A 115,343-nucleotide genomic window follows, 5' to 3' on the forward strand; every position below is an offset into this window, starting at 1 on the left:
TTTGTTTGCTGGTTTTCCCAGGGCAAAACAGCCTCCTTTTTGGAGGTCATCATACAAAATATAAGCGCCCTGCAAAGTGTAAAGGATGTCTCCGAACACCTGTAAAGGATGTCCCCGGTCTGGACATCGAAGGGGGTTTGGGGGATGACCTGAAAGGTTCCTTCTTGAAAATTAATTTTTTCGATTTAATGATCCTAACACTTAAAAAATTTGCTTATCTGGCACCGTTGGTTGCGGTGCTCTTTGTTGGGATCTCCTGTAGCAATTCCAAACCTGAACAGGTTCCACAGGAGGTAATGAAACAGATCTATGAAAAGGTAAAAACGCCTCATAAATATGGTTTGGTTCTTGTGCCGGAACATCGGGATCAGAAAGTGGACTGCCGCAGTGTGTTCCGGAGCGGTGACCACTGGTATATGACCTACATCGTGTATGAAGGACGCGGCTACGAAACTTGGTTGGCGGAAAGCGAGGATCTTGTGAACTGGACAAAGAAGGGGCGAATGTTATCATTTTCGGACAGCACGCGGTGGGACGCCAACCAGAATTCCGGCGATGTGGTGCTCCGGGATCATACCTGGGGTGGGAGCTACCGGCTACAGCAATACCAAGACAAGTACTGGATGTCTTACTATGGTGGAACAAGCATAGGTTATGAGGCTGGCAAGCTGTCGATCAGTATCGCTTATACTGAAAAGGATCCCTCAATCGCCCACGAGTGGATCCGTCTCGGCCAGCCAGTACTAGCCCCTGATGATGATAATGCCAGCTGGTGGGACAACGCCAAGATGTACAAAAGCACTGTCCTCTGGGATAAAAGTCAAACTACCGGGCACCCTTTTGTGATGTACTACAACGCACTGGGCGACAGCCTCAATCCCGACCGGGGCGCGGAACGGATCGGGATGGCGGTTTCGGATGACATGCGTAACTGGCAACGCTATGGAGAGGACCCGGTGCTCAATCACCATGATGGCATCACGGGCAACCCTGCGATCCAGAAGATGGGCGACATATGGGTGATGTTCTATTTTGGAGCGTTTTACGGTGGCCGCGATGATGCATGGAACAGCTTTGCCGCCTCCTATGATTTGGTCAATTGGACCGACTGGACCGGCCTTGAGCTGATTGAGCCTTCAGAATCATACGATGCCCGCTTTGCCCACAAACCGATTGTCATCAATCATGAAGGGACGGTGTATCACTTTTACTGTGCCGTCAATAAAGATGATCAACGGGGCATTGCACTGGCAACCTCTACGGATCTCGGGAAAAGTGATCTTCAATTCCCAAAGCAATAGAATTTTTAACTATCTCTGATTCGACAAATATGAATCTTCATTACAGCTATTTGATATTGGTTGCATTTATAGTCTCGGTTTTTAGTGGATGTGCCGCCGAGTCCAAACCAGAGAAGGTCTCCGAAGAGGTAATGAAGCAGGTGTATGAAGAGATTAAAACTCCGCATAAATACGGGCTCGTCCTGACCCCGCAAGACTCCTCCAAGAAGCTGGATTGTCCCACCATTTTTCACAAGGACGGGCAGTGGTATATGACATATATCATTTTTGACGGTCGCGGTTACAAAACCTGGCTGGCGGAAAGTGACGACCTGCTCAACTGGGAGACCAAGGGGCAGCTCATGTCGTTTTCGGATACCACGGACTGGGATCTGAACCAGAAGGCAGGATATCTTTCTTTGGTAAACTACGAGTGGGGCGGTAGTTACGAACTCCAGCAGTACGACGACAAATACTGGATGTCCTATTTTGGCGGCAACACCCGGGGTTATGAGGCCGGGCTGCTGCAGTTGGGCATGGCATACACTGAGAAAAATCCGACTACGGCGCACGAGTGGCAGCGACTTGAAGAGCCTATTTTATCTCCAAATGATGAAAATGTGAGCTGGTGGGACAACAGCACGATGTACAAGAGCTCTGTCATCCGGGACCGGCAGCAGCTTACGGGGTATCCTTTTGTGATGTTTTACAACGCCCGGGGCGACAGCCTCAATCCCGGCCGCGGTGCGGAACGAATCGGCATGGCGGTTTCTGATGACATGCGCAACTGGCAGCGTTATGGAGAAGACCCGGTGCTCAACCATCATGACGGGATCACCGGCGACGCCTACATCCAGAAGATCGATGACCTGTATGTGATGTTCTATTTCGGGGCGTTCTATGGTGGACGAAATGATGCCTGGAATAGCTTTGCCGCTTCTTACGATCTAAAAAACTGGACCGACTGGACCGGTCCCAACCTGATTGAACCCTCCGAGCCTTTTGATACCCGCTTTGCTCACAAATCGTGCGTGATTAAACATGATGGTGTAGTTTATCACTTTTACTGTGCCGTCAACAAGGATGATGACCGGGGAATTGCCGTTGCAACGTCAGAAGATTTGGGCAGCAGTGAGCTTACTTTTAATTGAATTTGTAGGAGCCTTTGCAAAATGCCTCTCAGTCATCCTGAACTTGATTCAGGATCTAGTAAGGACACAAACGTTGATAATGAACCGATATAGAATCATATACCTTTACGAGATCCTGCATCGGGGTGCAGGATGACTGAGAGATTCTATTTAGATTACCGCTTCATAAATATAACTGCTAAACACGTTACTTATGAATATCTGCTACTTGTATACCAGAAAACTCTTCTTTTTTATTAGTCTGTTCTTGTTTCCTACCGCTCTATCTGCCCAGACTCCCGTCCTAAAAGTCGACCTGGATCAGTTTGGTCGACCGGAAAGTGAAGTCAATAAGTTGGGGTATCAGTATTGGCCGATCAATGAAGCATCGGAGCACAGCAGAACTTTTGACGGGGTGAAGATAACGTTCAAGCATACCGGTAATGCGGGCACTGGTCTTGCTTCCAACTGGTACAAAGTTGGTATCCAGGATCCCAACTACGCGCAGTTGGTTAACGATGGGGTTACCGTTCAGGAAGGAAATGATGGAGGCAAGATTAAAATGACAATAAGCGGCCTCCCGCCGGGAGAACATACCCTGCTTACCTTCCACAACAACATACACAATCCCGAAACCAACACATTCAGCCCGATCGATATTTATGTGGATGGCGAGCTGCAGGTGGATAACCTTGAGCCAAGCACTCGTTCGCTTGAGGATATTAAAGGAACAACAGCCTATCTGCATGTAACTGCTGAGAAGGGACAGGATAACACGATCGTTTTTGCTCCCGATCCGGCATCAACGGCCTCAGTAAAAAATGTTATTGTAAACGGTTTTGAGCTAAACACGCCCAATCAGAAGCGACAATCGCGCTTGCCGGTGCCTACAAATGGTAATGAACATGTGCAGGCAGATGAGGGAGCCTTTACGCTAAACTGGTCACCGGCCGTAGACGCTGATTCCCACGATGTCTACTTCGGAACCGATTCCAGCGCCGTTGCCTCTGCAGGTCGCAGTTCTTTAATGTATAAAGGAAATTTGCAGGATACGACTTTCCAAGTTGATAACCTCTACAGCATGCTTACCTATTACTGGCGTGTGGATGAAGTATCCGGGGGAACCAGGACCAAAGGCGATATTTGGAGCTTCCGGACAGCGCAGCTTGCTTTTCCCGGGGCCCAGGGCTACGGTCGCTTTGCACGTGGAGGTCGCGGCGGCAAGGTTGTGAAAGTGACAAACCTGAATGACAACGGTCCCGGAAGCCTGCGGGAGGCCGTCAACAAGGATATTGGTCCGCGTACCATTGTATTCGATGTTTCCGGCATGATTAAACTCGATTCCACACTTAACGTTGATAAACCCTACATCACCGTGGCAGGACAAACGGCTCCCGGTAAAGGAATTGCCGTCAGGAATGCCACTTTTGGAGTAACGGGTAATGATGTGATTGTTCGGTTCATGAGGGTGCGACTCGGGGCTGACAACGTTGCCTACGGTGGCATGGGACTCACCGGTAATAATCACAGTATCATCGACCACAGCTCGATTAGCTGGACGATGGACGAGGCATTTAGTTCCCGGGGAGCTAAAAATATTACTCTACAGCGAACCCTTATTTCAGAAGCTCTAAATGTAGCCGGGCATGACAAATATCCCCCGGGAACAGCCCACGGTTATGCGGCAAGTATTGGGGGGAGCATTGGAAGTTTTCATCACAACCTTTTAGTCCATAACTATGGGCGCAACTGGAGCATGGCCGGCGGGGTCAATGGAAATGGCCGGTATATCGGCAAGCTGGACATCCGCAACAACGTAGTGTATAACTGGGGGACGAGAACTACCGACGGCGGTGCCCACGAAGTAAACTTTGTAAACAATTATTACAAGCCTGGTCCGGGCACGACGGTATTTCATGCCCTCAAAGCTGATCATGAAAATTATGGCGGCGGCAAACAGCAGTATTATATGAAGGGGAACGTCATGCCGGGCCAATTCGGTGTGAATAACCAGGAAAAGGGGCAAAAGGTAGCCGGGAAGGAGGTCGGGTACGAAACGTTTGTGGATCATCGATTTTTCAAGCCTCATGTAAACACACAGTCGGCAAGAGATGCTTATAAAAAAGTCCTTTCTGATGTAGGGGCGAATCAACCGCAGCTTGATCAGCAAGACAAGCGCATGATCCGGGAAACGCTGAACGGCACTTACTCGGCAAAGGGCAGTGTAAGCGGTAAAAAAGGATTCCCGGACCACGAAAAAGATGTAGGTGGCTATGAGACTTATCCCGAGGTGTACCGAGAGAAGCACTGGGACAGCGACGACGATGGACTGCCCAACTGGTGGGAGATCATCAAAGGATTGAACCCTAATTCAGCCCCCGGGGATTTTTCCGATCCCAACGCTGATGAAGATCGGGACGGGTTCACAAACCTTGACTGGTACCTTGCCTGGATGGCTGAGCCACACTATAGCTCGAAGCATGGGGAGCCAATTGAGATCGATCTGGAAAGCCTGTCGAGGGGATATACCGAAGATCCGGAGTTTACTATTTCCGAAGTAGAAAACGGTCGAGTAGAAGTGAACAATGGAAAAGCACTGTTCACGCCTGAAGAAAGAGGGTTGGGCTCATTTAGCTTTACGGTAACCGATGAAGCTGGGAGTTCGATGACCCGAAAAGTAAATATCGTGAGCAATTATAATGTGGAGTTTTAGGTGCTTGGTAAATTGTACTCTGATTTATTCAGAAAATGGACCTCTCAGTCATCCTGAGCTTGACTCAGGATCTCGCAAAGATACTAGTCGTTGATATATTTCCTCATCTAGATCAACGATTTGATCCTTACGAGATCCCGCATCGAGGTGCGGGATGACTGAGGGGGGTAACCACTGAGGAAAATAATCTTAACGTTGACGAAATTACAGATGAAAAGAAATACCATTGGTAAAGCAATATTTATCCTCCTGATCATGGGATTGCTGGGATGGAGCAGCAAGGGAACTGCCCAAGACCTGAGCTTCAAATCGAATATCGACCAGGCAATCACAAAACCTTCGGATTCGGCCAAGCCCTGGGCTATTTGGTACTGGATACATGGGGCCTTTTCCAAGAAAGGCATTACCGCTGACTTGGAGGCAATGAAAGAGGCAGGGATCGGAGGGGCCTACCTGATGCCGGTCCTGGACCCGACCGACCCGCCGCTTTATAAGCCGGTTACCGAGACGCTTAGCCCGGAATGGTGGGACATGGTTGAGCATGCAATGAATGAAGCTGACCGCCTTGGGCTGGAGTTGGGATTTCATGTTAGTGATGGGTTTGCCACGGCAGGCGGTCCCTGGACTACCCCCGAGCAGTCGATGCAGAAAGTGGTGTGGAGCAAGACGCATATCCAGGGAGGACAAACGTTTAGCGAAGAACTTCCCCAGCCAGAAACCAATGAAGGATACTACCGCGATATTAAAGTCTATGCCTACCCGAGTTTACCGGGAGCCGCGGAGAACAGTTTTGCACGACAACCAACCGTAACCACGAGCCTCGAGGACCCGGAAACCGACCCGCAGGTCCTGGCGGAAGAGGGCAGCGATGAGGGCTTTGAATGCGACGACCCGTGCTGGATTCAGTTTGAATTTGATGAGCCCTTTACGGCGCGCTCCCTCACCATGCATACGGGGGGCGACAACTACCAGTCCAACCGCTTGCGAATACAAGTGAGTGACGACGGCAAGAATTTTCGATCGATAGGCCAGCTGCAGCCACCGCGACTCGGCTGGCAGGACTGGGACGAGCCGATTACCCACGCCCTGGAGGAGGTGACGGCGCGATACTACCGGTTCATCAATGATCCGAAAGGGACGGAGCCCGGGGCCGAAGACCTGGACGATGCAAAATGGAGTCCGGGTCTGGAGTTAAACGGTATTGAGCTCTCGGGCCTGCCACGCATCAACCAGTTTGAAGGGAAGAACGGATCGATGTGGCAGATCGGCGAACGTACCACGGAAAAGCAGCTGCCCCAATCACATGCGGTTCCGATGGATCGAATGGTAGATATTACTGAACATCTGCGGAATGACGGTACCCTCAACTGGGAGGCGCCGGAGGGCAACTGGACGATCCTGCGGATGGGGCATACTTCTACCGGGCACACCAACTCCACGGGTGGTTCAGGCGAAGGGCTTGAGGTCGACAAATTCCGGGAAGAAACGGTAAAAATGCAGTACGAAAACTGGTACGGTGAAGCGATAAAGCAGGCGGGACCTGAGCTGGCCAACCGGGTACTGAAGCTTTTCCACATGGACAGCTGGGAAGCCGGCAGCCAGAACTGGTCACCGGTATTCCGGCAGGAGTTCATGGAACGCCGTGGCTACGATCCTCTGTCATACCTGCCCGCCATGGCCGGCGTGCCGGTGGAAAGTGCGGAGGTTTCCGAGCGCTTCCTGCATGATGTGCGCCAGACCATCGCCGAGCTGATCAACGACGTATTCTTTAAAACAGTTTCCGACCTGGCACACAGCGACGGCAAACTGTTCAGCGCCGAAAACGTGTCGCCGACCATGACCAGCGACGGGATGCTGCATTTCAAGAATGTAGATCTGCCGATGGGGGAATTTTGGCTGCGCAGTCCCACACATGATAAGCCCAATGATATGCTTGATGCCATCTCAGCCGGTCATATTTATGGTAAACCCACTATCGTGGCCGAGGCCTTCACAGAAGTACGGATGGAGTTTGATGAACACCCCGGCATGCTCAAAGCGTTGGGCGACCGCAATTATGCGCTTGGCATCAACCGTTTTGCCTACCATGTGTTTGCACACAACCCGTGGCTCGATCGGGAGCCGGGGATGACCCTGCACGGGATCGGGTTGTTATTCCAGCCCAGCCAGACTTGGTGGGACCCCGGGAAAGCATGGATCGATTATGCCCACCGAGCCCAATCACTGCTGCAGCAAGGGAAGCCGGTGGTTGATATAGCGGTGTTTACCGGCGAAGAAACGCCACGGCGGTCCGTGCTGCCCGATCGGCTGGTCCCCACACTGCCCGGAATTTTCGGGGAAAAGGTTGTTCAACAGGAGCAGAAACGACTGGCCAACGAAGGGCAGCCGATGCAGGAGATACCAATCGGAGTCGACAACTCGGCAAACATGGCCGAGCCGCAGGAGTGGACCGACCCGCTGCGAGGCTACAGCTACGATTCCATTAACCGGGATGCGCTGCTCAACCTGGCGACGGTTCAAGATGGGCAAGTAGTATTGCCCGGTGGTGCCAGCTACAAACTGCTGGTATTGCCCGGCTCACGAAGGATGAATCCCCATGCCGAGCTTATGACCCCGGAAGTTGCCCAGAAGTTACTCGACCTTGTCAGGGCAGGGGCTACGCTCTTGGTGGAAGAACGGCCTGAAAAATCGCCGAGCCTTGCAGGGTATCCCGAAAGTGATACTAAAGTCCAGGATATTATTGACGAACTTTGGAGCGGAGCCCCAGCGAATCCAACGCCAATGACAACCTGGGAAGTGGGCAAGGGCACGGTCATTAAAGGGCCTTATCAAGATGAAACGTTTGACCAGCTCGGAATAGCACGAGACGTCGAGATAACCGATTCTTCCGGCCGCTACCTGGATGACTTTGCCTGGACCCACAGGAGTGGGGAGGATTTTGATCTCTATTTTATTTCTAATCAGCGCAATGAGTCCCGGAAATTCACTCTTTCCCTTCGCGCCAACGGGCTGGTACCTGAGCTCTATGATGCGGTTACCGGTGAGGTTAAATCAGCAGGGGAGTGGAAGATAGATAATGAGCGCACCCACCTGCCGCTGAAGCTGGCTCCCCATGGATCGGTATTTGTTATCCTTCGCAAAGGGACAAATCAAGTCAGCAGTGCAGGTAACAACTGGCTTACTCTCAGAACAGTTAAGCAGGTCGAAGGGGCTTGGAAGGTTGACTTTAATGCCGATAGGGGCGGTCCCGAACAGCCGGTGGAGTTTCGCAATCTGACCGACTGGGTAAACAGCCAGGATTCCACTATTCGCAACTATTCCGGGACGGCGACCTATCACAACAGTTTTGATTGGCTGCCGGCTGATGACACCGGGAAGCGGGTCTGGCTTGACCTGGGCAAGGTGGCAAACCTGGCGGAGGTCAATGTCAATGGCGAAAATTGCGGAGTAACCTGGACCGAACCCTACCGGGTAGAAATTACGGATGCCCTGAAACCGGGCCACAATGAACTGACTATTGAGGTGACTAATACCTGGAAAAACCGAATCATGGCCGACCATGATCTTCCGGCAGAGCAACGGGTATCGTACCTCACCGATCCGGTTCCCTACCTGTTGGAGGGAGAGCCGCTTGAAGAGTCTGGCCTGCTGGGACCGGTGAGGATACAAGTGGAATAAAAGGAGATTCTTAAAGAGTCACCGCTAAAGAAGGAATTAGCTCGAAGACAGCAACTTATGCTTTGATCCAATTATGTCGTTCATTTTTTGAGCGATCAAAAAACGAATCACCGGCGGGGATTTACTCGCCTTGCGGCACTCCGCTACGGCTAAAAGAAATCTAGATGTTCACGGCTTGTGACATTTCGGGATGAATAGATTTTCCACATTCAAAGCTATTAAGGAAATATTAAGCAAGATTTCTTTCTAAACGCCTATGCTTCGCTTGCACGGGACGGCTCATAAATATTATTAAAAGCAGATAACCTAATCCGAAGGGGGCTTGGGGGATGACCAGCACCTGCTATCAGCCCCGAGGAGTTAAATGCTTCTTGATCTTTTGATTCGTTTTGGAGCGTCTCCGACTACCGGCGGATCAAGCCCAAATGAACACCTTTGCTTTAAGCACCGAGCCGTTATCTACCACTCGGATATTCCTCCTAGCAATTTTATTTGAACTTTTCTTTTTCCCGGGCGTCGTTATGTGTAGGAGAACAAAAATACCATACATAATAAGCCAGTGGATAATCCATCGGAACCAGGAAATAGTGATATAAGGCGATTTCTGCTTGTGGTGCGATGCCAGGCAGGCGATCAAAAAGCCTTTGAACAATTATACGAGCTCTTCGGGGATAAAACACTGCGCTATTTGAAAGGTTTATTGGAGGGCGAGACCGCCCGTGATATTCAGCAGGAGGTCTGGCTTACCGTGTATCGGCAGATATCGGAGCTTATGAACCCACGGGGCTTCCGGACCTGGCTTTACCGGATTACCCACCGTCAGGCGATCGACCAGCTAAGAACGAGTAGGAGACGATTGACACTAAAGGAAAATATAGCCGCCAAAAAGGACGAACGGACTTCAACCTTTGATATCGATGAGCTTTTTAAGGCAGAAGACGAAGAAGACCTAAAATCAACATTAGATCAACTGCCTGCTCCCCACCGGGAAGTAATCGTGCTGAAATACTGGGAAGGAATGAGCTACGAAGAGATCGGGCTTATTATCGGTTGCCCGGTCGGTACAGTACGCTCCCGGCTCTATTATGCCAAACAAAAAATTGAGGAGATCCTCCATCATGAAACATAATGTTAAATCCCAAAAACGAAGAACTATGAATACTGAAGAACAAACAACCCGAAATGATCTGTGGACAAAAATAGAGCAGGAAAAAAGCATGGATACATGGATTCGCCGGATATGCTTTGGTGCGTGGACTACCACCTTCCTTATTTATCTCTGCTACGCTGTGTTGATTATAATACAGGTATCTGGGATCAGTGAAGATGCCTTAGGGAGGGGTACATTTGGATTATTCGCCCCGGAAATAATCGAACTCATCAGTATAACCATCGCTTTCAGTTCCATCGGAAGCATTGCGTTTGGAGTTGCTGTAATCAGCACGATCGCACTATTCCTGCGGATGCGGAGTTCGAGCCTCCGGGATATACGGATGCGACTTGAAACGCTCGAAGAGATGATTGTGTCTGGGCGTGGTATCGAAAAGGAATAACGAAGGTGTGATATTACTTTTACAACGCGTTTAGTGGTCAAAAAAGTAACTTTTGTGTCATCCTGAACCATTGTGCTGAACTTGATTCAGTATCTCTTTCAGGATCTCGTAGAGCCTCTATCTTTGATATCGGCTCTCAACAGATCAGCGTTTTGTGCCACCATGAGATCCCGGATCCCGATCCGGGATCTCATGGTGGGTATTTCTTGGTTTTTTTGCCATCTGGTCTAACCGCTAAATACGTTTTACCTATAAGTTATATGGCTTAGTAATCATCCTCAGTAATAATCATTTTGTCGCAATTGACCCGCGATAATGTCGTATCTCGACTGCGCGAGTGACCTATCTAGTCAGTATACTACGGGTGTCAGCTTTCTTTATGAAGCAAGGATAACATGAATTGCATTGGCGTTATGCCAATGTTAGCGGCAAGCTTAATAAAACAAACCAGAGATGAAACCTGAGGATAAAATAATATGAGGAAAATAATCGTCCTATCAATGATTACACTGGATGGAGTAATGCAAGCGCCCGGTGGACCTGAGGAAGACAGATCAGGCGGTTTCAAATATGGCGGTTGGGTTGCACCTTATTTTGACGAAGTTTATGGTAAGGTCATGGAAACACAGATGGAACCTGCAGATATTCTTTTGGGCAGAAAAACATTTGAGATTTTTGCCTCCTACTGGCCTGAACATGCAGACATGTGGCCGGGTATCAATGACGTCACAAAATACGTCATGTCCAAGACCATGAAAAAGTCAGACTGGGAAAACTCAGTTTTCCTTAAAAGCCTGGCAGATATCGAAGAGCTCAAAAAATCAAAAGGTTCTGACATTCAAGTTCACGGCAGTGGTGAGCTCATTCAGCTGCTAATTGAGAATGATTTAGTGGACGAACTCTGGCTCAAAATTCACCCGTTGACTCTTGGTAAAGGGAAAAGGTTGTTTGACAACGGCACGATTCCCGCAGCATTTACCCTAATAGACAGTACTGTTACACCAAGCGGAGTTATTATTGCCAATTACAAGCGAGCTGGACAGGTCAAGACAGGTACTGTTGGAGCTTAAGGAGGCTGTCGGACTTAGCTTAATCTACTGCGAAACATCCGAATTTGGCTGATTCTCGTTACAATTCCCTAAGCCCGAAAGTCTCTAAGGAGAAATAAAATGAGAAAAAATAATTGTTTCATCAGGGGATTGGAGTGAAGAACCAGCCGTTAACATTTCAACAAGCACTATGGACAACATAGACAGGAAAGATTACCAAAATGTAGCAAGTTCATAATGTAGTCTCGGGCTTTGCACCAATTTATTTGTTTAACATATAATATGTTTCAAAAAAAAGGCCATGCAAATTTGCATGGCCTTAGCTGCCGAATTCAATATTTCAAACACCACATCTTACGTACGGGACAGCTTTTTGATTTGAGTACCGGAGTGGTCAAAGAATAAGGTCTGCTTCATATTATCCTTTTGAAGTTTTACCTCATATTCCGTTTTTAAGGCATCGAAGTCATGGACTACGATTTTATTATCTGTCATTGTCCACCCTATATAATTCTCGGTAGTCAGGAACTCCCGAATGGCACGGGGAATTACCCTATTTTTCGTAATATACCAGCCATTAATCAGGTTTCCATCTTCTCCATAAGTGGCAGAAAGTTTCATCCCCTTACCATCGCTTCTGAGGCTATAGTTGGCATTTGAGGAACCGACGGGTAATCCATTATATGTGATGTTTGAATATTTTTTTAAGCCCTTAATATTCAAAAAATAAGGATAGTCGCTTTCACTGATTCCTGTCAACACAGAGGTGGGTTCACCCTGCACGACAGCTGTAGCTTCGGAGCAATTGCAATCTTGGGCATTAAGCGAAGGTACGACCAAAAACAAGATACCAATGCTTAATACAATCACGTTGAGAATATTTGTAGTTTTCATCTTTTTCTTCTGAGTAGTTAAACTCATTTTGTATTAATTGGTGTTCTTGATAAGAAGGGTCTCAGACAGTAGAGGTGTATGATACTTGCTGGGGGAGGGTTAGCTTAATATCAATTATATAGATTACCACTATTTCGAATCATATCCTACAAATATTATTTAATTTAAGTGGGATTGATGCACTTATCAGTGTATAGGGAGAACTGTACTGGTTATGGCTTTATATTAATGAGTAGATAATAATGAACCTGATTGTCATAGATGAAATAATTGTTGAAGAAAATGAAATTTCCGCTGGGAGAAACGTATAAAGAAGCTGTTTCTGAAGTTCCTAAATCATAATAGAATGGCCGCATAAAGCGCTTCAAGGGGACACGCCTCGCCAAGGGCTGCCGGTTTTTGTTTTCCGGGTGCCAACTAGTAAACTGGAAATTAAATTAACGTTAATTGGTACGCCCGTTATCCCAGAACCGTTAGGTCCACCATTTAACTTTTCAGTCTTTAGCAGCTCAATGAAAGATTTTCTTCTTTTCGGCGTTGCTTTATTACTTTGAAATCTAATTGATTACTAAGAATCAGAGGTTCGGTCCCTCCGGCCTTGGAAAAGCTGACCGCCCGGAAGGAAACGAAGGGAAGCGTAAAGAAAAAATCTGTGATTTTTTTAGCGGAACGCAGTGCCCTTCAGGTCAGGTTTTACTCAGCCGGTGATTTTTTTGGTTCGTTTTTTTATCACTAAAAAAATGAACACTTGTCTATGAAGACCAATTTATACTAGAGTAATTGATTGAATCCAAAATTTTTACTGCTATGAGTTCTCAAAAAAAAGAATTGAAAAGCTTACTTCACGAAAGCATCGAAAACATCGATGATGAATCTTTTCTCCAAACAGTAAAACATATTCTAGACCATAAATATCAGCCTGAAAAAAATATTGACCTCTCGTCTTATCAAGAAAAACGAATAGATCAAGCCAAAAAGAGTATTGACCAGGGAGACTATTTAACAAATGAGCAAGCTGACCAAATGGTAGGTAAATGGCTAAACGAATAATTTGGGCCCTCAGGCAGTAGCAGATCGTATTCAAATTTTGGATTATTGGTATAAAAGGCTTGGTACCAAGGAGTACTCCCAAAAGCTTGATGAAATGTTCAAAGAATCAGTGGAATTGCTCTCACAGTTTCCATTTTTGGATCGCCAAGTAAAAAATCGAGAAGTACGGGTTTTTGTAAAAGATCACTATCAGATTTTCTATCTCAACAATGAAGACACTGTCAGAATTTTGCATGTTTGGGATAGCCGAAGAAATCCGGAAGAGCTAAATCTTTAAAAATAAGTGTCAGCGTGCTAACCTCACATTAATCGGTCAAGCCTCTACTATGCTTGCCCACCCCTCTATCTCATCCATTTTAGGCTCCCCAACCCCACCTCCCACCCCCAATTCCAATCTCCTGATAAGGAAAATTCAAATTTCATTACTATGTAAATCAAAATTACATAGTAATGAGAATTCAATTTACATATATATGTGAATCCAATTCACATAGTAAGGAAAATTGCATTTACATAGTTATATGAAGGGGAATTACATAGTTGGGAAAATTTGAAATCACTTAGTTGAGAGGTTCAAATTTAGCCAGAAAACACATTTTCCAATTGAATCAATATAAAAACCCCCTCCACCTTTCGGCAGAGAGGGCATGGCATATAATAAGCGATGGTTGCCCATCGCATTAGGCCTGAGGCCTAGGAACCTGGAACCGTCAGCTCCTCGGGAAGCGCACCTTTTCGTACCTCCGTGGTATTCATAATTTTGCTCCTTACTTCCAGGCGATAGGTGCCGGGTGAAAGGTCGGGAAGCATGAAAATAAGCTCGGAGGGCTTGTTCTGCAGCATTTTTTGGTCTACCCTCCGTTCGCTGCCGTCGCTGGTATTGATAAAGAAGACGCCTTGATTTTCGTCCTCCTCATCGAACTTCAGCAGGGCGCCGCTAATGCGGGCACCACCGGCCGGGGTAATGATATCATCCCGCGTGTCGCTTCTATTATCATAGAAGTGGCGCAGCACGGGCACCCGGTCCTTGGGCGCAATCTTCTGGGTGGGGATGTCGCCGGCGGTATCGCGCAGCCGCAGCCCGGGCGAAACGTTGATATTCACCTGGTGCCGGTCGGGATCGAAGCGATCCTCCTCCCCGTCAAACACCCCGCTGATGGATGGGCTGATATTGACTAGTGGCGTGACCACAGAGTTGCCCTGCTCTACTAAATTGACAATTCCCTGGATAACCTCCTCAAAGCCAGCCAACGCCTCGGCTTTGGTGATGGTGGAGCCCTCGCGCGTCATATGCTCAAAGATATCCTCCAGTGAATAGCTTTCCGGACTCTGGCTGACCGCCATATAGTCCTCATTATCGTCAGTAATATGATTTGGTCTTAAATAAAATTGTAAAGCCATCGTAATAAGTATGGTTTATTGAATATTAGCCGGTCACTGCGGCCTCTCTATGGGCATACCGCGTGCCGCTACCGGAGTGAATAGTTATATATAATCGGTACCCCATCTACTTGATGAGAACCACGTTTTGTGGGCTCTCTACTATATAGACCGACGAGAAGGCGATTCCTTACAAAAAAAATTAAATTTTTTTATTTCGGGGGGTAAAGCCGGGGGTAATATGCCCGCTGGGCGGCCGGGTTTTCCGGCGAAGGCTGTTGTAATGGCGTGGGGTGGGATGTTAGCTCAAAAAACTACAAACATGCTTGTTATCCTATAGTGTTGTTCATTTTTTGTACGGCCAAAAAACGAACCAAAAAAGCCGCCAAAGAATCCCAGATGTTGTTCTCTCATGCCAGTAAATAGCCTACTGCTTTGGATCACTTATGATCTTTTCGAACAGCCATTGCAGGGATTCTCTGGACTCGGGGCAGGAGGCTCATTTCTTATCAAAACTCTATTAAACAGGTTCTTTGTGGCAAGAGAAGAAAAACCGAAGCATTTCTGCCTGACGAAGGGGCGGACAGAAGCCTCAAACAAAGACTTGGCAATTCCGCCCTATATCTGTGGAGCGATGGGTAAGCGTGACGACCGGAGCTGTTAAGAAAGAAACCTTGGCAGGTTGGTTTTCAGAGTTGGCGAATGTTCCAAATATTCTGGTTACTTAATGACTCTAAATTAAAATATCTAGGTTTCTTATAGGCGCAGGGAGACCCGCTTTGAGCGGAACAGATGTCAGGCGGCCGCTTTTTTCGTCGGTTTTTGGCGGCTCAAAAATCGACAACTAATGGAAGATTGGCTCCTAATTAACAGACGGGAGCCTTTCTCTTATTGTGTTGTTCATTTTTTTAGTGATAAAAAAATGAACGAAAAAAGTCGCTGGCTGAGTAAATTATCCTTGCGTTCACTCCACCTCCGCTAAAATCATTGAAACTCGATCCGCCGGAATACGCGGATCTCAAACAACAATGATTTCTTCACGCTCCGGCTCTGCTCTCTTTTCCAGCGAAATTTACGTTAGGCCGGATGTTGGTGCTATGAATTGTTCATGTTGAATTAGAATCCACCGAAAATAAGGAGTCCCCCTTTGGGCATCGGAATTGTGAGAAGCTGAGTGTGATATCCGAAGGGGGCTTCGGGGATGACCAGCATAGTTGTCGTTTCCTACTTTTACGTCGGGTTTTACAGCAATAGATAGATGGAAAACCGGGAGCATTTCTCTCTAACAAAGAGCTGAAAAAGTAAAGCCTTTTAACCAACCTTTAATCTCCGGCTTTATGATCTTTGACTTTAAGACCTTCCGACCTTCGACTTTTTGACCTCCAACTTACCACTCAACGGTTCAACAATTCAACATCTCGGAAACAAGGGAAACCCATCACTTTACCTCATCCTGGGCCTTCTAAAAGATGCGGAAAAAAGTGAAACAAAATTGTTGCATTATTCCCGATTAATTTTTTATTTAAAATTAACTTTTAAATATGAATATGGGACAAACTAAATTAAAGGGGATAATTATGAGGGAAAAGTACAATCTCTACCATCTCTATAATCGATTAGGAAGGAAGTGCAGGACTGCATTTCTGTTTAGCATTGTGTGGCTGTTGCCACTAGCCATCATACCTGCCACGGCCCAGGCCCAGGCAGATGAAACCATTACAGGAGTGGTGGTTGACGGTTCAAGTGGTGAAACTCTGCCCGGGGTTAACATCCTGGTAAAGGGGACCACCATCGGTACAAGTTCAGGAGCCAATGGGAATTATGAGTTATCTGTTCCCTCACTGAATGACACGTTGGTGGCTTCATTTGTAGGTTTCCAAACGCAGGAAATTCCCATCAACGGGCGAACCACTATTGATATTCGACTTCAGCCACAGGCGATCAGCGGTGAAGAGCTGGTTGTAATTGGCTACGGATCTGTTCAGCGGCGAGAACTGACCGGTTCAGTGAGTTCGGTGACGCCGGATGATTTTAACGAAGGTGCTGTGACCGATCCCATGCGCTTGCTGCAGGGTAAGGTTTCAGGATTGTCGGTGACCACCACTAACGGTGGAGATCCTACAGCAGGATTTGAAGTACGGCTTCGGGGATCTTCGAGCCTGAGTGCTAGCCAGGAGCCATTGGTTGTTATCGATGGAATTCCGGGCGGTGATCTGAACGCAATTAATCCCAACAATATCGAGTCTATTGATATTCTGAAAGACGGTTCCGCTGCTGCTATTTATGGAACGCGCGGCACCAACGGTGTGATTCTGGTTACTACCAAAAAGGGTACGCCGGGAGAAACACAAGTAGAATATTCAGCAAAATTTTCCACTCAGCGGGTTAGCCGCGAAATTGACGTGTTGAGTGCCGATCAATACCGATCCATGAAGGAGCAGTTATCCTCAACGCGCCCGGATGTGGCGCAGAGCATGACCGACTACGGTGCGTCCACCGACTGGTTTGATGAAGTGACGCGAAAGCCTTTCAGTCAGATCCATAGTTTGGCGCTTAGCGGGGGTATGGAGAATACAACTTATCGTGCCTCTCTTTACTATGCCAACCAAGAAGGAATAATGTTGAACTCTGCTCAGGAGCAGTACCGTGCCAATTTGAATTTGCAGCAATCTGCACTCGATGACCGGCTGCAGATGGATTTGAGATTGGGCATTGCCGATGCAAATTCTAATCCTGTAAACTATGATGCGATTCGCCAGGTCATTAAAAGAAATCCTACCGAGCCGGTGTATAATGAGAATGGCGAGTTTATGGAGTTCATTGGTGCCTGGCAGTATGAAAACCCCGTTGGAATGCTGGTTGAGCGGGAGAATGAGGATGGCAATACGAACTTCAGCGGTGACCTTTCTGCCACGCTTGATCTAACAGATAATATTGCCGTGAAGGCCGTTGCGGGACTTGAGTCAAATAAATGGCTCAATGGGTACTATGAGCCCAGCTATTCCTATCCGCAGGAAAGTGCAGGTACCAACGGTAGTGCTGAGCGGGCAGCAGGACGAAGCAATACCAGGACTTTTGAGTCTACCATTGAATGGCAGGAAAGTGTAGGAGCTCACTCCTTTAATCTGCTCGGTGGATATTCCTACCAGCAATTTACGGATGAAGGCTTTGATGCCGAGAATACCAACTTTATTACGGACGGGTTCTCCTACAACAATCTCGGTTCCGGTACCTACCTGCAAGAAGGGCGAGCCGGCATGGGATCATTTAAAGAGGAAAGTCAATTGGTCGGTTACTTCGGTCGCGGTAATTACAATTTCAATCAAAAATATTTCTTAACTGCCAGCGTACGGTATGAAGGTTCCTCCAAGTTCGGTAGCGAGAACAAATGGGGTGTTTTCCCGGCTGTTTCCGCTGCATGGGATATCTCAAATGAAAATCTCGGAGGCCTGTTCGACAATTTTGACCTATTTAAGTTAAGGGCTGGATTTGGAGTGACGGGGAACCAGGGCATCAGCCCCTACATTCCGCTACTCCGTTTTGAGCAGTCCGGGTTTTACTTCTATGAAGGACAGTTTGTGCCCGGGTACCAGCCGGCAAGCAACCCGAATCCCAACTTGAGATGGGAGACCAAAGAGGAGCTGAACGTTGGACTCGACTGGTCGCTATTGAGCGGTCGTTTGGGCGGTACTGTTGAGTACTATCAGCGTGATACTGAAGACCTTCTGCACTCTTATGATGTACCAACACCGCCGAATCTCTACACAACCACTTTTGCCAACGTAGGTTCGATGCGTAACTCAGGGGTAGAGTTCTCCCTGAATACGGTGCCGATTCAAAACAGTGACTGGAACTGGAGTGTCGACTTCAATGTAGAGTACCGTAAAAACGAGCTGCTCACCCTTTCAAATGATCAGTATCAGCTGGAATACCGAAATGTCGGTGGTATCGGTTCTCCGGGAATTGAAGCATGGAGCCACCGATACGAGCCCGGCCGGTCTATCGGAAGTATTCACGGCTATAAGTACGAGGGCCTGACGGAGGATGGAGAATGGATTTTTGCAGACCTGAATGACGACGGGGCGTACACGCCGGATGATCGTACATACATCGGTAACGGTGTTCCCGATTTCTATACCGGTCTCACAAGCAGCGTCCAGTACAAGAACTGGGACTTCTCTGTGATGATGCGCGGAATGTTTGGCCACCAGATTATCAATCACAAGCGTATCTGGTACGACAACCCCAAATTCCTGCCGAATAATATCCTGGAAAGTGCCATGGATTCTGAACTTTGGGATGACCCCAAATTCAACAGTTCACAGGTAGAAGATGGTGATTTTGTCAAGGTAGACAATATTACGCTCGGCTACACGCTGCCTATCGAAAATATAGCCAGCATCAAAAACGGCCGCCTGTTTTTCACCGTAGACAACGCTTTCCTGATTACAGGTTATTCGGGAATCGATCCTGAGGTTTCCATTGGTGGATTGACACCTGGATTGGATAGCAGACAGGATTACCCAAGTACCCGAACATTCACGTTAGGATTCAATTTGTCATTCTAAACATTGCAGTAAGATGAAGAAATTACCTTTATATATAACTATAGTTAGTTTGATCGCACTCGTATCGTGCAATGATCTGTCACAAAATGTGCACAGCACGATAACCGAGGACAACTTTTTCCAGTCTGAGCGGCAAGTACTGTCAGCCGCGGGTCCAGCCTATTCGGATCTCAGGACCTACACCCAGGTAGCTGGAATCTGGGGCGTCAATGAGTTCACCAGTGATGAACTGGTACTCCCGACACGGGGACGCCACTGGTACAACGACGGTATGTATCAGCGTTATCAACGGCACCAATGGCATTCCGAAGAGGGTAATACCAATATCGCCTGGAATGACATTTTCAGCGGCATCAACACCTGTAACCGGCTGCTTGCCCAGTTCGAGCAGCTTGAAGAGAAAAGCGAGGCTGTAGAAATTATACTCAGCGAGCTGAGGGGCCTTCGAGCTTTCTGGTACTTTACGGCGCTGGACATGTTCGGCAACGTACCGCTGGTAACCAGCTTTGAAGACGCCGAAGCGGCTCCTTCCAACAGTACCCAGGAAGAAGTGTTCAATTTTGTGGAGCAGGAATTGCTTGCTGCGATCCCCAACCTCCGCACGGAAATGAGCACCAGCACCTACGGGCGTTTCCACCGGTGGGCTGCATACGCTACCCTGGCTAAGTTATACATGAACGCCGAAGTGTATACCGGCACAAGCCGGTGGCAGGATGCCGTTAACGCGATTGATGAAATCATCAACTCGGGTCAGTTTTCTCTTGCCAGCGATTATTTTTCAAATTTCGCAGTAGAAAACCAGGGATCAGAAGAAAATATCTTCGTCATTCCCTATGACAACACGTACACTACTGAGTGGGGTGCCATGCTGCAGTTCCACTTCTGGGGCATCCACTTTAACGGTCACAATGCATTCAACATGCAGAACGGCGGTTGGGACGGATATGCCGGTGTACCGTCATTTGTAAATTCATTTGATGAGGCTGATGTCCGCAAGGATATGTGGCTGACGGGTGTACAAACCACACCAAGTGGTGATACGCTCTACAATAACCAGGAGCTTCCTTCTGATTCTGCACTGGTGTATACGGTTAATATTAGTTCCCTGGAAAATGCACATGAAAATGAAGGGGCCCGCCTGATGAAATATGACTACACTGATGCCCAGGGCTGGACGCTCTCCAATGACTTTGCTGTCTTCCGCTACGGTGATATGCTGCAACTCAAAGCAGAAGCACTGATGAGGTTAAATGGCGGAAATGCCACCCAGGAGGCGGTTGACTTGGTAAATCAAGTTAGAGCCAGGGCATTTGATAATCCTTCCCAGCATGAGTACACAACAGGCTCGCTGACCATGGAAGAGATGCTCGCAGAACGCGGCCGTGAAATTGCTGGTGAGGGTTGGCGACGTCACGACCAGCTGCGGTTTAGCGATTTTACAAACGGAACGTGGGAATGGAAAAGTGAAAGTCCCGACTACCGGAAGATATTTCCCATTCCGCAACAGCAGTTGAACGCGAATCCCAACTTGAGTCAAAACCCCGGTTATTAATAGTACCCGGATGGCTTCTCCCTGGTTAATTACCATTAAGGGGAGGAGCCATTTTTTTATTCGCCTTCCACACTTCTATAATCTTTTAAAACAGATTCTTTGGCCTGTAATGGGAAGAGGTTTGTATTCATATGCAACTTCAAATGCGTAAAATGAGATTTTATAACTTTTTTTTATTGAGTCTATTCCTGGCAGTTTCACTTTCTTCCTGTAGCCAGGATACCGAATCCACCAACGTGAATTGGAAGGATTTGGAAAATGAAACCCCTGAGTGGTTTAAAGACGCCAAGTTTGGCATCTACTTTCACTGGGGTGTGTATACCGTTCCGGCCTATCACAGTGAGTGGTATTCGAGAAGCATGTATTTTCCCGGCAGCAAGGCCAATGAACACCATTTGGGACATTACGGTCCGCTTGATGAGTTCGGGTATAAAGATTTTGTGCCGATGTTTAAAGCAGAGAGGTTTGATCCGGATGCCTGGGCTGAGCTGTTCGTAAAAGCGGGGGCACGGTTTGCCGGTCCAGTGGCAGAGCATGCCGATGGATTTTCGATGTGGGATAGCGAAGTAAACTCATGGAATGCCAAAGACCGGGGACCGGAAATCGATGTGGTGGATGCGATGGAAAAAGCGATTCGCCAGCACGATCTAAAATTCATCACCACGTTTCATCATCAATGGCACTGGGGATGGTATCCTACCCACAAGGATCCGGACTCAGTTGATGCTGCAGACCCGGCCTATTCCGAGCTTTATGGTCCGGAGGTCTCGGAGGCAGCCTGGCGGCATGAAGATGATGCTGCCCGTCCTGATGAAGCGTTTTCCCGGCTTTGGGCTGACAAGGTGCATGAGGTCATTGAGGGCTACGATCCCGATATGATCTACTTCGATACGCGCATGGGCCATATTGATGAACCTTTCCGCGAAGAAATTGTTCGACATTTTAGGGAGAACAACAGCGAGCGCGGCATGAAGGGGCAAGGAGTGATCTTGCATAAATTTGATGACCTGCCGGCAGAAGTGAGCGTGCGTAATCATGAGAAATCACGCATGAACAGGTTGGGAGAGCAGGTTTGGCAGACCGAGGAGCCGATCACCACGTTCAGCTGGTGCTATACCCAGGATATGGAGTTGCGGCCCGCCCGCGATATTTTGCACAGCCTGGTGGATATCGTCAGCAAAAATGGGGTGTATCTTCTGAATATATCTCCAAAGTCGGATGGGACGATACCACAAGACCAGCAGGATATTTTGCTTTCGATAGGTCAGTGGCTGGATCGCTATGGAGAAGCCGTTTACGGCACACGTCCCTGGTATCGCTATGGGGAAGGACCCCGTTACGATGCAGAAACGAGTGAAGAAGAATCGGATGAAGAATATCACGAACTGAGCTATACGGCTGAAGATGTGCGATATACTACCAAAGGAAATACTATTTACGCCATCCTTCTGGGCCAACCGGGTGAAAAGGAACTTCAGCTGCAGGCATTTTCGCAGAATTCACAACCTGTAAAGGTGACAAATGTACATCTGATCGGTTCAGATGAAACTCTTGCCTGGAGTGATTCAGAGGATGGATTGAACGTGACGCTGCCGGCAGAAGTACCGGCAAACATGGCAACCGTACTGAAGATAGAAACTGGAGACGGTTGATCTTCAGGCGACTTATTGCAATCAATCCTGGACTTGGTTAATCCCAATTTTGTCCAGGATTTGATCTGCAGTGTCCTGGGCCGACTGTCTAATTTTATCGAATGAGATTGTCTCATCAATCTGGGTGGTCAGGATGGAAACAGCCAGCGAGGCAAACACCTTGGTGCTGCCGTCCCCGATGGGTACCACAACATCAGTCACGCCCTGGGCGACATCGCTGGGTTTGGAGTAATATCCCTGGCTGCGAATATTGTTCAGTGAATCAATGAACTCCTGTTGTTCTTTGGAAGAGTATTCTTGAAAGTCCGGTATCCTGGATAGCTGATTATTACGGTCTTGTTCATTCATGAAGGCCAACAAGGTTCGTCCGGATGCCGTCAGAAGCAGTGGAAACAGGCTTCCTTCTTCAACAGACAAAGAGATGGGGCCGGGACTTTTTGACTGATAAATCACCATCAGCTGGTCATGGTAAATAACGCCGAGATGGCATGATTGATTGGTGATCTCAGAGAGTCTCTGCATCGGGTATTCCGCTACTTTTCGTATTTCATCCACCGGTGAGTGGCGATGCGAGAGATTGTAGAGCTTAAGCGACAAACGATATTTACCGGATACTTCATCGCGTATGAGGTACCCTCGTTCTTCGAGGCAGACCAGCATGCGGTAAATTTCATTTGTGCTGCGATTGATTCCCTCGGCTATCTCAGTCTGGGAAAGGGAAGTAGCTTTTTGGGATAAGTGTTCAAGAATATCCAGGCCCTTTTCAAGGGCAGGCGCCTGGTAGCTGTTACTGCTTTTGGCCATGTGTTCAAAGTTTAAGTCAAAGTAAGTAATTATTTGAAACGTACTGAGTGGTTAAAAATATGAGGTTATATGGAATCCTGTTCCTTTTTAAGCAAGGTTAATCAGAATTACCCTCATGATACGATCACTCAATGAAATTAAAAGGTTTAAGCAAATAAAGTCTTAAAAATTAAAATTTAAAAATTGAACGATAATTTTTGACGCATTGAACAAGAAGTAGCTATCAGTTTTTTATTTTTAAATATTGAATTTATATTTAAATAAATTTAAGAATCTCTATTGGTTATGACCAGCAAAAAACTTAAGGGAATAACGTGGAATCATAGCAGGGGACTCGTGCCCATGGTGGCGACAGCGCAGCGCTACAGTGAGCTCCATCCCGATATTGAGATTGAATGGCGGGCTCGTTCACTCCAGGAGTTTGCAGATAAGCCGCTGGATGAGCTTGTGGATGATTATGATTTGCTTATTATTGATCATCCGTGGGTTGGTCATGTGGCGGCGACAGGGATTTTGGCTCCACTGGAAGACCACTTGTCAGAGGAGTTTTTAGAGAATCAGGCAGCCAACAGTGTAGGGGCCAGCTATCCGAGCTATGCCTATGGGGTTTGCCAGTGGGCGCTGCCAGTAGATACGGCGTGCCCGGTTGCTTCCAGCCGCCCCGACCTGTTGAAGGAAGCAGGGCTGGAGCTTCCACAAACATTCGAGGATGTTCTTGACCTGGCCCAAAAGGGATATGTTGCATTTCCCGCTATACCCATAGATTCGTTGATGAACTTTTATATGGCGTGCACGGCCTTTGGCGAAGATCCATTTCAAACGAAAGAAAGAGTGGTCAGCCGGCAGGTCGGGAAAAAGGCGTTGCAACTGCTGAGAGAGCTGGCTTCACATATCGATCCAGCCTGTTTTGATCGAAACCCAATTAAAACCTATGAGGCGATGACACAGGGTGATGATATCGCCTATTGTCCATTTGCCTATGGTTATATCAATTATGCGCGTCGGAACTATGCAAGGAAAAAGCTTCAGTTCCATGATCTGGTTTCGATAAATGGAGACGGGCAGCTGGTTTCCACCCTTGGGGGGACCGGCCTTGCGATATCGGCAGGCAGTGATTATATCAAAGAGGCCTGTGATTATGCCGCATTCGTGGCCTCCCCCCAGTGCCAACAGTCCATTTATGTAGAAAGTGGGGGGCAGCCGGCCCATAAGTCAGCCTGGAAAAGCGATTACGCCAATAGCCTGTGCGGAAATTTTATGGCAGATACACTTCCGGCCCTGGAGCGTGCTTTTTTACGTCCACGCTATGACGGCTACCTGTATTTCCAGGATCATGCCGGTGATCCTGTACGTGATTTTCTCATGAACGGCGGAAGCGAGGAAAAGATATTGGAAAAGTTGAATCAGTTATATAAAGAAAGTTTAGTTTGAAACCATTAGAAGGATTACTTGTACTCGAATTTTGTCAATATTTGGCCGGACCCTCTGCCGGGCTGAGACTGGCAGATCTGGGAGCTCGTGTCATAAAGATAGAGCGTCCGGGAGAAGGTGAGGGAGGGCGAAGCCTGTCCATTAAAAACCTGTTCGCCGGTGATGAAAGTGTCTTGTTCCATACGATCAACCGGGACAAAGAATCATACACGGCAGATTTGCGGGATGCGGAAGATCTCGAAAAGGTGAAAAAACTTGTGGCACGAGCTGATGTTCTTACTCACAACTTCAGGCCGGGGAAAATTGAGAAATTCGGACTCGGGTATGAGTCTGTAAAACAGATCAATCCAGGAATAATTTATGGTGTTGTGACCGGATATGGAAGTCGAGGTCCCTGGGCAACAAAACCGGGGCAGGACCTGCTGGTCCAGGCGATGTCGGGATTGACCTACCTTTCAGGCGACAGGGATGACCCGCCCGTCCCGTTTGGGATGTCTGTTGCTGATATTCTCAGTGGAGCCCACCTGGTGCAGGGTATATTGGCAGGATTGATAAAACGGGGCAAGACCAACGAGGGCAGTTTGGTTGAAGTGAGTCTCATGGAGTCGGCCCTCGACCTGCAATTTGAGGTGCTTACCACCTATCTGAATGATGGCCACAAGAAACCCAAACGCGCCAGGGAAGGGAATGCCCACGCTTACCTGCGTGCCCCCTACGGGATATACGAGACAAGCGATGGGTATATTGCCATAGCCATGGAGCACCTGCACGAACTGGGCCAAAAGATCGGTTGTGAACCGGTATTGAAATATGAAGAAAAGGAATGGTTTAGCAAGCGGGATGAAATTATGGAGCATCTGCGCCGGTCTTTTAAAGAAGAAAGCACGAGTCACTGGTTAGGCCTGCTGGAGCCGGCGGACATCTGGTGTGCCGATGTGTATAATTATCCTGAGTTTCTTAATTCAGAAGCATACAAAACCTTGCGGATGGACCAGGGCCTGCAACTTGGCAATGGTGATGCGATCAAGAGTACGCGCTGCCCGATACGAATTGACGGGGAGCGAATTTATGGTTCCAGGGCAGCACCTTCCGTGGGTGAACACAATGAGTCCATCGCCAGCGAGTTTTCGCTATGATAGGGGAATGTTTAGATTTTTTTGTAAATGTGTATGATTACGTTAACAAGCTTAAACAAATTCATCACCCGGGCAGAAAGTAACCAGAATTAGAAAGTAGTGTGTGAAAGAGAATGAACAAGCCGTTAGAGGACATTTTAGTCATCGATTTCAGCCAATTTTTATCAGGCCCCTCGGCCAGTCTGCGAATGGCGGATCTTGGTGCACGCGTTATCAAAATTGAACGACCGGGAACGGGAGATATATGCCGAGATCTGTACATCTCCAATGTCATTATGAATGGAGAATCATCGGTTTTTCATGCGATTAATCGTAACAAAGAGAGTTATGTGGCTGATCTTAAGGATGAGGCTGACCGCAGTGAAGTATGGCAACTTATTGAGCGGGCTGATGTCGTGATGCATAACTTTCGGCCCGGTGTGATGGAACGGCTGGGATTTGACTACGAATCTGTAAAAAAGGTTAAACCTGATATCGTTTACGGAGAAATTTCCGGCTATGGTCCGGAAGGTCCCTGGAAAAGTAAACCGGGGCAGGACCTGTTGGTGCAATCGCTTACCGGCCTGACCTGGCTAAGCGGAAGCAGTGATAAAGGTCCCGTGCCGATGGGGCTTGCCATTGTGGATATATTGACGGGCACCCATCTTGCTCAGGGCATCATGGCGTGTCTGGTCCGGAAGGGCATTAACGGGGATGGTGGACTCGTCCAGGTAAGTATGCTGGAGTCTGCCGTCGATTTCCAGTTTGAAACGATTACAACCTATTTCAATGATGGAGGTCACCCGGCAGAGCGTTCCAAGAATAATAATGCTCATGCTTACATCGGGGCCCCTTATGGCATCTATCAAACAAAAAGCGGATACATGGCCCTGGCGATGGGATCAATACCTCACCTTGGGAAGCTGCTGGATTGTCCTGAACTTTTGAACTACCAGGAAGAGTCCGACTGGTATGACAAAAGGGATGAGATCAAAGGAATTTTGGCGAATCACCTGGCCAAAGGCACAACCCGGAAATGGCTGGATATCCTTGAGCCCGCCGACATCTGGTGTGCCGAGGTTCTTTCCTGGGATGATTTAATGGACAAGGAAGGGTTCCATCTGTTGAATATGATACAGGAGGTGACCATGGATGACGGGTACTCCTATAAAACAACCCGGTGTCCCATTTCATTTGATGGTGAGCCAATTTTTTCCGATAAAGGATCTCCCCAGCTTGGAGAAGATACGGAGGAGATCTCGAATGAATTTATTCGAGAGCATATTCAAAACAGATAGGGAAAACTCAATTTCCAACTATGACCATGCAGAACGATACGCTAAGAGTAGCAGTGCGCACGTTTGAGCCATTTGAAACTGCTCTGCAGAAGATATGGGAGGCCTATTGTCAAAAGACAGGCTGCAAGCTCAAGCTCGAAGCCGTTCCCATGGAGCTGGCCGACCTGCACTCCAAAACGCTGGGCGAAGGGGGCCTCAAAAAGGGGGAATGGGATATTGCGTACCTCAACACTGACTGGCTGGCCGAGGCGCATGCCACCGGATCTGTTCTTGATCTGAATAGTCATATCGAGGAAAATCCGCCACAGGATTATCCTGAAGGATGGTCAGACTCCCTGCTCGGGTTACAAGCATTTGGAGATGAAGTTGTCGGTCTCCCGTTTCACGACGGGCCGGAATGCCTGGTATATCGCAAAGATCTGTTTGAAGATGAGGATGAGCGGCAACAGTTTTATGATCAATACGGGTGGGAACTTAAACCACCCGAAACCTGGGAGGAGTACCTGACAATCGCCCGTTTTTTTCAGCGGCCGGAAGAAGATCTTTACGGAACGGTATTCGCAGCCTATCCCGACGGACACAACACGGTATTTGACTTCAGCCTGCAACTCTGGACGCGCGGCGGTGAGATCGTAGATTCCGAAGGAAATATCAACATTAATACAGCGGAGGCTCGCAAAGGTCTTGAGTTTTATCGTTCCATGCTTCAGGATGACACCGCCGTCCATCCAAATTGCCCCGAGTTCGATTCAGTAAAGGCGGGTCTGGCGTTCGCCCGCGGGAATGTTGCCATGATGGTTAATTGGTTCGGTTTTGCAGCGCTCTGTGAAGTACATGAAGAGTCCACTACCAAAGGAAAGGTGGATGTTACTACCATTCCCCGAGGACCATCGGGTGAGGAGGTTTCTCTGAATGTATACTGGGTGTATGCCATTGGTGCGAGGAGTTCACACAAAGAGATTGCCTACGATTTTATCAGGTTTGCTGTCAATGCACAAAATGACAAGTTCTTGACCCTGGAGGGCGGGATCGGCTGCCGGCGGTCTACCTGGCGCGATGAAGAGGTGAATCGAACGGTGCCGTACTATCATCGGCTGGAAGAACTTCACCGGAGCGCCCGCGAGTTGCCCCGTCGTAACGACTGGTCGGAGATCGCCGGTGTCATTGACCAGGTGGTGCTTGATGTAATGAACACCGATCAACCGGTGGCTCAAATTCTTGAGAACGGACAACGGGAAATAGAACAAATCGCATTAGCGTAATGGATATCAACTACAAACAGCAGCTTCCTGAAAAACCATTGCCGATCTGCATCATCGGGGCCGGTGGGATCGTCAAGGATGCCCATCTGCCGGCCTACCAAAAAGCGGGATTTGAAGTCTGGAGCCTGACGGATATCGAAGTTGAAAAGGCGGAGAAGCTGGCCCGGGAGTACGATGTCGAGAACGTGTACGATTCGGTGGCTGAGACGGTAGCACAGGCTCCGGATAACGCCGTTTATGACTTGGCCCTGGTTCCTGATTATTTTCTGGAAGTATTAAAGCAGCTGCCTGACAATACCCCGGTATTGTTGCAAAAACCAATGGGAAGCAGTTTTGACGAAGCCAGGCATATCTATTCAATCTGCCAGGAGAAAAAGCTGAATGCCGCCCTGAACTTTCAGTTGCGTTATGCCCCGTTCGTGAATGCCGCACGCTCCCTGGTTGAACAAGATGCTATCGGTGAACTGTATGATATGGAGATCCGCCTGACCTGTCACACGCCGTGGCCGATGTTTCCCAGCGTCATGAATAAGGAACGACTCGAGATTTTATACCACAGCATCCATTACCTGGACTTGGTGCGCTCATTCCTGGGAGATCCCCAGAGTGTGATGGCAAAGACGCTGCGGCACCCGGAGAAATCAACCTCCTCCTCACGAACTACCATTTTGTTTGACTATGGTGATACCCTGCATGCGGTTATCAATACCAATCACGACCATGAATTTGGTCCCAAACATGAAGAAAGTTTTATCAAATGGGAGGGAACCAAGGGAGCCATAAAAGCCAAGATGGGCCTGCTGTTGAACTACCCCGAAGGCGTCCCCGACAAATTTGAATACTGCCTGTTGGATGAAGATGGGGAGCACGAGTGGAAAACCAAAGAGTTGGAAGGAAGCTGGTTCCCAGATGCGTTTATCGGAACGATGTCTAGCTTGATGCGGTACCACACCGGTGAGACGAAAGAACTTCCTACGCGCGTTGCAGATAGCCTGAAAACAATGGCAGTGCTCGAAGGGGCTTATACCAGCAGCAGAAGGGGTGGGATATCGTTGAATGAATTTAACTTGGCCGGTGAAGAGTCGTGAAAGTGAAACTCATTGTGAATATTAAATTTGAATGATGTAGGAGATTTTTATGAAGGTAGAATCACAATTTTTTGAAGATTATGAGTTGGATTATACCCGGAAAACACTCGGGCGAACGATTACCGAAACTGATATTGTAATGCATGCGGGACAGACTGGTGATTTTTTTCCTCACCATATGGATGCCGAATGGTGCAAGGAACAGTCGTTTGAACGGCGTATTGCACACGGGACTCTCATTTTTAGCGTAGCTATTGGGCAGACAGCCTCAGAAATAAACCCTGAAGCGATCTCGAAAGGATACGATCGGCTGCGGTTTATTAATCCCGTCTTTATCGGGGATACTATCCACACCACAGTGACCATATCTGAAAAGGAAGATCACAAAAACCCGGGGTACGGCCAGGTAACAGAGCATGTGGAGGTCTTTAACCAGGATGATAAGATTGTGTTGGCCTGCGACCATCTGCTGGTTGTAAAACGAAAAGAATCGAAATAATAAATAACAAAGGTAATCATGATACTTGGTCCAATTTTCGGGACAGGACTGCATGCGATCGGCGGCATGGCCGCTTCAACCTGCTATACCCCTTTTGAAAAAACAAAACAGTGGTCGTGGGTTTCATTCTGGCTGGTGCAGGCTGTTTTTGCCTGGCTGCTGGTACCCTTGATTCTTGGCATATTGACGGTGCCTGATTTTTTTACCATCCTTCAAAACTCTTCCCCAAATGTGGTGCTGGGAGCGTTCCTGCTCGGCGGCCTCTATGGATTTGGCGGCATGTCGTTCGGGATGGCGATAACGCATATCGGTTATTCCCTGACCTACACCATTTCGATAGGTATTTCAGCCGTGCTTGGCACCATAATTCCACTTATGATCAATGGTAAACTGGTCGAATATTTCTCAAAGCCGGGTGCGGACATTGTTCTTGGGGGGATGCTTCTCTCCATTATCGGCGTTATCGTTTGCGGCTGGGCGGGATTCCGTAAAGACAAGGAGCTGGGCGGAACCACAAATTTTAATATGGCCACCGGACTTATCCTGACGATTATTGCAGGAGTACTGTCTGCCGTGTTCAATATCTCCCTCGAGTTTGGTCAACCTATCGCCGATATGGCGGCAGACAAAGGGGCTGGTGTTTTTGAAGGAAATGCAAAGCTGATTGTTTCCACTGCGGGATGCTTTGTGGTAAATGTCGTCTGGTTTACCGTCTTGGGCTTCAAGCGTAATACTTTTAAAGAGATGATGCCAAATAACGGCCTGGGGAATGGCGATCTGGTCAAAAATTATACCCTCTCCGGCTTGGCCGGAACCTTGTGGTGCATGCAGTTTTTCTTTTATGGATTAGGCCATGTAAATATGGGGGATTTCCAGTTTATAAGCTGGGTGCTCCACATGTCAATGCTCATCTTTTTTAGTTTCCTGGTCGGGGTTTTCATGAAAGAGTGGAAAGAGGTATCCAAAAGTACATTCAGGCTTTTGATTATCGCTCTTGCCGTCCTCTGCATTTCGTTTGTAATCATTACCTACGGGAGTACCAACGGGGTAGCATAAGTCAATTTAACTCGCAAAGGAAGATGTTTTTTAAAAAGAATACATCCCTTTTGGTTTAGATATTGATCAATTTTAGGTGGCTCCTGGCTGCTGAAAAGTTCTCAGATATTCTCGTAACATTTTAGCATATTCATGCGTGTATTAATTCTTTTGCAATTAATCTATGGCGCTACCGCATGTCGCTGCTTAAACAAAACGAAAGCTATTCCGTTCGGGATTTTCTCTTTATTGCCGTTGGTTTGCTGAGCTTGTTCGGGTTTTTCATGAGCTATGGCTCCCAAGACCCGCGAGGGATGATAGATTCATCCATGGACCAGTCTTTAGCAATGATGAAGGGGGCGGAAGTAGTGAATTCCCTGGGATTCAATACGGGCAACTACCATTCGAAGGTAAATTTCGGGACAAATAACCGATTGCTGGACAGCCTTCAGTTCAGCCTGGGGCGAAAGAATGCTATAGAACTGTTTCGGGAAGACTCCACCATTAATATTTATCCCTACCACTGGGAAGTGCATTTTCGAAAGAAAATCCCCGGTGATGAAGAAGGAGAAATTGTTTTCGGAGATAATCCCGAAAACAGGGAGACAGGGCCTAATGAATTTATTCTTCGTTTTTCATCCTCGGGCAAGTGGATTGAACTGTTAAACGGAAGTGACTTTATTCCTGAACGGAAGGTCAATCGAGAGGCCCTGCAAAACGTTTTTACTTCTGACAGCCTTCGGGCGATATTTGAAACACTTCCCGATACCAGCTGGTATGAAAGTCTCCATTTTGATTTGGAGCAGGACTATAACGATACAACAACCCAGGCAATGGAAACAGCCGCTGGGAGTGGGCAATCGTTTGACCGCTCACAGCTGCTTCGGTTGTGTGAATACTACCTGCAACGTTCAGGATGGGATGTAGAAAATTTTTCTGTAGCTAACATCCGTATCGAAACACTGGAGTCAACTGCGGTTGCCCGGATCCAGTATAAGTCCACGGAAAAGATACATGGACAGGAAGTAAATCTTGAGGCCTCTGTGACACCTGCTGGAGCACTGCTGGGATTGAGTGCCAGCTACAATCCTCGACTTGTCAACGGTCAGAGAGGTCCCCAGATTCCGGAATTAATTACGATTGCCAGCATTTTCCTGTTTGGTATTGGGACCATCATCATATTCTATTTTCGGATTCGCGCTCGGGTGGTCGATACAAAATCGGCCCTGGTGCTCAGCATTATTGCCGGTTTTATTGTGCCGGTAATTATTTTCCTGAACCAGGTCCATGAGTTCAATATTTTTGAGGAGGGTGCAAACTGGGTCGATTTTGTTGGTATTGCCCTGAGCATGGGCATCACCGGAGCAGTAGCCTCGGTTGGTTTTTTCATTGTATCGGCAGTCGGGGATTCGGTGACCCGTCAAAATTGGCCAAAAAAGCTGGATTGTTATGATTACCTGCGACAAGGGATGTTTTTCAATAAACCGGTGGGTGAGGCACTTCTTCGTTCAGTGATACTCACGTTTTTGCTGGCAGGTATTTGGTCAGCATTGCTCTGGGTATTCCCCGATCTGTATATCCACATGGACGAACCCATTTTGAGCCACGAGGTGATATGGCCACCCGTTTACCTTATTTTTGACAATACTTGGTTTAGCTTGATTCTCATCTTCAGCATATTTCTTGTGGTTGGTTCACAGACCTATGCCCAAACATCCAACCAGTGGATCGCCGCAATTTTTATGATTTTGGCGGTAGCAATAATTGAACCGATCCCTTTTTCCACGGGACCAACTGCGGAACAGTTTCTGCTTTTAAGTATTCTTGGGGCCGTGATGGTGGGCATTTACCTGTATTGGGACTTCTTGACGCTGCTGTTAATACATTTCTTGTTCAACTGTTTATTGGTGGTCTCCAGTGGGTGGGTGATTGCAGGTTCGCCGGATCTATACCTCTTTATCTTTTACCTGTCATTCCTGGTGATAATAATAGTGGCGGGTACTCTATTTGTAACACGAGGAAAAGAAGAACAGGCGTTACCCGATTATGTGCCCGAATATGTAGAAGAGCTGGCCCAGGAACAGCGCATCAAACAGGAGCTCCAGATTGCGCGGGATGTACAGCAGTCATTTCTGCCGGTAAGTACACCGGCGATCAATAACCTCGATCTGGCGGCCATCTGTAAACCGGCCTATGAAACCGGTGGGGATTATTATGACTTTATTCAGCTTAATGATCACCGAATTGGTGTGGCGATCGGTGATGTGAGCGGAAAGGGAATACAAGCCGCATTTTACATGACATTTACCAAGGGCATCCTGCACACCCTTTGCAGAGAGACTGAGTCCCCGGCCCAGGTACTGAAGAAGGCCAACAAACTGTTTTATGAGAATGCCCGGCGCGGCACGTTTATCTCACTGATTTATGGCATTGTGGATACACGGGAGAAGACATTCCGTTTTGCCCGGGCTGGTCATAACCCCATACTTCATTTTTCCTCTAAAAACGGTACCTTAGAACAGCTACAGCCCGACGGCCTGGGACTTGGATTGACGATCTCTGAGTCGTTTGATAACAACATTCAGGAAAAGACACTGGATCTCTCTGCCGGTGATCTATTGGTGCTCTACACTGACGGCGTTATCGAATCGTTAAATACTGCACGCCAGTTCTATGGAACCAAACGCCTCGAAACATTGCTGAATAGCAGCGTGAAGAAAAATGCCAACGATATACTTTCCGATCTGGTGAACGATGTGACCACATTTTCCGGGCAGGCGAAGCAGCATGACGACATGACAGTGATGGTAATAAAGCTTAACAATGAAAGTTAAAATAGATAAATTGGGCAATGAATTGCGTTATATTCAAAATGATATGAAACAGGTAGCTATACTTTTATCTTTCTTTTTGTTTTTATTTGGATCTGGCTTCGATCATTCAGATGGAATTCAGGAAAAAGCGGGTATAACATGGTATTCGTTAAAAGAAGCACAACAACTGGCCAATACTTCTGACAAGAAGGTGTTCATTTATATGGAGGCCAGTTGGTGTGGATACTGCAAAAAAATGGAAAATGAGGTGTTCCCCGTCAAAGAGGTGCAGGATGCGATGCAGGAATACTTTTATCCTGTGCGCATGGATATTGAGTCCGACAAAGAGATTACCTTCAACGGGACACAGATGACCAAAAAGGAATTTGCAAGCTCTATCCGCGTGACTGGTACACCGACCCATCTTTTCCTGGATGGGAAAGGTGAAATATTGGGGAAACAACCAGGGTTTATACCTGCTGATGTTTTTAAATCCCTACTTTCCTACGTTGGCAGCGACGCGTTTGGCCAAATAAAATTCGAGCAGTATCTGAATGAATCTAAAAAGTAATCTTGAAAATGCGTTTTCACTTAACTTTGTATAACCAGGATTGGAAATTAAAATTAAGCTTTGCACATGGTTCTGAGTCAAGCTGTTGAAGACTATCTGAAAACAATTTATATCCTCGAATCTGAGGGATCCGGTGCCACCACATCCAGTATTGCAGAATCCCTTGATGTCTCTTCCGCTTCTGCTACAAATATGGTAAAGCGTTTATCCAAAATGGGACTTGTTGACTATCAATCGTACAAGGGCGCCACACTGACCAACTCAGGCCGAAAAATTGCGCTTGAAATTATTCGTCACCACCGTCTGCTGGAGCTCTACCTTCTTGAAGTGATGGGGTATTCCTGGGATGAGGTGCATGATGAAGCGGAGAAACTGGAACACCATATCTCCGAACAGTTTGAAGATAAAATTGCGGAGCTACTTGATAACCCCACGCATGATCCCCACGGCGATCCCATCCCCACCAAAGAAGGAGTCATGCCCGAACTTGATGCCGAGCCGCTTGGACATGCGAAGGCCGATAAGATATATATTGTCAGCCGCGTTAAAGACCAGGATCCTGAGGTACTGCGCTACCTGGAGAAAATTGGGATGCTGCCGGGTGTTAAAGTGGAAGTCAAGGATAAAGCCCCGTTCAACGGACCGATCACGATTCTGCTTGAAGACACCGAGCAGGCGATTGGATACGAGATAGCCAATAAGATTTTTGTCGCCGAAATGCCGGGATAAGGACTCTTGGAATTATTTTTTGTCACATACTCAGCTTAGTTAGTATGCTTAATAATCTCGTGTTGTCCATTTTTGTAATGAGTAATACGTAATGCGTAAAATACAGAATATGGAAAATCCGCTGGGGATTTGGAATAACTGGTAGTTCAGCCTCCTAAAATAACGTCAATTCGAGATACAAAACTGTCATTGTGAGGAATTCAGCGAAATCCAGCGGCAATTTCCCATGCGTAAACAAAAAACGGATGAGGAGATCGCCGGCCGACCGCATCGTTTAGCCAAACACGTACACCAAAGCCTCATCGCGATATCCATATGTTCAACTCAGGTTAAGCCGGACCTCCTCACGAGGGGTTTTCAATAAGTCCTGGTGAAAATCTTCTTTTTATAGATTCTCGTGCTTACCAAGACGACTATCTCATATGTAGTGAGACCATCGTCTTATACTTACCGAGACCATCGTCTCGTAGACCTTGAGACTACTATCTTAGTGCCTGTGAGACGACCGTCTCAATTAATTGAGCATATCCTCTGAAATGCAAAAATATTTAGCATCAGTTCGAGACAGAACCTGTCATTGCGAAGAGGGATTAAGTGATCATCGGGATCCCGAAACCTTTCGGAGGCGATCTCCCGGCGGGTGAACAGAAAATGGACGGGGAGATCCCCACGTCGACCTCAAGATGAAAGTCCAATACTATCAAAGACGCCTCCTCGCGATGACAGCTATAATTTTTGTGATCCTTATATCGAACTCACGTTAAAATAAATCTATAACCCAGCCTCTGATAGAAACTCCTCAAAAGACTGACGCTGGTAAGCTTCGCTGGCAATATAGCTCAGGATGGGACGGAGTTGTGAAGCCTCTCTGAATCCCGAGAGATGCAACAGATATTCTCCATTTGAATTTAATAAAACCAATCCTGGAACTTCCTGTACGTTGAGATGCTGAGCCACTCGCAGCGCCGTTAGTTGTTGATTTTTATAAGAAAGAAGAGTTTCATTGTCGTCGCGGTTGAGCCTTGTAAATACGAATTGTCTCTCGAAATTGGACTGTATTTTAGGATAAACTTCTTTCTCCATTTTTTTGCACCAACCGCACCAGGGAGCCCAGACGTCCACCAAGATGGGACGACCTGTAGAATCTGCAATTGACAGGGCTTCTTCAAAGGAGGCCCATTGAATTTCCTGGCTGTGCACGGGGGTAGGTTTGATTGCAAAAAGCAGGAGTACTACTGCCAGAACGGGTCCATATTTTATGATTGTTGAATTTTTCATAATCAACCTCGTGAGTTACCTGAGATTTAATCGGGTTCCAAGAGATACGGTACGACCAACAATGGGGCCCCAGGTGTAAATGGTATCGAACTGCGGACCAAACGGGGCGGAGGCATCGACCAGTGGACTTCCCTGCGTGTAGTCAAAGATGTTTTCTACCGATAAGTAAGCCTCGAAGCCTACCCCGTTTGCACTGTTTACGTTTGTAAACTCTTTGGTAAGTTTAAGATCATGCGTCGTGTAGGTGGGAGACCAGCGGTCGCGCCCAAACTGTGTCACATAGTTTTCCGGCATCCGTTTGGGACCAACGAGATTCCCAGTGTACCCAATAGATAGATCCAGGAATCGCAGCAGGTAACTGGCGCCCCATGACCCGATATAGTCGGGTGCGTATGTCAGGGACTGCCGTTGCCCATTTTCTTCTGTAAATACATCCATCAGCGTGAAGCTGGCATTGTAGCTTAGCGGGATGGCGGTCAGGCTGTGATCCAGGTCAATCGAAACCCCACGAGTAACGGAGAATCCATCCAGGTTTTCGTAGACAATCAGGTTTGGATCCTGGTCATAGTCGGGAATGATTTTATTGGTAAAGTGGGTATAGAACCCATCGAGGTTTACAGTCAGGGGATTTGTGCCTAATGGAAATACATGCTCAATGCTGGCAGTCAGACTACGCGATTGTTCCGGGTCAAGATCCTCTGCAAAAACCACCTCACGGGATCCTGTTAGCGCTGCATGGTCTTCTGTGAAAACGTTGACGACCCGAAATCCCGTTCCCCCGCTGGCCCGAAATGTGGTTCTTGCAGAAGGACTAAACTTTGCCGAGAGGCGGGGTGCTGTGACAAACCCGTGTTCGCTGTGATGGTCCACCCGAAGACCTGCCAGGAGCGTGATATCACCAATCGATGCCTCACTCTGTGCAAATAAACCGGGTATGAATCGATGGTTTGTGCCGTCGGAAGTCGCTGGTGTGTTGTCGTCATACGTTTGGTAGCGAACAGTTGATCCAAGCAAAAGTTGAATAGATTCAGTGACAGGCTGGTCCCACGTTGCCTGACCATAAACGATGTTCTGCTGCGCGTCGTAGTGATCCGTTCCGTAATAGCTGTCCTGGTTGTGGAATGTCAGGGCTCCACTAAAACGGAGCCGCTGATCGAATCCAAGGGGCCGGTATTCAGTTAAAAGCTCAGCTCGTTTAGTATAAATTGATTCCCCGTAAATTTGATCTGAGCCCCGCATTTTATCGGAAAATGCCTTAACTCCCCCGGTACGGTTCTCATCATACAGTTTAGCTGCTACGTTCAACATCTGCTCGCCATTCGGTCCGGCCAGGGTTCCCTTGCCGAATAAAGCTATGCGTGATCGTTTGGCTACATCGTTGAAATTGTCATCATTGCGATCAAAATAGTTCTCCATTCTAAGCAGGTCACCACTGACAAAGCCTTGGAAGCGCCCAATTTTGGGAGTGGCCGCAAGGTTAATACTTCCCTCCTCTGTGCTCTTGCCAAAAATTTCGGCTGAGAAGCCCGGAGTGTTTTTTGGATTTTTTGTGATGATATTCACAACACCACCCAGCGCCTCAGTACCGTAGAGTGTGGATTGCGGACCTTTGATGACCTCAACCTGGTCGATGATGGAGGGGCTGATGCCGTTGAGACCGTACACTGAAGCCAGGGCTCCCATGATCGGCATTCCGTCGATCAGCACAGCCGTGTTGGGCCCCTCCACCCCGTTAATGCGGATGGCGTTTGTCCCGCAGACCCCACAGTTCAATTGCGTAGATAGACCGCCGATATTACTGATCAGGTCCATGATGTTGGAGCTGGTCTTACCCTTTTGCAGGCCTTGAGCATTAACAACGGCAACTTTTACCGGTGATTCCTTTACATAAGTTTCTCGCATTGTGCCCGTAACGACCACCTGGTCCAATTCCAGGGTGGAGGACTCCATGTCAATATTCAACTCTATTGTTTCCCCCTCTCCGACTGTGACCTTTTTTCTAACAGCGGCATATCCAATGGCAGATACGCGCAACTGGTGTGTACCCGTCGGCACGCGTTTAATGGTGAAGTACCCGTTTTTATCGGTAGAGTTTCCGATCTGTAATTCCTGGATTCCAATATTAGCTCCGACCACCGGTTCGTCGCCACTGGTAACTCTTCCGTTAATCTCTCCAGTTTGTGCCTGAACGAGTGTTAGAGGCGCGATCGACAATAATAAAAGTAGAATGTAAAATCTCATTGATAACTTGGTAAAAATTATTTTTTAGCTGCAACTAAAATATCAGGCAAAATTTAATTTTAGTCAAGGCTAAAAATAGATTTTCAATTGGAAGGGGAGTGTTGCTGGATAAGGTGATGTTGGAATATGAGGGAACTTAAGTTTGCAGTCTTCGTAAGGGATTTGTACGATATGAGCTACTTTTAAAAGGAATATCTACCAGAATTATTGATTCGATGATTGAACAACTGATACAGAAAATCGAGGATCGCGAATACACTGTTGGGATTATAGGCCTTGGTTACGTAGGCTTACCATTGCTATGGACCTTTCATAAAGAAGAGATGCCTGTTATCGGATTCGATATCGATGAAATGAAAACGGAAGCCATTACGTCCGGTACTCCCTACATAAAGCACTTGGGCACCGAGATGATGCAGGTTCTTTCTGAAAGCGATCACTGTGATGCTACAACTGATTTCAGTCGGCTGGCTGAAACTGATGCCGTTTTGATATGTGTGCCGACTCCACTCGATGAAAAGCGGAATCCCGATATGGAGTATGTTGAAAAGACCTGCACAACGATCGGAGAACAACTCAGGGAAGGGCAACTGGTCGTACTGGAATCCACAACGTACCCTGGAACTACAGAAGATCTGATTATTCCCATTCTGGAATCCCAATCTGGTTTAACAGCGGGTAAGGATTTTTACCTTGCATTTAGCCCGGAACGGGAAGATCCGGGAAATGCCAATTTTAATACGTCCCAGATTCCCAAAGTTGTTGGGGGACATACGCCCGAAGGACTCCAACTTGCAAAAGCGTTGTATGATGTTGCCATTGTAGAGACAGTTCCGGTATCGGATACGAAAACGGCTGAAGCAGTAAAAATTACGGAGAATGTTTTCCGTGCCGTTAACATAGCACTGGTGAATGAGCTGAAGCTAATTTATCACAAGATGGGCATCGATGTGCACGAAGTGCTGGATGCCGCTGACACCAAACCGTTTGGTTTTATGAAGTTTGTGCCGGGACCGGGACTCGGGGGACACTGCATCCCCATTGACCCTTTTTACCTGACGTGGAAAGCGAGGGAATATGACCAGAACACGCGTTTTATTGAACTGGCAGGTGAGATCAATACTGCCATGCCCCGATATGTCATAGACCAAACAATCAAGGCTCTGAATGCGCATAAGAAGCCGGTCAATGGGAGCAAGATTTTAGTCATTGGTCTGGCATACAAGCCGGATGTGGATGACATGAGGGAATCCCCCACCTTCCCAATTATGGATTTACTCAAAGAGTATGGAGCCGAGATTTCATATTATGATTCGCATATCCCGGTCATTCCGCCCTCGCGTGATCACAAGGAGTGGACGGGCACAGAATCGATCATATGGAGCAAGGAGGCTCTGAAAGAATTCGATGCCGTTATTATCTCAACCAACCATTCAGATATTAATTATAAAGAGTTGGCCGAATGCTGTGACTGCATTATCGATACGCGCAACAGCATGAAAGATTATGCTACAACTCCCGGACAGGTTTGGCAGGCGTAAGGAGTTTTGAGTTATTAATCACTGATGTCCGGAAAAAAACTTTTGGAGTTGCCCTACTTCTCATTCCTGCTGTTCATTTTTTCAGCGATGAAATCCGCCGGTAGTCGGACTAAAGAACTAAACGAAAAAAATCGCCGGCTCGGGTAAACTTGACCTGAAGGACTCGTCGTTCCGCTAAAAAAATCGCAGATTTTTTCTTCACGCTCTCCTCCGCTCCCTTCCGGGCGGTTAACTTTACCAAGGCCGGATGCCGGAGGCTGGGCTTATTATATAAAACTGTTATTACAAGGGTTCATATTGAATTTCTCTTCTAAAAACTGCAGTAATGAACGTAAATGCCATTTTTGCCTAAAAGATTAATTTCGCCGGACACTAATGGTTATTAATTGTGAATTTTGAATTTATGGCATCTCGTTCCGTACCTCCGGTGCGGAACGGTCTGTCCGTGATCTCGGGTCAAGAGTTAGCTGAATCCAACGTCCCGTCCCGTTTACCCAGGGTTCATTGATCGGACGGGATCGCCATGTATGTTCTCCCTTCTTATTGCCTGGATGGTGTTAACTCTGAATTTATCTCGCAGATTTGTCAGGAGAAATCGCAACCAGAGTCCAATAATACTGATTGTAAGCAGGATAAAAGCCCCGATATAGATCCAGATCGAAGCCGGAGTATTTGGAAATGTGGGGGTAGCGTTTGCTACTGCAGGGTGCTCATACGTTACGTTTGCCAGGTTTTTTCTGCTGACTGTGGCTTCATAGATCGTGCCGTCAAAACTTTGGGTTACCAGGGTAAATGTTTCCGGCAGGTTTGCAAGGGAATCAGTGGCAAAGTGCCTTGCCGACAGCGAACTGTTCCTGGCTAATGGGATCGATGCAGAATCAACTTTCCCTTCCGTTCCGGAAGTGAGGTACGCCTTTTTAAAATTGGGCAGACCGTTTGTCAGTACTTCTGCAGTGATAATGGATCTTCCATTGCGGTCGCTGGATGTTTGCAGTTTGAACTCCCAGGGACCAGTTTCAATGGTGTCAATGGATGCGGTAGCCGGTAGCCGGTTGGGAGCGTAGTACCGGACATCATCTACAGTCACAAATGTTACATGCAGGAGGTACAAGAGTGTGATGGCCGTTGATATTATAGCTCCGCGCATCAGGGGAATATTGCCAAGAGTTCTGGCAAATGGCTTTTCTTTATAAGTGGAGCTGTCGGTCCCATTCGTTTTGTTGTTTAAACGTTGTATCCGTCGATCTGTTTTGGCTGAATTTCGAATATACCAAAGGTAAGTGCCGGAAAGGATGGCGAATGAAAGAGCTAAACCGAAGATAAACCATAGAATTTTAGTGGGAATTCCTCCAAAGTATCCGAAGTGTATCGGGTCTGCGATATCGGTGATAAATTCAGCAGTGTTTAAATCGGAAGATTGCTGAACATGAACGACTTCCCCGGTAAAAGGATGGAGGTACACTTTGTTAGCGCGATCGCGCGTAAAGGGGTTTCCCGCCTGGCCATCGATGTAGACGTATTCCCCCGGGGCCGTAGGGACTCGAAGAGATTGAATATCGAGCCCGGGGAATGCTTTTTTAGCATTATGAATGTAAGTGCTGACAGGCAGTAGTTCTGGCGTTGGGCCAAATGTTGCCTGTTCTGTTTCTGTTATGGGAGTCGGTGAATCGGGAAGCAATACCTCACCGTTATCCGTGCCTTGAATCAAAAGTTCAGCAAAATAAAATACGCCGGTCAGGGCGATTAAAAGTGCAAAAATGAGTGACCATATTCCCAATAATTTATGGGTATCCGACCAGAGCGCTTTCAGCCCATTTTTTAACCTCAGTTTAAAGAGATTCTTCAGCCATCCCTTGTAAAATAGGAAGCCAGTAACTGAAGAAAACAACAGGAAAAAGGAGGAGAGCGTGACAATGAAAATGCCCCTGTTTCCATCAAAAAAGCGCCTGTGAAAGCTCCGGAAAAACCGCTGTGTGTTGAAGAAACTTGTATCCCCCTGGATTTGCCCGGTATACGGATTCAGGTAGACTTTGCGAATCTGACCATTTGGGATGCTTACATAGGCGACAGAAGTAAACCGTTTTCCCGAGCTGGCATAGGTTTCCTTGTAGATACCCAGGTTATTGCCATCCGGGAAGGCGTCTTGAACGGATTTGTACATTTGTTCCCACTGAATTGGTTTGTCCTGGGGGGCAACCCGCATATCCGGATTTATAAGCCAGTCCACTTCACTAGAAAAAACCGCGAAAGTCCCCGAAAAACAGATTATGAAAAGTAGAAGCCCGAGGTTTAGTCCCAGCCAACCATGGATTTTATAAAGGAGTTTATTGGAGATTAGATTCATAAATCGCAAAGCTGCATGTTTTTTAAAAAGCGTACTGCGTCTATGGGAAGACACAGTACGCTGATACCGGCAGTTAGAAAGAATAGGAGATATTGGCAAGGAAGTGGCGCGGTTCACCCGGGTAAAGTCGGCCATAGTTATAGCCCCCTTCCCAATAGGTTTCGTCAAACAGGTTATTAATATTCAGAGATAACTTAAATCGGTCGATACGATAATAGGCCGCGGCATCGAAAACCGTATATCCCGGCAACTGAAGAGATTCCTCAAATGTATTTCGCTCAGTGACGAAGTTGGCTCCCAACGAAAATCCGACGCCGTTGAATGCCCCTTCAGCTATCATATATTTTGTCCAGATACCGCCCTGGTGACGCGGTGCATTTTCCTTGATATTGCCGATCATCTGTGGGTCATCACTCTCGGTTATTTTAGCCACATTGTATGCATAGTTAGCATTGACACTGAAGTTACGGGTGATGCTCCCACTCATATCGATCTCAATCCCCTGGGACTGCTCCTGGCCTCGCTGTTCAAGGAGATTCGGGTTGGCCTGGTCATTTGCATTCACCAAGATGTTATTTTGGGTGATGTGATAGAGAGCCAGGTTTGCCAGCAGTCGATTATTGAAAAGTTCAGCTTTGAAACCGCCCTCGACCATCCGGCTGGTCAGCGGATCAAATGGTCCTCCATACAACTCCGGATCCTGGATTATTGAGGCGTCCTGCGGCTGAAAACCCTCGGTATAGGTTCCATACGCATTTATTTGGTCTGTAATACTAAACACGGCACCCACTCGCGGCAACAGCGTATTTTGGTCAATATGCTCGAACGTACCGTCATCATTGTTGAGGCGATTGGTATAAAACTCCTGTCGCAGACCCAGCAACATCTGGAGCCGCTCGCCAATTTTCATCTGGTCCTGGATGTAGATGCCATAGGTATACGTCCGGACCGGGTTCGTCAACCAGGGTTGTGAAAACCAGTTGGCACTGTAGGTTTCAGGATTGCGTTCAATGGTGTACGTCGGATTTTCGAGATCAAAGTTTCCAACGCCCCCGCCCTGCAGGGTATCGCCATCGGTGATAAAGAACTCATCTCCTCGGGCGCCGATCTGGGTGCGGTTGTCATCAACCTGGATATAGTCAAAGCCAAGCAGCGCTTTATGTTGCACAATTCCGGTTTTGAGCTTGCCGACAAAGTAGGAGGTCAGGTTGTTGGTGAACTGTTCTTGCTGCCGGCGGATATATGCCAGTTGCAGAATCGTGGGATCATCGGGCAGGAAGGCGTTACTGGTACGATGTTCTTCTAAATTCTCGTAATACTTGAACTTGAGATACGACATGTTGAACGAAAGATTCTCAGAAAACGAGTGGCTGAGCGATGCCGTAACGTAAAAGTCGGTCAGGTTTTGATAGTCTGTTGGCTGACTTAGAGAAAATTCAACCGGTGTAGAAGTCAGGTTGTCAGACTGATTGAAAATAGGTTGTCCCCGATCCAGTCTCGTTTTGTTATAGCTGTACACCAGGTCAACATTGACCCGGGTGTTGCTATTTGGGATAAAAGACACAGATGGAGCCACCAGGTAGGATTCATTAAACTGCAGCGTGCGAAAAGATTCAGCATCCTCATACCCGATATTCATACGGTAGAGCAGGGAGCGTTCATCATTCATCGGGCCGGTAAAATCGGCTGTAGCACGGTACGTGTTAAAGCTGCCAGTCGTAAAACTAAGGCTTTGCTTGCTAATCTCCAGCGGTTTCTTGGTAACCATGTTCACCGTCCCACCGGGATTGGTGTTGGCAAAAAGTGCTGATGCGGGTCCTTTTATTACTTCAATGCGTTCCAGGTGCGGCGTAAGCGGTTGGTTCCAGAACCCGAATCCCACACGCAGCCCGTTCAACAGCCGGTCATTTCCACTGCCACTTCGGAATCCACGCAGGACAAGATCATTATATCCTGAAAATTGATTCATCCCGCTTATATTTTTCGCCGTTTCGGCCAGCCGGTATACTTGTTGATCATCGAGAAGTTCTTTGGTTACGACTGAGATCGCTTGGGGAATATTCTTTGAAAGGGTGGCCGTTTTGGTGGCTGCAAAAGAGTAGTCATTTTTATAGGATTGTTCACTTCGGCCGGTAATTTCCACCTCCGCCAATTCAAGGAATGTCGATTCCAGGGCAATATCTACAGTTGTCGTTTGGCTTTTCTGAACATTCACCTCAACCTGTTGGCCGGTATATCCAACAGCGGATATTAAAAGGGTGTAATTGCCGGGAGATACACTTTCTATTGAAAAAAAGCCTTCGGTATCGGTAGAGCTTCCTTTTCGGGTATCCTGGATCCCAACATTTACACCGGCCAGGGGTTCACCTGTTTTCTTATCAAGAATAGTTCCTTCTAAAGATCCGGTTTGCTGTGCAAAACCAGTAGTGGCGGATATGAGTAGTAAGAGGAGTATGGAGCTCCAAAGTTGTATTAGACGGTTCATGGGAAAGTTAATTATGCTTATTTAGATTAAGTTTAAATAGCGGGCAGAATCTATTTAGCAGCGCTCCAAATAGCAAAAAAGTTTGGGGGGAAGGTTTTTACTGAGAAGGTGAGCTCAGCAACTTTTAAATTCCAGAAAATATGGAATGACCGCCTGATCCGTGTAAAGCCGGATTTAGCATAAAATTATCAGAAAGGGTATCCTTAAATAACTTCGATAGCATGACTAGCAGAGGATGTTCTCATGCTCTCAAGACGGTCAGTTCTCCTGCTCGGAATACAAAATTTGGTTGACCTCAAGCATGACCACCGCCTCTTGTAGCGCTTCCCTGACCATCTCGAACTCATCCTTTTGAAAGCAGAGCTGAATCTCCTGTCGACAGGTTTTCATCACCATGCGCGTGGTGCCGTCGGGAAAAGAAACGGCGCGACGGTCAAAGTTTAACTGCTGGAAGGACTCAGTAAACTGCTGGAATCCCGTAATATTGAAGTTGAGCAGCAGGTTTTTGTACATAAATCCGATATGGTTGCAGGATTTAAAACGTACAATGCGGAGATTGTCTTTACGTATTAATATGGTCGATTTTTTTGATTTCATAATTTACTGCCCAGTGTGACTTGAAATTCAATTTTAATGTATCTGTGTTTGGCGATGGAAGATCGGATGTTAAATGTTCAAACCTTCAACCTGTAACATTTAACCTTCAACTACTTCAGATTCCCTGGTCTCGTAGTCGGGCTCGGCAATTTTGGGCTCCGGAATTGATTGCTTGCTCTTTCGCTCTCGTTCTCTTTTCTCCCGTGCCCACTGTCGTTTCTTGCGATCCCACCATATGATAAAGCCCGTAACCGGGAGACTGCCACAAATTAGACTGGCAATAAAAGCAATAATTTTGCCCGGGATGCCACCGATGGCTCCAACGTGGATGTCGTAGTTCATAGCCAAGAGCTTTTCACCAGCGTTCTTTGATTCGTAATCTTCTGCCGCAATGAATTCACCGGTGTATTGATCGTAAGCCTCGTGAAAATGCTCGTAGTACGTTTGGCCGTCCGGATAAACGGTGGTTGTAATCGTTGCCTGGCTATCAGCGGGTGCTATAAAGCTGATGCGGTTGGCCTCGGGATTTTGGTTCCAGGCTTTGCGGTAAGCAACCTGCATAGGTGATTCGACGCCATCCTCCGGTGCCGCGGCTGATACATACTCCTTATGCTCGTCAGGTGGTAATTTGAATTCACCGGTGCCCAGGAAGTACATCGCTTTCTTGGCCGAGGGGAAATACCAGTAGAGCCCGGTAAACGCGATAATGAGTGTGAGTGTGAGAAAGTAGAAGCCCAACACGTTGTGCAGATCATAATTGACACGTCGCCAGGTGCCACCCCATTTGATCTTAAAACTACGCTGCCGACCGGCTTTATTCCACTTTTTAGGCCACCACAGCACCATCCCAGTGATAAGAAGCACAATGAAAATAAGCGTACTCCACACAATAATTGGCTGACCGATGGGCGTGGCCAGCAGCAAGCTCCAGTGGATGCCTTTAACAATCTGGAAAAAATCTGTTTTCTCGTTTTGTATGCCCTCAACTTCACCAGTGTACGGATTAATATAAGCCGTGCGGTAATCATCCATCGAACCGAAATAGGTCCATGCAAACTCATCGTTGGCTTCATAATTCATGGCCGACCAGTTGCGGCTTGGATCTTTATAGGAAGTGATCCCGTATGGCATCCGCTCAATGCCCAGCGCCTCGGCCGCTTTCTGTTCTAGTTCGGCTACCGGGAGCATTTGTCCATGTTGTGGTATTTTGTCGACGTGATAGAGGTCACTGCGGACCCATTCCGAGATCTCTTGATGAAAAACAAAAAGGCAACCAGTGATACTTAAGATGAGCACCACAAGCCCGGTGATAAGACCGAGCCAGCGGTGGGTGACGAGCATTACTTTTTTAAAAGAGGGCATAGGAGATCAGAATTTATAGGTAAAGCTGGCGGTTATATTGCGTGGTTGTTGGGGATTAATAGTCGACCAGCCTTTGTAATACACTTCATCCGTCAGGTTATTAATCTTTAGGTCCAGGCGGTAGTTTTCGGTGTTATAAAACACGGAACCGTTGAGCACGGTGTATGAGGGAAGGGTAAACTGTCCTGTTGCTTCCCGGTTCAGAATCAGGTTTTCACTGGCATAGTTGCCACCAAATCCGAATCCAAGACCATTAAGGGAGCCATCCGAAACGCGGTAACTGATCCATCCATTCAAGAGGTCCTTTGGACCTGCCTCTTCTGGACGCCTTCCAAGATAGTTTTCGTTGTCGGTTTTGGTAACTTCACTTTCATTATGGCTATAACCGGCAATAATATTCAGGCCGGGCACCGGTGAAGCTGTAATACTGGCTTCAAAACCACGACTGTAGTTTTCACCATCTTGCAAGTACTCTTCGGGAGCCACTTGTCGCACGACGTCGGAAACTGTGATGTTGTAGTAACTTACTGTGGCTGAAACGCGGTCGTCCAGCAGGTTGGCTTTGATCCCGGTTTCCCACTGATTGGCATGTTCAGGGGTAAACGAAAAGGTCTGATTCCCTGCGGTAACAGGAGCAACGTTCTGGAACCCGTTCATATAATTAGCAAACACTGAGAGTCTACCCGGTACTGGTTTCACAACAACACCAAACTTGGGAGAATAGGCGGTCTGGGTATAGTCGTCATCGTCTGTGGAAACGGTGCCCTCATTGTTGAAATGATCTATACGGAGACTAGCCATTACTGAGAGCTGTGGCAGGATATCTACAACATCAGAAATATATGCGCTGTAGGCCTGTTGCTTGGTTTCACTCAGGTTGACCGAGGCAGTTGCAAGGGCAGTGTCGGCGGCTTCCTTGGAGATTCCAGAAGGCTGAGTTCCCAGATTAACGGTTCCAAGCCCCACATAACCACTGCTGTTGTTAATGACGTTTTGCTGGAAGAAATCAAGCCCGACAACCATCTTGTTTTTCACGCTTCCAATTGAAAAATCCCCGATGAAGTTCTGCTGAATGTCGGTGCCCAGCGTAGTGGAATTCTGCTTGTTGAGATAGCGGGCAAACGTGCGGTTGGTGCCATCACCGGCAAAGTCCCAGAGATAGGTATAGTAGCCATCCGTTTTAGCGCTGCTGCTTGAGACGGCCGTCTGGGAAGTCCACTCGTCAGAGAGCTGGTACCTCATCTGTCCCTGGAAGTTGAAGGTTGGGTTGCTAATCGTCAGGTTGTTGCTCGTAAAGGAGTGCTCAGGATTATAATCAAGCTCCTTAATATTGGTGGAAATAAGTGGTGCGCTACGGTTCAGGAACAACATCGTGGGATTCGTACTCTCGGAATTGTAGTACTCGGTGTTAATCAGGAAGGAAAGGTCCTCGTTAACCTGGTATGAAAGTGAGGGCGCAATAAACATCGATTTGCCGAAGCCGGCATCCTGGAAGCTGTTTTCGGTATGGAAAGCGGTATTTACACGCAGTGCAATTTCTTCATCACTGCTAATCGGTGTATTCACATCGGCGGTAATGCGGTTAAGACCAAAGCTCCCATTTTTGTAGGACACTTCGCCCCCGAAATTGTTGTACGGCTTTTTAGTCACCACATTAATAAGTCCCCCATAAGAGATTAAACTGCTTCCATAGAGCGTTCCAGAGGGGCCTTTCATGATCTCTACTCGGTCAATATTGGCGGGATCAGGAGTGCCATTGGTAAGGGAAGGAAGACCGTTCGTAAGTTGGGGCTGTGTTGCGAATCCCCGGAGCGAATAATAACCGGCTCCATCCCCGCCACGGCCGGTAGATTCCCAAAGCTTGAATACCCCAGGTGTATTATGGAAAACATCCTCAAAATTCGTGACGACCTGGTCTTCCAGCAATTCAGAGGTGACGGTGTTGTACACCTGTGGATTGTTGATGTTTTCAAGCGGAAGCTTGGCCACATGTTCGGTTATTTGGGTATTGAATTTGTTAACTTCTCGGGCATTAACCACAACTTCCTGCAGTTCCTGGTTGGAATCGGAGAGCGTTACATTAATGTTGAGCTGACTGCCGGCCTGAATAGTTATTGATCTCTTTTCTTTTTCATATCCAATTCCGGAAACAACAAATGTGTAATCACCCGATGGGATATGGTTTATTTCATAATAGCCCTCAACATTACTCGCGGCTCCATAATTGGTGCCTTCCAGGCTAATGTTAATATTGGGAAGAGGTTTATTTTCAACGTCTGTCACTTTCCCTTCTATGCTGCCACTGGATTGTGCATGAGCAGAAAAGGTAAACAGTAGTAAGAAAGTGGAGACTAGGAAAGATAATTGCAGGGAGTTTGGTTGGTAGGATTGTAGCATTAGTATTATTAATTAAAATTCAGGGATTGTGATGCTATGAAATTTCACTGTTCCTGAGCCACTTAGAGATTTCGAGTAATACGCTATACGTTTTACTGAAACCACAGACTCATATCTATTTAGATCACCTCTAAATAATAGGCCGTAATTTTATTTAGATTTGGTTTAAATAACAAGAATTTCTTTTGGCTTTTTGTCGAGTAAAGACATTGGAGAAAAAAGGCGGCCTGACAATTGGAAGGGCGGGGATTATAGAAATAATGAGCCGCAAAGCTTGACTAGGAAAAGGTAATAACAAAGGAGAAGTAAGTCCGCGCTAGTATATCACTCACCAAAGTATGACTCCAGCGCGGACAATTATTCTCGTTTATTCAATGGGAAACCACAATTAATTTCTACTCACAACTTGGGCAGATTTTGTTGAGCATTGGGTCAGTAGGACAAGCCTCGTCATCGCCGCTTATCACTTTGTCTACCACCTCGTCGCCGTACTTTTCCCGGGCCTTGGCTTCCAGTTCGGCCTGGTTTTCTTCGCTGGTTTCCGCTTGCGCTGTGTCGGTTTTGGGAGATGAGGTAGATGCACCGCCGAAGCCTTTCCTCGAGCCCCGTTTGTTAACTTCCGAAGTATATTTCTCTCCCTTAATCACCTTGTCGATAAAGCAGTAGTAAGTCGATTTAAGCTTTTTCTTCCAGGCGTAGAGATAGATCTCCTCCATATCGTCGCGTAGCCGTTCGTCGATGTAGAGCGATTTCGACACCGCCTGGTCAATCGATTCCTGGAAAGCCGCCGCGATATCGATCTGGCGCTTGGGAGCGATCTCGTAGGCCGTTTTGTAGAGATCCTTGTCGATCACGCCCTCCAACTCATTGATGTACTGCACCGAGCCGTTGTTTGCCTTGATCGTCTCCGCCATCTCATCGCTCCAGTAGCCCTTCTCCTCCAGGTCCTCAATCAGCTGCCGGTTGATCACGATATGCTTGCCAGAAAGCGTATCCCGCGAATACAGGTTGCTAAAGTAGCTGTCGATCGAGGAGGTCGTGCCGCTGATAATAGAGATCGAAGCTGTTGGGGCGATCGCCATCAGCACAGCATTGCGGCGCGGTTTGTAATCGTAGGCATTGCCCTCTTCTTCCATCTCCTGGTAATGATCGAAGGCGCCGCGCTCTTCCGCCAGTTGTTGAGAGGTCTCGTACGTCACTTCCCTCATAAATGAACCCAGCTTCCGCGCTTTAATGACCGCCTCTTCCGAGTCATAGGCGATGCCGAGATCCACCAGCGCTTCCGCAAAACCCATCACGCCGATGCCCAGGGGACGCAGGTCCATGGTGTTTTTACGGGCGGCGTCGGAGGGATAGAAGTTTTTGTCCAAAATGTTGTCGAGCCCGCGCACCATCACCTGCAGCGTATCCTCAAGCTTGTCCCAGTCGAAATCGTCCTGCTCTTCATTCAGGTGCTTGGAGAGGTTGACAGATGCCAGCGTGCAGACGGCTGTGGAGTCGGGCCGGTTCGGGATGGAGATCTCCGTACACAGGTTGGAGCTGTTGATCACGCTGTACTCTGGACACGGGTTGTGGCGGTTGTGTTCGTCTTTGAAGATTAGCCACGGGTGACCGGTCTTGGCAAGCTTGAAGAGGTATTTCTTGTAGAAATTGCGGCTCTCCAGCCTTTTGTACTGGTTGAGTTTGCCCGCCTCGGCCTGTTCAATTCGCGCTTCATATTTTTCTTTGAACTCATCACCGATCGCGTCCACCAGTTCGGGACATTCACCCGGGTCAAAGAGGTAGATCGGTTCATCCTGCTCGATGCGGCGCATCATCTCGTCCGGCATCCAGAGCTTGGTGTTGAGCGAAGGCGTTCGGAAGTAGGCGTTGCCCGTAGTCTCGCGAAGATCCAGGAATCCGTCGATATCCAGGTGCCACGGCTGCATCGAGATCACCTGTGAGCTGCGTCGCCGACCACCCTGCTGAATGGAGTTCACCAGCGTATCAAAGATTTTAATGAAGGGAATCACGCCCGACGATTGTGCATTTAGTGACTTGATCGGCGATCCCGTAGCACGAATGCGACTGACATCGGTACCCACGCCGCCGGCATATTTTGCGAGAAAGGCTGTTTCGCGGGCCTTGTCCATGATCGAATCCAGTGAATCGTCGATTACACTCACATAGCAGGAGGAGTACTGCGAAACCGGCGTGCCCGAATTGAAGAGTGTGGGCGTGGAGTGCAGATATTCGAGCTTGGAAAGCTTGTTGTACACTTTGACGACCTCTTCGTTGGAGTTACCAATGCCCATCGCAACGCGCATAAAAAACCATTGTGGCTTTTCGATGGTGTTCTGATCGCGATTCTTCATCAGGTAGCGGTCTTTGAGTGTAGAGAGGCCAAAGTAATCCAAGAGACCATCGCGCTCGTAATTGAGTGCATCTTTAAAGAGGTCCAGGTCGAACTCTTTGAGCCGCTCATCCAGCAGGTTTTCATCAAAGGCGTGATCCAGGTAATCGCCAAAATCACCCAGCCGTCGGTCTATTCTTTTATTAATGATTTTGAGTAACTGCCTAGTCGCCAATGTATCATAGATCGGATGTTTGGGGATGAGCTGCTCAATCGCCTTCAGCACCAGCTGGTCGAGCTCTTCGGTAGAGACCCGTTCCGGCACCTTCAGGTCCAGCTCCTTCATGATGCGGAAGACGAGCTCATAATCATCTTCCACCTCCAGGCCATTTATAATTTCGAAAATCGCATTAATGATTTTCTGCGTCTGAAAGTTCTGTTCTGTTCCGTCGCGTTTTATGACTGTTCTTTTCATGATAACTCCTTATTGTATTTTGTTCGTTGGGACGTAGCATGCTACGTCCTTACTTTATGGCTCCGTGTCTTAATAATTCGTGTATTCTGTAGATGAGACCTCGAAGAAGTTGATCAGTTTTTTCACGTCCTCTTTCTGCAGGAATCGCAGCGGGTTTTCGGTAACGTGGAACTCCTGCTGGAAGCCCAGCTCCTGTAGGCGCCGGTCGGTTATATACTTCAGGTAGCGTTCCAGCTCGCCATAGGAGATGCCGAGGATCGTGCGGTCACCGAACTTGTGCTTGACGTACTCGATCTCCAGCTGGGTGCCTTCCAGGATCACATCCCGGATGCCCTGCACATATTCCTGGTCCTCTACGATCTCGGGCGTTTCGTCCAGCATGATCAGGATCGCCTCGATGCCGTTTTGCAGGTGAATCGACTCGTCGATCAGCACCAGCTCCACGCCGGACACCACGTTCTTCATCTTGGCCATATCCTTCAGCGCAAAGAAGTGGGCAAAGGAGGAGTAGAAGAAAATGCCCTCCAGGATGATGTTGTTGAGCAGGATCGCTCGCAGTACCTGTTTTTGTCCCTCTACCGAATTGGGATCAATATTCCCGTAATCGATCTTGTCGATCTCGTCCACGATCAGCGACTGCTTTTTGCGGAGGATGGGATCGGAAAACGCCACGTCGTACATTTTCTCGCGATCCATGCCAAATGACTGCAGCACGATTTCGAAGAAATCACTGTGGATGTTCTCCATAAACAGCTGCGTACTGAAGCTCATCTTGGCGTGGGGATCCGTAAGCAGCGGGAAGAACGAGTTGACCAGCACGTTCTGTACCAGCAACTCCGACGAGCAGAAATACCCGACGGCGGTGTCGAAGAGATCTTTTTCATCCTCCGTCAGCGAGTGGTAGTCGAGGGCATCCTGCTGGATATTCAATTCCTCAGGAAACCAGACCGCCTTTTTCTGTTTTTCATAGAGTTCGCGAAAAATGGGATAGGAGGGGTCTTCCGTAAGTTTGATGTTATCACGTACCGAGGTACGTCCGATTAGTTTATTATTCATAAGCTTTTGGTTTCAAAAATTGGGATTCATATTCGTAATTAATATCGATTAGGCTTTAGTTGGGACGTAGCATGCTACGTCCGTACATTCTATGCTGGCATGCCAGCCCTGTGCCGATCTGTTTATGGTATCCTGGCTACGTCCGTACTGATTTCGTTTTCTTTCTCATCTGCCGTGCGGCTTCTACCATATTCTGCAGTGAGGGCAGCGTCTCCTCCCAGCCGCGGGTCTTCAGTCCGCAGTCCGGGTTGACCCAGATCTGTTGTGGATCGAGGACATTGGCGGCTTTCTGGAGCAGCGTTACCATTTCCTTGGTGTCAGGCACTCGTGGAGAGTGGATGTCATAGACGCCCGGCCCGATCTCGTTGGGATATTCGAACTCCACAAATGCATCGAGCAGCTCCATTTGCGAGCGGGATGTTTCCATGGAGATTACATCTGCATCCAGGCGGGCGATATGCTCGATGACATCGTTGAACTCCGAATAGCACATGTGGGTGTGGATCTGGGTCTTATCCTCAACCACCGTCGAGGCGATACGAAAAGCATCCACAGCCCATTCCAGATAGGTATCCCAATCCGCACGGCGCAGCGGCAGCCCTTCCCGGAAAGCGGGCTCATCGATCTGGATCGCCTTGATACCGGCTTCCTCCAGGTCTGCCACTTCATCGCGCAGTGCCAGGGCAATCTGCTTAGCGGTTTGCGACCGGGGCTGATCATCCCGCACAAACGACCATTGCAGGATGGTTACAGGACCCGTAAGCATACCCTTGACCGGCTTGTCGGTCTGTGCCTGTGCGAAGCTGGACCACCGCACGGTGATGGGATCGGGACGGTGCACATCACCGTAGATGATCGGGGGCTTTACGCCGCGGGTACCGTAGCTCTGCACCCAGCCGTTGCGGGTGAAGGCAAAGCCGGCAAAGTGCTCTCCGAAATATTCCACCATGTCGTTGCGCTCAAATTCTCCATGCACCAGCATGTCCAGGCCAATCTCTTCCTGCTTTTTGATGAGCTTTTGTGTCGCTTCTTTGAGATTGGCTTCATATTCTGTTTTGGAAAGCTTTCCTTTGCGAAAATCTGCCCGCCATTGGCGCACTTCTTTTGTCTGCGGGAAGGAGCCGATCGTCGTGGTAGGAAAAAGATCGGGCAGATCGATATTTTCCTGCTGGGCTCGCTTCCGTTTTGCATAAGGACTGTTACGGTTCAGGGCCGAATCATCAAGCTGTACCATCCGGTTTTGTACAGCTTCGTTGTTCACGAGCTTGGAGCGGCCTTTGTCAGCAATATCTGCCTGGTGATCTTTCAGTTTTGCCACTTCGTTATCCGAGAGGCTATTAGTCGCAAGCTTTTTTAGCAGATCCAGCTCCTCCAGTTTCTGGTTGGCAAAGGCCATCCAGCGTTTGACCTCATTCGGGAGGGCGGTCTCATCGGTCTCCTGCTGCAGGTCAACCGGGCAGTGCAGCAGTGAGCAGGAGGGAGCTATCAGCAGCCGGTCCGCACCGATAATCTGTTCTGCTTGGTGAATAGTTCCATTCGCCTTCTCCAGGTCGGCCTTCCAGATGTTTCGTCCGTTGATCAGGCCGAGGGAGAGGGCGGTTTCTTTGGGAAGGTTATTTAATACCGGATCGAGTTGGTCCGGTGCTTCCACCAAGTCAAGGTGCAGGGCATCTACAGGGAGCGAAGTGGCCAGCTCAGTGTTGTCTCCCAGCCCTTCAAAATAGGTAGTGAGCAGGATGTTGAGATCTTCCTTTTCAGACAATACGTCATATGCCTTAGAGAAAGCGGCTTTGGATTTCGCATCCAGGTCCATCGCCAGGAATGGCTCATCAATTTGTACCCAGTCCACCCCCATCGCTTCCAGCTTGTGGAGAATCTCCTGGTACACCGGGAGCAGGCGATCCAACAGCTCGAGCCTGTGAAAACTGTCTGGGGCATTTTTCTCCTTTCCCAGCAGCAGGTAGCTGACGGGACCGATCAGCACGGGTTTGGTCACTACCCCGACCGATTTGGCCTCCTCGTATTCGTCAAACACCTTGGAGGAGAGGCACTGGAAGGTCTGGTCTTCCGTAAATTCCGGGACGATGTAGTGATAATTGGTGTTGAACCACTTGGTCATCTCCATCGCCTGGATGTCGTGCTGCCCGTCCTGCAGTCCGCGTGCCATTGCAAAGTAGGTATCGATCGGGTAGCTGTTGATCTTGTCATTTTCCTGTTGATACAGTTCCTGGTAGCGCTCCGGGATCGCCCCCAGCAACAAGGTCATGTCCAGCACCTGGTCGTAAAGCGAAAAGTCGTTGGAGGGCACCAGGTCGAGACCCGCCTCTTTCTGTTTGGTCCAGTGCAGCACGCGCAGGGCGGAGGCCGATTCCACCAGCTTTGCTTTGTCAATTTCGTCGTTCCAGTACGATTCTACCAGACGTTTCAGGTCTCTGTTGATACCTATCCGCGGGTATCCGAGATTGTGGGTAAGCATAGTGTAATCCTTATTTTTAGCTTTGAATGAGTGGCCGGTGGGAATGCTAAAAACGTTGAATATGACAGCCGGAAGTATGAGAGTACAAGAGATACAGTACGGTGATGCAGGCAACTTCCTTCACTGCCTTTCAACAACGCCTTAACTCCCGAAGGCCTTATTTACTTGACTTGAAGGCAGGTCTCCTGACTTACCGACGCTTTCTTTTGCCTTCCCGCCTCGTTTGGGGCTGAGACAGTGGCCATGGAGTCTGCCAAACTTAGAGAAATCTACTGCGGAAACGTTGAATTTGGCCAGCTCCCGAGCTCTTTATCGTTAAATAGTGTGTTACTATTCGCCTCAAAAGACCCCGGGAGTTGACTCAAACCAACATTCCCTCGCTACAATTTTCTAAGCCCGACAGACTCCTATCAAAGAAATATATCGGATTACAGTTGCGGGAACAGTTCCGGGTTTGCACCGGATTCCCTTTTCATCCCGACAGCCGTCGGGACACCTTCAAATCCATTAATACAAGTAAGTGGCTGGCCCCTTCATTGTCAATGAAAACTTTTCCACAAAATGGTGTTAGTTATCAACAATGGAGGGTTGATTACAGGGGGGCGGCATATTTCGCGGATTATGCAGACCTCGTTTACCGATTGAAAATTTATATTATAAGAGCCTGAATCAGGTTATTCGGTAGATACCATGAGGTATCAGCCTTATCCATAGCGCGGGAATTAATTCCCGCGCAAGTGACAGGGCATTTCCCACGATGGTTGCTATGTTTTAACCGGTAAACACTTTACAGATTTATGTTGGGATAGAACAGTTAACCGATCTGCGAGATCTGCGCAATCCGCGGGAGTTAACGTATGCCGAAGAAATTCAGTTTTGGGATTGGAATTGCTGTGATAATGCCTCTTCCACCGACTGCCGAAGGAAATCGGTGATCAGGGGATCTGGTAGGAGAGTCTTGCCGCTCCACTTGAAATCGAGCCCCTCCAGCCGTTCAGCCACGGCTTGCTCGCGACCGCCGGAAGACAGGAAGAGCGGTACCACAATGACATCGCCAAACTGCACGGCCTGCCGCACCAGTGCTCGCAAGTTGGCTTTCGCCTGATTGAAAATGGTGTCGGAAGCATCATCGCGCACCGTGGTGGCAAAGATCTGTTTGTAGGGTATGCCCTTTTCTTTTTGAATAGACTGAATTTTTCGGGAGAGGCTCTCCATCGTGTCGATCCACTTCTTGTTGTCAGCCTCGGCATTTGGACCATGGGCTACCAGCAGTACCGTCTCACTTGATGGATCAGAGCTCAGTTCCTGGATACGTTCACTAAGGATTCGGGCTACCACGGGATGATCATCCAGGGGAGGAGCTAAGGCAATATCGACATCTGTGGAGATCTGTGGCAGGTTTTCTGGCATATAAAAGCGGTGACGGCCGTCTGAAGCGTGAGTACTGGAATCCTCTTTAATCCCCATCATCTGCTTGTATTCGTCGATATGGTGCATCAGCGGCATCTTCGGGTCGGGCAACGAATCACGCTTGCCCAGCAGGTACCGGTTCTGCCTGATGATCGGGCTGTAGCTGGAGATAAAGAGCTGCACCACCGCGATTCGGTTTACACCCAGCTCCTCCAGTGATTTTATGGCGTGGTGCATCGTTACATAATTGGCCATGCCGAAGGCCACCTCTACTTTGTAATTTTCTTTGAGCGGTTCTGTGGCCTCAATGACCGCTTCATTCCACTCCTGGCTACCGCCGTGAGCAAGAACCAGTACTCCGGTATCCTGCGCAACGCTGGGGATAGCACTCAAAATTAGCAAGACTAATGTTGTGGGTACTATGTGAGAAAACTTGTTAATCAATTCCATGATATTCGATTGTAAATTTTTAGATCTGTTACTACCCGGACGCCGGCAGAGGTAACAGGGATGCGAAACATGCCGGCGCGGTGGGGTAGTGGGATAATAATGTCTCGCGGGAATATTCTTATTCGACGAACTCTCTTGATCCATTCATCTGAATGGTATATTCAAAAGTGTACATGCTTCCTGTAGGCCGTGTCTCCATATTAGCAAATTCCTCGGTTGAGGTATCGGGATTGCCCTTGTACCAGCTGAGGATGTTAAGCTTAGCATAATGATTCCCATCAGCAGTTTTCAGCACTATAGTTTTATTCCCTAAGGGAAGTACCGCATGCTGAGGTTCTTGTTGATTTGTATAATGATACCATCCATTATCACTCCCCGTTGGGATTGCCAGAAGTGTGTCGGTATCCGTTTCATATCCTCCTGAGGGAGCGATGGATACATCATCAAAAGCGGCATCAAGTACAACTGCTCCACCCTCTCCAGGTCCACTGCTTCCACTGTTGGTATAAATAGTAGTACCAGAGAAAGCAACATCCCACTGGGTGGTAGCCGAGTCAGTATCTTCTAGAGTGGTATTTTCGCGAAGACTGTAATAGGTGATATCTGTATAAGGTCGTGTTGTATCAGCTGGAATATCAGTTGCCGTGTTTATTTCTACTTGAAAATCGTTTTCTGGTCCTGTTCCAGAATCATCGCAGGCCGTGAAACCAATGACAAGTGCGAAAAGGATTATTAGAGTGAGTGGTAGTTGCATTTTCATTATTTTGTAGGATTGTTTTGGGTTTGTATTCAGGTCTCCCGATGATGACGCTGATCTCGCAGATATTTGTGGGTTTTTCCTATATGATCTGCGTAATCCCCGAAGTCTGCGAGAGAAAAATGTGTGATATATGTTCTTGTTCATAGGCTTTCAAACGGCATCATCAGTCGATTCGGATGTTAGCCTGCAGGTAAAAGAGTCTGCCGGGCAGCCACGAGAGCTCCCCCGGCCTGGTGTAATCCAGGATGTTGTCCACGCCGAATTGCAGTCGATATCGCCCCGCAAACGTCTTGGCCAGCGCGGCATCCCATATGGTGTATCCGGATTCATATTCATCAGCATCCACATAACCGTTGCCGTTGGCATCGTACCGGCCGTACTTACCGCGGAGGGTACCTCGGATGTTAGCCTCCAGGTCGTATTTCTTAAGTTCATAGAAAAGCTTCGCAGTACCGGAGTGTCTGGAGCGGTTGAACATTGGTTCATGTGAGACAAACTCCTTCTGAACTATTTCACCATTCTCGTCCTGAACGGTGCGGGTTTCGGAAACTTTGCGACGCGCATCCAGCAACTGGTAGCCAAGTGACAGAGTCAGTGGGTCAATAGCGTTCCACTGCAGGTTGGCTTCGATTCCCTGAGTAAAAATTTCATCCAGGTTGAAGTAGCTGTATACAGACTGCCCGTTGGTTTTGTCGGCGATGGGAGCAGTTTCAATCAGGTCATCCACATCGTTATGGAAGCCGTTGGCACGCAGGCGAAGCCCCGGCAGTGGATCGATATCGAAGCCGGCATTGTAGGCCCACGAGCGCTCAGCCCTGATTTCGCTGAGCTCTGACAGGGGCGTGAGGATTTGTTCAATCTTACCCTCCTCCTGCAGCTGCCGGATTTCTTTGGCAACAGTGCTCGATCCAAATACGCTGTATCCAACCGTGGGATTGGTAAAGTTGAGAAACAGCTGTCGAAAGTCGGGTGCCTTGAATCCTCCACCCATCGACCCGCGTAGGTGCAGCCAATCGGTGGCTTTAAAGCGGGCCGAGAGTTTGGGACTCAGTTGCGAGGCATACTCGCTGTGCGCATCGTAGCGGAAACCGCTGATAAGATCGAGTTTTTCGTTGAAATGCCACTCATGCTGAGCAAATGCGAAGTAGTTGGAAAACTGCTGGTTGCCCTCATAGCGGTCGGCATGCAGTTTTTCCCAATTTGCACCGCTGCCTGCGGTTGTGACGTGATCTGCATTCCAGCTGTAATCTGCCTGGACTTCGGCGTTGTTATAAAATTGATCGAACTTTTCCCGGTCATACTGGTTGTCGTCATGTCGGTAGCGCCAGCGACTGTCGGTGTGAAAACGGCTGCTGTAAAATAAGAGGGTTACTCTAAAGCTGGAAAATGGCTGCATATCCAGCGACGGCGCCACGCTGTAATCCTCCTGCAGCGAACGGCTGTTCAGAAACGTGGGATTCTCAACCGTTCCCAGGTAATCGGTACCGTGTTGGAGCTCACGATAATAACGGGTTTGCAGCTGTGCCGTGAAAGTAGGTGAGATATCCCACTCAGTACGGTAATCGAGCGTGTAATTCTCATATTCAGGGACAGTCTGGGAGATCGACTCCGGGTTCAGCTGGTAACCTTCGGAGCTGTTGTGGTTCAGATGCAGCGTGTTGTTCCACTCGTTCCGGCGAAAAGAAACATTGGTACCAAGGTCCAGTGATTGGTTGGTCCCGTAGCGTGAGTATACGTTTAGTTCTAAAGGTCGGGATCCCTCCTCCGTTATTATATTAATGACGCCCGCAAGGGCATCACTTCCCCACAGGGCGGAGGAGGGTCCCTTTATCATTTCGACCTGCTTTATGTTGCCCACGCTAATTCGACTTAGGTCAAGCGTGCCGGCTCTTCGCCCGATAAGTGGCTGCCCGTTCAGCATGATCAGGGTATAATCGGAGTCAAAACCCTGCAGCTGGATGCCGTTGCCATGGTCTGAGGTCGGCACGAGGCCGGTTTGCTCTGCCAGAAGATCATCAAGGCGCGTGTTGCCCGTATTCTCAACTTCTTTCGTGGTAATGAGGGTGACCGGTATGGGTACTTCTTCGATATCACGCTTGGTACGTGTGGCAGTAACCACAACGGAACCGCTGGAGTAGCTCGTGCTAGAAAGTGTCAGCGTTACATCATTGGTGATACCCGGTTTAATGATCAGGGTTCGTCGGAGTGGTTCATACCCGATGGTGCTTGTGGTGATTGAGTATTTACCAGGGGGAATCCCTTCAATCGTGAACTCTCCGTTATTGTCGCTTACTGCGTTGAATCGTCCCTTGTCCAATAAGATGTGCACATCAGGTACCGGTTTGTTTTGTGGGTTCTTCACAATTCCCTCCAGACTGCCGTCGGCCTTTTGTGCCAGAAGAGGAGAGGCACACAAAAACGACACACCAAGCCAAATCACCGCCAGCAGTAATTGGAAATTATCACTCATTTAGAATTTGATTTTAATTTAGACTGTGTTTAAATAAAAGGCGAAAATATAATTTAGACACATTCTAAATAGAAAGATTTGTCCAGGTCGATCCCAGCTTGAGGATTGGGGTGGATAGGTCTTGATGAGCATAGAACTGTTTAATCATTGTAACTTATTGCATCCCAATGACTAACAAGTATGTAAACCGTTCAAAAATATCGGAAGCGAAATTCAGAGAGATCGTCCGGCTTTTTGCAATGGATTTAACCGCAATTCAGATTGCCAAACTTGCGGGGTTAAACCGAAATACTGTGAACCGTTATTTAAAAGGAATACGGCAGCGCATTGCCGAGTTTTGTACCGTTACCGAGCCACTCGTGCTATCAGACAGGGAGACAGAAAATGGGGTCGCTGCTAAACAAAAACTGGTAGGCCTCCGTGAAAAGGATAAACGGGTATATACAGATATGCTGACGTTGCCTGAACTGCAGGAAATTCCCACTCATCAGCATAGAAACAGCAATAAAAGTTATAGGCCCGAACTTGCAATTGATAGTTTTGAAATGGTCATCAATCCTGAAAACAAGCATCGGGTGTATCTTTGTGATCAAGAGCATCATCAAAATAACGCGGTTAAATACCGGTGCATGGAGGGGTTTTGGGGATTTGCCCAGTCACGACTGGAGAAGTTCAAGGGATTGCACCAATCCACCTATCGTCTCCACCTGAAGGAGTGTGAGTTTCGGTACAATAATGAGAAAGACCAGCTTTACCCGATAACCCTGAAAATTATTCGCAACAAGCCGCTTTTTTAGTCAAGACCTGCTTGGGGAAAAGTTTTATTCATGACTAGGAATTGCCAAATTGGAACCGTTTGATTTTTATTTTCATTGATTATTCTATAAATAAAGCTTTTGTATTACGCACAAATATTGACTGAAATATGGCTGAAAAACCTGGTGATACTACCATCTTCTATATTAAAAATATGGTTTGCCCGCGCTGTGTGACGGCGGTTGAGAATGCGTTTGAAGAGCTCGGATTTGAAGTGAATCGTGTTGAACTGGGAAAAGCGGTTGTGACCGGTGAGCCGGAGGTTTCCAAGGAAAAGATCAGGGAAGAACTCGAGAAATTGGGCTTTGAATTGCTGGAGGGAAAAGAACAACAGCGCGTCGAACAGATTAAGAATTATCTTATTGAATATGTGAAAGAGCTTGAAAAGCAGGATTCGGCACCTAAAATTTCCGATTATTTAACTCAGAAAATGCATCATAATTATGCATCCCTGAGCAGCCTGTTTTCAGATGAAGAAGATACTACGATCGAAAAATACCTGATACACCTCAAAATTGAGCGAGTTAAAGAGCTGCTCTCCTACGGAGAACTCACCCTCAGTGAGATCGCATGGAAATTGAAATACAGCAGCGTGCAATACCTCTCGAACCAGTTTCGCCAGATTACGGGCATGTCAGTTACCGATTATAAAAAGGCCAGTGACAGTTTCCGCCAATCCCTCGATTCCATTGAATAAAACTTCTTTCTTTTAATAAATATCCATTATCCCATGTAGAGACACGCCGCGCGTGTCTTTGCTGAACTTGGCTATCCACGACGATTTACATCGATATTTATTTTTTGCTACACATTCCCTAAATGAGCCAATTTCAAAGATAGACACGCGTGGCGTGCCTCTACATTTTGTTATTTCGTTCCGTACCACATGGTTGTTGTGTCATCCGTCCCGATCAAAAATTTTATAACCTTTCCCAACAAAATTATAACGGTCAGGTGGTTTCTGTTTGTTAATATCATGACAGAGTTTCAAGGTGAATTAAGCAATATTTCAACGATGACAACAACGAAAGAAACACTCCACATTGAGGGCATGCACTGTGCCAGCTGCGTGAACAGCGTGGAAACTTCTCTTAAGAAATTGAAAGGAGTCAGTAACGCTTCCGTCAACTTGGCTACGGAATCGGCCTCTGTAGAATATGATTCTGACAAAGTCACTCGTGATGACTTCAAACAGGCGGTAACAAACGCTGGCTATGAGGTGGAGGAGCCGGAAACCGTTACTCAAACGCTGAAAATCGATGGGATGCACTGCGCCGGGTGCGCCAACGCCGTTGATGCCCAACTGGAAGCTCTGGACGGGGTGGTAGAGGCGACGGTAAATCTAGCAACCGAAAGTGCCAATGCGAAATATCGTGCTGGTACTGTTACGATGGATGATTTTGCCAAAGCTATAGAAAAAGCCGGCTATACCCTTATTCGCGAGGAATCAGAGTCTGCACAAGACAAGGCTGATTCAAAATTGGAGAGAGAAAAAAGGAAAGTTGATGAGGCTAAATCTCGCATGTGGTGGTCATGGGCGGTGACCATCCCGATCATCCTTTGGATGCTTCCGGACATGATCTGGGGATACGCCTTCCTCGGTCACACCGGCATGCAGATCGGTATGTTGGTCCTTTCCGCGTTCGTGATGTTCTGGCCCGGATGGGACACCATTAAGAGTGCATGGAAATCAGCCAGCAACTTAACTCCAAATATGGACGTACTCATCGCGATGGGTACGCTGGCGGCGCTTTCCACCGGTGTGGTTACACTGCTGCACCAGTTTGGACTGGCGCCTGAATTTTACAGCTTTGCCGGCATTGCAGGCATGATCATGGCCTTTCACCTGACTGGGCGTTATGTTGAAACAAAAGCCAAAGGACGCGCCTCTGAGGCGATCCAGAAATTGCTTACCCTTGAAGCCAAAGAGGCTACCATTCTGCAAGATGGTGAAGAAGTAAAAGTACCGATTGATGAGCTGCAGGTCGATGATGTCATGGTGATCCGTCCCGGTGAAAAAATTCCGACTGACGGTGAGGTTGTGGACGGTGAGAGCAGCGTGGACGAATCGCTTGCTACCGGTGAGTCGATGCCGGTGGAAAAATCTGCAGGTGATGAAGTGATTGGTGCCACGATCAACAAAAATGGGGTTCTGAAGGTAAAAGCGACGAAACTGGGCAAGGATACGTTCTTGAATCAGGTGATCAAGATGGTTGAGGAAGCCCAGGGCTCCAAAGTACCGATCCAGGAGTTTGCCGACCGGATTACCGGCGTGTTTGTGCCCATAGTAATCGCTACGGCTGTTTCCACTTTGGCGTTGTGGCTGCTTTTTCCCGGATTTTTTGGGGGTATTGCCACTTGGGCGGCTGACTTTTTGCCGTGGGTTAATCCCGGAATGGGAGAAGTTGCCTTGGCATTCTATGCTGCCATAGCTGTGCTGGTGATCGCCTGTCCCTGTGCGCTTGGACTTGCTACGCCAACAGCACTGATGGTCGGCTCAGGCATGGGCGCTAAAAATGGAGTGCTGATTCGTAAAGGAGAAGCGATCCAGCTTATGAAAGATGTGGATACGATTGTGCTGGATAAAACCGGTACCATCACCGAGGGCAAGCCGGGCGTTACGGATGTCATACCGCTAAACGGGATAGCTGAAGATGAGCTTATTCACCTGGCTGGTTCGGCGGAATCGGGATCGGAGCACCCGCTGGGCCAGGCGATCGTGGACTATGCCAAGCAACATAATGGGCAGCTCGAAAAAGCGCAGCAGTTTGAAGCGGTCACTGGAAAAGGGGTTAAGGCCCAGATCGGTGGGCAGCAGGTATGGATTGGCACACCCAGCCTGCTGGAAGAGGCAGGAATTGCGCTGGATGATTCTTCACGATCACAAATGGCTTCCCTGGAAGTACAGGCTAAAACGGCTATGTTGGTCGGAGTAAGAAATGAACTGGTGGGTATCATAGCAGTAGCCGATAAAATCAAGGAGGACAGCAAGGGAGCAATTGCCACACTCAAGGAGTTTGGGTTGACGCCCCTTATGATTACCGGCGATAATGAACGCACGGCGCGTGCTGTAGCGAAAGAGGTCGGTATCAAAGAAGTCATTGCCGGGGTCTTGCCCGATCAAAAATCGGATAAAGTGGATAAACTGCAGCAACAGGGTAAAATCGTGGCGATGGTCGGCGATGGCATCAATGACGCCCCGGCCCTGACGAAGGCGCATGTTGGAATCGCTATTGGAACCGGAACCGATGTGGCTATTGAGTCCGGTGATATCGTGTTGGTACAGGGAGATTTGAGCGCCGTAGTTAAAGCAGTGAAACTGAGTCGTGCTACCTTCACGAAAATAAAACAGAATCTGTTCTGGGCCTTTTTCTATAACGTGGTGATGTTTCCGCTCGCTATCTTTGGTATGCTGCACCCGGTGCTGGCAGAGATTGCGATGGCGTTCAGTTCTATCAATGTGGTAACAAATTCACGGCGATTGAGCAAGGTGGATATTTAGAGACGGGTTGCTGAGTTGCGGGTTACGGGTGAAAGGGTTAATTGATCGAATTTGGAATTCAATTTCCCCCAAAATCTCTCGTTTGTATTAGCAAGATAGTTGTTAACTTATCCCTTGATTTTAAAGACTCGCCAACCTAACACGAAACCCGTCAACCCGAAACGCGTATTTTAAAAAGATTTGATCGGAATACGATGACAAAAATCATCAAGCCTCCACATTCTCTTCAAGTAACTCCTTAAGCCTCGGCTCCAACTCCTTCTTTGTCAGCGCTCCCACCGAAAAATATTTCAAATCCCCCTGCTTATCGATGATATAGGTGGTGGGGATGCCCATTGTCGGCCCGTACTTGTCCATGATGATTCCATCATCAATGAACATGGGGTAAGTGACATTGAATTTTTCCATGAACGGTTTCACCACTGATCGGCCCTGCTCATCAATAGACACACCAAGGATTACTAGGCCTTGGTCCTTATATTTTTCATAAAGATCCACAAAATCGGGCATTTCATCGGCGCAAGGGGCACACCAGGTGGCCCAGATATTCATCAGTACCACGTTGCCCTTTTGTTCGGAAAGTTGAAATGATTGCCCATTCATAAGTTCAATTGTAAAATCGGTAGCCGTGGCTTTTTGCCGGGCGGGATAGAGAGCTGCTGAATAGGGGTCCAACCTCTCCAGCGGTTCGGTCGGTTTTTGCTGACTCGATTTATCCGAACTACATGCTGATATAAGCGAAATAGATAAGACAGCAAGTAGGGAAATGAATAGAGGATTACGCATTACGCAATACGCATTACGCATCATATATTTCGTATTTCGTATTGCGTACTGATATGTTGCTTGAATTACTGGCATAATCTTAGTTCTGATCTTCAGCCTGTTGCCGTTCCCATTCCGCTTTATCAACAATCTGTCCCTGGGGCGTTATTATTTGGTTTGGTCCCGGAGGCTCGGTCGGAAACTTGTCGATGCCCACTTTGGGATCGCGATCCTCCGGCACGTAATGCACATGAGAACCGTGCGAAACCTCGGTGTACGGCTTGGGATTAAACACGCCAAGAGAATCTGCAAGGGCAAATCCTCCGGCAATAATTACTGCTAAAATGAAGATATATTTCAGTCTGTTTTTTGAGGTCATGCTATTTGATATTCACTCAGAAAAAATACTCAGGTTGTATTAGTGCTGGGCATATACCTGCCGCGATCCATCTTCCTGGAACAGGAATACTTTGTAAGCTTCAGCCGGTCGTCCGGGCATTTCCATTCCGGGAGAACCGATCGGCATTCCTGGTACAGCCAGTCCCTTGGCGTCCGGCTGTTCTTCAATCAAGTTCTTGATATCCTCAACAGGAACGTGCCCTTCAACAACATAATCGCCGATGACCGCAGTGTGACACGATCCCATATCATATGGAACATTATTTTGTGATTTGATCGCCTGCATATTGGGAGAGGCTTCCTCTGTTACCTCGAATCCGTTGGCCTCGAGGTAGTCAGCCCATTTTGCACAGCATTGGCAGCCCGGATTTTTGTACATCGTTATCTCAGTACCGGATTCAGATTTGCTGCCGGAACAGGCGGTAATTCCTGTAGCCAATACGATAATGGATAAGAATTTTGTCAAAAAAAATCGTTTGTTCATGAAGAACCTTGTTTAACGTTAAGAAAGAATTAGAATATAGGGGAGTCCCCAGAAAAACTAAATCCAAACCTGTAAAATGTTTCGCTTACTCTATTATCGATAAAAACAGGATTTTATTTTGATTTCGATTGCAGAACTTCTTTCTGTGTCCCACATGTTGGCATTTCCTGGCCCATGTATGGATTGACGATCTCACTATTTCCACTAAGCCAGTATGCTCCCTTTTGGTCCTGAGCCATCGGACAGTAGTGCAGGTGCAGGGTCTGGTCAACTCCAAATTGGATAACTGCTTCTGTTAAAACATCTGACAAAGAAGCAAACTGGTTTCTGAATCGACTGAGTTCTTCCACTCCCTTTAACGATTTAACAACGCTGTTTAGTTCTTTTAACTGCTGCATCCAAAGCATCTGCTGTTGGTTTTGGATCAGGTTCATATCAACCGTTGATAAAGCTTGTTCGAAGTTTTCGAGAGCAGTAGCAGCTTTCCCGAGATCGTCATTTGCGAGGGCAGAGCTTATATCAGTATAAGCCTCTGTAAGAGTTCCGAGTTTTTCCTGGAAGGTAGCAGGAATCTCGCTTGGTTCAATGGCAGATTGCGATGTTTCCACTTCCTGCTTTTGGCCACTGTCCATAGGTTCGCCGCCGTGATTATGTCCACCGGGCGTGCGCCCTTGGTTTTGTCCCGGCGTCTGATTCATCATGCTGCGTTTATCGGCCAGCTGGGCTGCACTGTCGATCATAAAGTTGCCCTTAACGACGACCTGTTCGCCCTCCTCTAATCCCTCCTTAATCACGTAGGAATCACCAGTTTGCTGCCCAAGCATAACTTCTCGAGCCTGGAATGAAGGCTGTTCTGTGTTTGGCTTTTGCACATACACCAGCGAGCGTTCCCCGGTCCAGAGCACGGCAGAAGCGGGAATCTGCAGCTGTGGTTCTCCACCATTGAGTTCAGATGAGACTACGCCTTTGGCCAGCATATTGGGTTTCAGTTTTAGGTTGAGATTAGAGGCCTCGGCCCGGACCGTCGCCGTTCGGCGCTGATCGTCGAGGATCGGGTCGATGTAAGTAACCTTTGCCCGAAACGTTTCACCGGGATATGCGCCTACTGTAAATTCGACTTCATCCCCGCGGGAGATGCCTGCCAAATCATTCTCGTAAGCTTCAAACTCAATCCATACGGTGGAGAGATTCGCAATCTCAAAAATAGGTTTCCCAAAGTGGATATGATCACCCACCGCCACATGGCGTTTGGTCACATACCCGTTTTGGTGCGAATGGATATCAAAATTCTCTTGTGCCTCTCCGCGCTCAAGTATTTGATCAATAATTTTTGGTGAAATTTCCCAGTTGATAAACTTCTTGCGTGTTGCCTGGTATAGCTGTGGATTTGATTCCCTGTTCTTGTAAGCCTCCAGCAACTCTTTCTGAGCCGTAACAAGTTCCGGGGAATAGACGGATGCGATCGGATCACCCTTTTCGACATATGCCCCCGTGTAATCCAGGTATAACTTTTCAATACGTCCGGGGAAGTGGGCCGGAATGATGGAGAGCCTGCGTTCATCGATCATCACCTTGCCGGGCATGCGTGATTTTTTGACGGCTACTGTGCGAGTCACTTCAACGGTCTGCACCTGGGCCAGCTTCATGGCCGCCTGTGTCATTGTTGTAGTATACGGATCATCGCCCGACCCGGCATCACTGCCACCATTATTTGTGGGGATGAGTTCCATTCCACAGATAGGGCAGTCACCCGGCTCGTTTTGCCGAACTTGCGGGTGCATGCTGCAGGTGTAGACGATGTTGCCCTCCTCATCAGTGTGGGCTTCTTCCACATGCTGCTCCATATCTGTCGTTTCAGCTCCATTCGGTGAGGATCCACCGAACAGGAACCATCCCAGGAAAATGCCAACCAGGAGAATGCTCCCGGCTTTTATGAGTTGTTTAAAGTTGAAAGAATTTTTCATTTGTATATAGGATTTTCAGTCATTCTACATCTGTGTGCAGCATGACTGTGGTGATTATATATTTATTGGTTAATTCGTGGGTTCTAGTATTCAAGTTCTTCAGGATCAATGTTATATCTGCCGGTAAGCAGCTCAATCTGAGCTACGGCCTTATTCTGATTGGCCAGAGCCTCCTCTCGTGAGCGCTGGTAATCCAGCAGTCGTCGCTGAAGGCGAAGGATCTCCTCGAAATCGGTGTCCGCACTGGCATATTCTTCAGTCAGGATATTTATGACTTGCCGAGTTCGATTAATCTGCTTCTCCTCGTAGAGATTCAGCTTCCGATTGGCATTGTGGTAGTCGCGAAGTGCCCGGTCAAGCTCGGTCATTAAATCGTTCTCTTTCGAGATCTGTTGCGACTGAACGGCACTTCTTTGTAGCTCCGCCTGTCGTTTTTGGGCACGGTATTTTTCTTTGAAAAGCGGTATCTGGATTGAAGCACGAGCCATGAATGCATCCTTCCCGTTGTCTATCATTGCCATATCTTGTTGATCGGTCAGGATATAATCAAAGCCGACACCAAATGTAGGCAAGCCATCGAGTCGCGCTGCTCGTATCGATTCCTCGGCAGCCTGTTCTCGGAATGAAAGCTGTATCAGGCCCGGATTTTGATTTAGCACCTTTTGACGCAGTTCTTCTTCATTATAAGGAAGCTCTGAAGGAGATAGCTCAATCTGGTCCGGTAAGTCTATACTATCGGTATTGAGGAGTTCGGTAAACTCCTGTTGCAGCACGTCGCGATCTTCCAGCAAATTGCTGCGGTCAATGCGCAGATCCTCAAGTTCAATTTGAACCTGCAGTACGTCCGGCTGACTCCCCCGGGCTGTTTCCAGTTTTTGCAGTGACAGCTCCTCAAGTGATTCCAGGATGTTGATATTCTCCTCTATTATGGCAATCTGTTCATCAATTACATACAGCTCGTACCATGTCGATTTCACCTCGTAGAAAAGGCGGTTACGCACTGTTTGGAATTCTTCAAAATGGGCCTTCGCCTCATTGATTCGCACTCCTTCTCGCGCTCCAAGGGTACCAAACCAGGGAAACATCTGGCTCAGGGAAAATCGGGCAGTCTGTGGGCCCACCCTGGTCTCGATCGGGCTGATGAAGTACCCGAAAGCCAGTTCGGGATCGGGAAGGGCACCGGACTGCGGAACCTGTTCCAGTGATGCGCGGTACTGGTTGAAGGAGGCTTTAAGTTCCGGGTTATTCTGAGCCGCGGCTTGGAGATATTCTTCTAGCTGGGGATTGGAGACACTCTTTATTTTTTGTGCTTCTACCTGTGTGAACGTAGCTAGTGTTATTATGAGAAGGAGGGCCATCCCCCTCAATCCCCCCGCGAGTAGTCGGACAGACTCATGGAAGGTGAACTTCTTTTTACGCTTCCAATCTCTAAATTTATTATCTCGGTATCGCTGCTCTGCGGCGGTACCCTGCCTGACGCTCCGCGTCCACTGAGGGGAAGGGGGATTGAGGGGGATGACCGAATTAGTGACACCCTTAATTTTATGAAAACTGCCGTTGGAAGGGAGTTGCACTCCCGACCCACATGCTATCCTCTGTACTTTCTCTGTGGTTAGTCTACAATACATATCTCTCGAGGATTTCATATTTCCTATATGACTATTCATCGTATGCAAGTTCTTTGGTTCTAATTTCTGGGGCAGGAGGCGTACGTTTAAGCTGCCACTCTTTGTAGATCGCGTAGAGCACCGGCACCACAAACAGTGTCACTACCTGTAGGAGCATGCCGCCGACGCTGGGGATCGCCATCGGGACCATGATATCCGACCCACGGCCCGTGGAGGTGAGAACAGGGATCAATGCCAGAATGGTAGTAGCGGTGGTCATTAACGTAGGACGAATACGGCGCTGGCCTGCACGGATTACCGTAGCTCGAATTTGCTGAGGAGTTGTCGGTTTGTTGCGATCGAAGAGCTGGTCCAGGTAAGTAGCCATCACCACGCCGCCGTCCGCAGCAATACCGAACAGCGCGATAAAGCCAACCCACACGGCGATGCTCAGGTTGACAGTACCCAGCTGGAACAGGTCACGCATCGATTCGCCAAACAGGCTAAAGTCCATGAACCACGGCTGCCCGTAGAGCCAGATCAGGATGAATCCACCGGCCCAGGCGACAAAAATGCTGCTGAAGATCATACTCGTCGTCGGCACGGACTTAAACTGGAAGTACATGATGAGGAAAATCACAAGGAGGGCGATGGGGAGAATTACAGAGAGTCGTTTCTCGGCGCGCACCTGGTTTTCGTAGCTTCCGGCAAATTCATAACTGATACCAGAGGGCACGGTTAGACTCCCTTGTTCGATCTGGTCCTGCAGGTAGGCCTGTGCATTCTCTACAACTTCCACTTCGGCAAAGCCATCCGTCCTGTCAAAAATCACATAACCGATCAGAAACGTATCCTCACTTTTGATCGCCTGTGGTCCTTGCCGATAGGTGATTTCGGCTAGTTGTCCCAGGGGTACCTGTTGGCCATTGGATGTCGGAACCAGCATCTGTTGAAGGTCAGAGGGCTCGTCCCGGCGTTCACGGGCATATCGAACCCGAACCGAGTATCGCTCACGACCCTCCACCGTTTTGGTGAGTCTCACACCCCCGAGCGCCACCTCGATATACTGCTGGACCTGCTGCATGGAAATGCCATAGCGTGCGATCTCTTTACGGTCCACATCGACCTCCAGGTATGGCTTGCCAACAATTCGATCGGCAAACACAGACGCTGGCTTGATACCCGGCACGTTTTTGAGATGTTCTTCCAGATTCATGCCAAAATCTTCGATTGTCTGAAGGTCGGGTCCCTTCACTTTAATTCCCATCGGGGCACGCATGCCCGACTGCAACATAATCTGCCGCGTCTCGATGGGCTGGAGTTTTGGTGCAGAGGTAAGGCCGGGAATTTTGGTAGCACTAACAATCTCCTCCCAAATATCATCCGGACTTTCGATATGGTCGCGCCACTGCCGGTAGTATTTGCCGTTGGAATCCGGAACGAGATTGCCCTGCTCATCGCGGACAAATTCCCCATTATCATCCACGCTATACCGGATGCGCCGGCCATTGGCATCAGTCTTGTACTCCGATTTGTACGTGATCACATTCTCAAACATGGACGTAGGAGCGGGATCAAGCGCGGATTCTGTACGACCCATTTTACCAACGACGTTTTCAACTTCCGGGATTGAGGAGACCCGCATATCGATCAGCTGCATGTACTCCTTGGCTTGTTCGATGCCCGCATGCGGCATAGTGGTGGGCATCAACAGGAACGAGCCCTCGTCGAGTGGTGGCATGAATTCCTCACCAAGCCCGGGGAACGCGTGGTCAGCTGCGATCCATACCTGTGTGGTCCGGATGTTGACACCAACAACGTCAAGCCCTTTGGCCACGAAACCGAATACCGAGGTAAATCCGAGCCAGATTACCATGCTCAATATTACAAGTGCGGTTGGTATGGAGAGAAACAGGACTTTGTGCTCAAGGAACCATCCCAGCATATCGGAATAATATTTGACGACCAGGTAGAAGGTACCAAGGATTAGGACAAGGAGTAATCCCACAAAAAACAGGTTCCAGAAAAAGGCGACCGAAGGACCGAGGGGCAGCCAGGCCCTTGTCAATAGATATGAGACAAGGAGTACTATCAATGTGTTATTTGCCACTTCCTGGTATCGAGTGGCTGGGTGCTCAATCACCAGTGGGAGGCCGTTGATCAGGCCAAAGCCTATTAGTGCAAATCCTGCCCACGACGGCCCCGTAAACAGGACAAAGATCCCTGCAACAAACAACGCGCTGTTCCACAATAGCTTGACAAGTTTGCGGCGAATCTTGATCGAGAAGAACCAGTGGGCAAACGGCGGGATAAGCGTGATCGCGATGATGATGGAGGCGATCAGTGCGAAGGTTTTGGTGTAGGCCAGCGGGCGGAACAGCTTGCCTTCAGCGGCGACCATGGTAAACACGGGGAGAAAACTAACAATCGTGGTGGCGATGGCGGTAAAAACGGCAGAAGCAACCTCGCTGGTGGCGCGGAAGATAATTTCAAGCAGCCCGGCCTTATCGGGATTATCCGCTTCTTCAATATGCCTGAGCATATTCTCCGAAAGGATGACGCCCACATCCACAATCGTACCGATGGCAATGGCTATGCCGGAAAGGGCCACGATATTGGCATCCACATTGCCCAGCTTCATGGCGATGAAAGTCATCAGTACGGCTAGTGGCAGCATCCCGGAGATAAGGAATGAGCTGCGCAGGTTGAGGACCATCACGACCACTACGATGATCGTGATCAGGATTTCGAGGTTCAGAGCTTCTTCCAGTGTACCGAGCGTTTCGTTGATCAGCTCCGCGCGATCGTAAAACGGCACAATGGTAACTTTTGATTCGGTACCATCATCGAGGGTTTTGGTCGGAAGTCCGGGGGAGATTTCCTTGATCTGGGCTTTGACGTTTTCAATCACCTTCATCGGGTTTTCGCCGTAACGGGCTACAACTACTCCCCCCACAGCTTCCGCCCCGCCTTTATCCAGCACTCCGCGGCGCAGGGCTGGGCCGGTGCTCACATGCGCCACATCCTCGATGCGGAGCGGCACATTATTACGATTGGCAACGACCGCCTGTTCAATATCCTCCAGGTTTTTGATGTAGCCGAGTCCACGAACGAAGTACTCCACATTGTTTAGCTCGACGGTTCTGGCGCCAACTTCCGCATTACTGCTTTTGACAGCCTGGAAAATGTCGTTCATTGTGATGCCGTGCACCTGCATCGCCTCGGGATCCACATCAACCTGGTATTCCTTCACGTGTCCCCCGATTGGGGCTACTTCTGAAACGCCCTCAGCTGAAGAGAGGCCGTATCCCACGTAAAAATCCTGGATAGAGCGCAGTTCCTGCAGGTCCCACCCGCCGGTAGGGTTGCCTTCTGAATCGCGGCCCTCAAGCGTATACCAGAAAATTTGCCCAAGTGCCGTGGCATCGGGGCCGAGTGAAGGTTGGACGCCGTCGGGCAGCGTGCCAGAGGGCAAAGAGTTCAGTTTTTCGAGTATACGGGAGCGACTCCAGTAGAAATCCACATCTTCTTCAAAAATGACGTAGATGCTGGACATTCCCAGGATAGAGTTGCTGCGCACTGATCGCACGCCCGGTACATTCAGCAACTGCGTGGTCAGGGGATAGGTGATCTGGTCCTCCACATCCTGTGGTGAACGGCCGGGCCACCGAGTATAGACGATCTGCTGATTTTCACCGAGGTTTGGTATCGCGTCCACTGCAACAGGGTCGCGCGGCAGCGATTCGATATCCCATGAAAATGGCGCCACGGCCATACCCCAGGCAACAAAGCCCAGCAGCATCAGCACGGCGACGAGCTTATTTTCGAGAAAAAAGCGGATTGTTTTATCTAGCATCGATAATTGAATTAGTCTAAAATCTTTGAGCTTGGGCATTGGGAATACGCACTGCGTGCACGAAATACAGTCAGTATGCGTATTGCGTAAGACGGCGTTGATTTACATCAAAGCCAGTTGATAAGAGACTTAGACTAATTCAGAAAGGAGCTGTTCTTCAGAAAGATGGGAGGGGAGGAATCGCCCGCTTCAGTATGAAGGTAGGTAAATTGGGTGGATGTAGTGGCCGGATCGGTTTGATCCAGGATATCGATAACCGTGGTAATTATATCGGCTTTAACTCTCGTCAGGGTGTTGGTCGCACGATTAACCACACTCTGGTCAACACAGCAGCTGCAGTTGAAGCCGAGATCACAATCGGTATCTCCGGCATTGTCAGAATGATGTTTATGCTGCTCGGAATGATGCTCGTGATGTTCAACTGAAGCAGCAGCATGGTCAGACATACCGCAATACTTTGCAATTGCAGTGGGTGTGCTAATTCCTGCCACGAGCAAGAGCCCCGTCAGGATAGCAATCAAGCGATATGTCTTGGAAGTTTTATTCATCTACCGTTTTAATTCTGAAAATAACAAACTGAAGATATCGAAAAATATTGTGTGGATGCAATCTCGGATTCACGATCTAAAAATTTCATACATCTTAGCAGGAATTTTATTAAGTCTGCCACTCAAAGCTTTAAGATTTTAGATACAGAGCTTAATAATCATGAGTGAAATAGTTATGGACCACATAATGCATGAACATCATCATCGGAAAAATGTAAAACCAGATCCTTCCAACTCAGACATACGAGAAAAGAGCGAGGAATCCCATACTGGACATCAAGGGTCACATGAGGGACACATGCTTGAGGATTTTCTGAAGCGATTCTGGATTTCAGTGCTTTTAACCATCCCTATACTGGCACTCTCTCACATGCTGCAAGATATGGTGGGGATTGGAGAAGTACTGCGATTTCCCGGGGATACTTACCTCTCGTTTGCCCTGTCAACCATCGTCTTCTTTTACGGGGGGAAGCCTTTTCTAAATGGACTGGTCCGTGAAATGAAGCAACGAGCACCCGGCATGATGACCCTGATCGGCATTGCCATCTCAGCAGCCTATCTCTATAGTACGCTTGTGGTCTTCGTTGTAGATGGGCAGGTTTTTTTCTGGGAACTGGCTACACTGGTCGACATTATGCTGATTGGTCACTATATCGAAATGAAGTCGGTGATGGGAGCCTCACGAGCGCTGGAAGAGCTGGCTCGACTTATGCCTTCTGAAGCCCACCTTCTTCAGGAAGACGGTTCCACAAAAGATATTCCGCTGGAGGAGTTGACAACAGGAACGAGAGTATTGGTTAAGCCCGGTGAAAAGATTCCAGCCGACGGGGTGGTTGTTGACGGCAAAAGTTCGGTCAATGAATCACTGATGACCGGCGAATCAAAGCCGGTATCAAAAGGAAAAGGTGACGATGTGATCGGTGGATCCATCAATGAAGAAGGTTCCTTAAGTATTGAGATCAATCGGACTGGTGAGGACAGTTTTCTCTCACAAGTCATTAAGCTGGTCAAGGAGGCCCAGGAGAGTAAATCGCGAACGCAGGACCTGGCCAATCGGGCTGCATTCTGGTTGACCCTCGTCGCACTCGGAGCGGGAGCCATCACCTTTTTTGCATGGACATTCTTCACCTCGGAGGATTTTGTTTTTGCACTGGAGCGAACCGTCACGGTCATGGTGATCGCCTGTCCGCATGCACTCGGATTGGCCGTCCCGCTCGTCGTTGCTGTCTCCACAAGTTTGGCAGCACAAAATGGATTCCTGATCAGGAATCGTACGGCATTTGAAGAAGCGCGAAGCTTGGGAGCCGTCATCTTTGATAAGACCGGGACGCTGACCTACGGGGAGTTTGGGGTAACCGATATCGTCACACTGAATGGGCAGTATGATGAAAATGAGCTGTTGCAACTGGCGGCATCACTGGAACAAAACTCCCAGCATCCGATAGCCAGAGGAATCGTTAATGCAGCGACAGGGTTGATGAAGGTTGATGAATTCAATTCCATTACCGGAAAGGGCATTGAAGGACGTGTGGATGGCAAACGGGTTAAAGTTGTAAGTCCCGGCTTTTTGCGTGAAAAGGATATACGTTTACCAGGAAATGAATTTGAGCAACTTTCCAGCCAGGGAAAAACGGTGGTATTTGTATTGATTGAAGATCAACTCACTGGAGCCATTGCACTGGGAGACAAGATTAGAGAAGACTCCCGGCAGGTCATCGAGCAGCTGCATTCCATGGGTATCCAATCGATGATGCTAACCGGTGATAATGAGCAGACAGCAGCTTTTGTCGCTAACGAGCTTGGGCTTGATGACTACTTCGCTGAAGTGCTGCCCGAGGAGAAGGCAGCCAAAGTAAAAGAGGTGCAACACCGTGGCCTCAAGGTTGCCATGACCGGCGATGGCGTAAACGACGCCCCGGCCCTGGCCCAGGCTGATGTGGGTATTGCGATCGGTACTGGCTCGGATGTGGCCGTAGAGACGGGTGATATTATTCTCACTCAAAGCAATCCTAAAGATGTGGCCGCCGTAATAGGGCTGGCCCAGACGACCTACCGAAAGATGGTACAAAATCTGCTTTGGGCCACCGGCTACAACGCGTTTGCTATTCCCCTTGCAGCGGGCGTCCTTTCTGGCTTCGGAATTGTTTTGAGTCCAGCCGTCGGTGCAGTGCTGATGTCGTTAAGTACCGTTATCGTGGCTGTCAATGCCCGCTTTCTATCACTCAAACGTTAAGTATGTCTCATTAGCTATTGCATACAAGTAGAATTGAGATCTTTGTAATATTAATTAAATCATTAGAAAAATGAGTTAACACATTTCAAATGGGAGAGGCGAACTTTATAAGCATCTCCCTTTTCAACATTCTTTGGAGGGCCTGTTCCCCATACGCATTTGCGACACTGGTCTGTGGATTTTCTCAAACCTCAAAGAATCTATTAGATCTCATCAATGAACAGTTCGAACACAAAACGCTCAAATATCCTGGAAAATATTGATGTGGGATGATGAGATAGTTCATGTTTAACTTTTATATCGGTGTTTATAGTGCCTAAGCCCATAAATTAAATGATTTTTGGGGCGGCATGAAAAATTGGAATTACCCCAATCCACCCTTCAAAAGTTTCCGTTGTGTGTAGTGAATAGTTAATAATCACAAAATCTACAGACAACTATGAAACAATTACTTAAACCTATGGCATTCTGCGTGGCGGTGCTTTTTGCAGTATCGGCATGTAGCGATAACGGAACAGGAATGAACGGCGAGGAAGATAATGGCGATGGCGACATGAATCCCTCGGAGCTCTCCGTGGAGGACCAGGGAACCAGTAATGGAAACCAAGTCACCATTCCTTCCCTGATGATTGAAGAGTCTGGCTGGGTTGTTATTCACCGGGATGCAGACGGCGGCCCCCAGGTACCGGATATCATTGGTAAAGCGATGGTGGATGCGGGTGCCAATTCTGATGTAAGCATTCAGCTTGAAGAAAGCGTATCCGACGGGGAAACCCTATGGGCGATGCTGCACCAGGATACCGGAGCACAGGGAGAATATGAGTTTACCGGCAGTGACTCACCGGATCAACCCGTGACGGTAAATGGAGAAATCCTCACGAAATCATTCGTTATTAGTCAGACTGATCCCGCTGTAATGTCGGAAGACCAAGTCAATAAAGGCGGCGTTTTTGCAACCAATGTAGATGCAGCTGAAGATGGCTGGATTGTCATTCATCGATCCAACTCAGCCGGTGATGGTCCCCAGGTACCTGAAATTATTGCCAAGACGCAAGTATCAGCCGGTTCCAACACCGATGTGTTTATCCCTCTGAATGACGGTGAAACTGTTGAAGCGGGCGAAACCCTCTGGCCGATGCTGCACTATGACACCGGAACCAAAGGGGAGTATGAATTCGACGGGAGCAGCGGACTGGACCAACCGGTACTGTTTGACGGGAATATTGTGCTGAGCTCATTTACGGTCCTGGAAAACCAGTCAACGTTGACGGCAATGGATCAAACTTTAATGGATAACAGCATTTCTGTTGATGTTGATGCCTCAACCGATGGGTGGGTCGTCGTTCACCGTACAAGCACGGCAGGTGATGGGCCAATGGTTCCCGCTATCATCGGTAAGACAAAAATTGACGCAGGCATGAATGAAGATGTTATGATCTCATTTGGTGACTCTGTTGTAACGGATGGTGAGCAACTCTGGCCTATGGTTCACTTCGATACCGGTGTCAAGGGCGAGTATGAATTTGATGGAACAGGCACCCAGGATCTGCCGATGATTATCGACGGCTCCATACTGATGACGCCTATAACTGTTTCCGGTTCAACGGCAAGCGTAGTGGCAAATGATCAGGCCGCTGACAGTGATATAGCCATTGCGGAAGCCAATGCGATGCAGCGCGGATTTGTAGTTATCCACCGAAATACCCAGGATGGCAACGGAAATGACGCACCCGATGTATCGGGCATTATTGGAAAAACAGATGTTTATACCGGCACCAATGGCGATCTGACGATCAACCTTGATGAAGGTGAGTCTATTGAGTCTGGTGAGAAGTTGTGGGCGATGCTGCATATCGACAGCAACAGCAACGGAAGCTATGACTTTGACGCCAATGATGAGAACCCGGATGATCCTCCCGTATTTGACTCAAATGAAAATATTGTGATGGTTCAATTCACATTGGAATAGAGGTTAAAAGCCAAACACCACAACGACAGTTGAAAGCCTCCGGTTGATCCCGGGGGCTTTTCTGTTTTCCGCCAGTCGGAAAAGTTTAGTCCTTATAGTGACCCTCTCTTGTTCTCTGAGTCTGTCTAAAAAGACTCTTCTCAAAAGAAGAACGCCTGGACGTCATATGACTACCGGTTCAAGTTTGTAACTTGGACCAGTACAAAGCAGTTGGCAGCTTGCATGGCACAAGTTGCAAACTTGCGCCAGGTGGGAGATAATCTGGCCAATCTGTAGTTTGTTGGGACACGATGCATCGTGCTCTTACCTCTTATCGGCTGATTGGTTTGTTCTTTACTACTCAGCTTTAATGGAGCATACTGCTCGGCCTGCCTGCCCTTATAAGCACCGAATGTGTGATATGACCATATCAGGGTGCATGATATTACTATATCACGGTGTCCGATATACTCCTATCATACTGCCCGATATTAGTATATCATCCTGTACGATATTACTATATCAAGGAGAATGATATTATAATATCAGACCGTGTGATATTACTATATTAGAGAGCATGATATCATCATATCGGGAAGGCTGAGATGGCAATATCAGGCTGGTCGGGCAGTAAGGACAACCCGGTTGTGGTTAGAAGGACAGGCAGGTGGTGGTTCCCGGCACCGAATGAAGTAGTAGTAAAGCCATTGAGCATTAGCCTTTAGGGGACCCATCCCTATCCCCTCCAACAGAAAACCGCTGTTGCAGGGAGGGAAACGCACTGATTGGATTCCGGAAATTCTCCACTACCGGAACATGGACCAGTACAAAACAGTAGCAGCTTGCAATGGCACAAGTTACAAACTTGCGCCAGGTGGGGAAAAAATATGTCCAAACAATAGTTTTGCTCAATAAACCAACCGCAAAAAGAAATGTAGCAATCTTAGAACTGCTTAGTCCGACAGACTCCCAGGGCCCCGCATTATTACAGAGAGTGACACAAAGTAGGCGTGAAGGTAAACAAAGTAACAAAAGACTTTGTGGTTCTTTGTGAGTTCTTTGCGTATCTCTGTGGTACTTAGTAGGCACAAGTTGCAAACGTGCGCCAGGGGTTGATCAGTTGGCTAGATGGTAACAAATGTAAATCTCATATCTCCGAATTAAGGGTTCTTATGAGAGGGCTTTGCAAAACCCTACGACTTCGTCATTCTGAGCCCGTCGAAGAATCTCCTGAATCCGATTGATACCGTTAAATGGAGATCCTTCACTACGTTCAGGATGACTGCCCGGTTTTGCAAAGGCCTCTATGAATAATTTTGTTAAAGATATGTAAACGATTCGTTAGAATTTTGTGATACCTTCTCCCGCCCTCATGCTTACCTATAGGATATACTTTCATTTTAATCCAAAAGGTAAACCGTTATGAATCTATCACTAAAACACTCGTTAATTTATTGTTTATTGCCACTGTTCTCACTGGCACTTGTATCCTGTCATGATATGACAAAGGATGAAACGCCGATCGCTACTTATGAAGTTACCATTGAAAATGTAAGTCAGGTGTATCCCATCTTTAAAAGTTCCGCTTTTAACACGCCTGTTGGGGCCTCTGACCCGGGACCACTAATGCCGGGAGCGGCTTATGAGTTCGAATTTACGGCACCAGTTGGCAGCCACCTTTCCCTGGCTACCATGTTTGCCCAGTCGAACGACTGGATTTTTGCCACGGATGAGGATGGCATTGCGCTCTACAACCAGGATGGTTCACAGGTGACTGGTGATGTCACGGCGCAGATAGACCTCTATGATGTGGGTACGGAAGAGGACCAGGAGGTAGGCGTAGGCGATAACCAGGCACCCCGCCAAAGCGGTCCTGACACCGGTCCAGACGATGATGACCCCAATGTTCGGCTGGTGGATGACATGGATTTACCTCCCAATGAAGATATGATCCAGGTTACGCTGACATCTACCGGTGATCATGGGTTTATGGTGCGAATAGAAAACGTATCTGATGAGAATACGCTGCAAACCTCGGAGGGTAGTAAACCGGCGTTGCTTTCTCCCGGCACTTGGTTGGTTCACAATTCGAGTCAATCGGGACTGTTGTATACGCTGGGGGAACCCGATTACGGGGATGGCCTGGAAGCGATTGCTGAGGATGGCAACCCCAGCGAACTTGCTATGAGTTTAGCAGAGGATACTGGGCTGACGGTACCCCTTTCACCGGGCGCATTTGCTGTTTATGTAGGGAATAATCCCGTATTTAGGGCTGGAAAACCGGCGCCCGACAATGGTATTGAAGCAATTGCGGAAGACGGACAGCCTGCGATGCTGGCTTCGGTGCTATCCTCAGAAGAGAGAGTCAAGGCAAGCGGAGCATTTAATCAACCGGTGGGATCCAGCGAACCCGGTCCACTGCTGCCCGGGGAGAAGTATCAATTTACGTTTACGGCTCACCGGGGTGATCGCTTGACATTTGCCACGATGTACGTGCAGTCTAACGACCTTTTTTACGGCCCGGAAGAAAAGGGCATCTCCTTGTTTAGCCAGGGGACTCCAGTCACAGGCGATGTGACAGACCAACTGTTGCTTTGGGATGCCGGTACTGAAATAAATGAAGAGCCCGGTGTAGGACCCAACCAGGTGCTACGGCAATCAGACCTGGATACCGGGCCGGAAGATCCCAATCCAAATGTTCGAGAGGTTGATGATGAGTATGATTATGGAACTCTCTCCGAACGGATTAAGGTGACGATTCAGCTTGCTGATAACTAATTAACGTCAGTTCGACATAAAACTGTCATTGCGAGGGATTCAGCGATCTTCGGGAGGCAATCTCCCGATGGGTGAGCAAAAAAAACGGACGGGGAGATCGCCGCGTCGACCTCATCGTTAAACCAAAAAGGGCAACAAAGCCTCCTCGCGATGACAGTTTATTATTATGAGTTAGTCTCTCAGGTTAATTAGACGATTTTAGTTGGACCGTTAATAGGGGAATATGTAATCATTTTAAGTCCTATCCATAGCGCGGGAATTAATTCCCGCGCTATGGATGGGGCACTTATTGAATGGATTACAGTTTTTATCTCTTTTTCTTTCTAAAAGCGCCTCGGGGTCGCTATTAAGATTTGGAAGTTGTCTTTTGTACGAAAGCTTAGTAGTTATATCATATGGAATTAAAAAAAATACTTATCGTTGAGGACGACGAGGAGATCATCGATCTGGTGGAAATTAATGTGGAGGAGCTGGATTACGAGATCGAAAAGGCCCTGGACGGTAAGGTTGGCCTGGAAAAGGCGTCAACAGGGAATTACGATTTGATCATCCTGGACCTTATGCTTCCCAAAATGGATGGATTGGAAGTGTGCAAGACGTTGCGAGCACAAGATATAAACACGCCGATCTTAATGTTGACGGCTAAATCGGAAGAGTTTGACAAAGTGCTTGGACTGGAACTGGGGGCCGATGACTACCTCACCAAACCGTTCAGTATTCGCGAGCTTCTTGCCCGGATAAAAGCTAATCTTCGAAGAGTAGAAGTGGACAAGAAAGAATCCATGCTGAAGAATGATAAAACCGAACTCAATATTGGGGAACTAAAACTTAATCCCACCAAACGAAAAGTCACGATTTCTGGGGAGGCGATATCATTGACGCCAAAAGAGTTTGAGCTACTGCACTTGTTTGCCTCAAATCCTGGCAAAGCATTTTCACGGGAAGACCTGTTAACCGAGATCTGGGGATATCAATTTGAGGGATATGACCACACGGTAAATTCGCATATCAATAGATTACGAAATAAGATTGAGGCAGATCCTTCTGATCCCGTGTACCTCAAGACGGTTTGGGGCGTTGGATATCGATTTGTTGAACCGGAGGAAATTGAGCGATGACCAACCTTTTTCATTCATTTTACTGGAAGATTTCACTCGTATTTTTGCTGCTGCTTATCGCTTTGGGGGCAGCACAGGTGCTTATTACCTACAATTCCTCGATGCAGTTTGTACGACAGGCCGACCAAAAGTTGAACCTGGATCTGGCAAAAAACATGGCTGGAGAATTTGAAGCAGAGCTGGAAGATGGCCTTGATATCAGCCGTATCAAAAGTTCGATCCATGACATGATGGTGGTGAATCCGCGTATCGAAATTTATATACTGGACTCCAGCGGTAAAATATTGGCGTATTTTATAGATCCACCAGGCGAAGTAAAACAGGATTCAGTGAGTTTGGGCCCGGTACGGGATTTTCTGCAACATCCGCAATCCGATCTGATTATGGGGGAAGATCCACGTAATCCGAGTCTCACGAAGCCAATTTCTGTGGCACCGCTCGATATTGGGGAGCCACAAAATGGCTATGTCTATATCATTCTGGGAGGTGAACAATATGATTCAGCGCTACGTATGCTGGAAAACAGCTACTACCTGCAAACCAGTATTAAAATATTTGGTGTTATACTGCTGGTAACGGGCATCGCAGGACTAATTATTTTTGCCTTTCTCACTCGGCGTCTACGTAAGATGACAGGAATCATCAGTAAATTCGACCAGGGAGATCTTGATCAGCGGGTACCAGTCAATTCAGATGATGAGATCGGTCGATTAGCGAAAAGTTTTAACTCGATGGCCGATACGCTCCAGGAAAATATGAAGGAGCTCAAAAAAACTGACCAGCTCCGTCGTGAGCTTATTGCCAATGTTTCGCACGACCTGAGGAGTCCCTTGGCCTCAATTCAGGGCTACCTGGAAACGATTTTACTGAAAGAGTCGACACTGAGTCATGAGAAGAGAAGGAAATACCTGGAAATTATTCTGAAGAATACATTCGGGTTACGCCAGCTGGTGGAGGAGCTTTTTGAGCTCTCGAAGTTGGATACAAAGCAGGTTGAGCCGGAAGTCGAGCCATTTTCGATTAGTGATTTGATACAGGATGTGGCTCTTAAATTTGAGCAGCAAGCCGATGACAAGGGGATTCAGATCGTGGCCGAAAATGCTTCTGGCCTGCCCCTTGTAAAGGGTGATATTGCACTTATTGAGCGCGTGTTAAGCAATTTGATAGAGAACTCTATTCAGTATTCTGAGGAGGGCGGAATCATCCGATTGGAGCTAAAACAAGAGGGGGCAGCGGTGCAGGTACAGGTCAAAGATACCGGCGCGGGAATAAGTGAAGATGATCTGCCCCATATCTTTGATCGTTTTTACCGGGCGGAAAAAAGTCGTTCTCGTTCTGAGGAGGGTACAGGCCTTGGCCTTGCCATCGCCAAGAAAATTATGGAGCTGCACGGTAAAGAAATCCAGGCTCAGAACCGGAATGGACAAGGGGCTGTGTTTACTTTTGAGCTGGACAGGGCAAATTAACAGTATGAAATTACAATCTTTCCACAGAGGAACTTTCATGCCTTTAGTGTAATATATATAAGTTGTTGTTTATGCATGATTTAGATAGGTTTATGAGCAGGTATGAATACTAATTGTTTCTAATATCTTATCTGGAAGAGGTTACTATGTTAAAAGGGAATGCACTTCACGTTTTGGTAGTCGTAATAGCACTGGGTTTTTCGTTTCTGATTGGATGCGGTGGTAGCCAGGAAAAGGCAGATTCCGCAGCATCGGAGGATACGATGATGACAGAAGAATCGATGCAGCAGCCGATGCAGGAAGAACCGATGGATATGGCGGAAGGTCAAACGTTCCAGGCTGAGCTTAGTGGTTCAAATGAAGTTCCCTCGGTCGAAACCAGCGCAAGTGGCACTTTTACCGCTACTTTGGTTGGTGACAGTATTCACGTCCAGGGAAAATTTTCAGGGCTAAGCAGTGATTACGTGGCGTCTCATATCCACAAGGCAGTAGAGGGAGAAAATGGTGGACCGATTATAACTCTGGAACCGACCGTAGGTGCCGACAAGCTTTCCGGCTCATGGGACGCTTCCTACCTGTTGGATAGTGCCCAAATTACAGCCCTGAAGTCGGATAGTCTCTACATAAATGTGCACAGTGCTGAGCATAAGTCGGGAGAGCTTCGCGGGCAACTTACTCCTTCGGGAATGTAAGATCATGCTATAAAAAGGATGTGAGCAGGAAGCGCGGATTCAACGGGTAAACGGATTACTATAATCTATTTGAGATCATCCGCCCAAACCGCGTCACCTGCGTTCTATTTGTGCGCTTCCACAAAAAGAAACTTCCAATACCGCCAGTTCCAGCTATCGGTTTGTTGGACACGAAACCCGCTTTTTTTAAGCATTTCCTCCAACTCCGGCAGGGAGCGGGTATCGATATAAGCCGAAGTCAACAGGTTGATAACAGTATTCATGAATCTGAAAAGGCCGGACCTGTTCCAGTCCAGCAGGTAAAGGTGACCACCGGTTTTTAACGTGAGATGCAGCAGGTCCAGCGTTTGCTGTTGATTGTGATAAAAATGAAACGCGTTCAGGCAAAACACTCTGTCAAAGCTGTTCTTCTCAAATGGAATGCGATCAGCACGAAATTTGGTGAAAGAAAGACGTTCATCTTTTGGCAGGCGATTTTTGGCAATGTTGAGCATGCCCTCAGAGGGGTCGTTAATGACAAGTCTGCTAAATGGAAACTGCCTCTCCACCAGTTTTTTTGCCAGCAGACCGGTTCCACCACTCAGGTCCAATATCCAGTCATCAGGTTTGGTCTCGATCTTGCTCAGAAATTTTTCATGCGTGTGATAGAGGTATCGCTTCCACTTTTTTTCATATTCCCCGGCCGTCTGGTCATATTGCTGGATTGTTGATTCTGACAGGGGCATATTTTATGCTGTCTCCTCAAGTGATCGAGTGAGTAGGTTCCGCCGATTTAGTTCAGACAAGATAAGCTCCGTCATCTCACTTTGAAACGGAAACTCGTAACGTATATCAAGCACATACGCTTTGACTCGCAGTTTCAGAACGAAGTTTTTTTCATGAATTTCATTTTTTGCAATCACTACCACCGGCTTTTTCAGGTAGACATACCGCGATGATACAGCGGCCTTATAGGCGATTCGCTTTACGAGGTCGATATCGATATCGGCGGGCAGGAATATCTCAGCCACTACCTGGCAGTCCAAGGCCCCGGAGTTGGCATTTGAGATCGCCTTGCTGGAGATCTCTCCATTGGGCAGGCTCACCACCGAGTCGTCCGGCGTAACAATGCGCGTGGACCGAAGTCCAATTTGGACAACCTCGCCATAGTAGTCCCCAACTTCAATTTTGTCCCCCACCTGGAAGGGACGGTCCAGGATGATAATAAAGCCACCGAATATATTTTTCAGGATATCCTGGGAGGCCAGTCCCACCGCAATACCGATGGTGGCCGTTACGGTGATGATTGTCTCAAACGGCGGATCGATAATGCCTGCTATGACAATATAGAGGGAAAACGACCAGATCGTGATCCGAACAATAGGCACCGAGCGCTTAATAGCGAGCCGGTACTTCGAAGTTTTTTCAGAGAGATTATCGATAATCTGGATCAAAAACCGGTTCAGGAAATAGGTGACAGCAAGGATGAGCAGGATCATGAAGACCATGCCAAATGATATCAGTTCCCCAATTTGCCCTACGAGTTTCTGGGGAGTGTCACCATTCGTTTCCTCTGCCTTTTCAGAGGTAGTTCCCGAAGTTGGGATCTCAACTTTCAGCGTGTCGTTTTGCTGTACTGTAGCGGTGTCGGGCTGATTGTCCTGCGAAAAAACCGTAGTTGGGATTAAGCAACTACTCAAACCTACAAATAGAACAAGGAAAAGAATATATGCCTTTTTCATATGTGGTCTCCTCAGTATAGATGTATGATATTTCGTTCTTTCAGTACCTTCACTACCTGTCGATACATCAGGTGATTTAGCGTGTATTGAGAATCGTTTTGCTGCAGCAATCCCCTTGTTTTCAGGCGCGTCAGAATTAACCGGCTCTCCTGTTCATTCAATTGCAGGATTTTGGAAAGTTGGGAGGGCGTAAGTGAGTCGTGGAGGACCATGGCAGAAAGGGGGAACAATATTTCAGGCGTGAGCTCCTCCACAAGCTCAAGTTCGGTGACCTCAAGCGGTTTGATATAAAAATGGGTATCACTGTATGCCCGAATGGAACGAACCCAAAAGATCATAGCAATGGAGGCGTTACCCTGGGCTAAAGCTGCAAGTTTCTCAAAATAGGAGTCACGCAGATATTCCTGTGCTTCCTCTTCTTTATCAAGGAGTTTGCGGTAAGCCCGGTCCTTGTTCTGCGACTCCCCCGGCTCGAAAACCAGTTCATAGCCACTGGCTTCATGGCGTTTCATGATCACCGATTTGATCTGTTCATCAGTTAAGTTGTCAGACTTCAGGATATGTGAAAAATAGTCGGCCACCGATAATGTTTTCTGCAGGAAATGCCATGCATAGGAAGAGCAGCTGGTGATCCAGAAGATATTATCTTTGGTCTCTGAAATAATATAAAGCAGGGTTTCCAGTCCTCCATAGCCATTCAGGTTACGCAGGTACAGGTTTTGGAGTGCTTCCACCACAATGATCTGCTTTTTTCTTCTCTTGAGTGAAGCAATGATGGCATCTACAGAGTTGGATTTGTTCATGCCAAGCGCTTCCCCCAGTAATTTTACCACCTCCTCTTTGGTGGAATAGGTTTCTCCCAATACAATACGAGTTGTCTTGGCTTTGGGAAACACTTCATCGAGGGCAAAATTAAGATATGTCGATTTCCCGCTGCCCTTTTCACCCATTACAGCAAATGTTGCTGGAAAGCCGCTCTGCCAGTTTTCATAGGCTCTGCTCAACATGTTGAAGTTTTCATTCATCGTCACATAAAAACGCCGGTCGGTGTCAGCAGAAAAGTTGAACAGACGGCGGTAGATATAGGGAAGCTCACCGACTTTGGAGTCGGTCTCCGTGAGATAATGTGCTATCTCTGCTTTCTGTTCCTCTTTCTTTTTCTCTTCTTCAAAGCCCAAGAATGTTGTCACCGAATGGAAGTATTTCTTCCACTTTCGGAGCAAAAATCGTCCCAGTAGCGTGATGCGATCTTCCATTCGGGCCCATCGTGCACGTAGCTTCGTAGTCCAGCTTTGGGCTGTTTCTTTCACCCTGTATCTTGCATCAAGGATCTGGAAATCACTCGGATCTCCCGTATGGAGCAGGTTGAGCAGTCGGCTATAAAATGCGCTGCTCTCTTCAAGGACAACATTTCTCAGCTCATCCTGCTTTTTAGCTATCGATTCGGAACACTGTGCCAGCTTCAGTTCACTCCGTTCAAGGGCCTCGCGTGCAATGCCTATCGGGTCCTCTGTCTCCTTGCCTTTCTCTTCAAGAAGTTCCTGCGAGGAACCCATATTTACCTCAATTACTTCACGAATCTCTTGAAGTTCATTGATCTGAGAACGAAGGAACTCATCATACTTTTGGAACCCGGGATTCACTTTACCCAGCACATGCTCCTTCAATGCCCGAATTACCAGCAGGCGCCACTCAATAGTCTTGTAGCTGAGTGAGGGGGGATCCTGGTCCAGCTTCTGGTCATGAACAAATGGCACGCTGTCTGCAACTTCATTGGCTTGCAGCAGGGCCTTTTCAGAAAATTGTTCGGCCATTTGGCTAAGCTCTCTTTGCTCAAGCGATTTTTCCACTGAATTGATCAGCTTATCCAGCTTTTCCTCCAGTTGCACTCGAGAGGTTTTCAGGTACTCAAGCTTTTCTTTCTTGGATCTGCTACTGTCCAGCTCATCCAGCTTATCTTGAACTACATGCAGTTCCTCCTGCACTTTACTTATTCTTACAAAGAAAAAGCGTTTGAAATAATCTTCGATGGATTCGAAAAATGACCGGCTATCTTCCTCCAGCCGGTTTCGGAAATCCAGGAACCTGTTGATCGTCCCGGTTTTGTCGAGGAGTGATTGCTGCACTTTTTTCCACTTTTCCGCATGATCCGAAAGCGTTTGTGCAGCCTTTGATTTGGTCCTGTTAATTCGTGCTTTACTGTAGAATGAGGCCCTTTTCTCGAACGTCCCTGCTTTCTCGAAGTGATTAAGGAGAAGCTTCTTAACCGCCCGCCGGTCTTCACCCAGCTCTTCGTGAAGGGCAGCTTTTTGCGATTGAATCTGTTCCAGGAACTCCTCCACCTGCTTTTTCAGACTCTTGTAAAGCTCCGACAGGTTGTCTTCACTTTTACCGCTATATTCTTCAGCAAGAAACTCCTCCAACCCTGATATTATTGTAACCAGCGGTCTTTCATCCTCATTGATCCACCATTTGGGGAGCTGGGTACGGGCAAACAGGTGATATTCAATAACCTGCTTGAGTGGAATATGTTGAGTCCATGGCTGATAGGTTTTTTCAGGTTTTTTGGACTTCCTTCGTATAAAGTTAAGCAGATTGTGGCCAGACCGGTCAATCGAGCGGAAGAGACGCTTGAACGCTTTCCCGGTTTTTACAACAATCGAGTCTTTTGGCAGAGGGCGGAAGCGATCTTCATTCTGTTCAATTGTTGCCTCACGGTCAAAGCTTCCCGCAAATTGATACACAGCCACCATATAGGCGTCAGCCAGTTTATCCTGTTCCTGCTGGTCGAGCTTGTTATTTAACTTCCCAATGGCATTTTGGAGTTCCGAAAGCAGCCAGGCAGGTGTAGGTTCTGAGTCCTGGATATTATCCAGCAATTCTTTCAGTACCTCCTCAAAAGACTCAAGCCGAGATGTTCTCTTCTTTTCTATAATCTGGATAAAGTCGGATTTCGACTTTTCCTCAAGCGCTTTCTGTATATCCTCTACACCAGAAGTTTTTGTCATGTCCCCATCCCGCTGTAAAATACCTAAAGTTAGTTGAACTGAATTCGTCCTGATAAATTTAAACTATCGATGATGATAGCCTTAATTTAATTGTAACTAAAATAAGCCAAAATGTGATAGAAATAATACACTAGACAATTCAGTATGATTTACCTAGTGCCTAGAATGTTTTTCATCATAATCACGTTCGAAACGAACCGGATGTAGTGATTGCTGATGCTATTTATGGCCAACTCAAAAAGTTATTTTAGTCTGTTTGTAATTATAGGTGTTCCTTTGATATGAACAAATCCGCCAGGTGGGCTAAAGTAACAGAAATAATTTGAGTCTGAAGGTCTGGGAGGGTAGCGCAGGAATGAGCTCCCGCACTGGTGTCAAGGTGTACTCTCCTACTGTACAATCAGTAGTAGTTACTGATAGATTTCACCTCCTTTATCCATGAACTCTCCCGACTTTTCCTGCATCCCTTCCTCGCGTGCTTTCTTGGAGTCATCGATCTGGCGCTCCTCCGCATATTCTCTGACCTCCTGGGAAATTTTCATGGAGCAGAATTTGGGACCGCACATGGAACAGAAATGAGCTACTTTGGCCGCGTCATTGGGCAGGGTTTCGTCATGATACTCGCGGGCCCGGTGCGGATCCAGGCTGAGGTTAAACTGGTCGTTCCACCGGAACTCAAAGCGGGCCTTGGAGAGCGCGTTGTCGTGGGCCTGTGCCCCGGGATGTCCCTTGGCCAGGTCAGCTGCATGCGCGGCAAGCTTGTAGGATATCACACCCTCCCGCACGTCGTGCTTGTTGGGCAGCCCCAGGTGCTCCTTCGGCGTAACATAGCAGAGCATAGCCGTGCCGTACCACCCGATCATGGCCGCCCCAATCGCCGAGGTGATATGATCATACCCGGGCGCTATGTCTGTAGTGAGGGGACCCAGCGTATAGAATGGGGCTTCATGGCACCACTCCAACTGTTTCGCCATATTCTCCTTGATCATGTGCATAGGTACGTATCCCGGCCCTTCGTTCATCACCTGCACGTCATACTCCCAAGCGCGCTTGGTGAGGTCGCCCTGAACCTTCAATTCAGCAAACTGTGCTTCGTCGTTCGCATCGGCGATGGAGCCGGGACGCAGGCCGTCGCCGATAGAAAGTGAAATATCATAGGCAGCACAGATCTCACAGATCTCGTCCCAGTGGGTATAGAGAAAGTTTTCATCGTGATGCGCCAGGCACCATTTGGCCATAATGGACCCACCCCGCGATACGATGCCAGTTACCCGTTCCGCTGTCTTGGGAATAAATCGGAGCAGCACGCCGGCATGGATTGTCATATAGTCAACGCCCTGCTCGGCCTGTTCAATAATGGTATCCCGGAATATCGGCCAGTTGAGTTCCTCAGCTTTGCCATTCACCTTTTCAAGTGCCTGGTAAATAGGAACAGTACCCACCGGGACCGGGCTGTTGCGGATAATCCACTCCCGTGCTTCGTGGATGTTATCGCCCGTGGAGAGATCCATGATCGTATCGGCGCCCCATCTGGTCGCCCATACCAGCTTTTCCACTTCTTCGGCAATGGAGGAGGTCACGGCAGAATTCCCCATATTGGCATTAATCTTTACCAGGAAATTACGGCCGATGATCATCGGTTCCAGCTCCGGGTGATTGATATTGGATGGGATGATCGCCCGGCCTTTTGCCACTTCATCACGGACAAACTCCGGGGTGATGGTGTCGGGTATTTCAGCACCCATCGGCTGCCCCGGGTGCTGGTCCAGCAGGTCGCTGTCTTCCAGGGACTGGCGTTTCTGGTTCTCACGAATGGCGATGAACTCCATCTCGGGCGTAATGATCCCTTTCCGGGCATAGTGCATCTGGGTGACCCGCCGCCCATCTTTCGCCTTTCGCGGTTTGTGAGTATGCTTAAACTGCAGGTGAGGTAACTGGGGATCATCTCTCCGTTTGCGGGTGTATTCTGATGAAAACTGCTCCAGCTGCCGGGTATCGTCCCGTTCCTGAATCCACTGCTCCCGGATGCGCGGTATCCCTTTTCGGATATCAATGTCAGTCTGGGAATCGGTATACGGCCCGGATGTGTCATAAACATAGACGTCTGGGTTGGCTTCGGTACCGAACAGGGAGGAGGTTTCATCCTGTGAAATTTTGCGCATGGGAACCTTGATATCAACGCGGCTGCCCTGCACAAACACTTTTTCCGAGCCAGGCAGCGGCTGTTTCATGTCGCTGTCCAGTTCTGTGTTGCCAGGTGTGCCCGGATGGCTTCTATCTCCATCGGAATGGAGGCTCGTTGTTTTGCTGTGATCTTCTTTGGATTGGTGGTCTGAATCAGACATAGTGATCTCTTCCTTATAAGTTGCAGATATCAATTACAACGAAAGAGGGGAGACTTGAAGAATCCTGGTGAAACAGTGCTGTAACGTAAAAGATGTGTCACCGAAAGCTTCCTTCCGTCGGTACTAACCGAGTCAAGTTCCTGGAGTTTTTCTCAGCCTTATCGATCCCTGCACAAGGGAGGGACAAAGCACCCCCAGCTTTCGCTGGAACCAACATAACAAGGGAAGAGGTGGCGTGCAAGTTTTCAGTATTCTAAGATCTGCGAACTCTGTGTAATCAGCGGGTGAAACTTGCCTAATCGGTGGTTTATTCTTCCCCACCCGTAGATGATGCTGATGTCCTGGTTAAACAGCTACTAGCAGCGCCGTGCCATACATGATGGCGACTCCCAAGACAAAACCAGTAAGATTAGGAACGGTAAACCACGACTTGGAAGGAGCGTTTTTGGTGAGAAAGACTCCGACTTCCACAATAACCTGTAGGATAGCCCCCGCCCCGATGGCAAACAGGATAGCGCCCCAGTGCGGTGCGTATGAAAAAGCCCCGATAAGCGTTCCGGCTGCCGCAGGGAGGCCCGCCAAGAGCGTCAGATTGACGAATGTGCCGAAGCTGGTTTTCCTGCTCAACAGGGGCGCTGCTATACCGATACCCTCCGTCAGGTTGTGAAGGGTAAATCCCACCACGAGAAAAGAGCCCAGCGCCGCTTCACCCGAAGCCATAGCCGCCCCGACCGCCAGCCCTTCACCAAGGTTGTGGAGCCCGATACCGAAGGCCAGGTAGGTGGCCAGGGAAAGACCTTCCGGCGCCTGTCCACCCCGGCGACCAACAGCAAAAATGATTAAAAAGGCAATGCCCGTGGTCAGCCAGACGAGCAGGTTACCACTGAATACGCCGGCTGTCTGCTGTGATATTTCAAATCCCTCTTGCAGGGTGTCGATAAACAGGTACGCGAGGAGCCCGATTGTGAGTGTGAGCAGAAAGTTGAGCCCTTTAGATCCCAACGTTTTCAGGTAGGGGTAGAATAGCAATCCAAGGCCTACTGGTATTACCCCGATATAGATCCCCAGCAAAATATAAGCACCCACACGCTGCAACGACCAGGCTGGTGTAGGTTCCGCAATTTCAATGGTATGGCTGAACGTTGCGCCGGTACTTGTGATAAGTTTTATTTCGTGTAGCTCATGCCGAACCCATGGGTAGGGAATGTCTATTTTAGCAGTAGAAAGGCGAGATAAGGAACCTTTCGGAGTCTGTGTAAATTCCCAGTAGGCGTCGTCGACCAGTACCTGGGCTATCTTGACCGGCTCCGAGCCATTGACGCGAACGGTCAGGTGGATACCCTCCTCATCCAGCACGGTACGCTCCACGGTTACTTCTTCAATGGGAGGGGCCTGAACACCCAGCGGCTCCAGGGGATTGGTTGCAAAAAACAGGGCGATCGATCCCAAGAGTAGTACGACTGGCAGTATCAGCCAAGTCCATTTCGGAAGGCGTTGTGTTATCTTGTCGCTCATACCGATATCTCCGCATCCTTATTTACGACATCGAAAAAGCTCATCCAGCCCAGCTCGGCAAACTCTGACTGGTGAGCGTGGAACATATATTTGCCGGGCTCAAAGTCTTCGAACGAAAATTCTAGAATTCCACGCTGTGCCTGGCACATCATCACCGTATCGATATTCTCATTTGTGGGGGTCAGCGTGGTGCCATGATCATAGAAGTCGAAGAAGTTGGCGTGCAAGTGAAAGGAGTTGATCGGGTCGAACTCCGTGATGTTGATCAGGTAGACCCTGATCGGCTGGTCATGTTGCACTTTGATCGGTTTGTGTTGATAAGCAAACGCGACCGTATTAGCGGCATACACTTCATTATCGTTGTCAAAATTTGTGTCAAAGCCGTTCATTACGATTATGAACTCCTGCCAGCGTTCGTTTTCCTTGGTACCCAACAGGCGGGAACGAGCGGTATCTTCATACTCCGGGTGACGCTCAGGGTCAGGATCGACAATAAAAGCACCGTACAAACCCTTGTGAATATGGCGTTTTAGTGGGGTGGAGTGGCAATGGTAGAGATGACATCCGAAGGGTGCTGCATCAAACTCGTAGGTAAAAGATTCGGCCGGACCGATCATTCCGGGCCCGGTACCAGGGATTCCATCCATCGATGAGGAGTGAATTCCATGAAAATGGATGGTGTGAGCGTGTGAACCCGCATTAATGAAATGGATTCGGATACGATCGCCCTCGGTACAGCGAAGAGTGGGGCCCGGAACACGTCCATTATAGGTCCACGCCGGGAAAAAGATACCGGGAGCTATTTCGATCTCTTTGTCAATGGCCGAGATTTCATACTCCCGCAGGGTCTGTCCGTTTGGCAAAGTGGAAACGTTACCGGTATCCCAATCTGTTAACATCTGGTGGGGATCAAAACCGTTGCGCTGGTGGTCCACCTGACCCATGGTTGTCATTGCACCGTGCCCTTTATTCTGCGCGGCTGTTTTTGGGGATTGTTCCCCGTTGTAGGTAGGTTGGTCTTTTTGGCCCAGACCGGAGAACAGCGATCCAAGCAAGGTGGCGGCACCAGAGAACAGACCGGTTTTCAGGAAGAACTTTCTGGAAAATTTAGGCGACATAACAACCTCCTGGCTGGTTAATCAGCAAGTATTATTAATATAGAAAAAAATAATTTTTAGTTAAAGCTAATTAGGGGCAAGAAGTGAGATGGGAGACTTGGGATGAGCACATTCTGTCTTTTTTGACCTGATGGGACTGCGATATTACTCGTAAAGAAGTAAGATCTGCAGATTAAGTAAGGCACGGCTGAACCGGTCTCCCCTTATAAATTTACTGTTTAGCGGCGGAAAGCTGGAGTTCTTTTGTCAGGATGAAATCGCTAAATTCAGAGGCATCTCCGTTTGCGGCGTTGGCAGCCAAGTGGATTTGAACTTCATCTTGGCGTTGCGGTGCAATCCATTTGAACTGCCAGTAGGTAGACTCATTTCCTGTGAGTTCCGTCCCCTTTGCGGAGTGCTGTAGGTACTGGATGCTGTCGGGCGTGTTTGAGGTGAACTGCGTGCGATCAGATTGCGGACTGAACATGCCGGCTTGCCAGCCATCTGCAAATCGAGCCGTGAGCTGGAACCCGGCTTTTGCCAATCCAGGACGTTCTATGTGAATGCGAATCATATAGGATTGACCGCTTTTATATTCTTGAGGGAATCCATCAACAGATAGTTTACCTTCGTCATGGTTAAGTGGATAATCAAAATGACAGCTGTGGCAGGTATCCTCTCCAAATCCCCCGGTAAAGGCCCCGGTTAGGTGTTCGGGATATTTATTGGGTACAGACCCCGATACGGAGCTGCCCACTTCAAACCCCAAGCCAACAAGTAACGTCAGGACTGTAGGGAGAATTAGTTTAATCATATGAATCATGTAAGTGGATGAAATGGATTCCAGAAGTATTGACTTGAGGAACAAATTTACGCTAATAGAAATAACCTCAAAATTAATAAAGATAAAATGGCTACCAAGGTATAAATACCCTCTCTGTCATCCTGTACCACAGCTACGCCATGGCTTCAAAGAGTGGGTCTGATCTGGGATTTCGTGGGGCTGTCTGGCGTTGATAACATTTTTTAATCAGATTAGCGCTATGGTTCCCTGCGAGATCCTGAAACAAGTTCGGGATGACACCATCTTTTTTAACCGCTAAACGTGTAAAGAAAAATTACTCGGTTAGAGTCGGATAATCTGCGAACTCTGCGCCATCTGCGGGAATAAAATTCTCCCCGTAATTATTTGGAAACAAGTTCAATTAATCCAGCAATTGCTTACTGAACCCGCCTCATCCGGGTTCTATTAGTTTATTACCGCCCGCCCCAGATAATTCGTATCAGTGCCGAACCAGATGGAGTTGGTTTCTTCGTCAAATACCATATGCCGGACGGTGCCGCCGCCACTCTCAATTTCAGTAGAGCTGACAAACTCTTTCGATTTTGTATCAAACCCGACAAACATGTTGGGATCAACCCCGGTTTCAACAACCCAGAAATGATCCTGATCATCAACCGTTACCGCGTAGGGGCGTGAGCTGGTACCAGAAGGCAACGGCCACTCCTGGAAGGAACCGTCAGCAGGATCATACATTCCCACATAGCCTCGGGAATAGTCGCCGTACCAGATGGTACCGTCAGAGGTTTGTGCCAGTCGGCGGGGACGTGAATCTGCATTGGGGAGCTCAATTTCGGTAAGCTCCATCGTTTCAGGATCTACAGTGGCTAACTTATTAGTGCCAAACAGGGCGATCCACGGCTGCTCCATGTTTTGATCCATGATAATGCCATATGGTCGTGCCCGTGGAGTTTCCACCGGAATGATAGTCGGTTCGCCGGTTTCAACATTGAAAAACCCAACCGAGTTTGCCCCCTGTGATGTGAACCACATATTGCCATCCTCGTTGAACGCTATGGTATGCGGATCGCGGGCACTGTTGTCGTCGGGCATCATGTATTTGGTGATTTCCCCGGTCTCGGGATTAACTTTACCGATGTGGTTGGCACGGTTTCCGGCGTACCATGGGAACCCGTTGTCATCGACGACCACGGTGTGGGGTCCCGCCCCATCTTCGAGATCAATTTTACGAAATTCTTCAGTTTCTGGATCAAATTCGCCTACGTAGTGGGAGCGCTGTCCGACAAACCAGATGTCGCCATCGGGAGCCACATAGGGATCACGCGGTCGGCTGTTTTCCCAGGGTACCTGCCATTCGCTGATCTGAACTTCTACGACGGCATTGGTATCGATTTCTTTATCGGAGAATGCATATACAAATAATACGGCAATACTCAGGATGGATAAGGTTAGCTTCTTCATAACCGGAAATATTTTATGAGGAGTTAATATATATGACGGTCTGCGTTACAATAATCAACGACCGCTTGTTTGGGTGCTACTAAGGAAATCTCCAGTATATATGTTACAACCCAAAGTTGAAGAAATTCTGAATGTTTTGCGAGGGAATATGTTGCCTTTATTAGTCGGGTTAATATTCTCCTAATAATATCCTGGCAACCATAAAAAGTAATGCCCTATCTATTCGCGGGAATTAATTCCCACGCCAGTGATTGCTGAAGCAGGGTATTGTGAGGCAGCATAGGGTCGGGTGTACGACACCTTCCCAGCGATTTTTAATTTTTTTAGTAGTTTGTTCATGGTTGGGAGACAGTTGCACTACTGACCAATCAGTTGGGCCAAAGATTTTCACAGATGAAAATTAATGAATACAGATATAGAACATGTATTCTAACAAGGATTTCCACAATCAATATTAACCTGTGTAGATCTGTGGCTAATTCTTCAAAATGGATTCGTCCAGCATGTCATTTTCCCGGAATACAAAAGAGTTGGAGAGTAAAATCCCGAGGTAAACAGAGAGGACTGTTCCGGCAAAAATGGCAAGCATAATCATAATCTGGTATTTGATGGCGATGATCGGTGAGCTGCCGCTGAGAATTTGCCCCGTCATCATGCCGGGCAGTGAGACGAGTCCGATGGTGGCCATAGTTGCCAGGGTGGGGTTGGCTGAACGTTTAAGAGCTCGCTGGAAAAAGGGAAACAGCGCCTCATGCCTTGTGGCACCGCAGGCCAGGTAAAACTGGTAGCGCTCTTTTTGCTCTTTCAGGCTGTAATAGAAATCGTTGATGCCGATCACGTTACTCCGCAGACAGTTGCCCAGCACCATGCCGGTGATCGGGATGGTATACTGGGCGGCCAAAAACTTGGGAAGCTGGATCACCAGCTCAAGGAAAAAGAGATCGATCAGGATTATGCCGAAAAAGGTGGCCCCGAAGATGGGAAGGATCAGCTTCCACTGCCGGTTTAGCTCACTTCGGTCGATCGTGGCAAAATCGGCCACGCCCACCATCACCAGGATCCATGCCATGTTGATCCACGCATTGTCCAGCACAAACAGGTATTCCAGGTAGTAACCAACAAACAGCAGCTGCAAGGTCATCCGCAGTGTGGCAATGCCCAGTTTTTTGTTGAGTCCCGTTTTATAGCGCCACAGGATGAACGCCGGGATCAGCAAAATCAGGAAGCCGATGCCCAGTTGCAGCCAACCCAGATCAATAATTTCCATAAAATTATGACACGTCTTTAAATTTCTAGTTTAAAACTTGTAGAGACACATTGAATGTGTCTTAAGATAATGCCGGTTGAAGTAAGCAAGACGGATGCAATACGTCTCTGCAGGCTTTTAATGTAAGCGTTGGTTTCACATTTATGACATTTGTGCTACCCTTATCCTTGTCAATTTTGTGTTAATCCGTGGCCCTATTTCAGTTCAATGATTTTATCACACCGCTCCAGCCAAAAGGGATCGTGTGTTGTGGAGATAATCGTCTGCCCATTATCTGAAAACAGCAGGTCGATCGCTTTCTGCTTAGAATCTTCATCCAGGGCCGAGGTCGGCTCATCCAGCAGCATCAGGGGACGATCAAGCAGATGGCAGAGCACAAGTCCAACGCGCTGCCGTTGACCAGTAGAAAGCTCCCGGAACGGTTTGGGCAGTAGGGAAGAAGAAAGTCCCAGCAATGAGAGCTTACTTTTGATTTGATCTCCACCCGGTTTTTTTGAACGATTATACTGAAATTCAAATATTCTGTCGATCACCTCACCTACGGTGCCATCTCCGATGTTAAGATCTTGTGGGAGCCAGGCCGTGGCTTTGCGGATTGTAGCAAAATTATCACTTGCTATGGATGTTCCCTGGTATCGTATATCCCCCGATTTCAACTCTTCAAAACCCAACAGAAGTCGGAGTAGTGTAGTTTTTCCGGTTCCGGAATCCGCTTTGATCGCCACTTTTTGGCCCATCCCAATCGAAGCTGAAAAGTTGTTGATAACCGGCGTGGTACTGTCCCCATATTGAAAAGTTACCCCGTCAAAGTTGATCAGTGCCATATGAATTAGGTCTGCTCGTTTTTAAATGATTCGGTAGCCCTGAAAAGATGAGCACACGTGGTAAACTGGGAGGCGGTTCCGACAAGTACTAATCGGTCGCCGGGTTCCACAAGGAAGTCGCCATCGGGATTGCCGATTGTTTTTTCGCCGCGTCGAACGGCCAGTACGCTGAGATCATACTTGTTGCGCAGCTGCAGCTCACGTAGCGTTTTATTGGCCGAGGGTGATCCTTCTCGTACAGCTACGGCGCGGGTGTGTAATCCTTCCTCATCCAGTCCTTGCAGCACCATCAGGTGAGCTTCCTGGATACTTCCGCGCAGGATTTTGTAGTCCTCGGCGCGGAGAGTTCGAATATGTTCTTCAATTTCGTCTTCCGGGATCATGTAGGCCCCAAGCACCTGTGAGAAAATACGAACAGTGGTCTCCATCTCTTCCGGTATGACAATGTCGGCACCGGCATCCTCCAGCATCTCTACTTCGTTGAGGAAGCGAGTACGCACCAGGATCTGGAGGGTGGGATTTTCAAAATGGGCGGCTTTGATGATACGCGGGCTTGCAGCGGGATCATTGATGGCGATGACGCAGAGCTTGGCAGTGGCAATTTCTGCCAGCTCGAGGATGTGCGAACTACTGGCATCGCCATAAATAACCGGGATCTCTTCGGCTCGCATCTCGGCAACCGAATCGGGATTCATCTCAATCACCACAAATGGGATACCGGTCTCGCGGAGCACCTTTACCAGGCGGCGTCCGGCAGGACCGTATCCCACAATGACGACATGATCTTCGTGCTCTGGCCTGGTTTCCGGAGTTTTGGCTTCGTTATCGCGTCCCAAATGTTTGAGAGGGGTTTTTGCCAGTGCGGTTCCGAGTCCGGGTCCCAGGTTTAGCAGAAAGGGGGTCAAAATCATCAGCAATACCGAGACGGCGATGAAGGTTTGTGAACCCAGATCTCCCATCCCCGCCGGCGTCATCCCCGCCATGCGTCCTGCCCGCTCCAGGACAAAGGAAAACTCCCCGATCTGTGCCAGTGCCAGTCCTGATGCCGCGGCAATGCGAACGGGGTAGCCGAGGGTGAGAAGGCTGGTGGAGGTGATCAAAAGTTTGAGGATAATGACAACTGCTGCAGTCGCAAGTAAAATAACTGGATACTCGATGACGTAGCTGATATCGAGAAGCATCCCTACTGAAACAAAGAAGACAGCGTTAAAGATAGTGCGCAGCGGCAGGATTTCACTGAGCGCCTGTTCGCTAAAATGGCTTTCACTAACTACGAGACCAGCTAAAAAAGCCCCGAGTGCCAGGCTTACGTTGGCCATGCTGGTGAGGGCGGCCGTGCCAAAACAGATCGCGACTACGGTCAGCAGGAACAGTTCCTGTCGGCGGGTTTTTGCGACTTTTTCCAAGATCCAGGGTACAATACGGCGTGCCAGGACAATCACAAACGCAATAAGTAGCAGCGCCTTGCCGAGAATCCACAACAGGTCGAGCCCGGAATCAGATTCTCCGGAGAGGATCGGGATCATAAGCACCATCACAATGATGGCCAAATCCTGGAAGATAAGTACCGCCAGGGAAAGCTGGCCGGATGGCGTGTCGGTTTCCCGGCGTTGGCTTAAAAGTCCCAGCACGATGGCTGTACTACTCAAGGCCACGAGAAAACCTGTGTAGATGCTGGTGTTGAGATTCACTTCAAAAACCATAAGTATCCCCACCACTGCGCCTGTTGTCAATAATACCTGCAGGCCGCCACCCACGAATATCGCTTTACGGATGCGGTTCAGTTTGTCGAGGCTAAATTCGATACCGATGGTAAACAGCAGTAATATGACCCCGATTTCGGCAAGCATATCGACCAGCTCCTGGTCGGGGACGAGCGCAAGGGCATTGGGACCGATGACAACCCCGGCAATAAGGAAGCCTACAATAGGCACTAGCTTGAGACGGTAGCAAAGGTAGGCGATACCCACACTGACCAGGAAGAGGGCTACAAGTTCATTTAAAAAAGGAAGTCCTACAGCTGGCGTCATCTACTTTGTTGGTCGGTTAATTGAATCAAATTAAAGAAACGAAGATAACGGATAGAAAATGAAATTAAGAATTAGGAATTTAAAAATTAAGAATGGAGAATTAGGAGGGAACCCATCCTAGAATAGGTTGACAACCTAGCACAAAAATACGCATTACGAATTATGCATTACTCATAAAAAACTCGTCGGTTTAATAAGGCATAAACCGACGAGCAGGATTAAATAAGTTGAAATTGATCAGGCTTTAACCGTCTCTTTATGTGATATCTGGGTCCCAAGTACTTTCAGAAATGCGGCCAGCCATTTGGGGTGTCCCGGCCAGGCGGGGGAGGTGACCAGGTTGCCATCAACCACAACTTCTGTGGCCTCCACATCTTTGTAGTTGGCGCCGGCGACTTCCATCTCGGGTCCAACTGCCGGGTAAGCAGTCAGCGTTCTCCCCTTGACGGCATCGGCAGCCGACAAGATCTGAAGTCCGTGGCACAGTGCCGCAACCGGTTTATCCTTGTTCATAAAGTGATTCACAATTTCCAGCACTCCTTTTTCTCGTCGCAGATACTCCGGGGCCCGGCCTCCGGATATAACAAGTGCGTCATAATCAGCGGGATTCACATCACTAAAAGTGGCATTTAGTGTGAAGTTATGTCCCGGCTTTTCAGAATAGGTTTGGTCACCTTCAAAATCGTGGATTGCTGTTTTGACTGATTCCCCCGACTTCTTTTTGGGACAAATGGCGTGAACGGTGTGCCCCACCATCTGCAGTGCCTGGAACGGAACCATTATTTCGTAATCTTCTCCGTAGTCTCCGACTAGTTGCAATATTTTTTTCCCACTCATGATAATTCTCCCAAATATTTAGTTTTAAAGATTTCTTATTACACTCAAAAAAACTGGGCTTTGGAGGGTAAAGTTCCGCCTAAATTAGTTTAAGCCTAATCACTGATGCGGGAACTAATTCCCGCGCAATAGATGTGGCCGATAAGAATTTGAAACACTAACAGATGATCGGTAATAGGTGAACCCCTTCGTTCTCAATGTACAAAAGAAATCTTACTCCTTAACATTTTGGCCAAGGGAATGGATAGCACGTCCCTCGCTTACAAAAGAAATGCCCTGCTGCTGAGAGGTACTGATCATCACCGCTTCAATAATAGGGTGACTAACTTGTTCCTCCGATTCCCAGAGAACCAAGAAGTTGGCCCCCACGCCCCCGCGCAGATCCTCCTCTTCAACTACAAAAGAAGTTGAGGCAAGTGGCCCTATCGTCTGTGGCTGATCTAGATATTTATGGACCAGGCTTCCTTTTGAATCGTAATAGTACACTTTTTTGAGGGTAATTGGATGTTGCATGTCGGAATTTCTGAAGCTTAGCGTGGCAGTCAGGTTGAAGGTCTTCCTGTGATCCAGCTGGTAAATATGGGAATAGACAGGTACGTAGACATTCTCTCCCATTATGGCGTTTTCGCTGAAGTTGACAAATGATGCGGCCGTTAATGCGGTAGTCGAATCGGAAGGGGCAACGGCTGAACCCTTGCCAGAGGGGGATTCCTGCCTATTCTCTGTTTGGCAGCCTGCAACGATAAGAAGAAAGAATAAACTCGGAAGACTAAAGAAGAGAAACCGCGTCATAAAATAGGCGTTATTTTAGAATTTAATTACAACTTAAGAAAATGTCAGTTAATGTGATTTTGACTTTCCCCCGATACAGGAACGTTGAGCTTTACAGAACCATATTGTGAGAATAAGAGTCTCAGAGAAATTGAATCACCGGTAGTCAAATCCCTGCTCAACTGCATCATCATGATGTGATATCCGCCGGGTTTCAGTTCAGTAATGGAACGAGCTTCTATCGGTAATTCTCCAACCGGGCGCATCCCTGAAACACCATCTTTTTCATAGGATTGATGGATTTCAGTAATCAAGGCCGCATTTGTAGTTACACTTACCAGCGTATCCGTGTTTTCCATCCCATTGGCAATTGTTAAGTAAGCCCCGCCCGTCATCCCCAGCTTGGCTGGACGTGCCCATGCATCACGGACTTCAATTTTGTTCTGTGGCAGATCAGCATTGATATTTCCCTTTTCAGCGCGACAGGAAATAAGTAGTATTCCAAATATAAACGAAACAAAAACTAACAGGTGGTCAAGAATCATAAGCTTGAAAATAATTTAGCACTCATTTTTATAAATTCGATTTAAGTGTATTTCTGGACGAATCGAGAATCTAATCATGTTGCTACAACCCGATAACTAGTTGTCTCCAATAAATTTAGAGTTGGTACTGGAAATTAAACAGGTTTCCAGATAAGTTGTAAGTCAATCCTAAATAAAATAAGGGAGGATTGTAATGTGTAAACGAACCGAATGTCCCGAATGTGGTGCTACCGCTACGGAACCATGTCTTCATGAACCACAAGATGATTGTGTAAGGGAAGTTGCCACATGTCCACAATGTGGGGCTGTTGCAGCAGAACCCTGCCTGGAAGAGGCTGAAGCTTAAATTTCAATCACCTATTGAAATTCAGAAAATAAATAAGAGGGGAGAAGCAGTATAGAACTTTCCCCTCTTATTATTAATGCGGAATTCAGAATTCTGAGGGAAACAGTTAGCCAAGTACAATTCTTAATTTTTCATTCCTAATTCAAGATGGAGCCCACCGCCGAGGTAGACTCCATCAAGATTATCTTTAGGATTAGAAAGTATAGGCCAGATCAAAGAATATTACCCGCCCGGGTTCCGGTATGCGAGTGCCTGAATATTCCGCCATCATCATCCCGGCAAATGGATTGTTCGCGTTTAGGTGATTCACATACCGTTCGTTAAAAATATTATTGACACCGAGTTGCAGACTTAACCCATCCACCACCTCCACACCGCCTTTAAGATCGAATGTGGTGTATCCATCCGTCGGCTGCTCGCCGCGCAATGTGGCAACCCGGTCCTGCTCGGAAACGGTATGCAGAACGCCTTCCACAAAGAACCTTTGATCCACCGGTTCATATCGCATCTTCGTGTCCACACCGAAAGGAGAGATTCCCAGAGCAGGCTCATCAACGGTTTCATCCTGTCCCCAGAGGTAACGACCAGATACTTCTGCCTGCAATGCAGATATGAAACGATAAGCCAGGGACGATTCGAGTCCCCAGAATTTGGCTTCTCCGTTCCGGTATTGATATACCGTGTTTGGACTCAGCGGCAGTCGCTTGGGAAGGTCAGTGGCCCGGATGGTGATGTAGTTCTCCATATAGCGCGTAAAGGTGTTGAAAGAGAATGCCCACTTTGGATAGTGGCTCTCAATCCATAGGTCAAGCTGGGTACTGCGCTCAGGCTTAAGGCCTGGATTCCCCACAAACTCTGCGCTGGTCTGTGCTTTCGAAGCGGGGATCCGATCCGAATAACGTTCTGTGGCATCGGCTGTACGTACCGCTGAACCAATGCCTGCCGAGAAGACCCAGTGCTCCCCGGGGGTGGCACTCAGCGTAAAGGCACCGTTCAGGTTTGTTTCCGAGTGGTTGAGATCAGTTGATACATTCTGCTCAAAAAAGTCGGAAATACGATTTCGGTCTGCCGTGGCATTTACAAAATCGAGACGGACGGTTCCTGCAGCAGAAAATATGCTGTTGAGACTGTGCTCGGCGCGGGTGAAGATGCCGGCGTCAGTGATGGTAGCGTCGGGCCACATCTGGTCAACGAGGGGGAAAGCCGGTGGTTTCATGCCTTCATCCCGGCGATCGATAGTACGCACCGCATTGCGATTGGCAGAATAGATATCGGCGCCTACTTCTATACTCCAGTTATCCGCAGGGACAAGTTCAAATGCTGCGCGTCCGCCGGCCACATCCATCGAGGCGTCGACATCCACATCGAGGGCGAAGGGCGGCACGCGTCCCTCCATCGGCATGGCGGTGGGTTTGCTGTCGTTATCCATGGCGTGGTCCACCGAGTTGTAATATGCTTTAATCTCGATGGATTGCAGGAGGCCGATGTTTTGCTGCCAGTTCCAGGCCAGCGATGTGTTGTAGGAATCGAAGTAGTTGGCATCCAGCAGCCGACCGGGGTAGTTGACATCGTTCTGATTTTGATAGCCAAGTCCCAGCGTCAGGCGCCCGTTGGCAGAGGTGGCGTAGCTCAATTTACTGCGAAATTCCCGTGACTGGAAGTTGGCCGGCACTGAGGTCGAGTTGCCATCCTCATAATCGCTGCCTTCGCGCCAGGCGGTGTTCAGCCAGTATCCCAGCTTATCGAATTTGCCCGAAACGGTGGCCGTACCTTCAAACGCGTTGTAGTTGCTGTCGAAACCAGAGGCAATTTTACCATGTGTGGTATGGCTGGGGATATTGGTCAGGTCATTGGTTTCCACACGGATGGCACTCAGGTTGCCGGCGCCCCAAGTCAGGGCATAGGGTCCTTTCACCACCTGCATCGACTGAATGGCACTCGGATCGAGGTGGCTCAGCGAAGAGTCCATCCGTGCCGGACCCGCAGGGAAGATGCGCGTGCCGTCGAGATAGGTGCCCACCTCGGTCTCCCGAAGTCCGCGAACCACGGGATCGAGTCCGATGGGACCGCGACGCACGGCGTCAACACCAGCAACAACCCGCAGTAGCTCGCCGGAGTCCCGGGGATTTGCTTCCCGGACCTGCTGGTTTGCGAGCTCTGTCTCGGGTTCCAGGTCGGGCCGCAGGGCACTTACGGCAATGCCGGAAAGCTCGTACGAAACTTCCCACATCGAAAGTTGCACTGTGGTGGTTTGACCGGATTCAACTCTAATTTTCCGCTGAGTCGGTTCAAATCCTACGAACGTTGCTTTAAGGATATACGTACCGGCTGGAACGTTACTAATCCTGAATTCCCCTTTGGCATCAGTTGTGGTGCCCAATGTGGTATTTGGAATAAAAATATTCACATCACTGATGGGACGGTCATTATTCTGATTTGTAATGGTACCGGATATAGTACCGGTGGATTGTGAAAAAGTCCTTGCAGGGTACAGCAATATCAGTAGCGTACACGCTGCGAGGATTGTTTTTTGTAGAGTAAACATTTTATCCTCCGTTTGAGATAAAGTAATAAATCGCATCGTCCGGGTGGTTACGGGACGAAATGATTCGATTTAGATTTGATCGGGATGGATCGAATCAGGCGATTTGCGGAGGATGGAAAATGTCTTTTGAATAGGATTGGAGTTCGTCATCACTAAATATTACCGGAAGGAAAGAAAATTCCAGGTTCCGTTCAGCTTCAACGAGCACCGGGAGGAGAACTTTGGAAAGCTGAAGGCTGGAAATGACATTCATATTGTGGGTCCCACAGGAACAGTAAAAAGGACGGTCTCCATGTTTTTCATGGCAAGAACACGGCATATTCATTGAACCGGATGTCTTTACCATGCAGACGCCATCCATCATACATGCTATATGCTCGGAATGAGGTCCGGGAAACAAAGCTTTGTAGGAATGAGGGGAAAGCGGGAACTGGGAGCCCAGCAGAACGAGTCCCATTACCGGGACGATCAGTGTCCTTAGATAAACAAACCAGCGATATGTGCGTAATGATTTCACTGGAATTATCTGAGCTGGTTGATTCCTTCCACAATATGTTCCGGTTTGGAGAAGCTGCCACTGTATTCCAGTCGCAGCCGCCCCTGCCTGTCCATTAAAGATATGCGATTTGTGTGCTTCATGAAATAGAGTTCTTTTCCTTCATCGGAAGTCTTGGTATAGGAGACGTCGGCCGTGATATCCAGGCTGCTCAAAAGAGAATCGACTGTTGTCGTGTCGCCGGTGAGGAAGGTGAACTCTTCTTCATCCAGCTTAAACTGCTGCATATAGTTTTTTAGTACAGAGGGAGTATCGCGCCGGGGGTCAAAGGAAATTCCCACAAAATGGACATTTTCTGTGCTCTCCAGCTGATTTTTCACGTTGTTCATATTAGCAGTAATCGCCGGGCATACATCAGGACAGTTCGTATAGATAAAGCCGAGAACAGTAACTTCTCCCTCAAAATCATCCGGAAACGTAACACTTGTGCTATCCTGGTCCAGCACCTGAAAAGATTGATCACTCAGATCTTTGATAACTTCAGGCTGATTACAGGATGCAAGAAATAGTATTAATAGGGGATAAAGAATCGAACTCGTATGAAAATTCAAATTGAAGGATTGTGATTTAAAATTGGGATTTGTTCATTAATGGCAGGGAATTTCTGCATGATTTTCGCATGGCTCAAATTCAAATTCAAGCGTGGAGTGGTGGATATTGAATTTTGACTTCAGGAGATCCTTAATATTTGTTTTGATCTTTTCCATGTTGTGGAGCTCTTCTTCATCAATCACCACGTGACTTTCCAGGAGGATATTGTTCTCGTCCAGTCTCCACACGTGCACGTGGTGTATATCAAGCACCTTGCCGATCGATTTCATAGCCTCTGTCACCTGTTCCAGGTCAATTTCGCGTGGCGTGCTCTCCATCAAGATGTTGATGGTCTTTTTCACCATATAGTAGCTTTGCCACAGGATATAACCGGCTATCACAAGCGTGAGAATCGTGTCCACAATATAAAGCTGGTATTCCAAAATCAGCCAGCCGGCCACGATGACTCCGACTGAGGAGAGCGCATCCGACAAAATGTGAATATATGCGCTGCGGATGTTGATATTTTCTTTGGATTTGCTGAAAAGCAGGCCCGCTGTAATGACATTGCCAAGCAAGCCGATGATGGCTACGATAAACATCGTAAGCCCGTCTATGGGCTGTGGATTGTAGAATCGCTCGACGCCCTCCTTGATCAGGAATAGCGCGATAATCACCAGCGTAATCAGGTTGATGAAGGCACCGATAATCTCCGCTCGTTTATATCCAAATGTTTTTCTCCGGTTGGCGTCCTTTTTCGAAATTTTACGCGCCACCAGGCTGATCCCCAGTGAAGCGGTGTCGTTTAGATTATGGAGGGCATCGGAAAGCAGTGAGAGACTGTTTGAAAGAATGCCACCCACAAACTCGGCTACTGTAATCATGAGGTTCAGGAAAATAGAGATCCACAATCGTCCCTCGGTAGTGTCCTCCCCGTGGTGATGATGGTGCCCGTGACTATGACTGTGTTCGTGAGTATGTGCCATCTTCGTTCAACAATTGCTGGGTCTCATTTCCCAATCCTTTACAAAACAGAAGATAAGAAATAAATGAAATATTAATGCTTCATGAATTGGGTTGTTTACTTTTTAGCGAAGCATAATATGCAGGATTCAAGCTTTTTTAAGAATGGGTGCCGCTGTTTTCTTGCTTCACCAATAGTCGGAGGTGCTACAACGGGAGGGATGAAAAGGTCAAGAAAATTCACCTTAACTACTCGTTGCTTGAGTTCTTGCCCAACACATCGTCAGACAGAAATTTTTTGGGTGGGACTACAGGTAGAAATATATGCCAGCAGTAAGAATAAGGCAGGTAATCATGATGACTGTTGCCTGCTGAATGGGATAGTTGGGAAGGAAACGATAGAGTTTTTCGTCTTCAAAAAAGTCTTTTAGTTGATTTCGCCTGGCTTTCTCTTCTTCATTAAGCTCCTCTTCCCCCACCAAGATTAGATTCGCATCATGTTCAAGGTTTGGGATTCGTTCATTCAGCATCTCCGCTATGTCATGCTCATCGATTTTGGGGAGATCCGCCATAATCAAGTAGACGGGGATGACGATCACAAAAACGGCTACCCCCACAATAGTCTGATCCAGGGTTTCAAATTCTGGCATTACATAACCGCTGAGCGTACCGATTAAAATGGCAAACCCTAGCATGCTGAACAAGGCGCTCACTACCAGCCGCAGTTTCCAGTTCAGCACCAATTCCTTCATTCTGTCTGTATATTCGTTTTTGCCCATAACGTAATTTTATGAGACACAATTTATAGTTTGCAGGATAAAAGACAAATTAATAATCGTTATTGACCAGAGAAATTCCGCTAACTCTACCATTGTTGAACCGTTGAACTGTTGAATTGTTGAGCAGATACCTTGAAGGTCAAAAAGTCGAAGGTCCGAAGGTCTGAGGATCTGGGGTATGGTTTTATCTAGCCCTCTCAACCAGCGACTTTTTTCGTTTATTTTTTGTTGCTAAAAAATGAACAGTACATATCGTTGAAGAATCCAGACTATTATTTGCAGCGGTGGAAGTTCTTCAGTCCTGACCATCGGTTTCACTCATCTAAGAAGGTTCATCGCCATCCTCCATCAGCAGTTTCATCATCAGGTTGGCGGCTTTCCTGGCTACAGCCTTGAGGGTATCACGGTCTGCCCGATCGTCCACTTCGTAAGTCACCGCATCAGCACCAAATGTTTTATGAATCCAGTTTTTCGTGATGGGAGAGCTCGTGTCAAATGGTTCCACCGCAAAGGCTACATCGGGGAATGCCTGCTGGATGGAATCCACAAGCGTATAGGTGAAATTCTCCGGGAACGTGTCAATACTTCGGTTGATGGGATAGAAGATATTTTCGTCGGTAGAGTGAAAATCGATGCCGTAATATACCTTGCGATATGGGTTGTTTTTTACTTCCTGTATCAAATAGTTTCTAATGGCACTCGTTTCCGGCTGCTTGAAATCTGACCAGTCGCGATTTAGGTCTACACCCCCGGCGTTGTGGCGCCAGTGACCGTTGTCGGCCCCGTCGGGATTGGCAAAGGGAAAGGCGATAATCTCAAAACGATTGCGAAACCGGCTGGCAAGCGGGGAAGAGCTGGTGATTTCCTCCAGGAACGCCAGGGTCGCCATCTGGCCGGTAATTTCGGGCGGATGCAGCCTGGAAGTTATAATTACAACACCATGTTTTTGTGTATCACTGGCCTGGGTAATCGTCAACTTTTCAATCGGCCGGCTTTCGTGTGAATATCCGATGGTATCACGCTTTACAAATGGATATTGTGCCAGGTTTGATGCCCACCAGTTGTATTCCTCAGTGCCAAAGATTTCCTGTGCACTCACCCACAACGGTTGGGGACCCAGATCCAGCCTTAGCTGGGCTGTTCCGGCTGCGGTATCCGCACGATATGCTGATCTATCTAGTGAGAACCAGTTTTTGCCATCCAGGCTCAAATCGGGGTAGTAGCGATGTTCTCCATGCTCGTAGGCCAGTTCCACCCATACCGTTTGCGGTCGATCGGACCACGCTTTGAACCCGTACCACGGGCTGTTGTTAATAGGATAATTTTCCGGTTTGATGACGGCCCGGTAAAGCGTATCATTAACTTGGTAAAAATCGTTTAACCGCGTACCGCTGGCTTCGTTTGAAAACCAGATCCCCTCTTCCATGATGCCGATTGTGCGTCGATGCTGAGGTGTTATCTCCTTGTCAGAGGTAACAGTAACACCTTCAGGATCATAGGAAAACCCGGTGAATTCTTCGGTTGAGGAGCAGGAAGTGAAAAGTAAAAGGAACGTGCAGAGCAGTAAGAGTTGTGTAGTGATATTCATTGAATTTGACTAATTGACCATGACGTAAGACTGCAGAAACTAATGTACATTTTTGCTTTTGCGCAACCAATTCCTTTTTGAGTGTTAACGTGTTTGCCTTATACTTGTTTTTCTACAAAGGCATGGGTGATTATAGTAACTTATTAAGTGCAATTCGGTTAATATTTGAGAAAAAAGCAGGTACATACAGCATACTTGAAGAGTTTTTTTATTCTATTCGTCATCTTATTTCTGGAGGTTTTCCCGGGATATGCTTTCCAAAACGGCGTGGATTCTGATGTTATGGATCCCCAGGTCTGGCGGGTTGAAATTGAAGGGAATAAGACCTTTTCTGATCTTGTCATTAAGCAGATCATCGCCACAGAGAGCCCGACGACCTGGGAAAAAATGACCTTTTGGAAACGGGGAGGACATGAATTTAATGATCTCGAGATACAACGTGATGTGATAAGAATACGCCGCTATTACGAACGACGGGGATTCCCGAATGTACAAGTCAGACGCAAAGTGGAAACCGGGAAAAAATCATGGAGGCGAATAGTTCGGTTTATTATCGACGAAAATAGCCCGGTTACTATAACCAGGCTAGACTATCAGTTTAAGACAACGGAAGAGAACCGGGAATATATAACAAGCAGCAGGGCGTATCGGCAGGCTCGCTCTGACCACTCTTTCCAGTTGAATCAACGTTATCAGACGATCAGGGAACCGGATATCATTGGAATGTTCAATAATGCGCTTAAGAATCTGGGGTACGCATTCGCGGATGTCAACATCCTGGCAGAAGTGGACAGTCTGCAGACTACAGCCTCCGTCACTATAGAACTTATGCCCGGGCCCGTTACCTATTTTGACCAGGTGAATGTAACAGGCGTTGAAACAGTCTCGGAAAATTATATTATCCGGGAGGCCGACATTGACAGGGGAGAAAAGTTTTCACAAAACAAACTGGAGCAGGCACAGCGCGAAATATTTAATCACCACCTGTTTCGTTTTGCTACCATTAATGTTCCGGAACAGGAGCACGATTCCACCCTGGCTGTCGACATAAACCTGCGGGAATATCCCCTGCGTTCGATCCAGGTATTGGGCGGAGTAGGTACGGAAGATCTGTTGCGAGGCCAGGTGAGCTGGACACACCGGAACCTTTTTCACCGGGGACACCGGCTGACGGCCACGGCGAGGGCTTCGTTTATTGAACAGTCCCTTAACCTGGATTACTTGTTGCCGTACACCTTCAACACAAAAAGCAGCGTTGTAATCTCCCCGTTTGCCCAGCACGTTTTGGAACGACGGATTTATGAGCTCTTCCATGGGGGCGTGACCAACAGTTTTATCTACCGTTACCGCCAGGATCTTACCGGGACGGTTTCCTATCAATTTACGCGCAATCTTGAGCTCTCCGAGCAGTTTGACGAGGCGTTACCAGATACCACTTTTGAATATAACCTCTCCTCTTTTCAGCTGAGCGGCTACTACAGTCCCGGTTTTACCAGCAGAGAACAGCAGGGATGGGTGGTTCAGCCTTACCTGGAATTTTCAGGCCTCTTCGGAGGAGCGGCCTTCTCATTCCAAAAGTTTTCCCTGGATGTCCGACGATTTACAAAGTTAACCAACTCAACGACACTGGCGACCCGCATGCAATTGGGAGGAATCGGAAGTGTGAAGCAGGACTCCCTTCCGCAGAATATTCGTTTCTACCTTGGGGGAACCAGCTCGGTGCGGGGCTGGGGTCGAAATGAGCTGGGACCCAAGCGCGCCCGGTTCGACAGCACGGATGCATTTTATGCTTATGCTCCAATCGGGGGACAGGCTCAGTTCGGTTTTAACGCCGAAATCAGGCAAAATCTCGATCCTTTTATCAAAGGATTCGGCATGACGGTCTTCCTGGATGGCGGACAGGTATGGCGGCGACTGTACGATCTTCAGAGTCGGCCGATGCAGTTTTCCGTGGGCGGTGGGCTTCGCTACCAGTCTCCAATCGGTCCCATCCGCGTGGATATAGGTTACAAGCTAAATCCCACTGATGAAGATCTGAATATATACCAGGGAACAGACTACGGCGGCAGGTTTGATCGTTTTGGCATTCACTTTAGTGTAGGACAAGCTTTTTAAATGGAAAAGAAGCAGAGGCAACATATCGACCCCCAAAATCGCAGGCGATGGCCGTGGATCGTAGCCATAGGGCTTTTGCTCATAATTATTGGGGGACGCCTGTCGCTGAAAACCGGGATTGTGCACAATTTTGTACGAGATCAGGCTATCAAAGCGGCTAATAACACGCTTAATGGTCAGCTGCAGATCGGCCAGATTCAGGGCGACTTGTGGAAGGAGATAAGAGTTGTTGATATTCACATCACTACGCCGGATACCATTGTTCGAGCAGATACTCTCTATGCCCGGTACGATCTGCTCAGTTATTTTAGTTCAGAATTCCAGGTGGAAGAAGTCCGGGCAGAAAACCCTTGGTTTTCGGTCGTACAAAACAAAGAGGGAAGCTTAAACCTGCAAAAACTGGTAAAAGTATCCCCTGAGCCAGACAGTACAGAAGCAACCCCATTCTTTTTTAAGATTGATCAATTTTCAATAAACAGTGGCCGAATTAAGGGGCAGATCCACTCGCTGGGTGTAGATTCAATGTTCACCGTTCGGAATTTAACACTTGGGGGAGGGATAGCCTATCGGGGAGATCAGTATGATGTTCAGTTGCGTGAGCTTGATTTCCAGGTCAACCAGACCCGGTTGCCACCCGTGGAAGTCAACACCGTAGCACAGGCCACAGAACAGCATGTTACATTGGAAAAGCTGGTCGTAGGAACCGGGCGTTCCGTGCTGGAATCATCCGCCAGGGTGAGCACTGCCGATTCCGCTGCCTCGTTTTCATTTTCCGCAAATCCACTTTCCTGGAGAGATCTTTCGGCATACCTGGATCCATTTCCACTACAGCAGGATCTGCAGGTTGATCTCAGCCTGAGTGGAAATCTACAAGCTTTTGAAGCAGGGCTCGTGGCCGAGGCCAACGGGCTGCGAGAGTTTAATTTGCAAACGGATTTCCGTTGGGATGAATCATTGAGCCTGCATGAGGCGGAGTTGAGTATCGACCAGCTGGATCTCCCCGTTTTACTTGGGGATAGCACTTATCCCAGGATGGAAAGTATCCGTTTTACAACATCTGGCAGGATGGATATTGCGAAGATGGAAGAGGGGGAGCTGAAGGGCCGTTTTTCGGTGGATGATATTAGTCAAGGGGTATATATGCTCGACAGCCTGGACGGTTCCTACTCAGTTCGGCAACAGGATCTGCAAGCTGATATCGCTATAACACGAAGCAAGGAAAATGTACAGGTCGAACTGCAAGCGTCCGAAATTTGGAGTGAGCTGCCGGCGTTCACAGCACGTTTGACGGCAAAGAATATTCAGCCGGAATACTGGACCGGCGATACCACGTATGCTGGAGCCATAAATCTAACTGCCCGTTTCGATGGCAAAGGGTTTCAGCCCGGTAAGCAGGACTGGACCTATGAACTGGATCTCAAAGACAGTAATATCGGGGGACAGCAGCTTTCCCTGGCCTCTCTGCGTGGAACCATTAACGGGCAGCGATTTTCCACGCGTTCGCATGTTCGGTTGAGGCAGAGCGAGTTTAAGCTTCAGGCGGAGGTCGCAAACTACGCTGAAATCCCGGAGTATAACTATGACCTTGTGGTAAACCGTCTCAATTTAGCGGAGTGCAAAGGGTTCGAAGATCTTCCGACTGCCATCAATGCCCGAATCAAAGGGGAGGGTAAATATATTTCACCCGAAGAATTACAATTGAGTTCCACAGTGCGGATCGATTCATCGATCGTCAACAAGGAGTTTATCGAGGAACTGCAGACCGATATCCAGGTTCGTGATACGGTAGCCCAAATAACGAATGGACGGCTTCGAAGCGCTATCGCTGACGGAAATTTTAACGCCCGTTTTCACCTGAAGCGCTGGTACGACATCCAAAACAGTGTTGATCTCGATTTCCAGGTCAAAGATGTCCAGACCTTTGCCGCTTTGGCCGGGGTGCAGACGTTGCAAACCAATGGAAATATTTCGGGAGAGTTGCGCCCGGTCTACGAAGATGAACTGCAGTTTACCGGATCGATAGATTTCGAAAATGTGGTCTACGGGGATATGCTCAGTTCTGAACGAGTGCAGGGAAGTGTGGAGGTGTTGTTACAGGAGCACCCTGAGTATGTCTTAAATCTTGATCTGAATAATCCGGTCATCAGTTCTGTGGTACTGCAGGATTTTGCCACGACTGTACGGGGTGTCATAGAGGCGGACTCCACCCACGGTAACATCCAGTTGATGTTCAGTAGCCCGAATGACAGTCGCATTCAACATTTTGCTACCTATGAAATCGGTCCCCAGAATTCCCTTATACGCACACTGGAACTGCAGATTATCAGTGACCTGCGGCGGCTGACGCTTTCAGAGCCGTTTGATGTTGAGATACGGCAGCAGAGTTTCAGCATGGATACGGCTCGCCTTGCATCGGATGACGGGGCCCTTCTGGAGGCCGCGGTCCCCTACGCCGATTCAACCTTCCAGCGTGGTTACCTCAGGGGGCAAAATTTGAATATGACGGTGATTCAAAATACACTGCTCAATGAGTCCTTTTTTGAGGGGACCCTCTCTGGTCGAATATACATCGAGCGGCAGGGAACGGCGCTTTCTTCCTCGGGTGATCTGATCATAAAAGACCTGGTTTATGAGGGGACTGCACTCGACTCACTGGATATGAGATATATGATAGAAAATGAACGCCTGGAAGGGGGACTGTTA

The 115,343-nt window shown here is 48.0% G+C and carries 79 protein-coding genes and 2 riboswitches (1 of these 81 running past the window's edge); of the genes, 36 read left to right on the forward strand and 43 right to left on the reverse strand.

Features of this window, described 5'->3' with window-relative positions; translation table 11 throughout:
* Positions 1 to 188 precede the first annotated feature (188 nt).
* The 7 genes from NC796_RS08530 (at position 189) to NC796_RS08560 (ending at position 11,424) form a co-directional block, all read left to right on the forward strand.
* The gene (locus NC796_RS08530) at positions 189 to 1,301 is read left to right on the forward strand and encodes a hypothetical protein (RefSeq protein WP_310683943.1); all 1,113 of its coding nucleotides are present in this window, start codon (positions 189 to 191) and stop codon (positions 1,299 to 1,301) included.
* Positions 1,302 to 1,330: 29 nt separating this feature from the next.
* Complete coding sequence (locus tag NC796_RS08535; protein WP_310683945.1) at positions 1,331 to 2,431, forward strand: hypothetical protein; 1,101 nt, start codon at positions 1,331 to 1,333, stop codon at positions 2,429 to 2,431.
* A 193-nt stretch (positions 2,432 to 2,624) separates the two neighbouring features.
* Complete coding sequence (locus tag NC796_RS08540) at positions 2,625 to 5,123, forward strand: hypothetical protein (RefSeq protein WP_310683947.1); 2,499 nt, start codon at positions 2,625 to 2,627, stop codon at positions 5,121 to 5,123.
* Positions 5,124 to 5,333: 210 nt separating this feature from the next.
* A complete protein-coding gene (locus NC796_RS08545; RefSeq protein ID WP_310683949.1) occupies positions 5,334 to 8,801 on the forward strand; it encodes a glycosyl hydrolase in 3,468 nt (1,155 codons plus the stop codon).
* A 559-nt stretch (positions 8,802 to 9,360) separates the two neighbouring features.
* A complete protein-coding gene (locus tag NC796_RS08550) occupies positions 9,361 to 9,930 on the forward strand; it encodes an RNA polymerase sigma factor (protein WP_310683951.1) in 570 nt (189 codons plus the stop codon).
* 25 nt (positions 9,931 to 9,955) lie between these two features.
* A complete protein-coding gene (locus NC796_RS08555) occupies positions 9,956 to 10,354 on the forward strand; it encodes a hypothetical protein (protein ID WP_310683953.1) in 399 nt (132 codons plus the stop codon).
* Positions 10,355 to 10,830: 476 nt separating this feature from the next.
* Positions 10,831 to 11,424, forward strand: coding sequence for a dihydrofolate reductase family protein (locus NC796_RS08560; RefSeq protein WP_310683955.1), 594 nt, complete (start codon positions 10,831 to 10,833; stop codon positions 11,422 to 11,424).
* Positions 11,425 to 11,757: 333 nt separating this feature from the next.
* Here NC796_RS08560 and NC796_RS08565 read toward each other — a convergent pair whose 3' ends face one another.
* Entirely contained in the window at positions 11,758 to 12,324 is a 567-nt protein-coding gene (locus NC796_RS08565) for a hypothetical protein (protein ID WP_310683957.1), read from the reverse strand.
* A 780-nt stretch (positions 12,325 to 13,104) separates the two neighbouring features.
* Between NC796_RS08565 and NC796_RS08570 the strand changes: the two genes are divergently transcribed.
* Both NC796_RS08570 and NC796_RS08575 read left to right on the forward strand, forming a co-directional pair.
* Complete coding sequence (locus NC796_RS08570; protein WP_310683959.1) at positions 13,105 to 13,347, forward strand: hypothetical protein; 243 nt, start codon at positions 13,105 to 13,107, stop codon at positions 13,345 to 13,347.
* Position 13,348: 1 nt separating this feature from the next.
* Positions 13,349 to 13,624, forward strand: coding sequence for a type II toxin-antitoxin system RelE/ParE family toxin (locus NC796_RS08575; protein WP_310683961.1), 276 nt, complete (start codon positions 13,349 to 13,351; stop codon positions 13,622 to 13,624).
* A 416-nt stretch (positions 13,625 to 14,040) separates the two neighbouring features.
* On the opposite strand, the gene NC796_RS08580 is transcribed toward NC796_RS08575, so the two are convergent.
* Entirely contained in the window at positions 14,041 to 14,748 is a 708-nt protein-coding gene (locus NC796_RS08580) for a DNA-binding domain-containing protein (RefSeq protein ID WP_310683963.1), read from the reverse strand.
* A gap of 391 nt (positions 14,749 to 15,139) precedes the next feature.
* Here NC796_RS08580 and NC796_RS08585 point away from each other — a divergent pair, with 391 nt between their 5' ends.
* The 4 genes from NC796_RS08585 to NC796_RS08600 all read left to right on the forward strand — a co-directional run bounded on the left by NC796_RS08585 (position 15,140) and on the right by NC796_RS08600 (position 22,499).
* Complete coding sequence (locus tag NC796_RS08585) at positions 15,140 to 15,391, forward strand: hypothetical protein (protein ID WP_310683965.1); 252 nt, start codon at positions 15,140 to 15,142, stop codon at positions 15,389 to 15,391.
* Between the two features lie 913 nt (positions 15,392 to 16,304).
* Complete coding sequence (locus NC796_RS08590; RefSeq protein WP_310683966.1) at positions 16,305 to 19,295, forward strand: TonB-dependent receptor; 2,991 nt, start codon at positions 16,305 to 16,307, stop codon at positions 19,293 to 19,295.
* Positions 19,296 to 19,308: 13 nt separating this feature from the next.
* Positions 19,309 to 20,847: a RagB/SusD family nutrient uptake outer membrane protein gene (locus tag NC796_RS08595; RefSeq protein ID WP_310683967.1), complete on the forward strand. Its 1,539-nt coding sequence runs from the start codon at positions 19,309 to 19,311 to the stop codon at positions 20,845 to 20,847.
* Positions 20,848 to 20,999: 152 nt separating this feature from the next.
* Positions 21,000 to 22,499: an alpha-L-fucosidase gene (locus NC796_RS08600; protein ID WP_310683968.1), complete on the forward strand. Its 1,500-nt coding sequence runs from the start codon at positions 21,000 to 21,002 to the stop codon at positions 22,497 to 22,499.
* Positions 22,500 to 22,520: 21 nt separating this feature from the next.
* On the opposite strand, the gene NC796_RS08605 is transcribed toward NC796_RS08600, so the two are convergent.
* Positions 22,521 to 23,303 carry an IclR family transcriptional regulator gene (locus NC796_RS08605; protein ID WP_310683969.1) on the reverse strand — a complete coding sequence of 261 codons (783 nt, stop codon included), beginning with the start codon at positions 23,301 to 23,303 and terminating at the stop codon, positions 22,521 to 22,523.
* A 285-nt stretch (positions 23,304 to 23,588) separates the two neighbouring features.
* Here NC796_RS08605 and NC796_RS08610 point away from each other — a divergent pair, with 285 nt between their 5' ends.
* The 10 genes from NC796_RS08610 to NC796_RS08655 all read left to right on the forward strand — a co-directional run bounded on the left by NC796_RS08610 (position 23,589) and on the right by NC796_RS08655 (position 35,144).
* Positions 23,589 to 24,734 (forward strand): extracellular solute-binding protein, encoded by a 1,146-nt coding sequence (locus NC796_RS08610; protein ID WP_310683970.1) that lies wholly within the window; start codon positions 23,589 to 23,591, stop codon positions 24,732 to 24,734.
* Positions 24,731 to 25,870 carry a CaiB/BaiF CoA-transferase family protein gene (locus NC796_RS08615; RefSeq protein ID WP_310683971.1) on the forward strand — a complete coding sequence of 380 codons (1,140 nt, stop codon included), beginning with the start codon at positions 24,731 to 24,733 and terminating at the stop codon, positions 25,868 to 25,870. Before NC796_RS08610 ends, NC796_RS08615 begins: the two co-directional genes overlap by 4 nt.
* Positions 25,871 to 25,983: 113 nt before the next feature.
* A complete protein-coding gene (locus NC796_RS08620; protein ID WP_310683972.1) occupies positions 25,984 to 27,147 on the forward strand; it encodes a CaiB/BaiF CoA-transferase family protein in 1,164 nt (387 codons plus the stop codon).
* A 20-nt stretch (positions 27,148 to 27,167) separates the two neighbouring features.
* Positions 27,168 to 28,409 carry a sugar ABC transporter substrate-binding protein gene (locus NC796_RS08625; RefSeq protein WP_310683973.1) on the forward strand — a complete coding sequence of 414 codons (1,242 nt, stop codon included), beginning with the start codon at positions 27,168 to 27,170 and terminating at the stop codon, positions 28,407 to 28,409.
* Positions 28,409 to 29,497: a Gfo/Idh/MocA family oxidoreductase gene (locus NC796_RS08630; protein ID WP_310683974.1), complete on the forward strand. Its 1,089-nt coding sequence runs from the start codon at positions 28,409 to 28,411 to the stop codon at positions 29,495 to 29,497. The genes NC796_RS08625 and NC796_RS08630 overlap by 1 nt, the downstream gene beginning before the upstream one ends.
* Positions 29,498 to 29,546: 49 nt before the next feature.
* A complete protein-coding gene (locus tag NC796_RS08635) occupies positions 29,547 to 29,996 on the forward strand; it encodes a MaoC/PaaZ C-terminal domain-containing protein (protein WP_310683975.1) in 450 nt (149 codons plus the stop codon).
* A gap of 18 nt (positions 29,997 to 30,014) precedes the next feature.
* Complete coding sequence (locus NC796_RS08640; RefSeq protein WP_310683976.1) at positions 30,015 to 31,052, forward strand: L-rhamnose/proton symporter RhaT; 1,038 nt, start codon at positions 30,015 to 30,017, stop codon at positions 31,050 to 31,052.
* Between the two features lie 176 nt (positions 31,053 to 31,228).
* The gene (locus tag NC796_RS08645; protein ID WP_310683977.1) at positions 31,229 to 33,865 is read left to right on the forward strand and encodes a PP2C family protein-serine/threonine phosphatase; all 2,637 of its coding nucleotides are present in this window, start codon (positions 31,229 to 31,231) and stop codon (positions 33,863 to 33,865) included.
* Complete coding sequence (locus tag NC796_RS08650) at positions 33,855 to 34,415, forward strand: thioredoxin fold domain-containing protein (protein ID WP_310683978.1); 561 nt, start codon at positions 33,855 to 33,857, stop codon at positions 34,413 to 34,415. The genes NC796_RS08645 and NC796_RS08650 overlap by 11 nt, the downstream gene beginning before the upstream one ends.
* A 66-nt stretch (positions 34,416 to 34,481) precedes the next feature.
* Positions 34,482 to 35,144 (forward strand): metal-dependent transcriptional regulator, encoded by a 663-nt coding sequence (locus NC796_RS08655; RefSeq protein WP_310683979.1) that lies wholly within the window; start codon positions 34,482 to 34,484, stop codon positions 35,142 to 35,144.
* A gap of 771 nt (positions 35,145 to 35,915) precedes the next feature.
* Here the strand turns inward: NC796_RS08655 and NC796_RS08660 are convergent.
* Positions 35,916 to 36,422, reverse strand: a complete 507-nt coding sequence (locus NC796_RS08660; protein ID WP_310683980.1) for a thioredoxin family protein — start codon at positions 36,420 to 36,422, stop codon at positions 35,916 to 35,918.
* Between the two features lie 15 nt (positions 36,423 to 36,437).
* Positions 36,438 to 38,663: a TonB-dependent receptor gene (locus tag NC796_RS08665; protein ID WP_310683981.1), complete on the reverse strand. Its 2,226-nt coding sequence runs from the start codon at positions 38,661 to 38,663 to the stop codon at positions 36,438 to 36,440.
* A gap of 215 nt (positions 38,664 to 38,878) precedes the next feature.
* Here NC796_RS08665 and NC796_RS08670 point away from each other — a divergent pair, with 215 nt between their 5' ends.
* Positions 38,879 to 40,204, forward strand: a complete 1,326-nt coding sequence (locus NC796_RS08670) for a nucleotide sugar dehydrogenase (protein WP_310683982.1) — start codon at positions 38,879 to 38,881, stop codon at positions 40,202 to 40,204.
* 490 nt (positions 40,205 to 40,694) lie between these two features.
* Here NC796_RS08670 and NC796_RS08675 read toward each other — a convergent pair whose 3' ends face one another.
* The 11 genes from NC796_RS08675 to NC796_RS08725 form a co-directional block, all read right to left on the reverse strand.
* Positions 40,695 to 42,683 (reverse strand): PepSY-associated TM helix domain-containing protein, encoded by a 1,989-nt coding sequence (locus NC796_RS08675; protein WP_310683983.1) that lies wholly within the window; start codon positions 42,681 to 42,683, stop codon positions 40,695 to 40,697.
* Positions 42,622 to 45,033 carry a TonB-dependent receptor gene (locus tag NC796_RS08680; protein ID WP_310683984.1) on the reverse strand — a complete coding sequence of 804 codons (2,412 nt, stop codon included), beginning with the start codon at positions 45,031 to 45,033 and terminating at the stop codon, positions 42,622 to 42,624. The genes NC796_RS08675 and NC796_RS08680 overlap by 62 nt, the downstream gene beginning before the upstream one ends.
* Before the next feature lie 258 nt (positions 45,034 to 45,291).
* Positions 45,292 to 45,630 carry a DUF6686 family protein gene (locus NC796_RS08685; RefSeq protein WP_310683985.1) on the reverse strand — a complete coding sequence of 113 codons (339 nt, stop codon included), beginning with the start codon at positions 45,628 to 45,630 and terminating at the stop codon, positions 45,292 to 45,294.
* 99 nt (positions 45,631 to 45,729) lie between these two features.
* Positions 45,730 to 46,992, reverse strand: a complete 1,263-nt coding sequence (locus tag NC796_RS08690; RefSeq protein WP_310683986.1) for a PepSY-associated TM helix domain-containing protein — start codon at positions 46,990 to 46,992, stop codon at positions 45,730 to 45,732.
* A gap of 6 nt (positions 46,993 to 46,998) precedes the next feature.
* Positions 46,999 to 49,389 carry a TonB-dependent receptor gene (locus NC796_RS08695; RefSeq protein ID WP_310683988.1) on the reverse strand — a complete coding sequence of 797 codons (2,391 nt, stop codon included), beginning with the start codon at positions 49,387 to 49,389 and terminating at the stop codon, positions 46,999 to 47,001.
* A gap of 395 nt (positions 49,390 to 49,784) precedes the next feature.
* Complete coding sequence (locus tag NC796_RS08700; protein ID WP_310683989.1) at positions 49,785 to 52,196, reverse strand: ribonucleoside-diphosphate reductase subunit alpha; 2,412 nt, start codon at positions 52,194 to 52,196, stop codon at positions 49,785 to 49,787.
* A 69-nt stretch (positions 52,197 to 52,265) separates the two neighbouring features.
* Positions 52,266 to 53,252 carry a ribonucleotide-diphosphate reductase subunit beta gene (locus NC796_RS08705; protein WP_310683990.1) on the reverse strand — a complete coding sequence of 329 codons (987 nt, stop codon included), beginning with the start codon at positions 53,250 to 53,252 and terminating at the stop codon, positions 52,266 to 52,268.
* Between the two features lie 136 nt (positions 53,253 to 53,388).
* Positions 53,389 to 55,728 carry a 5-methyltetrahydropteroyltriglutamate--homocysteine S-methyltransferase gene (gene metE / locus NC796_RS08710; RefSeq protein ID WP_310683991.1) on the reverse strand — a complete coding sequence of 780 codons (2,340 nt, stop codon included), beginning with the start codon at positions 55,726 to 55,728 and terminating at the stop codon, positions 53,389 to 53,391.
* Between the two features lie 157 nt (positions 55,729 to 55,885).
* Positions 55,886 to 56,243, reverse strand: a riboswitch (cobalamin riboswitch).
* A 355-nt stretch (positions 56,244 to 56,598) separates the two neighbouring features.
* Complete coding sequence (locus NC796_RS08715; protein WP_310683992.1) at positions 56,599 to 57,588, reverse strand: CbiX/SirB N-terminal domain-containing protein; 990 nt, start codon at positions 57,586 to 57,588, stop codon at positions 56,599 to 56,601.
* A 118-nt stretch (positions 57,589 to 57,706) separates the two neighbouring features.
* Positions 57,707 to 58,348: an HmuY family protein gene (locus tag NC796_RS08720; RefSeq protein WP_310683993.1), complete on the reverse strand. Its 642-nt coding sequence runs from the start codon at positions 58,346 to 58,348 to the stop codon at positions 57,707 to 57,709.
* Between the two features lie 163 nt (positions 58,349 to 58,511).
* Positions 58,512 to 60,818 (reverse strand): TonB-dependent receptor, encoded by a 2,307-nt coding sequence (locus NC796_RS08725; RefSeq protein ID WP_310683994.1) that lies wholly within the window; start codon positions 60,816 to 60,818, stop codon positions 58,512 to 58,514.
* A gap of 167 nt (positions 60,819 to 60,985) precedes the next feature.
* On the opposite strand from NC796_RS08725, the gene NC796_RS08730 reads away from it, so the two are divergent.
* The 3 genes from NC796_RS08730 to NC796_RS08740 all read left to right on the forward strand — a co-directional run bounded on the left by NC796_RS08730 (position 60,986) and on the right by NC796_RS08740 (position 65,136).
* Positions 60,986 to 61,615, forward strand: a complete 630-nt coding sequence (locus tag NC796_RS08730; RefSeq protein ID WP_310683995.1) for a hypothetical protein — start codon at positions 60,986 to 60,988, stop codon at positions 61,613 to 61,615.
* 128 nt (positions 61,616 to 61,743) lie between these two features.
* Positions 61,744 to 62,331 carry a helix-turn-helix domain-containing protein gene (locus NC796_RS08735; RefSeq protein ID WP_310683996.1) on the forward strand — a complete coding sequence of 196 codons (588 nt, stop codon included), beginning with the start codon at positions 61,744 to 61,746 and terminating at the stop codon, positions 62,329 to 62,331.
* Positions 62,332 to 62,649: 318 nt separating this feature from the next.
* Positions 62,650 to 65,136, forward strand: a complete 2,487-nt coding sequence (locus NC796_RS08740) for a heavy metal translocating P-type ATPase (RefSeq protein ID WP_310683997.1) — start codon at positions 62,650 to 62,652, stop codon at positions 65,134 to 65,136.
* Between the two features lie 207 nt (positions 65,137 to 65,343).
* Here NC796_RS08740 and NC796_RS08745 read toward each other — a convergent pair whose 3' ends face one another.
* The 7 genes from NC796_RS08745 to NC796_RS08775 form a co-directional block, all read right to left on the reverse strand.
* Positions 65,344 to 65,997, reverse strand: a complete 654-nt coding sequence (locus NC796_RS08745; RefSeq protein ID WP_310683998.1) for a TlpA disulfide reductase family protein — start codon at positions 65,995 to 65,997, stop codon at positions 65,344 to 65,346.
* Positions 65,998 to 66,001: 4 nt separating this feature from the next.
* On the reverse strand, positions 66,002 to 66,280 hold the full coding sequence (locus tag NC796_RS08750; RefSeq protein WP_310683999.1) for a hypothetical protein: 279 nt from the start codon (positions 66,278 to 66,280) through the stop codon (positions 66,002 to 66,004).
* A 39-nt stretch (positions 66,281 to 66,319) separates the two neighbouring features.
* Positions 66,320 to 66,784 carry a DUF411 domain-containing protein gene (locus tag NC796_RS08755; RefSeq protein WP_310684000.1) on the reverse strand — a complete coding sequence of 155 codons (465 nt, stop codon included), beginning with the start codon at positions 66,782 to 66,784 and terminating at the stop codon, positions 66,320 to 66,322.
* A 113-nt stretch (positions 66,785 to 66,897) separates the two neighbouring features.
* Entirely contained in the window at positions 66,898 to 68,748 is a 1,851-nt protein-coding gene (locus NC796_RS08760) for an efflux RND transporter periplasmic adaptor subunit (protein WP_310684001.1), read from the reverse strand.
* An 83-nt stretch (positions 68,749 to 68,831) separates the two neighbouring features.
* The gene (locus NC796_RS08765) at positions 68,832 to 70,415 is read right to left on the reverse strand and encodes a TolC family protein (RefSeq protein WP_310684002.1); all 1,584 of its coding nucleotides are present in this window, start codon (positions 70,413 to 70,415) and stop codon (positions 68,832 to 68,834) included.
* Positions 70,408 to 74,211, reverse strand: coding sequence for an efflux RND transporter permease subunit (locus NC796_RS08770; protein ID WP_310684003.1), 3,804 nt, complete (start codon positions 74,209 to 74,211; stop codon positions 70,408 to 70,410). The genes NC796_RS08765 and NC796_RS08770 overlap by 8 nt, the downstream gene beginning before the upstream one ends.
* 134 nt (positions 74,212 to 74,345) lie before the next feature.
* Positions 74,346 to 74,759 (reverse strand): hypothetical protein, encoded by a 414-nt coding sequence (locus NC796_RS08775; protein ID WP_310684004.1) that lies wholly within the window; start codon positions 74,757 to 74,759, stop codon positions 74,346 to 74,348.
* A gap of 160 nt (positions 74,760 to 74,919) precedes the next feature.
* On the opposite strand from NC796_RS08775, the gene NC796_RS08780 reads away from it, so the two are divergent.
* The 6 genes from NC796_RS08780 to NC796_RS08805 all read left to right on the forward strand — a co-directional run bounded on the left by NC796_RS08780 (position 74,920) and on the right by NC796_RS08805 (position 84,994).
* A complete protein-coding gene (locus NC796_RS08780; RefSeq protein WP_310684005.1) occupies positions 74,920 to 76,992 on the forward strand; it encodes a copper-translocating P-type ATPase in 2,073 nt (690 codons plus the stop codon).
* Positions 76,993 to 77,431: 439 nt separating this feature from the next.
* Complete coding sequence (locus NC796_RS08785; RefSeq protein ID WP_310684006.1) at positions 77,432 to 78,961, forward strand: hypothetical protein; 1,530 nt, start codon at positions 77,432 to 77,434, stop codon at positions 78,959 to 78,961.
* Between the two features lie 1,401 nt (positions 78,962 to 80,362).
* Positions 80,363 to 81,718 carry a spondin domain-containing protein gene (locus NC796_RS08790; RefSeq protein ID WP_310684007.1) on the forward strand — a complete coding sequence of 452 codons (1,356 nt, stop codon included), beginning with the start codon at positions 80,363 to 80,365 and terminating at the stop codon, positions 81,716 to 81,718.
* 395 nt (positions 81,719 to 82,113) lie between these two features.
* Positions 82,114 to 82,836, forward strand: coding sequence for a response regulator transcription factor (locus NC796_RS08795; protein WP_310684008.1), 723 nt, complete (start codon positions 82,114 to 82,116; stop codon positions 82,834 to 82,836).
* Positions 82,833 to 84,302 carry a HAMP domain-containing sensor histidine kinase gene (locus NC796_RS08800; RefSeq protein ID WP_310684009.1) on the forward strand — a complete coding sequence of 490 codons (1,470 nt, stop codon included), beginning with the start codon at positions 82,833 to 82,835 and terminating at the stop codon, positions 84,300 to 84,302. The genes NC796_RS08795 and NC796_RS08800 overlap by 4 nt, the downstream gene beginning before the upstream one ends.
* Before the next feature lie 146 nt (positions 84,303 to 84,448).
* A complete protein-coding gene (locus NC796_RS08805; protein WP_310684010.1) occupies positions 84,449 to 84,994 on the forward strand; it encodes a CHRD domain-containing protein in 546 nt (181 codons plus the stop codon).
* Positions 84,995 to 85,098: 104 nt separating this feature from the next.
* Here NC796_RS08805 and NC796_RS08810 read toward each other — a convergent pair whose 3' ends face one another.
* The 14 genes from NC796_RS08810 to NC796_RS08875 all read right to left on the reverse strand — a co-directional run bounded on the left by NC796_RS08810 (position 85,099) and on the right by NC796_RS08875 (position 103,217).
* Positions 85,099 to 85,719 (reverse strand): methyltransferase domain-containing protein, encoded by a 621-nt coding sequence (locus NC796_RS08810; RefSeq protein ID WP_310684011.1) that lies wholly within the window; start codon positions 85,717 to 85,719, stop codon positions 85,099 to 85,101.
* 3 nt (positions 85,720 to 85,722) lie between these two features.
* Positions 85,723 to 86,715 carry a mechanosensitive ion channel domain-containing protein gene (locus NC796_RS08815; protein ID WP_310684012.1) on the reverse strand — a complete coding sequence of 331 codons (993 nt, stop codon included), beginning with the start codon at positions 86,713 to 86,715 and terminating at the stop codon, positions 85,723 to 85,725.
* Between the two features lie 11 nt (positions 86,716 to 86,726).
* Positions 86,727 to 89,723, reverse strand: coding sequence for a hypothetical protein (locus tag NC796_RS08820; RefSeq protein WP_310684013.1), 2,997 nt, complete (start codon positions 89,721 to 89,723; stop codon positions 86,727 to 86,729).
* A gap of 410 nt (positions 89,724 to 90,133) precedes the next feature.
* A complete protein-coding gene (gene thiC / locus NC796_RS08825; protein ID WP_409070363.1) occupies positions 90,134 to 91,954 on the reverse strand; it encodes a phosphomethylpyrimidine synthase ThiC in 1,821 nt (606 codons plus the stop codon).
* 206 nt (positions 91,955 to 92,160) lie between these two features.
* Positions 92,161 to 92,274: riboswitch (TPP riboswitch) on the reverse strand.
* A gap of 139 nt (positions 92,275 to 92,413) precedes the next feature.
* Positions 92,414 to 93,583, reverse strand: coding sequence for a ZIP family metal transporter (locus NC796_RS08830; RefSeq protein ID WP_310684015.1), 1,170 nt, complete (start codon positions 93,581 to 93,583; stop codon positions 92,414 to 92,416).
* Positions 93,580 to 94,701 (reverse strand): multicopper oxidase domain-containing protein, encoded by a 1,122-nt coding sequence (locus NC796_RS08835; RefSeq protein ID WP_310684016.1) that lies wholly within the window; start codon positions 94,699 to 94,701, stop codon positions 93,580 to 93,582. Before NC796_RS08835 ends, NC796_RS08830 begins: the two co-directional genes overlap by 4 nt.
* Positions 94,702 to 94,912: 211 nt before the next feature.
* A complete protein-coding gene (locus NC796_RS08840) occupies positions 94,913 to 95,494 on the reverse strand; it encodes a choice-of-anchor V domain-containing protein (protein ID WP_310684017.1) in 582 nt (193 codons plus the stop codon).
* Positions 95,495 to 95,929: 435 nt separating this feature from the next.
* Positions 95,930 to 96,943, reverse strand: a complete 1,014-nt coding sequence (locus tag NC796_RS08845; protein WP_310684018.1) for a hypothetical protein — start codon at positions 96,941 to 96,943, stop codon at positions 95,930 to 95,932.
* Between the two features lie 475 nt (positions 96,944 to 97,418).
* The gene (locus NC796_RS08850) at positions 97,419 to 98,210 is read right to left on the reverse strand and encodes an ABC transporter permease (RefSeq protein ID WP_310684019.1); all 792 of its coding nucleotides are present in this window, start codon (positions 98,208 to 98,210) and stop codon (positions 97,419 to 97,421) included.
* A 194-nt stretch (positions 98,211 to 98,404) separates the two neighbouring features.
* Positions 98,405 to 99,034 carry an ABC transporter ATP-binding protein gene (locus NC796_RS08855; protein WP_310684020.1) on the reverse strand — a complete coding sequence of 210 codons (630 nt, stop codon included), beginning with the start codon at positions 99,032 to 99,034 and terminating at the stop codon, positions 98,405 to 98,407.
* A gap of 5 nt (positions 99,035 to 99,039) precedes the next feature.
* Positions 99,040 to 101,064 carry a cation:proton antiporter gene (locus NC796_RS08860; RefSeq protein ID WP_310684021.1) on the reverse strand — a complete coding sequence of 675 codons (2,025 nt, stop codon included), beginning with the start codon at positions 101,062 to 101,064 and terminating at the stop codon, positions 99,040 to 99,042.
* A 237-nt stretch (positions 101,065 to 101,301) separates the two neighbouring features.
* Positions 101,302 to 101,901, reverse strand: a complete 600-nt coding sequence (locus tag NC796_RS08865) for a DJ-1/PfpI family protein (RefSeq protein WP_310684022.1) — start codon at positions 101,899 to 101,901, stop codon at positions 101,302 to 101,304.
* A 213-nt stretch (positions 101,902 to 102,114) separates the two neighbouring features.
* Positions 102,115 to 102,693, reverse strand: coding sequence for a DUF3124 domain-containing protein (locus NC796_RS08870; RefSeq protein ID WP_310684023.1), 579 nt, complete (start codon positions 102,691 to 102,693; stop codon positions 102,115 to 102,117).
* 44 nt (positions 102,694 to 102,737) lie between these two features.
* The gene (locus NC796_RS08875) at positions 102,738 to 103,217 is read right to left on the reverse strand and encodes a copper chaperone PCu(A)C (RefSeq protein WP_310684025.1); all 480 of its coding nucleotides are present in this window, start codon (positions 103,215 to 103,217) and stop codon (positions 102,738 to 102,740) included.
* Between the two features lie 193 nt (positions 103,218 to 103,410).
* On the opposite strand from NC796_RS08875, the gene NC796_RS08880 reads away from it, so the two are divergent.
* Positions 103,411 to 103,563, forward strand: a complete 153-nt coding sequence (locus NC796_RS08880; RefSeq protein ID WP_310684026.1) for a hypothetical protein — start codon at positions 103,411 to 103,413, stop codon at positions 103,561 to 103,563.
* Positions 103,564 to 103,756: 193 nt separating this feature from the next.
* Here the strand turns inward: NC796_RS08880 and NC796_RS08885 are convergent, their stop codons facing one another.
* From NC796_RS08885 to NC796_RS08910, 6 genes are all read right to left on the reverse strand, one after another.
* Positions 103,757 to 106,108, reverse strand: coding sequence for a TonB-dependent receptor domain-containing protein (locus NC796_RS08885; protein WP_310684027.1), 2,352 nt, complete (start codon positions 106,106 to 106,108; stop codon positions 103,757 to 103,759).
* 94 nt (positions 106,109 to 106,202) lie between these two features.
* Positions 106,203 to 106,625 carry a hypothetical protein gene (locus NC796_RS08890; protein ID WP_310684028.1) on the reverse strand — a complete coding sequence of 141 codons (423 nt, stop codon included), beginning with the start codon at positions 106,623 to 106,625 and terminating at the stop codon, positions 106,203 to 106,205.
* Positions 106,626 to 106,630: 5 nt separating this feature from the next.
* On the reverse strand, positions 106,631 to 107,215 hold the full coding sequence (locus NC796_RS08895; protein ID WP_310684029.1) for an SCO family protein: 585 nt from the start codon (positions 107,213 to 107,215) through the stop codon (positions 106,631 to 106,633).
* A gap of 36 nt (positions 107,216 to 107,251) precedes the next feature.
* A complete protein-coding gene (locus NC796_RS08900; RefSeq protein WP_310684030.1) occupies positions 107,252 to 108,181 on the reverse strand; it encodes a cation diffusion facilitator family transporter in 930 nt (309 codons plus the stop codon).
* Between the two features lie 285 nt (positions 108,182 to 108,466).
* Positions 108,467 to 108,937: a hypothetical protein gene (locus NC796_RS08905; RefSeq protein WP_310684031.1), complete on the reverse strand. Its 471-nt coding sequence runs from the start codon at positions 108,935 to 108,937 to the stop codon at positions 108,467 to 108,469.
* Positions 108,938 to 109,259: 322 nt separating this feature from the next.
* Complete coding sequence (locus tag NC796_RS08910; RefSeq protein WP_310684032.1) at positions 109,260 to 110,525, reverse strand: M14 family metallopeptidase; 1,266 nt, start codon at positions 110,523 to 110,525, stop codon at positions 109,260 to 109,262.
* 195 nt (positions 110,526 to 110,720) lie between these two features.
* Here NC796_RS08910 and NC796_RS08915 point away from each other — a divergent pair, with 195 nt between their 5' ends.
* Entirely contained in the window at positions 110,721 to 112,640 is a 1,920-nt protein-coding gene (locus NC796_RS08915; protein ID WP_310684033.1) for a BamA/TamA family outer membrane protein, read from the forward strand.
* A protein-coding gene (locus NC796_RS08920) for a translocation/assembly module TamB domain-containing protein (RefSeq protein ID WP_310684034.1) crosses the window boundary here: on the forward strand, positions 112,641 to 115,343 show its 5' portion. Its footprint extends 1,770 nt past the window's final position; 2,703 of the gene's 4,473 nt are visible here — the first part of the coding sequence; the start codon lies at positions 112,641 to 112,643; the stop codon falls past the right edge of the window.

The sequence above is a fragment of the Aliifodinibius sp. S!AR15-10 genome, assembly GCF_031569985.1.
Taxonomy (GTDB): domain Bacteria; phylum Bacteroidota; class Rhodothermia; order Balneolales; family Balneolaceae; genus JAMQKA01.

Coding starts and splice junctions, on each gene's coding strand:
- NC796_RS08730 (WP_310683995.1), top strand. CDS start 60,986: ATGACTAACAAGTATGTAAACCGTTCAAAAATATCGGAAGCGAAATTC.
- NC796_RS08870 (WP_310684023.1), bottom strand. CDS start 102,693: ATGACGCGGTTTCTCTTCTTTAGTCTTCCGAGTTTATTCTTTCTTCTT.
- NC796_RS08720 (WP_310683993.1), bottom strand. CDS start 58,348: ATGAAAATGCAACTACCACTCACTCTAATAATCCTTTTCGCACTTGTC.
- NC796_RS08570 (WP_310683959.1), top strand. CDS start 13,105: ATGAGTTCTCAAAAAAAAGAATTGAAAAGCTTACTTCACGAAAGCATC.
- NC796_RS08530 (WP_310683943.1), top strand. CDS start 189: ATGATCCTAACACTTAAAAAATTTGCTTATCTGGCACCGTTGGTTGCG.
- NC796_RS08715 (WP_310683992.1), bottom strand. CDS start 57,588: ATGGAATTGATTAACAAGTTTTCTCACATAGTACCCACAACATTAGTC.
- NC796_RS08645 (WP_310683977.1), top strand. CDS start 31,229: ATGTCGCTGCTTAAACAAAACGAAAGCTATTCCGTTCGGGATTTTCTC.
- NC796_RS08535 (WP_310683945.1), top strand. CDS start 1,331: ATGAATCTTCATTACAGCTATTTGATATTGGTTGCATTTATAGTCTCG.
- NC796_RS08875 (WP_310684025.1), bottom strand. CDS start 103,217: ATGATTCTTGACCACCTGTTAGTTTTTGTTTCGTTTATATTTGGAATA.
- NC796_RS08595 (WP_310683967.1), top strand. CDS start 19,309: ATGAAGAAATTACCTTTATATATAACTATAGTTAGTTTGATCGCACTC.
- NC796_RS08590 (WP_310683966.1), top strand. CDS start 16,305: ATGAGGGAAAAGTACAATCTCTACCATCTCTATAATCGATTAGGAAGG.
- NC796_RS08610 (WP_310683970.1), top strand. CDS start 23,589: ATGACCAGCAAAAAACTTAAGGGAATAACGTGGAATCATAGCAGGGGA.
- NC796_RS08650 (WP_310683978.1), top strand. CDS start 33,855: ATGAAAGTTAAAATAGATAAATTGGGCAATGAATTGCGTTATATTCAA.
- NC796_RS08770 (WP_310684003.1), bottom strand. CDS start 74,211: ATGCTAGATAAAACAATCCGCTTTTTTCTCGAAAATAAGCTCGTCGCC.
- NC796_RS08560 (WP_310683955.1), top strand. CDS start 10,831: ATGAGGAAAATAATCGTCCTATCAATGATTACACTGGATGGAGTAATG.
- NC796_RS08675 (WP_310683983.1), bottom strand. CDS start 42,683: ATGGCCGACTTTACCCGGGTGAACCGCGCCACTTCCTTGCCAATATCT.
- NC796_RS08680 (WP_310683984.1), bottom strand. CDS start 45,033: ATGAACCGTCTAATACAACTTTGGAGCTCCATACTCCTCTTACTACTC.
- NC796_RS08865 (WP_310684022.1), bottom strand. CDS start 101,901: ATGAGTGGGAAAAAAATATTGCAACTAGTCGGAGACTACGGAGAAGAT.
- NC796_RS08705 (WP_310683990.1), bottom strand. CDS start 53,252: ATGAATAATAAACTAATCGGACGTACCTCGGTACGTGATAACATCAAA.
- NC796_RS08860 (WP_310684021.1), bottom strand. CDS start 101,064: ATGACGCCAGCTGTAGGACTTCCTTTTTTAAATGAACTTGTAGCCCTC.
- NC796_RS08900 (WP_310684030.1), bottom strand. CDS start 108,181: ATGGCACATACTCACGAACACAGTCATAGTCACGGGCACCATCATCAC.
- NC796_RS08745 (WP_310683998.1), bottom strand. CDS start 65,997: ATGCCAGTAATTCAAGCAACATATCAGTACGCAATACGAAATACGAAA.
- NC796_RS08820 (WP_310684013.1), bottom strand. CDS start 89,723: ATGACAAAAACTTCTGGTGTAGAGGATATACAGAAAGCGCTTGAGGAA.
- NC796_RS08630 (WP_310683974.1), top strand. CDS start 28,409: ATGGATATCAACTACAAACAGCAGCTTCCTGAAAAACCATTGCCGATC.
- NC796_RS08910 (WP_310684032.1), bottom strand. CDS start 110,525: ATGAATATCACTACACAACTCTTACTGCTCTGCACGTTCCTTTTACTT.
- NC796_RS08840 (WP_310684017.1), bottom strand. CDS start 95,494: ATGATTAAACTAATTCTCCCTACAGTCCTGACGTTACTTGTTGGCTTG.
- NC796_RS08600 (WP_310683968.1), top strand. CDS start 21,000: ATGAGATTTTATAACTTTTTTTTATTGAGTCTATTCCTGGCAGTTTCA.
- NC796_RS08815 (WP_310684012.1), bottom strand. CDS start 86,715: ATGAAAAAGGCATATATTCTTTTCCTTGTTCTATTTGTAGGTTTGAGT.
- NC796_RS08810 (WP_310684011.1), bottom strand. CDS start 85,719: ATGCCCCTGTCAGAATCAACAATCCAGCAATATGACCAGACGGCCGGG.
- NC796_RS08855 (WP_310684020.1), bottom strand. CDS start 99,034: ATGGCACTGATCAACTTTGACGGGGTAACTTTTCAATATGGGGACAGT.
- NC796_RS08695 (WP_310683988.1), bottom strand. CDS start 49,389: ATGCTACAATCCTACCAACCAAACTCCCTGCAATTATCTTTCCTAGTC.
- NC796_RS08555 (WP_310683953.1), top strand. CDS start 9,956: ATGAATACTGAAGAACAAACAACCCGAAATGATCTGTGGACAAAAATA.
- NC796_RS08580 (WP_310683963.1), bottom strand. CDS start 14,748: ATGGCTTTACAATTTTATTTAAGACCAAATCATATTACTGACGATAAT.
- NC796_RS08735 (WP_310683996.1), top strand. CDS start 61,744: ATGGCTGAAAAACCTGGTGATACTACCATCTTCTATATTAAAAATATG.
- NC796_RS08785 (WP_310684006.1), top strand. CDS start 77,432: ATGAAACAATTACTTAAACCTATGGCATTCTGCGTGGCGGTGCTTTTT.
- NC796_RS08625 (WP_310683973.1), top strand. CDS start 27,168: ATGACCATGCAGAACGATACGCTAAGAGTAGCAGTGCGCACGTTTGAG.
- NC796_RS08740 (WP_310683997.1), top strand. CDS start 62,650: ATGACAACAACGAAAGAAACACTCCACATTGAGGGCATGCACTGTGCC.
- NC796_RS08685 (WP_310683985.1), bottom strand. CDS start 45,630: ATGAAATCAAAAAAATCGACCATATTAATACGTAAAGACAATCTCCGC.
- NC796_RS08755 (WP_310684000.1), bottom strand. CDS start 66,784: ATGAACAAACGATTTTTTTTGACAAAATTCTTATCCATTATCGTATTG.
- NC796_RS08805 (WP_310684010.1), top strand. CDS start 84,449: ATGTTAAAAGGGAATGCACTTCACGTTTTGGTAGTCGTAATAGCACTG.
- NC796_RS08670 (WP_310683982.1), top strand. CDS start 38,879: ATGATTGAACAACTGATACAGAAAATCGAGGATCGCGAATACACTGTT.
- NC796_RS08750 (WP_310683999.1), bottom strand. CDS start 66,280: ATGACCTCAAAAAACAGACTGAAATATATCTTCATTTTAGCAGTAATT.
- NC796_RS08905 (WP_310684031.1), bottom strand. CDS start 108,937: ATGGGCAAAAACGAATATACAGACAGAATGAAGGAATTGGTGCTGAAC.
- NC796_RS08545 (WP_310683949.1), top strand. CDS start 5,334: ATGAAAAGAAATACCATTGGTAAAGCAATATTTATCCTCCTGATCATG.
- NC796_RS08585 (WP_310683965.1), top strand. CDS start 15,140: ATGCCAGTAAATAGCCTACTGCTTTGGATCACTTATGATCTTTTCGAA.
- NC796_RS08700 (WP_310683989.1), bottom strand. CDS start 52,196: ATGAAAAGAACAGTCATAAAACGCGACGGAACAGAACAGAACTTTCAG.
- metE (WP_310683991.1), bottom strand. CDS start 55,728: ATGCTTACCCACAATCTCGGATACCCGCGGATAGGTATCAACAGAGAC.
- NC796_RS08885 (WP_310684027.1), bottom strand. CDS start 106,108: ATGTTTACTCTACAAAAAACAATCCTCGCAGCGTGTACGCTACTGATA.
- NC796_RS08760 (WP_310684001.1), bottom strand. CDS start 68,748: ATGAAAAATTCTTTCAACTTTAAACAACTCATAAAAGCCGGGAGCATT.
- NC796_RS08880 (WP_310684026.1), top strand. CDS start 103,411: ATGTGTAAACGAACCGAATGTCCCGAATGTGGTGCTACCGCTACGGAA.
- NC796_RS08665 (WP_310683981.1), bottom strand. CDS start 38,663: ATGAGATTTTACATTCTACTTTTATTATTGTCGATCGCGCCTCTAACA.
- NC796_RS08850 (WP_310684019.1), bottom strand. CDS start 98,210: ATGGAAATTATTGATCTGGGTTGGCTGCAACTGGGCATCGGCTTCCTG.
- NC796_RS08845 (WP_310684018.1), bottom strand. CDS start 96,943: ATGAAGAAGCTAACCTTATCCATCCTGAGTATTGCCGTATTATTTGTA.
- NC796_RS08565 (WP_310683957.1), bottom strand. CDS start 12,324: ATGAGTTTAACTACTCAGAAGAAAAAGATGAAAACTACAAATATTCTC.
- NC796_RS08725 (WP_310683994.1), bottom strand. CDS start 60,818: ATGAGTGATAATTTCCAATTACTGCTGGCGGTGATTTGGCTTGGTGTG.
- NC796_RS08620 (WP_310683972.1), top strand. CDS start 25,984: ATGAACAAGCCGTTAGAGGACATTTTAGTCATCGATTTCAGCCAATTT.
- NC796_RS08830 (WP_310684015.1), bottom strand. CDS start 93,583: ATGAGCGACAAGATAACACAACGCCTTCCGAAATGGACTTGGCTGATA.
- NC796_RS08690 (WP_310683986.1), bottom strand. CDS start 46,992: ATGCCCTCTTTTAAAAAAGTAATGCTCGTCACCCACCGCTGGCTCGGT.
- NC796_RS08640 (WP_310683976.1), top strand. CDS start 30,015: ATGATACTTGGTCCAATTTTCGGGACAGGACTGCATGCGATCGGCGGC.
- NC796_RS08800 (WP_310684009.1), top strand. CDS start 82,833: ATGACCAACCTTTTTCATTCATTTTACTGGAAGATTTCACTCGTATTT.
- NC796_RS08775 (WP_310684004.1), bottom strand. CDS start 74,759: ATGAATAAAACTTCCAAGACATATCGCTTGATTGCTATCCTGACGGGG.
- NC796_RS08790 (WP_310684007.1), top strand. CDS start 80,363: ATGAATCTATCACTAAAACACTCGTTAATTTATTGTTTATTGCCACTG.
- NC796_RS08780 (WP_310684005.1), top strand. CDS start 74,920: ATGAGTGAAATAGTTATGGACCACATAATGCATGAACATCATCATCGG.
- NC796_RS08540 (WP_310683947.1), top strand. CDS start 2,625: ATGAATATCTGCTACTTGTATACCAGAAAACTCTTCTTTTTTATTAGT.
- NC796_RS08765 (WP_310684002.1), bottom strand. CDS start 70,415: ATGAATAGTCATATAGGAAATATGAAATCCTCGAGAGATATGTATTGT.
- NC796_RS08660 (WP_310683980.1), bottom strand. CDS start 36,422: ATGAAAAATTCAACAATCATAAAATATGGACCCGTTCTGGCAGTAGTA.
- NC796_RS08835 (WP_310684016.1), bottom strand. CDS start 94,701: ATGTCGCCTAAATTTTCCAGAAAGTTCTTCCTGAAAACCGGTCTGTTC.
- NC796_RS08795 (WP_310684008.1), top strand. CDS start 82,114: ATGGAATTAAAAAAAATACTTATCGTTGAGGACGACGAGGAGATCATC.
- NC796_RS08605 (WP_310683969.1), bottom strand. CDS start 23,303: ATGGCCAAAAGCAGTAACAGCTACCAGGCGCCTGCCCTTGAAAAGGGC.
- NC796_RS08635 (WP_310683975.1), top strand. CDS start 29,547: ATGAAGGTAGAATCACAATTTTTTGAAGATTATGAGTTGGATTATACC.
- thiC (WP_409070363.1), bottom strand. CDS start 91,954: ATGAAACAGCCGCTGCCTGGCTCGGAAAAAGTGTTTGTGCAGGGCAGC.
- NC796_RS08655 (WP_310683979.1), top strand. CDS start 34,482: ATGGTTCTGAGTCAAGCTGTTGAAGACTATCTGAAAACAATTTATATC.